This window comes from Paenibacillus sp. H1-7 (assembly GCF_022354825.1).
Classification (GTDB): Bacteria; Bacillota; Bacilli; order Paenibacillales; family NBRC-103111; genus Paenibacillus_S.
Genome location: NZ_CP031168.1, coordinates 57672 through 173014 on the forward strand (window position 1 = coordinate 57672; position 115343 = coordinate 173014).

Annotated in this window: 103 protein-coding genes and 1 riboswitch (1 of these 104 only partly in view); of the genes, 62 read left to right on the forward strand and 41 right to left on the reverse strand. The window is 53.1% G+C overall.

Features of this window, described 5'->3' with window-relative positions; all coding sequences use genetic code 11:
* The first annotated feature begins 172 nt into the window (after positions 1 to 172).
* From DVH26_RS00300 to ahpF, 3 genes are all read left to right on the forward strand, one after another.
* On the forward strand, positions 173 to 868 hold the full coding sequence (locus DVH26_RS00300; protein WP_239635613.1) for a Na-translocating system protein MpsC family protein: 696 nt from the start codon (positions 173 to 175) through the stop codon (positions 866 to 868).
* Between the two features lie 218 nt (positions 869 to 1086).
* Positions 1087 to 1650 (forward strand): alkyl hydroperoxide reductase subunit C, encoded by a 564-nt coding sequence (gene ahpC, locus DVH26_RS00305; protein ID WP_239630618.1) that lies wholly within the window; start codon positions 1087 to 1089, stop codon positions 1648 to 1650.
* Between the two features lie 14 nt (positions 1651 to 1664).
* The gene (ahpF, locus tag DVH26_RS00310) at positions 1665 to 3194 is read left to right on the forward strand and encodes an alkyl hydroperoxide reductase subunit F (protein ID WP_239630619.1); all 1530 of its coding nucleotides are present in this window, start codon (positions 1665 to 1667) and stop codon (positions 3192 to 3194) included.
* A 150-nt stretch (positions 3195 to 3344) separates the two neighbouring features.
* Here the strand turns inward: ahpF and DVH26_RS00315 are convergent, their stop codons facing one another.
* Complete coding sequence (locus DVH26_RS00315; protein WP_239630620.1) at positions 3345 to 8672, reverse strand: S-layer homology domain-containing protein; 5328 nt, start codon at positions 8670 to 8672, stop codon at positions 3345 to 3347.
* A 306-nt stretch (positions 8673 to 8978) separates the two neighbouring features.
* On the opposite strand from DVH26_RS00315, the gene DVH26_RS00320 reads away from it, so the two are divergent.
* Positions 8979 to 9944 (forward strand): aldo/keto reductase, encoded by a 966-nt coding sequence (locus DVH26_RS00320; protein WP_239630621.1) that lies wholly within the window; start codon positions 8979 to 8981, stop codon positions 9942 to 9944.
* Positions 9945 to 10005: 61 nt separating this feature from the next.
* Here the strand turns inward: DVH26_RS00320 and DVH26_RS00325 are convergent, their stop codons facing one another.
* A complete protein-coding gene (locus DVH26_RS00325; protein ID WP_239630622.1) occupies positions 10006 to 12297 on the reverse strand; it encodes a glycosyl hydrolase family 95 catalytic domain-containing protein in 2292 nt (763 codons plus the stop codon).
* 305 nt (positions 12298 to 12602) lie between these two features.
* On the opposite strand from DVH26_RS00325, the gene DVH26_RS00330 reads away from it, so the two are divergent.
* The 4 genes from DVH26_RS00330 (at position 12603) to DVH26_RS00345 (ending at position 14651) form a co-directional block, all read left to right on the forward strand.
* Positions 12603 to 13190, forward strand: a complete 588-nt coding sequence (locus DVH26_RS00330; protein ID WP_239635614.1) for a TMEM175 family protein — start codon at positions 12603 to 12605, stop codon at positions 13188 to 13190.
* Positions 13191 to 13363: 173 nt separating this feature from the next.
* Positions 13364 to 13930: a hypothetical protein gene (locus tag DVH26_RS00335; protein WP_239630623.1), complete on the forward strand. Its 567-nt coding sequence runs from the start codon at positions 13364 to 13366 to the stop codon at positions 13928 to 13930.
* Positions 13927 to 14238, forward strand: coding sequence for a hypothetical protein (locus DVH26_RS00340; protein ID WP_239630624.1), 312 nt, complete (start codon positions 13927 to 13929; stop codon positions 14236 to 14238). The genes DVH26_RS00335 and DVH26_RS00340 overlap by 4 nt, the downstream gene beginning before the upstream one ends.
* A 47-nt stretch (positions 14239 to 14285) precedes the next feature.
* A complete protein-coding gene (locus DVH26_RS00345; RefSeq protein ID WP_239630625.1) occupies positions 14286 to 14651 on the forward strand; it encodes a DUF4180 domain-containing protein in 366 nt (121 codons plus the stop codon).
* A gap of 108 nt (positions 14652 to 14759) precedes the next feature.
* On the opposite strand, the gene DVH26_RS00350 is transcribed toward DVH26_RS00345, so the two are convergent.
* The gene (locus DVH26_RS00350) at positions 14760 to 15071 is read right to left on the reverse strand and encodes a putative quinol monooxygenase (protein ID WP_239630626.1); all 312 of its coding nucleotides are present in this window, start codon (positions 15069 to 15071) and stop codon (positions 14760 to 14762) included.
* A gap of 279 nt (positions 15072 to 15350) precedes the next feature.
* On the opposite strand from DVH26_RS00350, the gene DVH26_RS00355 reads away from it, so the two are divergent.
* On the forward strand, positions 15351 to 15494 hold the full coding sequence (locus tag DVH26_RS00355; protein ID WP_239630627.1) for a hypothetical protein: 144 nt from the start codon (positions 15351 to 15353) through the stop codon (positions 15492 to 15494).
* A gap of 58 nt (positions 15495 to 15552) precedes the next feature.
* Here DVH26_RS00355 and DVH26_RS00360 read toward each other — a convergent pair whose 3' ends face one another.
* Positions 15553 to 16395: an aldo/keto reductase gene (locus DVH26_RS00360; RefSeq protein WP_239630628.1), complete on the reverse strand. Its 843-nt coding sequence runs from the start codon at positions 16393 to 16395 to the stop codon at positions 15553 to 15555.
* A gap of 144 nt (positions 16396 to 16539) precedes the next feature.
* The gene (locus DVH26_RS00365; protein WP_239630629.1) at positions 16540 to 17787 is read right to left on the reverse strand and encodes an MFS transporter; all 1248 of its coding nucleotides are present in this window, start codon (positions 17785 to 17787) and stop codon (positions 16540 to 16542) included.
* 141 nt (positions 17788 to 17928) lie between these two features.
* Here DVH26_RS00365 and DVH26_RS00370 point away from each other — a divergent pair, with 141 nt between their 5' ends.
* The gene (locus DVH26_RS00370; RefSeq protein WP_239630630.1) at positions 17929 to 18321 is read left to right on the forward strand and encodes a winged helix-turn-helix transcriptional regulator; all 393 of its coding nucleotides are present in this window, start codon (positions 17929 to 17931) and stop codon (positions 18319 to 18321) included.
* A gap of 143 nt (positions 18322 to 18464) precedes the next feature.
* Here the strand turns inward: DVH26_RS00370 and DVH26_RS00375 are convergent, their stop codons facing one another.
* A complete protein-coding gene (locus tag DVH26_RS00375) occupies positions 18465 to 18740 on the reverse strand; it encodes a TfoX/Sxy family protein (protein ID WP_239630631.1) in 276 nt (91 codons plus the stop codon).
* A gap of 2 nt (positions 18741 to 18742) precedes the next feature.
* Positions 18743 to 19699 carry a helix-turn-helix transcriptional regulator gene (locus DVH26_RS00380; protein ID WP_239630632.1) on the reverse strand — a complete coding sequence of 319 codons (957 nt, stop codon included), beginning with the start codon at positions 19697 to 19699 and terminating at the stop codon, positions 18743 to 18745.
* 139 nt (positions 19700 to 19838) lie between these two features.
* Between DVH26_RS00380 and DVH26_RS00385 the strand changes: the two genes are divergently transcribed.
* Complete coding sequence (locus tag DVH26_RS00385) at positions 19839 to 20153, forward strand: hypothetical protein (protein WP_239630633.1); 315 nt, start codon at positions 19839 to 19841, stop codon at positions 20151 to 20153.
* Positions 20154 to 20224: 71 nt separating this feature from the next.
* Here DVH26_RS00385 and DVH26_RS00390 read toward each other — a convergent pair whose 3' ends face one another.
* The gene (locus tag DVH26_RS00390) at positions 20225 to 20668 is read right to left on the reverse strand and encodes a chemotaxis protein CheW (protein ID WP_239630634.1); all 444 of its coding nucleotides are present in this window, start codon (positions 20666 to 20668) and stop codon (positions 20225 to 20227) included.
* A gap of 10 nt (positions 20669 to 20678) precedes the next feature.
* Positions 20679 to 22247 carry a methyl-accepting chemotaxis protein gene (locus DVH26_RS00395; RefSeq protein ID WP_239630635.1) on the reverse strand — a complete coding sequence of 523 codons (1569 nt, stop codon included), beginning with the start codon at positions 22245 to 22247 and terminating at the stop codon, positions 20679 to 20681.
* A 467-nt stretch (positions 22248 to 22714) separates the two neighbouring features.
* On the opposite strand from DVH26_RS00395, the gene DVH26_RS00400 reads away from it, so the two are divergent.
* Positions 22715 to 24478, forward strand: a complete 1764-nt coding sequence (locus DVH26_RS00400) for a methyl-accepting chemotaxis protein (RefSeq protein ID WP_239630636.1) — start codon at positions 22715 to 22717, stop codon at positions 24476 to 24478.
* 80 nt (positions 24479 to 24558) lie between these two features.
* On the forward strand, positions 24559 to 24822 hold the full coding sequence (locus tag DVH26_RS00405) for a hypothetical protein (protein ID WP_239630637.1): 264 nt from the start codon (positions 24559 to 24561) through the stop codon (positions 24820 to 24822).
* Between the two features lie 94 nt (positions 24823 to 24916).
* On the opposite strand, the gene DVH26_RS00410 is transcribed toward DVH26_RS00405, so the two are convergent.
* The 8 genes from DVH26_RS00410 to DVH26_RS00445 all read right to left on the reverse strand — a co-directional run bounded on the left by DVH26_RS00410 (position 24917) and on the right by DVH26_RS00445 (position 33544).
* A complete protein-coding gene (locus DVH26_RS00410) occupies positions 24917 to 25900 on the reverse strand; it encodes a FecCD family ABC transporter permease (protein WP_239630638.1) in 984 nt (327 codons plus the stop codon).
* Positions 25897 to 26919, reverse strand: a complete 1023-nt coding sequence (locus DVH26_RS00415) for a FecCD family ABC transporter permease (RefSeq protein WP_239630639.1) — start codon at positions 26917 to 26919, stop codon at positions 25897 to 25899. The genes DVH26_RS00410 and DVH26_RS00415 overlap by 4 nt, the downstream gene beginning before the upstream one ends.
* A 2-nt stretch (positions 26920 to 26921) precedes the next feature.
* A complete protein-coding gene (locus DVH26_RS00420; RefSeq protein ID WP_239630640.1) occupies positions 26922 to 27893 on the reverse strand; it encodes an ABC transporter substrate-binding protein in 972 nt (323 codons plus the stop codon).
* A gap of 98 nt (positions 27894 to 27991) precedes the next feature.
* Positions 27992 to 28795 (reverse strand): AraC family transcriptional regulator, encoded by an 804-nt coding sequence (locus tag DVH26_RS00425; RefSeq protein ID WP_239630641.1) that lies wholly within the window; start codon positions 28793 to 28795, stop codon positions 27992 to 27994.
* Between the two features lie 121 nt (positions 28796 to 28916).
* Positions 28917 to 29102: a hypothetical protein gene (locus tag DVH26_RS00430; RefSeq protein WP_239630642.1), complete on the reverse strand. Its 186-nt coding sequence runs from the start codon at positions 29100 to 29102 to the stop codon at positions 28917 to 28919.
* 28 nt (positions 29103 to 29130) lie between these two features.
* On the reverse strand, positions 29131 to 30183 hold the full coding sequence (locus DVH26_RS00435; protein ID WP_239630643.1) for an LLM class flavin-dependent oxidoreductase: 1053 nt from the start codon (positions 30181 to 30183) through the stop codon (positions 29131 to 29133).
* A 344-nt stretch (positions 30184 to 30527) separates the two neighbouring features.
* The gene (locus DVH26_RS00440) at positions 30528 to 32897 is read right to left on the reverse strand and encodes a PEP/pyruvate-binding domain-containing protein (protein WP_239630644.1); all 2370 of its coding nucleotides are present in this window, start codon (positions 32895 to 32897) and stop codon (positions 30528 to 30530) included.
* A 23-nt stretch (positions 32898 to 32920) separates the two neighbouring features.
* Positions 32921 to 33544: a TetR/AcrR family transcriptional regulator gene (locus DVH26_RS00445; RefSeq protein ID WP_239630645.1), complete on the reverse strand. Its 624-nt coding sequence runs from the start codon at positions 33542 to 33544 to the stop codon at positions 32921 to 32923.
* A gap of 418 nt (positions 33545 to 33962) precedes the next feature.
* On the opposite strand from DVH26_RS00445, the gene DVH26_RS00450 reads away from it, so the two are divergent.
* Both DVH26_RS00450 and DVH26_RS00455 read left to right on the forward strand, forming a co-directional pair.
* Positions 33963 to 34424: an SRPBCC domain-containing protein gene (locus tag DVH26_RS00450; RefSeq protein ID WP_239630646.1), complete on the forward strand. Its 462-nt coding sequence runs from the start codon at positions 33963 to 33965 to the stop codon at positions 34422 to 34424.
* Between the two features lie 352 nt (positions 34425 to 34776).
* The gene (locus DVH26_RS00455; RefSeq protein ID WP_239630647.1) at positions 34777 to 35418 is read left to right on the forward strand and encodes an NAD(P)-dependent oxidoreductase; all 642 of its coding nucleotides are present in this window, start codon (positions 34777 to 34779) and stop codon (positions 35416 to 35418) included.
* 179 nt (positions 35419 to 35597) lie between these two features.
* On the opposite strand, the gene DVH26_RS00460 is transcribed toward DVH26_RS00455, so the two are convergent.
* Complete coding sequence (locus DVH26_RS00460) at positions 35598 to 36419, reverse strand: class I SAM-dependent methyltransferase (protein ID WP_239630648.1); 822 nt, start codon at positions 36417 to 36419, stop codon at positions 35598 to 35600.
* Between the two features lie 185 nt (positions 36420 to 36604).
* On the opposite strand from DVH26_RS00460, the gene DVH26_RS00465 reads away from it, so the two are divergent.
* From DVH26_RS00465 to DVH26_RS00480, 4 genes are all read left to right on the forward strand, one after another.
* Entirely contained in the window at positions 36605 to 37159 is a 555-nt protein-coding gene (locus DVH26_RS00465) for a TetR/AcrR family transcriptional regulator (RefSeq protein ID WP_239635615.1), read from the forward strand.
* A gap of 15 nt (positions 37160 to 37174) precedes the next feature.
* Positions 37175 to 39853 carry a phosphoenolpyruvate synthase gene (locus DVH26_RS00470; protein WP_239630649.1) on the forward strand — a complete coding sequence of 893 codons (2679 nt, stop codon included), beginning with the start codon at positions 37175 to 37177 and terminating at the stop codon, positions 39851 to 39853.
* 301 nt (positions 39854 to 40154) lie between these two features.
* Positions 40155 to 41045: a helix-turn-helix domain-containing protein gene (locus DVH26_RS00475; protein WP_239630650.1), complete on the forward strand. Its 891-nt coding sequence runs from the start codon at positions 40155 to 40157 to the stop codon at positions 41043 to 41045.
* A gap of 69 nt (positions 41046 to 41114) precedes the next feature.
* A complete protein-coding gene (locus DVH26_RS00480) occupies positions 41115 to 41531 on the forward strand; it encodes an SRPBCC family protein (RefSeq protein ID WP_239630651.1) in 417 nt (138 codons plus the stop codon).
* Positions 41532 to 41623: 92 nt separating this feature from the next.
* Here the strand turns inward: DVH26_RS00480 and DVH26_RS00485 are convergent, their stop codons facing one another.
* Entirely contained in the window at positions 41624 to 42532 is a 909-nt protein-coding gene (locus tag DVH26_RS00485) for an SIR2 family protein (RefSeq protein WP_239630652.1), read from the reverse strand.
* A complete protein-coding gene (locus DVH26_RS00490) occupies positions 42529 to 43563 on the reverse strand; it encodes a ParA family protein (protein ID WP_239630653.1) in 1035 nt (344 codons plus the stop codon). The genes DVH26_RS00485 and DVH26_RS00490 overlap by 4 nt, the downstream gene beginning before the upstream one ends.
* A gap of 375 nt (positions 43564 to 43938) precedes the next feature.
* On the opposite strand from DVH26_RS00490, the gene DVH26_RS00495 reads away from it, so the two are divergent.
* The 8 genes from DVH26_RS00495 (at position 43939) to DVH26_RS00530 (ending at position 52936) form a co-directional block, all read left to right on the forward strand.
* Positions 43939 to 45753, forward strand: coding sequence for a rhamnogalacturonan lyase (locus DVH26_RS00495; RefSeq protein ID WP_239635616.1), 1815 nt, complete (start codon positions 43939 to 43941; stop codon positions 45751 to 45753).
* A 494-nt stretch (positions 45754 to 46247) separates the two neighbouring features.
* On the forward strand, positions 46248 to 47591 hold the full coding sequence (locus tag DVH26_RS00500) for an ABC transporter substrate-binding protein (protein WP_239630654.1): 1344 nt from the start codon (positions 46248 to 46250) through the stop codon (positions 47589 to 47591).
* A 26-nt stretch (positions 47592 to 47617) separates the two neighbouring features.
* A complete protein-coding gene (locus tag DVH26_RS00505) occupies positions 47618 to 48346 on the forward strand; it encodes a glycerophosphodiester phosphodiesterase (protein WP_239630655.1) in 729 nt (242 codons plus the stop codon).
* 271 nt (positions 48347 to 48617) lie between these two features.
* On the forward strand, positions 48618 to 49187 hold the full coding sequence (locus DVH26_RS00510; protein ID WP_239630656.1) for a nitroreductase family protein: 570 nt from the start codon (positions 48618 to 48620) through the stop codon (positions 49185 to 49187).
* A 10-nt stretch (positions 49188 to 49197) separates the two neighbouring features.
* Entirely contained in the window at positions 49198 to 50151 is a 954-nt protein-coding gene (locus tag DVH26_RS00515; protein WP_239630657.1) for an ABC transporter permease, read from the forward strand.
* Entirely contained in the window at positions 50141 to 51088 is a 948-nt protein-coding gene (locus DVH26_RS00520) for an iron chelate uptake ABC transporter family permease subunit (protein ID WP_239630658.1), read from the forward strand. The genes DVH26_RS00515 and DVH26_RS00520 overlap by 11 nt, the downstream gene beginning before the upstream one ends.
* Positions 51085 to 51843, forward strand: coding sequence for an iron ABC transporter ATP-binding protein (locus DVH26_RS00525; protein ID WP_239630659.1), 759 nt, complete (start codon positions 51085 to 51087; stop codon positions 51841 to 51843). The genes DVH26_RS00520 and DVH26_RS00525 overlap by 4 nt, the downstream gene beginning before the upstream one ends.
* A gap of 100 nt (positions 51844 to 51943) precedes the next feature.
* Positions 51944 to 52936 (forward strand): siderophore ABC transporter substrate-binding protein, encoded by a 993-nt coding sequence (locus DVH26_RS00530; protein ID WP_239630660.1) that lies wholly within the window; start codon positions 51944 to 51946, stop codon positions 52934 to 52936.
* Positions 52937 to 53014: 78 nt separating this feature from the next.
* On the opposite strand, the gene DVH26_RS00535 is transcribed toward DVH26_RS00530, so the two are convergent.
* The gene (locus DVH26_RS00535) at positions 53015 to 53731 is read right to left on the reverse strand and encodes a DUF6022 family protein (RefSeq protein ID WP_239630661.1); all 717 of its coding nucleotides are present in this window, start codon (positions 53729 to 53731) and stop codon (positions 53015 to 53017) included.
* Between the two features lie 96 nt (positions 53732 to 53827).
* Between DVH26_RS00535 and DVH26_RS00540 the strand changes: the two genes are divergently transcribed.
* Positions 53828 to 54538 (forward strand): TetR/AcrR family transcriptional regulator C-terminal domain-containing protein, encoded by a 711-nt coding sequence (locus DVH26_RS00540; RefSeq protein ID WP_239630662.1) that lies wholly within the window; start codon positions 53828 to 53830, stop codon positions 54536 to 54538.
* A gap of 195 nt (positions 54539 to 54733) precedes the next feature.
* On the opposite strand, the gene DVH26_RS00545 is transcribed toward DVH26_RS00540, so the two are convergent.
* Entirely contained in the window at positions 54734 to 55324 is a 591-nt protein-coding gene (locus tag DVH26_RS00545) for a CGNR zinc finger domain-containing protein (RefSeq protein WP_239630663.1), read from the reverse strand.
* Positions 55325 to 55382: 58 nt separating this feature from the next.
* Positions 55383 to 56120: an MBL fold metallo-hydrolase gene (locus tag DVH26_RS00550; protein WP_239630664.1), complete on the reverse strand. Its 738-nt coding sequence runs from the start codon at positions 56118 to 56120 to the stop codon at positions 55383 to 55385.
* Positions 56121 to 56325: 205 nt separating this feature from the next.
* Here DVH26_RS00550 and DVH26_RS00555 point away from each other — a divergent pair, with 205 nt between their 5' ends.
* The 5 genes from DVH26_RS00555 to add all read left to right on the forward strand — a co-directional run bounded on the left by DVH26_RS00555 (position 56326) and on the right by add (position 61782).
* On the forward strand, positions 56326 to 57264 hold the full coding sequence (locus DVH26_RS00555) for an alpha/beta hydrolase (RefSeq protein WP_239630665.1): 939 nt from the start codon (positions 56326 to 56328) through the stop codon (positions 57262 to 57264).
* Between the two features lie 197 nt (positions 57265 to 57461).
* Positions 57462 to 58481 carry a leucine-rich repeat domain-containing protein gene (locus DVH26_RS00560; RefSeq protein ID WP_239630666.1) on the forward strand — a complete coding sequence of 340 codons (1020 nt, stop codon included), beginning with the start codon at positions 57462 to 57464 and terminating at the stop codon, positions 58479 to 58481.
* Between the two features lie 39 nt (positions 58482 to 58520).
* Positions 58521 to 59321 (forward strand): helix-turn-helix transcriptional regulator, encoded by an 801-nt coding sequence (locus tag DVH26_RS00565; protein WP_239630667.1) that lies wholly within the window; start codon positions 58521 to 58523, stop codon positions 59319 to 59321.
* A gap of 80 nt (positions 59322 to 59401) precedes the next feature.
* Positions 59402 to 60289 (forward strand): DMT family transporter, encoded by an 888-nt coding sequence (locus DVH26_RS00570; protein ID WP_239630668.1) that lies wholly within the window; start codon positions 59402 to 59404, stop codon positions 60287 to 60289.
* A 443-nt stretch (positions 60290 to 60732) separates the two neighbouring features.
* On the forward strand, positions 60733 to 61782 hold the full coding sequence (add, locus tag DVH26_RS00575) for an adenosine deaminase (protein ID WP_345774032.1): 1050 nt from the start codon (positions 60733 to 60735) through the stop codon (positions 61780 to 61782).
* 277 nt (positions 61783 to 62059) lie between these two features.
* Here the strand turns inward: add and DVH26_RS00580 are convergent, their stop codons facing one another.
* The 3 genes from DVH26_RS00580 to DVH26_RS00590 are packed head-to-tail and all read right to left on the reverse strand — an operon-like array spanning position 62060 to position 64522.
* Positions 62060 to 62284, reverse strand: a complete 225-nt coding sequence (locus DVH26_RS00580; protein ID WP_239630669.1) for a twin-arginine translocase TatA/TatE family subunit — start codon at positions 62282 to 62284, stop codon at positions 62060 to 62062.
* Positions 62285 to 62334: 50 nt separating this feature from the next.
* Entirely contained in the window at positions 62335 to 62889 is a 555-nt protein-coding gene (locus DVH26_RS00585) for a RidA family protein (RefSeq protein WP_239635618.1), read from the reverse strand.
* Positions 62890 to 62911: 22 nt separating this feature from the next.
* Positions 62912 to 64522, reverse strand: a complete 1611-nt coding sequence (locus DVH26_RS00590; RefSeq protein WP_239630670.1) for a flavin monoamine oxidase family protein — start codon at positions 64520 to 64522, stop codon at positions 62912 to 62914.
* A gap of 238 nt (positions 64523 to 64760) precedes the next feature.
* Here DVH26_RS00590 and DVH26_RS00595 point away from each other — a divergent pair, with 238 nt between their 5' ends.
* Genes DVH26_RS00595 through DVH26_RS00605 form a run of 3 tightly spaced genes read left to right on the forward strand, consistent with a single transcriptional unit; the run spans position 64761 to position 66721 of the window.
* Positions 64761 to 64991, forward strand: a complete 231-nt coding sequence (locus tag DVH26_RS00595; RefSeq protein WP_239630671.1) for a MerR family transcriptional regulator — start codon at positions 64761 to 64763, stop codon at positions 64989 to 64991.
* Between the two features lie 35 nt (positions 64992 to 65026).
* Positions 65027 to 65782 (forward strand): twin-arginine translocase subunit TatC, encoded by a 756-nt coding sequence (gene tatC / locus DVH26_RS00600; RefSeq protein ID WP_239630672.1) that lies wholly within the window; start codon positions 65027 to 65029, stop codon positions 65780 to 65782.
* Positions 65783 to 65830: 48 nt separating this feature from the next.
* Positions 65831 to 66721: a LysR family transcriptional regulator gene (locus DVH26_RS00605; protein ID WP_239630673.1), complete on the forward strand. Its 891-nt coding sequence runs from the start codon at positions 65831 to 65833 to the stop codon at positions 66719 to 66721.
* Positions 66722 to 66763: 42 nt separating this feature from the next.
* Here the strand turns inward: DVH26_RS00605 and DVH26_RS00610 are convergent, their stop codons facing one another.
* The gene (locus DVH26_RS00610) at positions 66764 to 67309 is read right to left on the reverse strand and encodes an NAD(P)H-dependent oxidoreductase (RefSeq protein ID WP_239630674.1); all 546 of its coding nucleotides are present in this window, start codon (positions 67307 to 67309) and stop codon (positions 66764 to 66766) included.
* 543 nt (positions 67310 to 67852) lie between these two features.
* Between DVH26_RS00610 and DVH26_RS00615 the strand changes: the two genes are divergently transcribed.
* On the forward strand, positions 67853 to 69061 hold the full coding sequence (locus tag DVH26_RS00615; RefSeq protein ID WP_239630675.1) for a M20 family metallopeptidase: 1209 nt from the start codon (positions 67853 to 67855) through the stop codon (positions 69059 to 69061).
* Complete coding sequence (locus DVH26_RS00620; protein ID WP_239630676.1) at positions 69054 to 70472, forward strand: YfcC family protein; 1419 nt, start codon at positions 69054 to 69056, stop codon at positions 70470 to 70472. Before DVH26_RS00615 ends, DVH26_RS00620 begins: the two co-directional genes overlap by 8 nt.
* A gap of 58 nt (positions 70473 to 70530) precedes the next feature.
* On the opposite strand, the gene DVH26_RS00625 is transcribed toward DVH26_RS00620, so the two are convergent.
* Positions 70531 to 71187: a cell wall hydrolase gene (locus DVH26_RS00625; RefSeq protein WP_239630677.1), complete on the reverse strand. Its 657-nt coding sequence runs from the start codon at positions 71185 to 71187 to the stop codon at positions 70531 to 70533.
* A 426-nt stretch (positions 71188 to 71613) separates the two neighbouring features.
* Here DVH26_RS00625 and DVH26_RS00630 point away from each other — a divergent pair, with 426 nt between their 5' ends.
* From DVH26_RS00630 to DVH26_RS00655, 6 genes are all read left to right on the forward strand, one after another.
* Positions 71614 to 73080, forward strand: a complete 1467-nt coding sequence (locus tag DVH26_RS00630) for a circularly permuted type 2 ATP-grasp protein (RefSeq protein WP_239630678.1) — start codon at positions 71614 to 71616, stop codon at positions 73078 to 73080.
* 46 nt (positions 73081 to 73126) lie between these two features.
* Positions 73127 to 74080, forward strand: a complete 954-nt coding sequence (locus DVH26_RS00635; RefSeq protein WP_239630679.1) for an alpha-E domain-containing protein — start codon at positions 73127 to 73129, stop codon at positions 74078 to 74080.
* The gene (locus DVH26_RS00640) at positions 74077 to 74946 is read left to right on the forward strand and encodes a transglutaminase family protein (protein ID WP_239630680.1); all 870 of its coding nucleotides are present in this window, start codon (positions 74077 to 74079) and stop codon (positions 74944 to 74946) included. Before DVH26_RS00635 ends, DVH26_RS00640 begins: the two co-directional genes overlap by 4 nt.
* 262 nt (positions 74947 to 75208) lie before the next feature.
* The gene (locus DVH26_RS00645; RefSeq protein ID WP_239630681.1) at positions 75209 to 76663 is read left to right on the forward strand and encodes a spore germination protein; all 1455 of its coding nucleotides are present in this window, start codon (positions 75209 to 75211) and stop codon (positions 76661 to 76663) included.
* Positions 76644 to 77735 (forward strand): GerAB/ArcD/ProY family transporter, encoded by a 1092-nt coding sequence (locus DVH26_RS00650; protein WP_239630682.1) that lies wholly within the window; start codon positions 76644 to 76646, stop codon positions 77733 to 77735. The genes DVH26_RS00645 and DVH26_RS00650 overlap by 20 nt, the downstream gene beginning before the upstream one ends.
* Positions 77732 to 78826, forward strand: a complete 1095-nt coding sequence (locus DVH26_RS00655; protein ID WP_239630683.1) for a Ger(x)C family spore germination protein — start codon at positions 77732 to 77734, stop codon at positions 78824 to 78826. Before DVH26_RS00650 ends, DVH26_RS00655 begins: the two co-directional genes overlap by 4 nt.
* Before the next feature lie 57 nt (positions 78827 to 78883).
* Here DVH26_RS00655 and DVH26_RS00660 read toward each other — a convergent pair whose 3' ends face one another.
* From DVH26_RS00660 to DVH26_RS00675, 4 genes are all read right to left on the reverse strand, one after another.
* Positions 78884 to 80338, reverse strand: coding sequence for an aldehyde dehydrogenase (locus DVH26_RS00660; RefSeq protein WP_239630684.1), 1455 nt, complete (start codon positions 80336 to 80338; stop codon positions 78884 to 78886).
* A complete protein-coding gene (locus DVH26_RS00665; RefSeq protein ID WP_239630685.1) occupies positions 80322 to 81149 on the reverse strand; it encodes an AraC family transcriptional regulator in 828 nt (275 codons plus the stop codon). Before DVH26_RS00665 ends, DVH26_RS00660 begins: the two co-directional genes overlap by 17 nt.
* Before the next feature lie 91 nt (positions 81150 to 81240).
* On the reverse strand, positions 81241 to 81669 hold the full coding sequence (locus DVH26_RS00670; protein WP_239630686.1) for a gluconate 2-dehydrogenase subunit 3 family protein: 429 nt from the start codon (positions 81667 to 81669) through the stop codon (positions 81241 to 81243).
* 21 nt (positions 81670 to 81690) lie between these two features.
* The gene (locus tag DVH26_RS00675) at positions 81691 to 83235 is read right to left on the reverse strand and encodes a GMC family oxidoreductase (protein WP_239630687.1); all 1545 of its coding nucleotides are present in this window, start codon (positions 83233 to 83235) and stop codon (positions 81691 to 81693) included.
* Positions 83236 to 83358: 123 nt separating this feature from the next.
* Here DVH26_RS00675 and DVH26_RS00680 point away from each other — a divergent pair, with 123 nt between their 5' ends.
* On the forward strand, positions 83359 to 84192 hold the full coding sequence (locus DVH26_RS00680; protein ID WP_239630688.1) for a helix-turn-helix domain-containing protein: 834 nt from the start codon (positions 83359 to 83361) through the stop codon (positions 84190 to 84192).
* A 375-nt stretch (positions 84193 to 84567) separates the two neighbouring features.
* Here DVH26_RS00680 and DVH26_RS00685 read toward each other — a convergent pair whose 3' ends face one another.
* Positions 84568 to 85254 (reverse strand): LrgB family protein, encoded by a 687-nt coding sequence (locus DVH26_RS00685; protein ID WP_239630689.1) that lies wholly within the window; start codon positions 85252 to 85254, stop codon positions 84568 to 84570.
* On the reverse strand, positions 85251 to 85628 hold the full coding sequence (locus DVH26_RS00690; RefSeq protein ID WP_239630690.1) for a CidA/LrgA family protein: 378 nt from the start codon (positions 85626 to 85628) through the stop codon (positions 85251 to 85253). The genes DVH26_RS00685 and DVH26_RS00690 overlap by 4 nt, the downstream gene beginning before the upstream one ends.
* Before the next feature lie 111 nt (positions 85629 to 85739).
* Here DVH26_RS00690 and cidR point away from each other — a divergent pair, with 111 nt between their 5' ends.
* Positions 85740 to 86630, forward strand: coding sequence for a cidABC operon transcriptional activator CidR (cidR, locus tag DVH26_RS00695; protein WP_239630691.1), 891 nt, complete (start codon positions 85740 to 85742; stop codon positions 86628 to 86630).
* A 37-nt stretch (positions 86631 to 86667) separates the two neighbouring features.
* Here the strand turns inward: cidR and DVH26_RS00700 are convergent, their stop codons facing one another.
* The 3 genes from DVH26_RS00700 to DVH26_RS00710 form a co-directional block, all read right to left on the reverse strand.
* Positions 86668 to 86940, reverse strand: a complete 273-nt coding sequence (locus DVH26_RS00700; RefSeq protein ID WP_239630692.1) for a hypothetical protein — start codon at positions 86938 to 86940, stop codon at positions 86668 to 86670.
* Positions 86941 to 87173: 233 nt separating this feature from the next.
* Positions 87174 to 87377, reverse strand: coding sequence for a hypothetical protein (locus tag DVH26_RS00705; protein WP_239630693.1), 204 nt, complete (start codon positions 87375 to 87377; stop codon positions 87174 to 87176).
* 1033 nt (positions 87378 to 88410) lie between these two features.
* Entirely contained in the window at positions 88411 to 89265 is an 855-nt protein-coding gene (locus tag DVH26_RS00710) for an ABC transporter ATP-binding protein (RefSeq protein ID WP_239630694.1), read from the reverse strand.
* Positions 89266 to 89435: 170 nt separating this feature from the next.
* Here DVH26_RS00710 and DVH26_RS00715 point away from each other — a divergent pair, with 170 nt between their 5' ends.
* From DVH26_RS00715 to DVH26_RS00750, 8 genes are all read left to right on the forward strand, one after another.
* Positions 89436 to 91001: an AraC family transcriptional regulator gene (locus DVH26_RS00715; protein WP_239630695.1), complete on the forward strand. Its 1566-nt coding sequence runs from the start codon at positions 89436 to 89438 to the stop codon at positions 90999 to 91001.
* Positions 91002 to 91352: 351 nt separating this feature from the next.
* On the forward strand, positions 91353 to 92495 hold the full coding sequence (locus DVH26_RS00720; protein WP_239630696.1) for an MGDG synthase family glycosyltransferase: 1143 nt from the start codon (positions 91353 to 91355) through the stop codon (positions 92493 to 92495).
* Between the two features lie 52 nt (positions 92496 to 92547).
* Positions 92548 to 93735, forward strand: coding sequence for an MFS transporter (locus DVH26_RS00725; protein ID WP_239630697.1), 1188 nt, complete (start codon positions 92548 to 92550; stop codon positions 93733 to 93735).
* Positions 93736 to 93750: 15 nt separating this feature from the next.
* Positions 93751 to 95037: a polysaccharide deacetylase family protein gene (locus DVH26_RS00730; RefSeq protein WP_239630698.1), complete on the forward strand. Its 1287-nt coding sequence runs from the start codon at positions 93751 to 93753 to the stop codon at positions 95035 to 95037.
* 58 nt (positions 95038 to 95095) lie between these two features.
* Positions 95096 to 95887: a delta-lactam-biosynthetic de-N-acetylase gene (pdaA, locus tag DVH26_RS00735; protein WP_379459167.1), complete on the forward strand. Its 792-nt coding sequence runs from the start codon at positions 95096 to 95098 to the stop codon at positions 95885 to 95887.
* Positions 95888 to 96295: 408 nt separating this feature from the next.
* Positions 96296 to 97765: an S-layer homology domain-containing protein gene (locus DVH26_RS00740; protein ID WP_239630699.1), complete on the forward strand. Its 1470-nt coding sequence runs from the start codon at positions 96296 to 96298 to the stop codon at positions 97763 to 97765.
* A gap of 57 nt (positions 97766 to 97822) precedes the next feature.
* On the forward strand, positions 97823 to 99124 hold the full coding sequence (locus DVH26_RS00745) for a beta-propeller fold lactonase family protein (RefSeq protein ID WP_239630700.1): 1302 nt from the start codon (positions 97823 to 97825) through the stop codon (positions 99122 to 99124).
* A gap of 236 nt (positions 99125 to 99360) precedes the next feature.
* Positions 99361 to 100512: an FtsW/RodA/SpoVE family cell cycle protein gene (locus DVH26_RS00750; RefSeq protein WP_239630701.1), complete on the forward strand. Its 1152-nt coding sequence runs from the start codon at positions 99361 to 99363 to the stop codon at positions 100510 to 100512.
* 1051 nt (positions 100513 to 101563) lie between these two features.
* On the opposite strand, the gene aroA is transcribed toward DVH26_RS00750, so the two are convergent.
* Entirely contained in the window at positions 101564 to 102916 is a 1353-nt protein-coding gene (gene aroA / locus DVH26_RS00755; RefSeq protein ID WP_239630702.1) for a 3-phosphoshikimate 1-carboxyvinyltransferase, read from the reverse strand.
* A 114-nt stretch (positions 102917 to 103030) separates the two neighbouring features.
* On the opposite strand from aroA, the gene DVH26_RS00760 reads away from it, so the two are divergent.
* Positions 103031 to 103939, forward strand: a complete 909-nt coding sequence (locus tag DVH26_RS00760; RefSeq protein WP_239635620.1) for a LysR family transcriptional regulator — start codon at positions 103031 to 103033, stop codon at positions 103937 to 103939.
* Between the two features lie 408 nt (positions 103940 to 104347).
* On the opposite strand, the gene DVH26_RS00765 is transcribed toward DVH26_RS00760, so the two are convergent.
* Positions 104348 to 105055 (reverse strand): response regulator transcription factor, encoded by a 708-nt coding sequence (locus tag DVH26_RS00765; protein ID WP_239630703.1) that lies wholly within the window; start codon positions 105053 to 105055, stop codon positions 104348 to 104350.
* A complete protein-coding gene (locus DVH26_RS00770) occupies positions 105036 to 107717 on the reverse strand; it encodes an ATP-binding protein (RefSeq protein WP_239630704.1) in 2682 nt (893 codons plus the stop codon). Before DVH26_RS00770 ends, DVH26_RS00765 begins: the two co-directional genes overlap by 20 nt.
* 217 nt (positions 107718 to 107934) lie before the next feature.
* On the opposite strand from DVH26_RS00770, the gene DVH26_RS00775 reads away from it, so the two are divergent.
* The 6 genes from DVH26_RS00775 to DVH26_RS00800 all read left to right on the forward strand — a co-directional run bounded on the left by DVH26_RS00775 (position 107935) and on the right by DVH26_RS00800 (position 113097).
* Entirely contained in the window at positions 107935 to 109197 is a 1263-nt protein-coding gene (locus tag DVH26_RS00775; RefSeq protein WP_239630705.1) for a Glu/Leu/Phe/Val family dehydrogenase, read from the forward strand.
* Positions 109198 to 109503: 306 nt separating this feature from the next.
* Positions 109504 to 110337, forward strand: a complete 834-nt coding sequence (locus DVH26_RS00780) for an electron transfer flavoprotein subunit beta/FixA family protein (protein WP_239630706.1) — start codon at positions 109504 to 109506, stop codon at positions 110335 to 110337.
* Positions 110334 to 111368 carry an electron transfer flavoprotein subunit alpha/FixB family protein gene (locus DVH26_RS00785; protein ID WP_239630707.1) on the forward strand — a complete coding sequence of 345 codons (1035 nt, stop codon included), beginning with the start codon at positions 110334 to 110336 and terminating at the stop codon, positions 111366 to 111368. Before DVH26_RS00780 ends, DVH26_RS00785 begins: the two co-directional genes overlap by 4 nt.
* Positions 111352 to 112647 carry an FAD-dependent oxidoreductase gene (locus DVH26_RS00790; RefSeq protein WP_239630708.1) on the forward strand — a complete coding sequence of 432 codons (1296 nt, stop codon included), beginning with the start codon at positions 111352 to 111354 and terminating at the stop codon, positions 112645 to 112647. The genes DVH26_RS00785 and DVH26_RS00790 overlap by 17 nt, the downstream gene beginning before the upstream one ends.
* On the forward strand, positions 112647 to 112943 hold the full coding sequence (locus DVH26_RS00795; RefSeq protein WP_379459186.1) for a ferredoxin family protein: 297 nt from the start codon (positions 112647 to 112649) through the stop codon (positions 112941 to 112943). The genes DVH26_RS00790 and DVH26_RS00795 overlap by 1 nt, the downstream gene beginning before the upstream one ends.
* A gap of 4 nt (positions 112944 to 112947) precedes the next feature.
* Positions 112948 to 113097: a hypothetical protein gene (locus tag DVH26_RS00800; RefSeq protein WP_239630710.1), complete on the forward strand. Its 150-nt coding sequence runs from the start codon at positions 112948 to 112950 to the stop codon at positions 113095 to 113097.
* Positions 113098 to 113186: 89 nt separating this feature from the next.
* Here DVH26_RS00800 and DVH26_RS00805 read toward each other — a convergent pair whose 3' ends face one another.
* Positions 113187 to 114395: a DHH family phosphoesterase gene (locus DVH26_RS00805; RefSeq protein WP_239630711.1), complete on the reverse strand. Its 1209-nt coding sequence runs from the start codon at positions 114393 to 114395 to the stop codon at positions 113187 to 113189.
* A gap of 287 nt (positions 114396 to 114682) precedes the next feature.
* Positions 114683 to 114782: riboswitch (purine riboswitch) on the forward strand.
* Between the two features lie 80 nt (positions 114783 to 114862).
* Here DVH26_RS00805 and DVH26_RS00810 point away from each other — a divergent pair.
* On the forward strand, positions 114863 to 115343 hold the 5' end (the start) of the coding sequence (locus DVH26_RS00810; protein WP_239630712.1) for an NAD(P)/FAD-dependent oxidoreductase. It continues 959 nt past the right edge of the window; only the first 481 of its 1440 coding nucleotides appear in the window; its start codon is at positions 114863 to 114865; the stop codon falls past the right edge of the window.

Sequence of the window (115343 nt, forward strand, 5' to 3'; positions counted from 1 at the left end):
GAACCAGAGATAGCGCTGGACATAAGCCTGAATAAACGTTGCGTAGCAACCTTTATTTAGGCTTTTTTTGTTACTAGGTTGTAGGACAAAATCTACGGTGAATTATATTATCTTGATAATTAGGGTAAGACTATAATGGTTTTACCTAGACCGAGGATGAATCTTTTTGAATATGAATGAAAACCATTTCCAGAATGAAATTGCTAGCCACATAGGGAAAATGCTCCGAGATGCATTTGGAAAAGGGCCTCAATCCATTTATGTAAGTATAGACCGTCCGTATATTGTTATTTATTTACAAAAATTTTTGACTCCTACCGAAAAAATACTTCTGAAGCAGGGGCAAATCCGCGCCATTCAACATACTAGAGATATCGTGATGAGGTCGCTATTACCTGAAATCAAAGCTTATTTACTGCTGCTAACCGGAATGAACATTCTAGAGTTCTATTATGATTGGGAATTACATAATCACTCAGGCATGTTTGTTGGGCGTCAATGCGAGGATCCTCCATTTGGTTCCGGTTCGCAGGAGAAGTATCCAGGAAAAGAGGAGCTGCATCAAGAGATTGGCCGTATGAGTCATCGGGTCCAAAAAAAGCCGGATCATATCAGCTCCCGCATGATCAATAAACGAACGCTTCTGATCGTACGAACCGGTATTCTTATTGATCTCAGCAAAGAATTGATTCGGCTGCGGGATGAGGATCATTTAAAGCAGGCGATCAATCATCTCGAAAAAAGTTATTTGCGGGATAACAAGTATATTGAACAAATTCTGAATGTGAAGATGCTTGACGTGTTCGTGGATTGGGATTTTGAACGGGATCGAAGCGTCATCTTGTTTATTGTAAGATCGAAAGCGTGAAGTCTTGTAAGCAAGGGGAGGGCCGTTTTATAATGAGTATGGAATTATCTTAAATTGGAATGATAACTTTGTATTGCTCTTAGATGCAGGACGCCTTGTCGCAAATCTTCATCAAAACTTCATGAAACCTTCATGGTTACTTCATGATGAAAATGGTGGTTAATGCTATCATTTTTACATAACAAAAATTAAGCCCAATTTAAGGAGGAAAATACATTATGTCTCTTATCGGAACTGAAGTATTACCATTTAAAGCATCTGCTTACCACAACGGTAAATTTATCGACGTTTCTGAAGCTGATTTCAAAGGTAAATGGAGCGTAGTTTGCTTCTACCCGGCTGACTTTACTTTCGTATGCCCAACGGAGCTTGAAGATCTGCAAAACCAATACGAAACTTTGAAAGGCCTTGGCGTTGAAGTATACTCCGTATCCACGGACACTCACTTCACACATAAAGCATGGCACGACAGCTCCGAGACTATCGGCAAAATTACTTATATCATGATCGGCGATCCTTCCCACACAATCTCCCGCAATTTCGACGTATTGATCGAAGCGGACGGTCTGGCAGATCGCGGTACATTCATCATCGATCCAGACGGCGTAATTCAAGCGGTTGAGATCAATGCAGGCGGCATCGGCCGTGATGCAAGCATCTTGGTTAACAAAGTCAAAGCGGCTCAATATGTAAGAAACAACCCGGGTGAGGTTTGCCCAGCGAAATGGCAGGAAGGTTCCAAAACGTTGAAGCCAAGCCTTGATCTTGTAGGAAAGATCTAAGGAGCTGAAAGCTGATGGCACTGGACGTAGAGATCAAAGGACAATTAAATCAATACCTGCAGCTCATGGAAGGCGACGTCCTGATTAAAGTGAGTGCCGGGTCCGATGCCGTTTCCCAAGAGATGCTGGAGCTGGTTGATGAAATCGCCGGCATGTCTTCCATGATCACCGTCGAGAAAGCTTCGCTGCCTCGTACACCGAGCTTTACCGTGAACCGCAAGGGTGAAGATACTGGGGTTGCTTTTGCCGGCATCCCATTGGGACACGAGTTTACATCCCTGGTGCTCGCGCTTCTGCAGGTTAGCGGAAGACCTCCAAAGGTGGAGCAGCAGGTCATTGACCAGATTCAAAGCATTCGCGGCGAATATCAATTCGAATCGTATATTAGCTTGAGCTGCCACAATTGCCCTGATGTCGTTCAGGCGTTGAACCTGATGAGCATCCTGAACCCGGGCATTACTCATACTATGATTGACGGCGCGGCTTTCAAAGAGGAAGTCGAGAGCAAGAACATCATGGCAGTGCCATCGGTATACCTTAATGGCGAGTTCTTCGGCAGCGGCCGCATGTCGCTCGAAGAGATCCTGGCCAAGCTGGGAACGGGACCGGACGCATCCGAGCTTGCGGACAAAGAGCCGTTCGACGTGCTTGTTGTCGGTGGCGGACCTGCCGGAGCCAGCGCAGCGATCTATGCGGCGCGCAAAGGCATCCGGACCGGGATTGTCGCCGAGCGCTTCGGCGGTCAAGTGATGGACACCATGGGCATCGAGAACTTCATCAGCGTCAAATATACCGAAGGTCCTAAGCTGGTAGCCAGTCTTGAGGAGCACGTTAAGGAATACGGTGTTGACGTAATGAAGCTGCAGCGTGCCACACGGTTGGAGAAGAAGGACTTCATCGAAGTTGAGCTTGAGAGCGGGGCTGTTCTGAAGAGCAAAACCGTTATCATCTCCACGGGTGCTCGTTGGCGCAATGTCGGCGTACCGGGCGAAGTCGAGTTCAAGAACAAAGGGGTAGCTTACTGCCCTCATTGCGACGGTCCTCTGTTTACTGGAAAGCACGTAGCCGTGATCGGCGGAGGCAACTCCGGTATCGAGGCGGCCATCGATCTTGCAGGCATCGTCAAGCACGTGACGGTCCTCGAGTTCATGCCTGAGCTGAAAGCTGACGCTGTTTTGCAGGATCGTCTCTACAGCCTGCCGAATGTGACTGTTCACAAGAACGTTCAAACCAAAGAAATTACTGGTACGGACACAGTGAACGGGATTACTTACATCGATCGTGAGACGCAAGCAGAGCATCATGTCGAGCTGGAAGGCGTGTTTGTTCAGATCGGTCTTGTACCGAATACGGACTGGCTGGCCGAAACGCTGGAACGCACTCGCTTTGGTGAGATCGTGGTAGATCGTCACGGCGCTACAAGCGTTCCTGGAGTGTTTGCCGCAGGCGACTGCACCAATAGTGCTTTCAAACAGATCATCATTTCGATGGGATCCGGCGCTACTGCAGCTTTGGGAGCCTTCGATTATCTCATTAGAAATTAAGTGAATATTAGTATATACAAAAAGAGCCCCTATTTATTATGGGGGCTCTTTTTGTTTGGTGATAAAAACTACCGATGAACGCGCTCGATCATCTTCGGAAGACGCCGAAGGACGGTTTTCTCATCAACGCAGGCTTCTCCGAATAAGAAATTACCTGTCTGCCTGAGGGTGAAGATGGGCAGTCAGCCGCTTGAGCAGAACTACTGCTTCTGCCCGTGTTGCGGGAGCTTGCGGGTTGAATAAGTTGCCCGATTGGCCTTGAATGAGCTTCGCTCTATACGCAGCCTCGATATAGGCTTTTGCCCAAACGGCAATGGAGGCGTCATCCGAGAAAGTTGGCTTTGCAGCTTGTTCAGCCTTCAGTCCTGCGGCTTTGGCGATCATAACCGCTGCTTCCGCGCGAACGATTCGTACATCCGGCTGGAAGGTACGGTCTGAATATCCGTTTACGATACCGGCTCGGACAGCGCTCGCTATTGCTGGGGAAGCCCATCCGGGAATGTCTGACTTATCCGCGAAAGGCAGTTCCCAACCAGCCGGCAAATGCAATACATTGTTAAGCATGACCGCGAATTCCGCCCTGGAAATCGGTTTGTCTGGAAGGAATGTGCCGTCCGGATAGCCATCGATCCAGCCCAGTGCAGCACTTTCCCGGATTTCTGCCTCCGCCCAGTGGCCGGCGATATCCGAGAAGGTTTTTTCCTGCTGCGTCTCCACTGCCAGATGAACAGGCATGACGGCAAACAAAGTAAAGTGATCGGTTTGCCCTATGACGACACTGCCATCGGGCTTGCTCTCAATTTCTACCCATTGCTGGACCGTTTCATCATAATAGAATATCGCTGGCCGTTGATTAGCACCTAATTGGTTACTTGTCCATTGCACTTTAAGTGTAACCGGAATGGCAAACTTACCGGATACATCTTTTGTTATAGCAAAGGCATCGCTCAGCAGCTTCTGATCAGGTCCGAGCAGTTGAAGTGCTTCGCTCGTCGCGTTCCTCATAGTAATATTCATCGGCTCTGTGATAGCACCCACAGGGATCTGCAGCGTAATTCCATCGATTGTAAGGGTGTAGGCTTGGCCAGGAACTATACCATACTGACTCTGACTCGAAGGATTCCTCCGATTCGTTGTTGGAGTCGTATCGACAGGTGTTGTTGGATTCAAAATATTCGCAATCTCGATAAATTCGACTTGTTGATTGCCAGCCGAATCCGCCGCAAAGACTGTGTAGGCTCCGTTCTTTGTGACATGAAAGCTTCTTGACCCCAACAGATCCGTCCCGAATGAAGGATCCGCGAAACTGCTTGCAGTAAGCTGACCAGGCGCCCATTTTAAGGCCGTTAACGTGTTACCGGCATCTGCATTGTATACCGACGCCGACACGGTTACATCGACGCTAGGTTGATCTGAATCTTTCGGACTGTAATCCAGAGTAAGGATCGGGAGCTGCGTGACGATGTTGCTGACAGTAAACGTTTCGACCTTCGAATTGCCTGCCGTATCGGCTGCGTAAACAGTGTAGATGCCGTTTTGAGCCACATGAAAGCTTCTTGACCCCAACAGATCCGTTCCGAACGAAGGATCCGCGAAGCTGCTTGCAGTAAGCTGACCAGGCGCCCACTTCAGGGCGGCCAACGTATTGCCGGTCCCTGCATCATAGATCGATGCGGTCACGGAGACATTTACACCGGAATGGACAAGACTCTTCGGACTATAGTCCAACGTTAGGGCCGGAAGCTGCGTGACGATGTTGCTGACAGTAATCGTTTCGACCCTCGAATTGCCTGCCGTATCAGCTGCGTAAACGGTGTAGATACCGTTTTGAGCCACATGAAAGCTTCTTGAATCCAACAAATCCGTCCCGAACGAAGGATCCGCGAAGCTGCTTGCAGTAAGCTGACCAGGCGCCCACTTCAGGGCGGCCAACGTATTGCCGGTCCCTGCATCATAGACCGATGCGGTCACGGAGACATCAACACCGGAATGGACAAGACCCTTCGGACTATAATCCAACGTTAGGGCCGGAAGCTGCGTGACGATGTTGCTGACAGTAATCGTTTCAACCTTCGAATTGCCTGCCGCATCGGCTGCGTAAACGGTGTAGATGCCATTTTGAGCCGCATGAAAGCTTCTTGACCCCAACAGATCCGTCCCGAACGAAGGATCCGTGAAGCTGCTTGCTGTAAGCTGACCAGGCGCCCACTTCAGGGCGGCCAACGTATTGCCGGTCCCTCCATCATAGACCGATGCCGCCACGGAGACATCAACACCGGAATGGACAAGACTCTTCGGACTATAGTCCAACGTTAGGGCCGGAAGCTGTGTGACGATGTTGCTGATAGTAATCGATTCGACTTTGGAATTGCCTGCTGCATCGGCTGCATAAACAGTGTAAGTCCCGTTATGACTCACATGAAAGCTTCTTGAGTCCAACACATCCGTTCCGAATGCGGGATTGGCGAAATCGCTAACTGTTCTAATGCCATTAGCCCATTTCAAGACGGCCAACGTATTGCCTTTATCCTCCTCATAAACCGATGCGTTTACGGAGACATTTACACCGGAATGGACAAGTCTCTTCGGACTGTAATCAAGTAGAATAGCTGGATTTTGCGTGATGATATTGGAAACGGTAATGATTTGAACCGTTGCGTTTCCTACGTCATCCTTGGCATAGACGGTATAGCTGCCGTTACTCGATGCCAGGAAGGACCCGCCGGAAGCGATTGCCGTGCCTGCACTGGTAAAATAGGAAGCAGCGTGGGTGCCGGCAGCCCATTTAAGGATCGTTCCGTCCGACGTTACGGAAATCGTTACAGGTCCATTCGTTGGCGCTGTTGTCGAAGGTGTCAGGACTATCGACGGGACAACGCCGTTAATCAATATGTTGCTCGTAGAAGGGATTATGCCGGATAAAGTTAGCGGAACGTTAGAGCCAAGTGCTGTAATCGCTGCAGGAGCTGCTGTAGTAATCTCGCTTCCTAAAGCGATACCATCCATGTCCTTGTCGCCGGCTTGTACCGTGTAGCGGAATAACAGCTTAGCCGGCTCACCGGGCGGCTTGCCGATATATTGGGCAGCTTTAACTGTTGTGCCCACATATAGCGGAATCGTCGGCGTTCCTGCAACATCAACAGGCTTATCATAGGTAACGGTAAAATCCAGCTGCTGACCGATACCGTAAAATCCGTTGGCCGGTAATTGAACCGACTTCGGCTGCGGTGTAGGCACGATGATCGTTAAGCGGTAGAGGCCCTGCCATAAGCCGTCGGGTGATTTAACCCTTATGTCAACCGGATTATTTCCAAGCGTAAGAGCGATGTTGCTGCCGGCCGATTCGTTCACCGTGACGGTTGCGCCTGTGGCAGCAGCTGTGGCCGCTACCGTAGCTCTGGCTACAGGCGTACTGAGCGCTGCCGAATAGATGCCGTTGTTTTTATCGAAGCTGCCCATCGAAACCGATGCACCTGGTGCGGTTACCGTCAAACCGTTAAGCGAGACACTGTCTAAGGCGGTATTCGGCATCGGGTAAGTTGTGCCGTCAATGATGCCCCAGCGATGGCCGCTGCCGAACAGCCAGCCTGCGCCGGTATACGTAGCCTTTGTCATCATTTGACTCGTCGTTTTCCCGGTTCCTCCGTTTGAATTGGATTGGCGGCTGCTATCCGTATCCCAGAATGAATTGGAGACATCTCCTCCGTTGTTGAATCCGATCAAACCGCCTGTGAGGATGTCGCCGGAAACCAAAGCAGCTGAGTACGACTCGCTAACCGAGGATCCCGATTGCAACAGTTCACCGATCAGTCCGCCGACGTTTTCATTGCCGTATACGGCTCCCTGCATCGCTGCACCGCTCACGGTCATATTGTCTCCGCTGCCGACCAAGCCTCCCGCATGCTTGCTGCCGTGTACGGCTCCTTGCACTGCAGTTGCGCTGACGTTGACGTTTTCTGCGGCTCCAATTAATCCGCCAACCTTCTCGTTCCCCGTTATATGGGCGTCGATCAGGGCAATGTTTTTCAACGTTGCTCCGTTCGCATAGCCGAATAATCCGACATGATCTGACATTGGTGCATTAACGGTCATATGTGAAACCGTATGATCATTGCCGTCCAAAACTCCCGCGAAAGGGTTGGAGCTGGTGCCGATCGGCGACCATCCCGTTCCTGAGATGAAAGAGGATAGATCCAAGTCGGCATCCAGCCTGTACACTTGGCTCATACCGTAGCCTTCGGCGGGATCGCCAATTTTGGACAACTGAGTGGCCGTTGTGATGCGGTGCGGATACTGGGTCGTACCGGCATCGCGATAAACCGTTAACTTGTACTCAGCGTACGATCCGTCTGTCGCTGTAACTTTAATTTGAAATTCATTTTTACCCGTGGAAAGCGTAAGGGTCTTCGAGTCGGCGCCCCCGTCAACCGATACGGAGGAGGTCCCTGTTACCGGAGTACCGGCAACGACGATCTGACCGGTTTTGTTGACGACCTGTAAGGAGTAGACACCATAATCGCTGGCAAAAGCACGGTCTAAAGGCAGAGTAGAGTTATCGCCTGCATCTTTAACCGTGAGTGAGGCTAACGCGACATTCAAATAGTCATTGCGGTGCAGCGGGTAGGTGCTCTCTTCGATCATCCCCCAGGTCGTAGTAAAATCCCATCCGGCATAGGTCGCTTTGCGTTTCATCTCGACTGTGGTCTTGCCTGTCCCGCCGGCAGAGTCGCTCTTCCCGCTTGTCTGAGTATCCCAATAAGATGATAAAATCGCGGTGTTACCATTGAAGCCGATCAGACCGCCGGAGGCCGGACCTGAGGGGACTGTAAAGGTCGAATACGATCGAGAAACGGTGCCGGCAATTCCGTTGCCTGTACTATATCCAACGAGTCCGCCGAAGTTTCCCCCAGGAGATGAACCGAGAAGCATCGTTCCTTCCGCATAGTTATCCGCTAGTGTGTTTTGGCCGCTGTAGCCTACCAAACCACCAGTAGATCTGTTTCCTGTAATGGTCCCTTGTACGGAAGAATTCGAGAGAGTGGATGCCGTCATTTGTCCGGCAATCCCTCCAACATAAGAATGTCCACTGATCATCGCATTGTCCAAACGTAAATTCGAAATCATAGCTCCGTCAGCATACCCGAACAATCCGACGTAATTTTGGTTAGGCCTGTTTATGGTCAGATTTCGGATCGTATGCCCATTGCCGTCGAATTTTCCTTTAAACGGATCGGATAAATAGACGCCTATCGGATCCCATCCTTGGTGATCGCCGTTGTCGAAATCCGCTAGGTCAATATCCTGCATGAGCATATAGTTCCCCGATAGATTGCTGCTCATAGCACTGAGCTCGCCCGGGGTGCTGATGGGGATCCATATGTCGGCTGCAGCCGCATCCCGAGCAGGCAATAGTGAGCCCGAAAGCAGCGATACGAGCAGTACCATCACCAGCACCATGGAAACTCGTTTCTTGTTCATTCTTGTCGCTCCTCATCCAAACTAAATGTATTCTGATACTGCTAGTAATAACATGCTGAAAGTACTATAAATTCGCGATTAAGCTCGAAAAACCTCTAGAATTAGGAAAAAAAACCCACGGCATGATAGGATCGGGCGGGTACAAAAAATGTCCCACTTTTCGAAAATACTACTAACAAAAGTAGGAAATAGTATTGTAAAATATAATAGTCTATTAAAGTAGCAAAGCAGGAAAGCAATTAGGCAATTTTTTTGTTACTTAGCGAGCAATACACTTTTCCCAAAAAAGAAAGCGAGGATCACTCCATGTCTAACTCTTTGCTGTCCCATCGGCCGCTTGGCAAGACCGGCCTGTTAGTCTCGCCGCTTTGCATTGGCGGTGCTCCACTCGGCGATATGCCTGAAACCTTTAACTATAGCGCTCCGGAAGAAAATGCGCTGGCAACGGTTCGTGCTACGTTTGCAAGCTCGATCAACTTCCTTGATACAGCCGCCGCTTATGGCGATGGTGAGAGCGAGCGTCGTATCGGCAAGGTTATCAAAGAAAACGGCGGATTGCCTGAGGGCTTCGTACTCGCTACCAAAGCGGACCGCTGCCTGAAGACCGGCGACTTCAGCGGTGAGCAGATCAAGCGCTCCATCGAAGGAAGTCTTGAACGTCTAGGACTAGACCGCCTGCAATATGTGTACATTCATGATCCGGAACATACAACTTTTGAAAATGTTATGGGTCCGGGTGGTCCGCTGGAAGTTTTGAAAAGCTTCAAGGATCAAGGAGTCATCGAGCACATCGGCATGTCCGGCGGTCCTATTGACATGCTCATTCAGTACGTAGAAACGGGAGAGTTCAGCGCCGTTGAGACCCATAACCGCTATACGCTGCTCAATCGATCCGCTGATCCTTTGCTGGATGTCGCCAATCGTTTGGGCGTTGCAGTAGTCAATGCAGCTCCTTATAACAGCGGCATGTTGGCCAAAGGTCCGGATGCATACTCCCGCTACGCTTACAGTGAAGCGCCGCCGTTGATCATTGAGCGTGCAAGAGCGTATGCGGAAATTTGCCAGCAATACAATGTGCCACTGGCTGCAGCGGCACTTCAATTCTCTATGCGTGACCCGCGTGTCACCAGTACGGTTGTCGGCATGACCAAGCCGGAACGAGTCACCCAGACATTGGAGCTTGCGAGCTTCCCGATTCCTTCCGAGCTGTGGACCGCAATTGAAGCCGTTGGATTCGATACGGAAGATCCTGAGGCTAACCGATTTAAATAAACGCATGATAAAAAGACACCGGCGGTTGACTTCGCCGGTGTCTTTGCTTTTACATAGAAGCTTATTTCGAATCAGCTGTAAAGGTGTAGGTCGCGCCTGCCGACGTCGATAAGAGGATAACTCCGTCCTCGATAGTATGCTCGACAGGAGCTCCGTCTTCGCCCAGGACGCGAATCGGCTGCTGTCCCCAAGGGTTGACCAGCCTCAGCAGACGGCCCTGGTCGCTCGTCAATTGTACGTGCGTGACCCGGCCGTCCTTCAGCTCGCTGGACAGGACGAAAGCTCCTTTGGCGCGAAGCCGGACGAATTTGGCGTCACGGGCTTGCGGCCAGTTAGGGAACACGCGCAGAGTATTATCGTTCGTTTGCAGGAACATCGAATGGATCGTCTCGATGGAGCCGGATGTCTCCAACCCGCCGCCGGACTGGCGGACCGTCAGGTTTTCCCGCCATAAGTGGTTGATGACGGTCTTGAACTTGCCGATCAAATCCTCCGGATCCCAGCCTACTCTGGCGGCGATAGTGAACGTCTTGGGGAAGCCGTTGAGCGACGAGCCCCGTACCCCGGGTTCGAACGGATTAATGTACTCCAGGGTATTCCTCGCCACCTGCAGCAGCTCCGGATCCGATCCGATCGCCAGATTGTCGCTCGGATGCACCACTCCCTCCAGCATGATCGGCTGGTCGCTTTTGTTGATCAGAGCATTGCCCTTGATATGGTTGTGAATTTCTTCGGCCAGCAAGAACACTTCCTTGCCGTCCATTTCGCCTCTAGGATACGGCGTTAGATGGTCGAGTACTTCCTGCCATACAGGAATCAGATCGGCATCGACCTGCAAGTCCCGGCTTCCCTTGATCAAAGCCTGGAATAACGAGCGGATCAAGCCCAAGTCATAAGTAGGATTGATATCGTCGCCGCCTTCGTTCACCCCGGTGTGCAGTACATCGTAATAGCCGTCCTCGCCTTTTTCCAAATAGTCCATCCAGAATTCGGCCAGCTCCTTCAGAAACGGGTAGGTGACGCTGCGGAAGAAATCGACGTCGTACATGTACTGGTAGCGCCACAGGAAGGGCAGCGCGGCAAACGTGCCGTTAGTCTTCTGGTCGGCTGGAAGCTTGCTGTAGTCTTTCGTATCTGCGATGTCCAACGGCTCGGGAGGACGGTTGTAAATTCGCATCGGCCGGAATGACCGGCAGAAGGAGACGCCCTTGTAGCCTGCCTTAGCCGTCGCGTTCCGCTGGAAAGGAATTTCCGCCATAATCGGCGGATAGTAAGCATTCGCCAGCTCCGGACGGTTGCCGCTGAATACGCCGTAAAAGGCGGCTTCGTAGTTATAGTTCAAGTAATAGCCGGAGCCGTATAGTGGGCCCGTAGTATCGTTGTTGTTCCAGGAGGAGTAGGCGCCGGGCGGAAGGAAGCCTTCCCGAACCGCTGCTCCTAGCGCATAAAGCGCCCCATAATAGTACTTCTCCAGCACCTCGTCATTCAGCTTCACGTAGGACTTCAGCCAAAATTCCTTCCACCAGTCCAAATGCTCCTGATGAAGCTGAGCGACATCTTTTGCAGTCAGCTGCTCTACGCGCTGCTTGACGGAGTTCAGGTAGTGCGGAATATCGTGTCTGATTTGCTCATAAGGTCTGCCATCGCCTTGAATGACTGTGTACACCTGTACCGGCTGGCCTGGCGTCAGCTCGAATTCGAAGCGGGCGAAGCTCGAGCCGGGCACAGGGACGGACGGTACCGCGTCCGCACCGACAACTCGCACAGCCGCAGCGGCCAAGGAGAACCAGGCGTGATCCTCCGGACTTGGGGCGCTCGTTCTTGTAACCCAGATGATGCCGTCCTCGGTGCCGCTTTGGTAAGGGTAGCCGGGATTATCGGGTACGGCCAATTCCACCTGGATCGGGATGGCTTGGGCATTTGGATTCGTCCGGAGCTCGGTCACGAGCAGGTTCTCCGATGCCGCTAGCCATGTCCGCATATGAACGAGCTCGCCTTCGATTCGCATAGTCGATCGGACTTCGGCGTTCAAAATATCCTGCTCCTGCAAATAATCGGGGTCCGGCTGTGCTTCGGTACCGGAGTTCGGCCCTTTGACGGACACGGATCCAAACGTCAGCTTCTGGCTTGACGGGGCCCAGAAGTCGGACTTGGCTATATAGTACGTTTGCGTTCCGTCCCTTCCGTCGGAAGTTATGGACAGATCGCCGTTTGCCAGCAGCTGACCGGAAGTGTAACCGTTGGTTATAACGGTCTCAATCGGCGGCGGAGACGTGTAACGGCCCGTAATCCCTGACAAAATACCGGACAGCTCTTCCCATTCGCTCAGAGCTTGTTTCTTAGAAGTTAGCATTGGTTTTCTCACCTCATCATGGACTGTTTGTTCAATAATTGGGGTTGTTTCGTTCTTCTTTGCTATTCTAACGAGTTTGGCCCTTCCTGTATTTGAACAAATCCTTTGGCTTTGTCGTAAATTTACCAAAAAATAGCAGGCTGAATTTCGGCCTCCGCGCCCATATAGAGTGATTAGGACTATGTCGTTCAACAGAATAAAAAGGAATTGGTTTCCTTGATGTCGAAACCACTCAGCAGTCCCTTACCGCAACGCCGAATCGACGGCCTGAGGGGAAATCCATGCGAAAAGAAAAGAGTGAAATGATGAAAACAAACCGAATGGAAGCGTTCAGCGACGGCGTACTGGCTATCATCATTACCATCATGGTACTGGAGTTTCAAGTGCCTGAAGGTCATGACTGGAGTTCGTTATTAGGTCTTGTCCCCAAGATTATCAGCTACGTCTTCAGTTTTATTTATGTCGGGATCTACTGGAATAACCATCACCATCTGCTCCATACTGTTCATGTGATGAATGGAAAGCTGATGTGGCTGAACATGCTGCTGCTATTCTGGCTCTCGCTCGTACCTTTCACAACGGCTTGGATGGGAGAGAGCAATTTCGCCTCCACGCCGACTGCTCTGTATGGGATTGTACTGCTGCTAGCGGCGATTGCATACCGGCTGCTGCAAAAGGCCATTCTTAAGCAGCATCCTTCCGATTCCGCTATCGTGGCGGCGATGGGCAAGGATATCAAAGGCAAGGCTTCACCGCTGCTCTATTTACTGGCCGTCGTGGCGGCTTACATCAGCCCGTGGGTAGCGTGCTTTTTCTTCGTGCTGATGGCCGTGATCTGGTTCATGCCGGATAAGCGGATCGAAAGCGTCTTGAGAGGGAAAGCGACAGACTAGAACGCCGGTTCCACAGGGTCAAAGGACTAAGAAGAGACGGACGACAAGCCTGCAAAAAAAGGCTCTCCCCCTAGGTGGGTGCTGTTTCCAACCTGTCCTATGCACAATAGGATGGTATTCAATAGTGAGTTCTCACTTTTTGAATCCTGTTGGTATTGGAAAGGAGCCAAGGCATGGCTGTCCCCGCAAAGCAGGCCCGGGTCGCGTTATCTCCGCCTGAGGCCACGTATTACAATGAAATCAAGTATTCCGTAGGCAATGATCCGTTGGTACGAGTAGCGCCTTTGTGCACTACGGAGAACGGCAGTTTCATCATTACGCTTCGAGTTCGTGGGCTGCAAAAAGCCCAGGCGCTTGCTACGCTCCTGGTGCTGAACAAAACGTTCGGGAGTACCCGGGTCAAAGTCAAAGTAAAAACCTTTCAAGGCCGTGTAGCAGAGCCTATCCGTGCTGCGCTTAAGCCGCGCGAAATCGCCCGGCTCTACCGTACCGCTTTCCGCACCAATCGGCTGTTCAACTTCGCCGCTACCCGCGCGGTTTTTGGAATTACGTATGTGTACCCTGTGTTTAAGGCCAAAGTCATCCAATTTTACAATGACGATCTGTCCGATTTTTACGGAAATTATAATAACGCAGCCGCCTTTGCATTCCGCGACGTACTCAGAAATACTATTCAAGGCACTACCGTTCAATTCTCTACAGCGCTTGTTAAGAGAGAGCAGGGAGCGGCGGAGAGATGAACAATCAATTTATCGCTTATGTTGGGGATGACAGGGTGCACGACAGCTACATTACCTCAACCCATTGGGAAAACCACAATTTCTCCGTTTCCTTAAGAGGGTACGAGGGGGAGCTGGTTGTGCTGACGTTTTGCGATGTCCAAATGATTCATTCCAACAAGCCCATTGGGATGATGCTGTACGCCGTTAGCGTAATGAAAGAAAGCGAACCGTTCCGCAAATTTATTTTTACGAATTGGGATGAGTTGGACTGCGCTTCGCTCGAGATTGTAGCAAAAAGTATAGAAGTGGAAGTGACCGTGGTATAATTTAGCTAAATGAAACACTATCCCATCGACGGAAAGGTAGCGAGGACATGCAAATTCAGATCAACCAGCAAGGAGACTCGAAAGTAGCCGTAGTTACAAGCTCTGACATCATAATCAACGACGTTCAAGACGCGCTCGATCTGATGGCTTCACTCAAATACGAGGATTGCTACAAAATCCTTCTCCACAAGTCGAATATTACGGAATCGTTTTTCGATTTGAGTACCCGGCTGGCAGGCGAAATATTGCAAAAATATACGAATTACCATGTGAAGCTGGCCATTGTCGGCAACTTTGACATGTATGGAAGCAAAAGCTTGAAGGATTTTATTTATGAAAGCAACCATGGCAAGCAGGTGTTCTTTTTGCCCGACGAATCGACGGCGCTTCAAGCGCTTCATAGTGTGAATTAGGCAGCGGGCTAGGGAGCGCATTCTCAGCCGAGCAGATCAGGGCAAGCAAAAAACCGGGGAAGCAGCGGCTCCCCCGGTTTTTTCCTGTGCAATAAATGGAGCAATGAATTAGGCTTGCGGGATCCCTTTGCCACCGATAGGCGTTACCTGGATAGATTCAACCCCGGCTATTAACGGCATGGCGCGCTGAATGGCCGCTTTGGTTTCCTCCAGCTGCAGGGAAGCCTTATGCGCCTCCTCGTGGCTCCATACCTCGGTGACCCAGATGGTATCTGGCTCCGTCTCCGACACATTGACTATGTAGACTTCGCAATCCGGATCGGTCTGTGCGCCAACAGCCGCCTCTAACAGAATGGCTGCCAGAGCGTCCCGCTGGCCGGCTTGAGCCGTAAACTTCACGTACATCCCGTATTTGCTCATTCCTACACCTCTTATCGTTCATTTGGTATACAACACTATTATTTTCTCTTACTAGGTGGACAATATCAACTGACAATCTCTCTGATAGAAGCATGGTAATGATCCGTGTTCAATAACACGTAGTAGCACGGGGTTTGACTCAGTGAGCGGGTAACGGTCAGCGTCAATATTGACGGGCTGGTTCAATCGGGTCTGGTCGTTCGGGACATCCCGGAAGAGAACCGGAGAGAGGTTAAGCTGACCTTAACGCCGGAGGGGAAAGACACAGCGAGGAAGTCGATGGAAAACGCCAATTCGTACCGGGCGATGGCGGCGATCCTGGACACTATGAGCGAAGAGGACCGTGCGGAGCTGCTCCGTATCAATAAGGAGATATTGCGTCAGCTGGAGGCTTCAGTGCAAGCAGCGGCCGCTTCTGATTAAATGAATAAGACGCCATTCCCGCTCAGAGGAAGGCGTCTTTTTTTGTCAACATTGTCAATTAAAAGTCAAAGTTGTCCGGATCGGGTCCAACGCGAAGATTTTGGTTCAACGCATCGATCCGGTCCATATCGTCTTGGCTCAGTTCGAAATCGAACAGAGCCGCATTTTCGATGATCCGGTGCTCTTTAATAGACTTCGGAATCGTCACGACGCCGTGCTGCACATCCCAACGAAGAATGATTTGGGCAACGGATTTGTTATATTTCGCAGCCAAGTCCTTCAATTCCGGGTTATCGAGCAGCTCGCCCTGCATTAACGGAGACCAGGCTTCGAGCTGAATCCCGTGCTCCTTCGTGAATTGGAGCAGCTCCTTTTGGGTTAAGCGCGGGTGGAACTCGACCTGATTGACCATAGGTTTGATAGTGGCGTCGCTCATTACATCCTGAAGATGATGGATTTGGAAATTACTTACCCCGATAGCTTTGACCCGTCCTTGTGCGTACAAAGCTTCCAGAGCTCTCCACGCCTCTTTATATTTGCCCTGTACCGGCCAATGTATGAGATAAAGATCGAGATAGTCGAGACCCAATTTTTGCAGGCTCGTCTCGTAAGCGGCTAATGTCGCTTCATATCCCAGATCGGCGTTCCATACCTTCGAGGTGATGAAAAGATCCTCCCGCTTGAGTCCGGTAGCCGCCAACGCTTGGCGAATGCCTTCGCCGACGCTTTCTTCATTGGCATAAATAGCCGCGGTATCGATACTGCGGTACCCGTGCTGAATAGCTGTAATGACTGCTTGAACGAGAGTCGGTCCTTCTTCTACTTTGAACACGCCGAGCCCCAGACCCGGCATTTGGATTCCGTTATGCAGCGTTACAGTGTCTTGAAGATGAGTAATCATAAGAATATAGCCTCCTATAGGTTGGTATGATGAGTAGTGTTGATACAAATGCAAGCAAATATAAATGCAAATTAGCATTACCTGTTTATGAATCGATTAGAAAATGTTAACCCGCCCGCTGTAGGAAATCGAGCGGATAATGAATTATCCGTTTTGTGCGCTTAGGCTATTAGCATGGGCATCCCGGTTCGCTGCAGCGGGACTGCGTCCGGAGGCGTCTTTCTTCTCCAAAGCTCTTGCCCAGCCGGTCAACAGCACGGCTCCGAACACCATCAAGGCGCCTACCCACGTCGTATGAATGAGCCCCATCGAATCGGTAACGACCCCGCCTAGATAAGCTCCTATCGCAATGCCGGCGTTAAACGCGGCGATATTGACGGCGGAGGCGACATCCTTGGCCTTCGGCGCGAACCGTTCGGCGAGCATGACCACATACACCTGTAAGCCTGGCACGTTCATAAAGGCGAACAATCCCATGAAAAAGATCGTGATCAGCCCTGCCGTCTTGAACGGTGCGGTGAAGGTCAGCGCCAGCAGCACGACGGCTTGAATCGCGAACATATAGAATAGAGCTGCAGCGGGCTTACGATTGGCGGCCTTGCCTCCGATCACATTGCCGACCGCTATGGCGATTCCGTAGACGAGCAGGATGATGGCTACGGTTTTTTCGCCAAAGCCGGTTATCTCGTGCAGCAGCGGGGATAAATAGGTAAAGACGACGAAGGTGCCCCCGTAGCCTAAAGCCGTGATGCTAAAGGCAAGCAGCAGCCGTCCGGTAGTGACCAGCTTTACTTGATCGCTCAGACGGGTCGACACTCCCTTGCTCAAATTGGAAGAGACAAGGATCAAATTGGCGATAAGAGCAATAATCCCGACGGCCACGATTCCGATAAAAGCAGCACGCCAGCCAAGCTGTTGACCCAAGAAGGTCCCGATCGGTACCCCGGTTACCGTCGCAACGGTAAGCCCGGAGAACATAATCGAAATGGCGCTCGCCCTCCGATTCTCGGGCACCAGGTCGGCCGCTATCGTCGAGCCGATCGACATGAATACGCCATGTGCCAATGCCGAGATGACACGGGCTGCCAGCAGCAGGACAATCCCGCTGGAAAGCGCGGCGAGCAGATTGCCTGCGATAAATACCAGCATAATCCACAGCAAAAGCGTTTTGCGCGGAATGCCGGAAGTCAATGACGTTAACACAGGGGCTCCGAACGTGACTCCAAGAGCATATAAAGTAACGGTTAGTCCGGAAGTGGTAACGGATATATGGAGGTCTTCAGCAATGAGCGGCAGCAGCCCGACGCTGATAAACTCGGTTGTTCCAATCGCAAAGGCGCTGACGGCCAAAGCCAGCAACGCTAAGGTACTTCGGTTTCTCTCTAGTGACATGGTTTCACTCCTAGCTGCAATATTGTGATATCCGGCCGGTAAGTGCTATTATCAATTATTAGGATGAAATTGAACAGTACGTACTTTGAAGTACTATAGGCACTGAAAAGTTCCTATACAGTCAGCAGGGGAGGACTAGCGATGGTGAAAGAGGCGGTTTTGAAGAAGAAATACAATATTTCTGTAGAAGCAACATTGGAGGTAATTGGCGGGAAGTGGAAGTGCGTCATCTTGTGCCATTTAACGCATGGGAAGAAACGGACGAGCGATCTGAAGCGGCTTATGCCCGGCATTACGCAAAAAATGCTGACTCAGCAGCTGCGGGAGCTGGAAGATGACGGCATCGTCAATCGCATCGTCTACAATCAGGTGCCTCCGAAAGTGGAATATGAGCTGAGCGAATACGGATGGAGCTTGAAATCGATTCTCGATTCCTTATGCTCCTGGGGAGAGAGACACATTATTCGGGAATACGGAGACAAGTTTGCCGTGTTGGAAGACAACATATTGAACAAGAAGGACGATGAGAGCTGACCGCCGATATCGCGGCTGCTGGCAGCGCGGAGCAGCCTTGCGGAGGGGGAACACCTGTCCTATAGATGCAAAAATGACCGGAACGGGCGCTCGCCGCGGTTCACGATCATGTAATAGAAGGGGCCAGGGAGCCGTATTTTCGTTTATGTTGAAGAAGTTTCTTTGGCTGCCTTCGACAGCTCCGCTTTTAATGTTTCTTTGACCTCAACAGGCAGCTCCAGCCAATGAATTCCCCACAAAGCGGCTTCCATGGCGTACAGTGCATTTAAAGTCAAGCGGCCGGGGTAGTGTTCCTGCATGGCTATATATGCTTGGACCGAGCCCATTGCATTCAGGTCATCGTAGCTGTGAATGCCGATCTCTTTTAACATGAATTCGCTTTTGGGCCCGATATTTTTTAAATTCAACGTTTTTTTCAATTTCAGTTCTCCTTCATATACAACGATTGGAGCTCTTCGATATGGCTTTTCATAAGCTGCAGCAGCGCATCGGGCTGTTGGACAACCGCATCTTTGCTCAAGGACAGGAAGAACGTGGCTGCCCACGGCAGGAACGAGGGTCTGATTTGCCTCACAATATGGCCGGAGCCGTCTTCCTCTATCGTCAGCCCTTGTGACAACCATAAGTCAGACCGGCATCTAAGCACACCTCTTGCTGTTAAGGCAACCTCCAATGGAAGGGCTTCCTCGGTCTCATCCTCCCACAAAATGAAATCCTTAACGGTTAACTTATCCAGCCGGTCGCGCTGATATGTCCGCTGGCTCGGCTCCACGTTGCGGAATCGTTCCGCCCGGAGAGTCAGTACCTTGCCGGTATCGCAATCGATGGAGGGGCAATACCAGATACCGTTCATGGAGTACAGGCCCATCGGCTGGATGTCCCGCTGTTTTGATGCGTTCTCCGATGCATACGTTACGGACAGAGCTTGACGGTCTAATGCGGCGTTCAACAGCTGCCGGAGATAAGGCGTATCGTAATCATGGGGCGGAACCCAGAACAAGAGCTTGGATTGCAGCTCGGAAATCCGCTGCTGCGTATCGCGGGGTAAATAGTTAAAAAATTTGTTCAGCGCGGAGCGGCTCTCCGATTCGAAAGGGAGCTGACGGTAATTTTGCAGCGATTGGCAGGCGAAGAAGAGCGCGATAGCTTCGTTCTCGGTAAATGCAATCGGAGGTAGTGTACGCTCCTTCAATACCTGATAGCCTCCATGGGAACCCATTTCCGAATAAAGGGGAATACCAAGCTCGCCCAGCTCCTGCAAATCGCGGAGCATTGTTCTACGTGAAACGTTGAGCTCTTCGGCCAGCTGCTTCACGGTATATTTTTTTCTGGAGTTCAGGGTCAGAATCAATGCGATCAAACGCTGGGTCTTGTTCATTCCATAGCGCCTCCTTTCCTTTCTAAGTTTATCCTACATGTGTGACAAGGTTTGACACCATTCCATGCTATTCTGTGTATGAGAAGGGCAACCGGCCGGTTATGATCTTCGATGAGGAGAATGAACAGGAGAGATAAGAATGAACAAAACATGCACAGAGATTACGCACTACAAGCTGCAATCGCCCGCGGATACGGAGCTGTACTTGAAAACCGTTGATGTGCTTAATCGGGTACTGCCGCAAATCAAAGGATTTATTAGCCGTGACGTATATTACTCTTCCGAGGCGGAGACTTGGGTAGAGGTGATTCAATGGGAGGATCTTCCGACTGCCAAGGATGCGGAAAAGACGCTGATGAGCATGCCCGAATGCAAGGAAGGATTCCGGCTGCTGAATATGGAGACCGTATCGCTGCATTATTATGACAAAGTTTCTGAATTGAAGGTTAGATAACTGCTGCCACCCTTGTTTCCTGAAGAAAACAGCAAAGAGGGCACCCGTCACAGGGTGCCTTCTTTACCTTATCACGACTCAATGCCAAGTAAAGTGGCGAGCCGGACAATGTCCAGAATACCGACAATATCGCCGTTCTCGAGATACAGTCCCGACAACAGTGCAGGCTCTGCGGTTCCGCCGGCATCGGGAGGAGGCTGTACGTTAGCTGTGCCGGTCACCTTGATCACCTCGTCGACCATTACTCCTATGCAGCTGTCGGCAAGCTGTAAGATCACGATACGGGCCGAGCGTTCGGCAGGCGCAGGATCGGAGCCAAGCAGAACGGAAAGAAGATATACCGGAAGCACCGCGTTGCGCAAATGAATGACGCCCCGAAAGTAGGGATGCGAAGCGGGAAGGGTCGTAATCGCAGGAACCCGTATCACTTCCTTGATCCAATGAATGGCTAAAGCGTATTTCTCGGCGCCGACACGAACCTCGATGAATTTATGACCGATAGGCTCCTTCATCATAAGGTGCGCCCTAAACTTTAAAGGCGGCAACCGATCGGTTCAGCTGCTCGGCAAGCACAGACAGCGACTGGGACGACCCGGCGGTTTCCTGCGATGCGGCAGCCGATTGCTCGCAGGAGGCGGCAATCATCTCCACCGACTCCATAACGCTTGACGACTGGGCGGACTGCTCTTCGATGGCCGCTGCAATTTCCATGATCTTGGATGAAGCTTGCTGAATCATGGAGATGATGTTCTCGAAGGCGGCACCACTTTTATCCGTATTAATAACCGCCTCGTTCGTAGCCCCGACGCTGTCCTTCATATTGCTCTGCATGCCTTTAATAATGGAGGAAATTTCCTTCGTGGCCTTAGTGCTGCGCTCCGCCAGCTTGCGGACCTCGTCGGCAACCACGGCGAAGCCTCTTCCTTGATCCCCGGCCCTTGCGGCTTCAATGGCGGCGTTAAGAGCGAGCAGGTTGGTTTGCTCGGCAATTTCATCTATCACTTCGATGATTTCCCCGACTTTATCCGAATCCTTCTCCAGCATGCCGATTTGCTGCTTCAATTCGGTAATGCCTTTGATGGAGCCTTTAATCACATTGCCGCCTTCGTGGGCGACCATGGACATATTTTCCGATAAGGTTGCGGCCTCCTCAGCATTTTTGGTGATCGAGTCTATACCGTCATTCAATTCCTTGAACAGCTGATTGATTTGCTGCGCGGAGTAAGCCTGACTCTGGCTGCCGCTGGCAATTTCCTCGGTGGCGGCCGAAATTTGCTGCGATGCCGCAGCGACATGCTGGGCCGACGTCATAATGTTTTGCACGAACGATTGGTAATTTGACAGCATCAAGTTAAAGGAGCGGGACAGGTCGCCGATTTCATCCTTGCTCGTATCCGGCAGCCTTGAGGTAAGATCTCCTTCGTTGCTGGACAGCTCCTTCAATTTATGTACGACCGTTTGCAACGGCTTCAGCTTGTAAATGAGCAGCCACACCGACGCGAGCATAATCAGTGCTACGACAACGATCAGAACGATCGTAGACACCAAATAGAAGTGGAAAGAGGCTTGCGCTTGCTCCGCATCTTTTTCGGCTCTGGCGTTCATCTTGTCCTGAAATTGATAGATGGGGTCCATAATCGTTTTTTTGTTCTTCTCGTAATTATCGTCGAACATGAGCCTGCGTGCTTCGTCCATATTGCCTTTGGCGACGGCGTCCATGGCGGCTTCCTCCGTCTTGACCAGCGTATCGGACAGCTGCTTGGCTTTCTCAATCAAGCTAAGCTCGGCTTCGGGAGTGTTCAGTTCTTTCAGTCGGGTAACGACACGGTCTCTCGTTTTGGTCTCGTTCACTTCGCGCCAATAGTTGTCATAATACGTTTTTTGGCCGAATTGGACATATTTTCGGGCTTCATTCGTTAAATAGTCGGAGGCATTAACCAGATCGAAGCCGATTTGCTTCAGCTCCGCTCTGCGCTCCGACGTTTCCTGAACACCCTCATAGTTGCTGCGAAGCATGAAAGTGCATGCCACTAACAAAACCGAAACGATAATAAACACAGATCCGATGACTTTTAACAAGGTTGCTATTTTCATCTGTACTCGCCTCCGATTGGATGTGTTTCGAGAGCTGGTGTTACAGGACTATGTTACTTAAAGTCACCTCCTGGTATGGGAAAAAGAACCAACGGCTAAGCCAAGGGTTCTCCTATAAGAACGCTAACCCTAGGGAAATCTGGCAGTATAGCGGGATTACCAGCATGGCTAAGGCTGCGCTTCATTGTGTAGAAATTGTAAAAAAATGTCGAATTTGTTTATTGCAACCTCATTATACATGCGCACCTGCAGGGTGTAAACGGCCAAGTGAAAATATTTCCAAGGATCGTGTCGAAGAAATCTGTAGTAAAGATGTAGTGCTAATGGATTAACCGAAGAAAACAGGTAAAAAAAGTAGTGAATTAGTCCGATAGACAGGAAGGGAAGTGGAAGAAAATGTCGAATTGAATCAATGAAATCGATGAAGCGCAATTTCGGATGGTCGCGACAGAAGGGGCATGGGATCAATGAAATCGTTGGAATGGTTCAAGAAGCGTTTGGCGGTAAAGATTGCTGCCGCAGTGATGGGCGTTATCCTCGTATTGTCGTCGGGGTATTTATTTTTGCAAATAAGCAACGCCAAGAAGGCGGCGGAGGACGTCATTGCGACGTACGGCATTAGGATGGCCGGAAGCTACTCCAAGCAGCTGGATACAGGGAAGCTGGAGACGTTTATGAAAAATCCGCAGGAAAACGACCTGTACTGGTCGATCCGGCAGGAGCTGGATCTGTTTCGAACGCAGATTGGCGCTCTGTATGTGTACTTGGTTCGCATCGACGCGAACGGCCAGCCGCTGATTATGATAGACGGCCAGCCGAAAAACTCGGACTCGGCGTCTCCCATCAATGAAGTGACGGATATTTCTCCCGAGTCGGTGCAGCTCCTGCTGAAGGGGCAGGCCTCGAGCTCGGAAATTATCGATAACCCGCAGTACGGCAAGTACATTTCTTCATATGTTCCGTTAAAGCGTGCGGACGGTACGCTATTGGGCGTCCTCGGTATCGATACGGATGCCGCCGTCCTGGACAGCATCTCGGCCAGTGTGATCCGCAGCAATATCCCATTCTATTTGCTGCTGATCGCGATGACCGCTGCCGGTCTTGCGTTCGTCGCTTGGGTGCTTGTCCGTGCGTTGAGTCCGCTCCGCTGGATCGTATCCGGAGCCCGGCATATCGCGGACGGCGAGCTGGCGCAAGCGAACAAGCTGCTGCAGGACCATCCCGTTAAGTCCAAGGACGAGATCGGCGCCGTCCATGAGGCGATGGTGCAAATGTCTGTCAGCCTGAACACCATCATAGGCAGGATCGTATCGAACATCGCCCAGACATCCGAGCAGCTCGTGGCGTCATCGGACCGGTTCTCCGTGGAAGCGCGCCATGTGCTGGAGATGAATACCCGGGTCAACGCCGCCGTAAGCCGGGTGGCCGACGGTGCTTACACCCAGAGCGTCAGCACGGTGGAGAGCGGCCGTTCCATGGAAGAAATTACGGCGGCCATCCAGCGCATATCCGAAGCGTCCTTGACTGTCTCCGACGCCTCGCAGCAAGCTCTGGAGGATGCCGAGAGCGGAAGACATACGCTGCAGCGAATGAATGAGCAGATTCATACCATCTCCGTGGCAGCCGAGGAAGCGGTCAAGCGCGTTGCCGCTCTGAATGGGTATTCACAGGAGATCGAAGGGGCTCTAGGCGCGATATCGGAGATCGCGAATCAGACGAAGCTGCTGGCACTTAACGCTTCTATCGAGGCGGCACGAGCCGGGGAGCACGGAGCCGGGTTCGCTGTTGTGGCGGGGGAAGTAAGGAAGCTGGCGGATGATGCCGCCGGTTCGGCGCAAGTCATCTCTACGCTGCTTCATCATATTCAGCAGGAATCGCTGCAAATCAGCCAAGCTATGGAGACAAGCTCCAAAGAAGTGAAGACGGGGACCGTGCTGGCGGACGATGCGGAGCAAGCTCTCGCAAGCGTCGTGGACAAGTTCCGCTTCGTTTCCGAGCAAATCCAGGATATTTCGGCAGCTACGGAGCAGATGTCCGCCGGATCGGAGGAGGTCGCCGCCTCGGTCATCGGCATCGCAGATATCGCCAAAGATTCGTCCGAGCAAACGAAGCAAATTTTGGAGCTGACGGACATCCAGCTGATTGCGGTGCGGACGATTGCGGCTTCCGCCGAGACGCTTAGCGGCATGACCCACGATATGCGGGAGGCAGTCAAGCAGGTGAAGGTATAATTCGTCTGAACGGTCTAGGTATCCATCGGTGCGATATGTTACAATGGCGTTTGGAGATCAAGACAAGGAGATGAACCTTAATGAGCGAACAATTAAACGAGCAGGAGCTTGTTCAATACATTGCCGACAAAACGAAGGCGGACGTCAAGCACATCCAATTGGTATTGAAGCACGAGCAAGCCTATCTTAACAATGCCAAATCCGATGATGTCGATATCGACGACATTATCGATTACATTTTGCGCCGTCCGGACGTCAAGCTGAACGAGCTTACCGTAGATTCGATTCTCGAGGCGGAAATGGATTATTTGATCAAAAAAGGCTTCGTAACCTACGAAGATTAAACGGTCGATAGCAAGCTGATATAGAAAATCCCCGGGCTCATGGAGAGACGAGCCCGGGGATTTTTTTGTGAGCCTTAAGCGGCACTCGCGTATGTCAACGCCATCGGCGGGAGCGCTCTCTGCGCAGCAGGTAGACGAAGTACGGCGCGCCGATGATCGCGGTCATAATGCCGACCGGCACTTCCCGCGGGATGATGAGGATGCGCCCTAGGCAGTCGCCGAGCAGCATCAGATCGGCGCCGATCAATGCCGCCAATGGGATGAGCCATTGGTGGCGTCCTCCTACGAGGCTGCGTGCCATATGAGGGGCGATCAGCCCGACGAACCCGATGCCGCCGACGGCCGAGACGGATATGCCTGCGATGGCTACGGCCAGCAGCAGGAGCAGGAACCGCTGCCGGGTGAGGCGCAGCCCGAGCGAGGCGCTCGTCTCGTCGCCAAGCTGGAGCACGTTCAGCTTGGCGAAGCTTCCCCATGCGACGGGCACGAGCAGGGCGACCCACGGCAGAAGGGCGTACAGCTCCTTCCAGCCCCGGCTCCATAAGCTGCCTGACAGCCACAGCAGCGCCATGTTAATGTTCGTCGGATGAGTGACGATCAAATATTGCGTCCCCGCTTGAAGCACCGCGCCAATGGCCACGCCGACGAGGGCGAGCGATGCGGGGGTTAAGGTCAACCGCCGGCTGAGCAGCGTCAGCAGCGCGAACGCCACGATCGCTCCGGCGAACGCGGCTGCCGGAATCGCGTAGCCGGGCGCCTTCGGGAACAGGAAGATGACCGCCGCGGCGGCGAGACCGGCACCCTTGGTCACGCCGATGACATCGGGGCTGGCCAGCGGATTGCGGATCACGCTCTGCAGGATGACCCCGCCGACCGCCAGGCCGAAGCCGGCCAGAATACCGACGAGCACCCGCGGCAGCCGGACCTCGTGGACGATAAAATACGTCGGACTGTCCGGCGAGACGAGGCTGGCTCCCACTTGGCCGAAGGGAACGGCAACGGTGCCGACGCTTACGGACAGAACGGACAACACAATTAAGGCAAGCAGCGCCAAGCCTAGAGCAAGCGGTTTTCTCATCGCGAGGCACCTCCTTTTCGGCGGGCCAAATAAATGAAGAAGGGACCGCCGATTACCGAGGTGACGATGCCTACAGGCGATTCGAACGGAAACGCGATCAAGCGGCTGAGCAAGTCCGAATAGACGAGCAGGATGCCGCCAAGCAGCGCGGTGAGCGGAGCAAGCACCGTCAATTGGCTGCCGACCAAGGCTCGCGCGATATGAGGCACGATGAGGCAGATGAAGCCTATCGGTCCGCAGATGGCCACCGAGGAGCCGGCCATGACGATGACGAGCAGCATGCCGACCGCTCTGACGACGGTTACCCTTTGGCCCAAGCCTGCTGCGACTTCATCGTCGATCAGCAGGAGCCGGAACGAGGGGAGCATGAACCCGAGCAGCAGCAGCCCGCCGGCCAGGAACGGCAGGATCACCCGCACCTCCGGCCAACCGGCCTGATTCACCGAGCCGACGAGCCAGAACATCATGCTGTCGGTCGATTGCTGATTGAGGATAATCATCCCCTCGGTCAATGACGACAGCAGGAAATGAACCGTAATGCCCGCCAACGCCAGCCGGACATATTGTTTATGGCCGGAGCCGGCCAGCGACCAGACCAGCATGGCCCCTGCCGCCGCTCCGGCGAAAGCGAGCCAAATCGACCCCATGAGCGACAGATCCGACAATACGACCAGGCCGAACACGACGGCTAGGGAAGCCCCCGCATTGATTCCGAATATATGGGGGGAGGCGAGCGGGTTTTTGGTCACCAGCTGTGTCAGCAATCCGGCCAATGCCAGAAGAATGCCTACGATGCAAGCCGTCAGCGTGCGCGGGAGGCGCAGTGTCTGGATATATAAATGGGCCTTCTCCTGCCCTTGATAGGTCAAAGCTTCGTACAGCGTTCTCCAGGACACTTGCGCTTGGCCCCATTTGAGGCTGAACAGGATGCCGGCGGCGAGCAGGACGAAGGACAAAGAAAAAAGGAAGAGCAGAAACCATGTCCGGCTCTGCTTTTCCATCGGGGTGCTCTTGACCATCCTTATTTATCTCCCAGTTGCTTCAAAATATCTTCTGCGATTTTTTCCGAGCCCAGCATACCGCGGGATAACGACCAATCGCGTCTTTCGACCGTGTACACTTTCTTGTTGGCGACGGCGTCGATTTTTTTCCATAGCGGGTTGTTGGCCCATTCGTCTGCAATCGTCACTTTCTCCGTAGGCATCAGGAAGAGCGCCTGCGGATTCGTTTCGACGAGCTGCTCCAGCGTCAGCTGCGGATACGCGGTTTCATTTTTCAGAGGATCGCTGAACCCAAGCATCTTAACGATTGAGCCGGAGTAGGAATGGTCGGAGTGGCCGAAGAAGCCTTTCGGATTCACAACAGCCGGAAGCACGGTCAAAGTGGCGGTTTTAATCTTTTTCTTCGCCTCTTCCATCTTCTTGTTGTGCTCATCCAGACGCTTCTTTCCTTCGGCTTCTTTGCCTACGGCTTTGGCGGTAATTATGTAGTTTTTGAGCATTTGGTCATAGTCGGCTTGAAAATCGTTCAGCACGAGCAGAGGGGCGATAGCCTTCAGCTGCGGCAGCGCATTCTTGTGCTTATTGATATCGACGATGATCAAATCTGGCTTCAGCGAGCTGATCAATTCAATGTTGGGCTCGTAGCGGGAGCCGACGGAAGTGTAGCCTTTCAGCTGGCTTTTGACGGAATCCATGAACAGATCCGGGCTGCTGTCGTCCGCGATGCCGATCGGGGAGATCCCCAGCGTGACGAGCATATCCGTAAAGCTGAAGTCCATCGTGACGATGCGTTCCGGCTTCTTGGCCAAAGTGACTGTGCCCATGGCGTCCTCGACGGTAATCTTTGTATCGGCTTGCGCTGCCGGTGCAGGCTGAGGCGCGGTATTTCCGGACGAGGCTTGAGGAGCAGCCGACTGGCCGCAGGCGGCTAGAGCGATTGTAAAAACAAGCAATAGAGCGGTATGTAGGGTACGGTTAAACCAGCGATGCATGATGATTCCTCCTGATAATAATAATTATTCTCAATTGATTTTAGCTGGAACTCCCCCTGCGTACCATATCTATTTTCATGATCGGACATGTTATATTTTTAGATTTTGGTGAGGCTTTTCAGAAATTCGGTCGGCGAGCAGCCGACTTCCTGCTTGAAAATGCGGCTGAAATGGAAATAATCGGCGAATCCGACCTTTTGAGCGATTTCTTTGGCGGGCAGCCGGGTTTGAATGAACATTTCCTTCGCTTTCTCAATCCGGATTTGGCGCAGGTAATGAGTCATGGTCGAGCCCGTATGCTGCTTGAACAGCACCGTATAATGGCCTTCGCTCATCCCGGCCCGCTGGGCCAGCATGGGGAGGGTCAGCTTCAGCATATAGTGCTCGTTAATATAGGACACGGATTCCTCGATCGACGCAGCCGAAGCTTTCTTGTCTTCCCCCATATGAGTCTCGTATAAATAGATAAACAGCATCCGCTCCAAAATCAGACGCTTGCGCATTTGCTGAATAGAGATTTCCTCCTCCGAATGCGTTTTGATTTCGTGAATCGTGCGGATCAGCTCGTCCAGCATATACTTCACTTTGATTTCGCTATGGGTACGAAGCGGCCCGTGCAAGGTCCAAACGCTTTCCTCCGGAAAGACGCGGTAGGAGATGACGGCGTACTCGGCTGCCTTGGTCTTGGGAACTTGAATATGAAGAGGCAGGCGGCTCGGATGGCAGGCGAAGCCTTGTGTCACTACGACAGGGGCTACCCCTTCCGACGAGACGCTAATATGGCCGCGCAGCACCATGATCAAAAGATGCGTTCCCGCTGACGCGGAAATGGTCTGGGAGAGGGAGCTTAATTCCAATTGTCCGAATACCGGAATCATTGCCACAAGCTGTTGAAAATCCATAGAGGGCATCCCTTTCGACTGTCGGATAGGTAGACATGAAATGAAATGTTAAAAGCATACTGCATAAATGCTCGTTACTTGATATTGACACATTTATTATGACCAGCACAAGCAAAAATCGCTAGAGCGGCCGGCCTAACGCAGGGTCGTGCCATGAAAAGGGAAAAAAGCCCGCGGCAACCGGTACTCCGGTTGTCTCGGGCTTTTCATTTACCACATTGGAAAGTTTAAGTTCGGTAAAGCGATAAAGCGCATTGAAGATCTTTCCAATTGGCGATAAAAACAACCTCTTAACGCGGTCGCTCATCCCTGAAGTACTCCGATAGGAGTTTTTCTCATTTCACTGCGGCTGTGCCTCGCACGGCTTCCATTAGCAGCTCATACGAGTGCAAGCGGGCTTGATGGTCGTAAATTTGCGAGGTCACGATCATCTCGTCGGCCCCGGTCAAGTCGAGGAAACGCTGCAGCTTGTCGCGGACGGTCTCTTTATTGCCCGCTATCGAAAAGCTGAGCTGCTTATGCACGATGGCCTTCTCCTGATCGCTCCACAAGCCGTCCATCGAGTCGACGGGAGGACTCAGCTGACCGGTGCGTCCGCGGATAATATTAAGAAATTGCTGCTGCATCGATGTAGCCAGTCTGGTGGCTTCTTCGTCCGTATCGGCTGCAACGACATTGAGCCCTACCATCACATAAGGCTCGGACAGCGCCTCGGACGGGCGGAAGTTGGTGCGGTACAGCTCCAGCGCGGCGAGCAGATAGTCCGGAGCAAAGTGGCTCGCAAACGCGAAGGGCAGTCCCAGCTGGCCTGCTAGCTGGGCGCTAAAGCCGCTGGAGCCGAGCAGCCAGATCGGAATGTTCAGGCCCTCGCCCGGAACGGCTCTTACTCCCATCGGACGGTTGCCAAGCGATGGATTGAGGTAGGAGCGAAGCTCGCTCAGCTGCTCGGGAAAATCGTGGCCGTCGCTGCCGAGGCCGCGGCGCAGCGCCCGCATAGCCGGCTGATCCGACCCCGGCGCTCTTCCCAAGCCGAGATCGATGCGCCCCGGGTACATCGATTCCAGCGTCCCGAACTGCTCGGCGATCACGAGCGGAGCGTGGTTCGGCAGCATGATGCCGCCGGATCCTACACGGATTTTCTCCGTGCCGTTGGCGACATACCCAATGACGAGCGACGTGGCGGAGCTGGCCACTCCAGGCATATTGTGATGCTCCGCCAGCCAGTAGCGGTGATAGCCCCATTGCTCGGCATGACGCGCCAGGTCGAGCGTATTGCGGTAGGAAGCCGCAGGCGTGCTGCCGGCAACGACAGGAGCGAGATCGAGAACGGACAGCGTAATATGTTCAATGGATTTTCCTTGATTTGCTGCTGCGTTTGGTTGAACCATCGGATGAGAACCCCCCCGGAAAAGTTATGATGAATGTATCGTAGTTGGATACGTATGTTAAACAGGGTAACCAATGTGAACGGCATCATGCGCAAAATCAGCTGAAATAAAAAAACAGCCTCAAAGTTTATTATTATATATTACATTCCTAATAACAAGTACCAACCTATTTGTAAGATAGTATCAAAAAGATACTATTGGACCGGGAGCGGGGAAAAGTCCGGAGTAAGCAGTCCGGTAAGAGGTCAGAGTAATGCGACTGCGATAGCTGTATATTTCACAAACGATGCGCGAAAAAGGAACGTCTTATCCGGTCCCGGACAGACGTTCCTTCCTCATTGCAGTTAGATGTGGTGATCGACGATCTCGACGACGCCCTGACCTCCGTCTACGATGACCCGGTCACCGGTTCTTAATCTCGCCGTGGCGTTGCCGCATCCTACGACGGCAGGAATGCCAAGCTCTCTTGCGACGATAGCCGCATGGGACAGCGGGGCGCCGACGTCGGTAATAATCGCAGCCGCTCTAGGAAACAGCGGCGTCCAGCCTACATTCGTCGTAGAAGCGACGAGGATCTCTCCCGGCAGCAGCTGAGCCCCGTCCTCGGGACGGGATAACACGCGTACGCTGCCTTCAATCCGCCCCGCGGCTCCGGCGAACCCGTGCAGCGCCGCGGCATCGTCCGCGACGGCAACCGGAAGGGTGGCGTCGTAATAGTCCACCCGCCGATTCGGATCCTCGGCCCAGCGGAACGGATCGAACCGCCCCCGGATGAGAGTAGGCAGGGGAGGGAGCGTCAGGTATTGGTTATACGTCATCCGACGGGCGGGAATATGCTGCACCGCTTCGCGATGATCGGACAATACATCCAGAACCTCGTCGATGTAGAGGAAGAACAGATCGTCGCCCAATGCCGTAAGCTCACCGGCTCTTAGCAGGAACGCGCGCATAACCCGGTAGACGCGAATGAATTCGGAACGGGCCGATTCGCGGAGCTGGGCGTTCGCCGACGCCTTGGCGAGCTGCTTGCGGACCCGTGCGGCCTGCCCGGGGTGACGCTGCTCGAACCGTCTCCAAGCCTCTTCGTACTGGCGCTGCTGCTTCGCAAGAAGCGCATCCACATCTGTAGCCGAGCGATGGTATTCCTCAATCTGCTGGTCCAGCCAGCGTGTATCCTCCGCAGGATGGGGGATCGACAGCTCCAGCTCGTGCGGTCCGCGGTGCCCGTGCTGCCGCAAATATTGCTCGCGGCTCAGATCCCCGCGAAGAACCTGCGCGATGCCAGTAACCGGTCCGAGGCTGGCCAAGCCGCTGCTTCCACGCAGATTGGACAGCAGCAGATTGGTATCCTCCGTTCCGACGAGCTTCGTCAGCTTCTTGTTCAGCGCATAGGTGATATCTCCGTACTTACGCCCGCCCCAGAGCAGCGACCACCAGGCGGTCAAGACGTAAGGACGCAGCTGTTCCTTCCATAAGGCCAAAAGCTCCTGCTTGCTTGAAATGTTACGTATACGCAAGGTCAAATCGGCGCACCGTTCAGGCGAACTTTCGATATGATGAGGCGTATAGGCCGCGGCTTTCCGCAGCTTTTTCAAGAAGCGCGTCAGCTTGACGATGACCTCCTTCAGGAGCTGAAGCCGGGGGAACGGGTACACAGGGATCGTCATCCCTTCCGGTACCTGGCCGAGCGCCTGACTCACTTTTCTCAGCGTCAGCTTTATAGGGACGCCGACAGCAGGGAAGAGGGACAGCGCAGCGCTTATATTCGTATAAGCTCTTCCGCAAATATTGCCCGACCAAATGTAATAGCCCGGGATGATATTTTGCTCCTCGTCGATGAACCGCAATACGGACCAGGTGAGAGGGGTCATCACATCGGGAATCGCCTCGCCGATATTCGTATTCGTCCACAGGAAATCGCCGTCGAGCGAATCGTTCCATTCATACGTATCTTTGTTTCCGGGCATTAACGTCGTAATGGGACGTGCCTGAAGAATGTACAGCTTGCCTTCCGCCGCTGCCCATTCGATGTCCTGAGGGGCGCCGAGCTCTGCTTCCATCCGGGAGGCGTAAGCGTACAGGGCCGTGGCGTGTTTTTTGCCTTCCGCGGGTCCTTTATAGATGCCTTTCGGTCTGGTTAAAACAAAGGCATGAGCGTCCGACTCTCCGGATACCAACTGTTCGCCCAGGCCGTGTACGTAGTTTCCTACCATTCTCGTGTGGCTGCCGGTTATCGGATCTGCGGTAAACAGGACGCCGGACAGCTCCGACCGGATCATCCGCTGGACAACGATGGCCATGGCATGCGCTGCATCGATGCCTTGAACCGAGCTGTATACTTTCACTCTTTCGGAATGTGCCGACTCGTGCACTTTATCGATGGCTGCCAAAAGCTCTTCATTGCTTCGCACTTGAAGCACGGTCTCGAATTCACCGGCAAAGGAGGCATGGGCGGAGTCTTCGCTCAAGGCTGAGGATCTAACGGCCAACAGGATGTCCCGATGTCCGGATCTCATGGCATTCACCTTGGACAGTACCTGCTCCCAAGCCGAGTCGAGCAGCTTATCACCGTCGAAAGCGGACGGAAAAATGACGAAGCCTTCCGGTACCGGATAGCCGGATTGGTACAGAACGGAAAGAATGCCGCCTTTGCCTCCTGCATCCGCTTTTTGCTCCGGACGGATCTCTTGAAAGCTTACAACCGAATGTTCCACATGAAACATCTCCTTCGCGGCGGTTATCGATAAAAGCTTTTCCTCAACATCTCCAGATACAGATCCAGCTCTGCTGTCGCTCGCTCATAGTATTCCTCGGTCAACTCGAGAGACTTGACCCGCTGCTGCTCCTGATTCGAATAGCCTTCGATCGTCCAAAATATGATGCGGACGGCTCTTTCCGTATCGATCCCTTCCTTGAAAACCGTCGTATCGACTTTCTCGAGCAGGGCGGCATAGCTCTTGGCCAAAATTTCTTTATTTCTCGGCTGCAGCTTCGACTTGATCTCTTCGGCATCCTCCAGATTGGCTGACAGCGCAAATTGGAACATTTCCGGGTGTTTATGAATGATCTCCATTTTCAATCGGGCGCACTGGCGCAATCGGGCCAATATATCCCGCTGCTGCAGATCGATTTTCTCGAAAAATTCTTTCACAATGACTTCCATAATGTAGTCGTACAAATACAGGTACAAATCCTTTTTATTGTGGAAATAATGAAACAGCAGCCCTTTGGAAATGCCTGCTTCAGCAACGATTTCATTCGTCGATGCGTTTTTATAGCCTTTCTGTGCAAACTCCTTCATGGCTGCGTTCAATATGCGCTCCTGCTTTTCCGGCTCCAGACTTACAAACTTCTCATGCATTCCGGAACATCTCCTTCGAAAAAATGGTCCATGCCCATTGACCACTCTGGTCAATGGAGTCATCATAGCACTATTGACCACTGTGGTCAATGAGTATCCATATGGCTGCTGCGCCCAATAATAACAATCCGAACATCAGCGATCCATTGCAAAACCGCCGATGCTTTCCTACAGAAGAGCCGGGGGTTTACTTGCTTTTGCCGCACTAACCGGCTGCGGATCCTTTTCCAAGCCTCCGGTCGACAAAAGCAGCAACCTGCGGCATCGACCCAAGCGGATCAGGAGCACGGGGCGACGAGTCCGTACCTGGTTCACTAAGCCATTTCGTTCAAGCTTCCCTGACCGTAGTTGTCAGTAAAGCGATGCTATGCTTATCAAGCAACGAATAACAGGCTTAAGCGAAAGGTGGAGCTGAGCAATGGCTGCCAATGATGTGAAAGATTTGTACTATGAGTTTTATGTCGCGGGAACGCCGGAGCAAGTATGGGAAGCGCTCGTGTCTCCCGAAGGAGTGAAGGCGGTGTATGCCGGCTGCGTTATTGAATCGACGTTCGAGGAAGGGGCTTCCATTCAGTATGTCGGTCCGGGAAACCGGGGCGACCGCACGGTTCATGTGTACGGAACGATACTGGCTTGCGAGCCGCACAAGACGTTGAGCTTTTCCCACTATGTCGGGGAATCCTACTACGAGGGGCAGGAGCGTTACGAGTCCCGGATTACTTACCGGATCGAGCCGGCAGGTGTATCCACCAAGCTTATGCTGACTCACGATCAATGGCATGAGCAAGATCCTTCATATAAAAACACGGTCTCGGCATGGTGGTTTTTGCTGAGCAGCACCAAGACATGGATTGAGACAGGCAAGCCGCTGACGTGGTAGGCATCCGATAACAAGCAGCTCCAGCCCCGGAAACGGCGGTATGGCGCTGCTTGCTGTGTATTTTGACCCGAATCGGATCATGCTAACAAAGAAAGAGGTTGACAACAAGTTTATATTGTAACTATAATGGTTACAGGTAATAACGCAAGCCGTTGTTTACTAAGCAGCATGGTGAACTAAAATTTTTTTACCACAATAGAATTTATAAAATTCCGCATCGGATGCAGAATTCTATTTGGCGATAAAAACTACTACTAAACGCGGTCGCTCATCCTAGATGTACTCCGATTGGAGTTTTTTTCACTATAAGATGTAACTAATGTGGTTACAATATAAAATAGGAGGCTATACTATGAAAATTGCAGTTATCGGAGCAGCAGGCAAAGCAGGAAGCTTGATCGTCAAGGAAGCTTTGAGCCGCGGTCACGAAGTGACGGCGTTGGTACGGGACGGCTCCAAAATCAACGATGCCAACGTTCGCGTAGTGGAAAAGGACATATTCCAGCTGACAGCGGAGGATGTAAAAGAGTTTGACGCCGTCGTCAATGCGTTCGGCGCAGCGCCTGGTCAGGAGCACCAACATGTAGAAGCGGGGAAAGTGCTGATTCAGGCGCTGCAAGGTGCGCCGAACACCCGCTTGCTCGTTGTAGGCGGCGCAGGCAGCTTGTTCGTGGACGAACAGCAAACAACCCGTTTGATGAATACACCGGAATTTCCTGCGCTGTACTTCGCAACGGCGTCGAATCAAGGGCAGAACTTGGCCGACTTGCAGGCGTCGCAAGGCATTCGCTGGACCTTCCTCAGCCCTGCGGCATTTTTCAACCCGGAAGGCAAGAAAACAGGAGCTTATCGCAAAGGCAAGGACAATCTGATCGTCAATGCCGCAGGCAGCAGCTACATCAGCTACGCCGATTATGCGATTGCCGTATTGGATGAGCTGGAGAATCCGCAGCATATCAATGAACGGTTTACCGTTGTAGGCGAAGCCGAGTAAGATAGCAAAAAGCATCGAAGACTTAGGATCGCAAGATCGGTCTCCGATGCTTTTTTTCCATTTTTACATATAGAATTTATAATCGGGGCTCCCTGCAAAGTATCTGATGGACTTTGAAGCCAAAGGTCCACTTTGTGGGGTTATTTCAGCAAGATTGCCGGTAACAAAAGAGACTATTTCTACTTCACTCCGAGCCGCATCCGGTAGCTGAACAGGACATCCAGCGTTCTGCCTTGAAAATAAGCCTCCACAACAGACTTAAATGCTGCGATATCTTCGTCCAATGCGGTTGAACCTTGCTTCAGAATCGTTTGTAGTCCACCTTGGCTTATGGCAAGTCCGGCATAACGCTCGGCATCGCACGGCTCCATATTGTGAAAGACGATTTCTTTGGCGAAGCGGAACGCATTGCTGTTTTGAATATGCTGCAAATGCTCCTCCTTGTTGCGTTTCACCGCCTGCTTATTCTCCTCAACGAGCTGCTTTAACAGCGCGTCCGACTTTTGAATGAGCTTATTGTATTCATGCTCAATAGTCCAGGTCAATGTCGGAGGCCAATCGCAATCGTAAGCCGCGAACACCCCGCCGTCCCGAAGAACTCGGGCAAACTCCTGCAGGGTGCTGGATGGTTCCATCCAATGAAAGGATTGGGAGCAGGTAATGATGTCCACGCTGTCCGATTCCATGTCCAATTGATTGGAATAACCGGGTACAAACCGGATGTCGCTGTCACCGCTGGATTCCGCCGCTTTTTCCAAAGCTTTGCTTCGCATGTCATCACTCGGTTCCACCCCGATAATCCGGTCTGCATGGCCGTTCCATACGAAGGTCGACAAGCCTGTTCCGCAGCCGACATCCATAACGATCGAGGGTCTTCTGCCCAAGTAATTCGTTAAAATACGGATGACTGCTTGCGGTGCCTCCGGGCGGTATTTGTCGTACAAATTTTGGTAGCCTGTAAATCGGTCGATGTTGCTTTTAAGGTTGCCTTCCGGAATCATTCCCATTCCTCCGCTCATGAATAATGGTATGAAGATGATTATATTGTACCAATCTATGTAAATTGGGTCCAATAGTCGGGCTTGTCCATCGTTGACGAATAGTTTAAGGTTTTGTAAAATGGAAACCAAGAAGTATTATTTCGGTTTCCTTGGTTTCTGGAGTGGAGGGTAATTCAGTGGAGGATATGATTCGTACGCGGATTTTGCAGGCTGCGGCCGAGCTGTTTCAAGCAAAAGGATACCGAAGCGTCACTTTAAGCGAGCTGGCAACCAGGCTTGGGATGAGCAAGAAGACGCTCTATTTGTATTTCAGCGGCAAGGAGCAGATTGCCGAGGCGGTGATGGAGCTGACGATGAAGGCGATAGCAGCGGCCATCGCCGAAGTGAGACGGCAGGAGGCGGATGCCGTGACGATGATCGGGCTCGTTTTTGCCGCCATTAAGCAGGAGATTGTGAAGCTGAACCCGCTGTTTCTTGAGGACATCCAAAAGTTCATCCCCGGACTGTGGGAACGGATAGAGGCGTTTCGGGTCAAGCAGCTGTCGTTTCTGGAAGAGCTGATCACTCAAGCACAGCAGGACGGCTTGATCCGCGATCTGAATCCGAGGCTGGCTACCGTCATCATGCTCGAAAGCATCCGCCATTTTGCCCGGCCTGACTTTGCCGCCAAGCACGGGGTGGGGATGGTCGATGTCGGGAACACGTTATTCACGATGTTTATCGAGGGCATTCGAAAATAAGGGAGCGTGGATTCCATGAACGGTTACGTGCTTGATTTCCAGCAGATCGATAAATCCAGTCTGCCGCTGGTAGGCGGCAAGGGAGCCAACCTGGGAGAGATGACCCGGGCGGGCTTTCCGGTTCCTCCGGGGTTTTGCGTGACAACGGAAGCTTATCGGGCCTTTATCGGACAGAGTGCAAGGATGGAGGATTATTTCGCCCGGCTGGCCGCGGTAACGGCCGATCAGCTGGACGAAATCGCCGCATTAGGGCGGGAGATTCGCGACTATTTGGTCACGATTGAGATTCCCGGCGGCATCCGTCAAGCGCTGGTGGACAGCTGGAGACGATCTGGAGAGTCCAAGGCTTATGCCGTTCGTTCCAGCGCTACGGCGGAGGATTTGCCGACGGCGTCGTTTGCCGGCCAGCAGGACACGTATTTGAATGTTCGCGGAGAAGAACAGCTGCTTCAAGCCGTCCGCCGCTGCTGGGCTTCCCTGTTCACCGACCGGGCGATATCGTACCGGGCCAAGAACGGCTTCGACCACCGGGCCGTGCTGCTGTCGGTCGTCGTGCAGCAAATGGTATTTCCGGAGGTGTCGGGAATCCTATTCACCGCCGATCCGATCAGCGGGCATCGGGGGACCGTCTCCATCGACGCGAGCTTCGGCCTCGGTGAGGCGCTCGTATCCGGCTTGGTCTCGGCGGATTTGTACCAGGTACGCTCCGGGCGCATTATAGAGAAAAAAATCGCGCGCAAGAAGCTCGCAATCTACTCCTTGCCCGAGGGCGGGACCGAGACAAGGGACCTGCCCGAGTCGATGCAGGAGCGGCAGGCCTTAAGCGACGAGCTGATTGTGGAGCTCGCCCGTCTGGGCGGAACGATCAAGCGGCACTACGGCTCCGATCAGGATATCGAATGGTGCTGGGCCGAAGGCAAGCTCTTTATCGTGCAGAGCCGTCCGATCACCTCGCTGTATCCGCTGCCTGACGTGCCTGTAGCTGAGGGAGAATCCCCGCACATTCTGATCTCCTTCGGCCATCAGCAGATGATGACGGACGCGATCAAGCCGATGGGACTGTCCGTCCTGCGAACGATGGTTCCGTTCGGCAAGCGTTCCGTACGAACGGAGAGCGACAAGGCTTATGTCGCCGGAGGGAGAATGTTCATCGATATTACGCAGGCGTTCACGCTGAAGCCGGCCCGCCGGGTACTGCCGAAGGTGCTGAGCAACATCGACGAGCGGATAGCGAGCGGCATCGAAGAGTTCATCCGCAAAGATTCGTTCGTCCGGGGCTTGCCGCCTCAGCCCGGGATGAAGAAGGAGCTGCTGCGGTTTTTTGTTCCGATTGCGGGCAAAGCGGCGAGCAACCTGTTCTTCGCCGTACCGGAGCGGGCGGCCAAGGAAGCGAACGAGTGGATGGAGACGTTCGTCCACGAGGGAATGGTCCGCTTGTCCGGCGTCACCGGCTCGCAGCGGATCCTCCGGATTCAGGAGCTGGCCGGGATCATTCTCCGCACCTTGTTTGCCCGAATGATTGGCTACCCGTTGTCCGGTATTATTGCTTCCATCTGGATTAAGAAGCTGGCGGCGAAATGGCTCGGCGATACGGAGATCATGCCGGTACTGAACAAGTCGCTGCATGGCAATGTAACGAGCGAGCTCGGGCTCATGATCGGCGATTTGGCCGATGCGGCGCGAGATAAGCCGCAGGTGGTTGAACTGATCCGGCATGGAGATCCCGTCCACTTCCGTAGTCAATTGCAGACGGTGGAAGGGGGAGCCGCTTTCCTGCAGGAGTGGGACCGGTTCATGGAGCTGTACGGCATGCGCTGCCCCGGGGAGATCGACATGACCCGAAAGCGGTGGCGCGAGGATGCGAGCACGCTGCTGCCGTCGATCGATAACCATATGCGCACCATGAAGCCGGGCGAGCATAGAGAGCGGTTTGCCGAAGGAGCCCGGGAAGCCGAAGCGGCCGCCCGCGAGCTCGTGGACCGCGTGCGGGCCCTGCCCTTCGGCTGGCTCCGGGCGAAGCTATTGTCCCGGCTGGTGCGGGTATACCGCAGCATGATGGGCTTAAGAGAGCATCCGAAATATATGATGATCCGCTTGTTCGGGTTTATCCGGCAGGCGATGCAGGAAGAAACGCGGCGGCTGGTGGAGGCGGGTGTACTGCAGTCGGAGGAGGACGTCTTCTATTTGACGCTCGACGAGCTGATGCAGTTAACCGAAGGGCAGCCCATGCCCGGGCTGGCCGAGATGCTGGAGGAGCGGAAGCGGGATTACTCGCGCTTCCAGTCACTGACTCCGCCGCGCGTGATGACCAGCGAAGGCGAAATCATCACCGGCCGGCGCAGGCAGCAGGACGCGCCGGCAGGGGCCTTGCTCGGCACGCCCGTATCCGCCGGCGTGGTGGAAGGGATCGCGCGCGTCGTGCTGCGGCCCGACGAAGCGAAGCTGAACAAGGGCGAGATCATGATCGCCCCGTTCACCGACCCGGGCTGGACGCCGCTGTTTCATTCGGCGGTCGGCCTGGTCATGGAGGTCGGCGGGCTCATGACGCACGGTGCGGTCGTGGCCCGCGAGTACGGGCTGCCGGCAGTGGTCGGCATCGACGATGCGACCAAGCGCATCAAGGACGGGGACCGGATCCGCCTGGACGGGACCCGCGGCTATGTACTCATACTAGAGAAGCCGGAGCCATCCTAGGCTTGGACCCGACTACTCAAAGTTAAAACGGAAGCCGGGGACAGAACGCTTATGTCCCCGGCTTCCGTTATGAAAGAGGTTAAGGCGCTGCTTACCTTGCTCTTGTTGTACCGGTCGTAAGTAAGCGGTCGTGATTCCATTCGATTATCCTTTTCTGTTGCAGCCCGCTCCCCCTCCCTAAGCCAGGAAACCTTTTGCAGCTTGCATCGCACCGCTTCAGGACGTATCCTGAAGGTACTATAATCGGATCTATTCTATGATCCGGGACATTCCGGCTTTCGGCAGTCAAAGGAGGGAGCCTATGCAACAAGCCAAGCTGCATTCGTTGTTCCGGCCGGTTCAAGGAAACGGAAGAGTCACTTCCAGCTCGTATGTGGAAATCGAGCCGTCGCCGTTATTGCAGCCCTACGTTTCGTGTTATTGGGCGTCGGAGCCGGTGGCGGACGGGACTCCTGAAGCTTCGGAGCCGGACTCGGTGCCGGATCGGGTGATTCCGGATGGTTGTACGGACATTTTATTCGAGCGGGATTTGACGAACGGCCAATATCGTATAAGGTACATCGGTCTGCTGGAGCACCCTTTTTCTATTGCGTATGATGATGTACGTCCGTCATTCAAGCTTGGAGTCCGGTTGTTCCCGGGAGGCGCATATCCTCTATTGAAATCGCGGATTGCCGAATTCACGAACCGGTCGTGCTTTCTGGACGACGCTGCACCTGATCTGGCAGGCGAGCTGGATGAATTGGGCGAACGGATCGCCGAGGCTCCGACGCTGGCCGGGAAGGTGCGGCTGCTGGAGCAGTCCCTTACCCGTTGGCTGCAGCCGGCCGGTTCATCTGCGCTGCACGACCGGATGAGCGGCTGGCTGCACCGGATCTTTACGTCGGGCGGCACGGCTTCCGTTCAGGAACTGGCTGCCGAAGCCGTGCTCAGCTCCAGGCAGATGAACCGGGATTTCGATCAATGGGTCGGCGTCAGTCCGAAGAAGTTTTCCGAAATCGTCCGGTTTCAATCGCTGGTCCGGCAGATCAGATCCCAGCCGCAGCGGGATTGGGCTTCCTTGGCGGCGCAGTATGGCTACTTCGATCAATCACATATGATTCATGAGTTCAGACGGTTTTACGGCGATTCTCCTGTCGTGGCCGCCCGGGAATTCCATCTGGCGTCCGATTTTTACAATCCTAAACGGTAATCGGCGGGTATACTTAAGACTAACGCTTCTTTACACCCCATCTTCCGAAGGATGAAAGGAGAACTGCCGATGGCAGCCATTGTTAATGCCAGAACGTTATCCGTTTCCATTGAAAGGACACCCGAACGGGTGTACGATTATGTGTTTGAGCTTCAACATTTTCCCGAATGGGCCACTTCGTTCAGCTTGTCCATTCAACCGTCGCATGACGGCTGGTGGGTCGTAACGACGCCAGACGGTCCGATGAATCTCAAGCTCGTGGAAAGAAACGAGTTCGGTGTGCTCGATCATCACGTTTATGTAGGCGACGGGCAGCCGATTATGAATGCGATGCGCGTTGTTGCGAACGGTTCGGGAAGTGAGTTTCTCTTCACCATGTTCCAGCAGCCGGGCATGTCGGACGAGCAGTTCGCGCATGACGCCGGGATGGTGGAGCGAGATTTGCACAGCTTGAAAAAAGTGCTCGAAAGCCGGACCGAGCTTTAGATGGTTTATGCATGTAAGAAAAAGGCCGACCGACGCAGCATTCCAGCAGCGTTCGATTGGCTTTTTTTTGTATATACATTTTGTAAGCGGTGTTATTGAAGTCCGTTCTCATTACGATGTTCTAATACTAAGCTCAATAGGTCATTTAAAGCTTCAGGGATTAAATCATATTGTCCTGCTGGATACTCTAAAAATTCTAAATTATAAGTGGATTTAATTGCTTTTTTTACTGACATGTTCCAATTATCTCCAGATAGGATGTAGTGTGGCCTACTACATTTTGCGGCAATATTAGCATTTTCTAATAGAAGATTTATGTCTGGATCAGATAAACCATTTCCGATAAAAAGAAGTGTATTAACTAAGAACAATGAATCTAAAACTCGGTAAAAGGAAGAATACTTATCTCTAGCTTCAAAGTAATCCCCTCTAGTTAATATTGTTTGCTTAGTATTACTAACACATCCGTGCGCTTTTAAGACTAACCTCTTCCTAGACCGGATATCATCTATAATATTGTTATCATAATACTTTAACACGTTGTAGGAAGGTTGTTGCATACATAAATTATCATAAATTTTGTCATAATTTGTTGTAACGACAACTTTAGGGTCAAGTAGCATGATTGTCTTATGTATTGCAGAAGGTTGGTATATATCCCTAGGGTTAAATTCCTCCTGAAAGAAATCATCATAATCACCAAGGTTGATATGATCCTTCATTATTTGAGCAGCATCCAAGTAATTTTTCTTATTACATAATTCGGTTGCTACAACTTTCGCATCTTCATTATTCATTCTTTTTATACCTTCGCGTAAGAACCCATCCCAATCTTTAGGGCTTTTCCCAACGCTACTTTTCGATGATGCTGATACTCCTGAACCAAGAACAATAATACATCGACGCTCTGCCAACTCAGCTACAAGTGATGAAGGCCATCTTATTATTTCCTTTTCTACTACCTGATTAACAACTTCAGTAACTTCTATATCTGTGCTCATAAACCAGACTCCTTAATATTTTCAAGTAGGTTATGAGTAATCGAGTCTATCATTTCCTTGTAATTGTTTAACTGTGCATACTGTGAACCAACTAAGCCGTCTTTACCTTCCAAAAGAAAAATAGGTGTGTTTGCTGATTGTGAAAGAGGGACCAGACTATATAGATGTGGAACATCGCCTAACCGTAGTTTATTCTCATCCAATTTTTCTGGAGTAAATCTATTCAAATTACTTGATACTTCGCCTGGTATTTTTTCTAATATTTTTTCAAATGCTTTTGTAGGTCTTGCCCTACTCCCAGAACTTCTAGTAACTATATACTGTTGAATAGTATATCCTATAAATTTAGATTGCGAATTTATACTATTTACTAGATCAGCCTCATACTTTTCAACTAATTCGGGTTTTCTTTCTTTAATGAATCCCAAATTTGCTGCGTATAATGCATGCCAATCCCTTAACCAATCGGAGATATTGTTAATTCCCATAATGCTGAAAGTATCGCATCCCATTGGACTTACAAAGAAATCACAACCAAGCAGAATGGTTCTATTTAATGCACCTAAACTCGGACCCACATCATATATAATAATGTCATAATCATCTGAAAAGTAAGAGTTTAATTGATAACACCAATTTGTTGTTCTCAATGCGCCAATGTCATTATTTAGATCTAGCCACGCTCTACTAAATTTATCTTCAAAAAGAGCAATTTTAGGATGACCCGGTAATAGGTCGACATTAAATCTATTAAATTCTTGTTTAATTGGAACAATTTCGAAATTGATATTTGCATTGCCTTCTTCCAAGGGAAGTATCACATCAAGTACTGTGTTTTCTGACTTAGATCCAAAAAGATCCTCCGTATCATCAAATGACAAGATATATTGCGTTGCATTACATTGAGGATCTGTATCAACTATAAGAACTCTTTTGCGATGTACAGTAGCTAGATATGAAGCAATGTTACAGGTTAATGTAGTTTTACCGACACCACCTTTATTGTTAAAAAAACATAAACTGGTTGCCACAATTACCCACTCCATTTTACAAATATACTTAAATTTGTAATCATTGATATATGCTACATTGTACCATTGTTACTAAATCATTAGCTACAAAAAAAGTTGCCTTCACTTGCAATAGGGCTTCCCAAAAAGTATCTGTTTGGCTTAGACGCCAAAAAGCTCAATTAGTGGGGATATTTCCCTGTCTAAAGCGGGAAGGCCAAGAAAAGTGCAATCGCGCAATAAGTTTCCTACCGGTTTGCAAAAAAGTGCAATTGAATGCAAGAACTATACAGGGTATGAATAAAGTAACGTTGTTCGAAGAAGGAGATGTTACTTGTGACAAGCAATCAGTCTACCCCTGTAACCAAGCCAAACACAGATATTCTGCCTCGGCAGATGGAGCATATAGGGCGCGGTCTCGTCGCTATTAAGGTAGAGAAGGGCGTCTATGTCGGATGGCGCTTGCTCGGCACCGAGCCGGCGGACTTCGCTTTCAACTTGTACCGCGACGGGGAGAAGGTGAACGCCGCGCCGATTCGCACAAGCACCAATTATTTGGACGAGCGGGGAACGCTGGAATCCACCTACACGGTCCGTCCTGTATTCGGTGAGGAGGAGCTGGAGGAGTCGCCGCCCGTTAGCGTGTGGAGCAGCAACTACCACTCGGTGCCGCTGCGCAAGCCGGAAGGCGGAGTTACCCCGGCCGGGGAGGAGTATACGTACAGCGCCAATGACGCGAGCGTGGGAGACGTTGACGGGGACGGCGAATACGAGATCATTCTCAAGTGGGATCCGTCCAACTCGCACGATAACGCCCACTCCGGCTATACGGGCAACGCCTACTTGGATGCGTACAAGCTGGACGGCCGCTTCCTATGGCGGATCGACCTGGGCCGCAACATTCGCGCCGGCGCCCATTACACACAGTTTCTGGTGTACGACTTCGACGGAGACGGCAAGGCGGAGATTGCCTGCAAGACGGCGGACGGCACCGTGGACGGCACAGGCCAAGTGATCGGCGATCCGGATGCCGATTACCGCAACGAGCGGGGCTTCATTCTCGAAGGCCCGGAATTTCTCACCGTCTTCGACGGATTGACGGGCCGGGCGCTGGCGACGACCGACTATGATCCGCCGCGTGGCGATGTGTCCGCATGGGGTGACTCCAAGGGCAACCGGGTCGACCGGTTTTTGGCCTGCGTCGCATACTTGGACGGGGTACGGCCGAGCTTGGTCATGTGCCGCGGCTATTACACCAGAAGCGTGCTGGCTGCTTTCAACTGGCGCGACGGCGAGCTGACCAAGGTGTGGACGTTCGACAGCAACAATCCGGGCTATGCCGGCTACGCCGGCCAAGGCAACCACAGCGTGGCCGTGGCGGACGTCGACGGAGACGGCATGGACGAGATCGTCTACGGCTCCTGCGTCATCGACCATGACGGCACCGGGTTGTACGTCACCGGCCTGGGCCATGGCGATGCCATGCATGTCGGCTCTCTCGATCCGAGCAGGCCTGGCCTGGAGGTATACCAGGTACATGAGAACCCTTCGGACAAGGGCATTGAAGTCCATGACGCCCGAACCGGCGAAATTTTGTGGGGACTGCCAACCAGCACGGATATTGGCAGAGGTCTTGCCGCCGATATCGATCCCCGCTATGACGGAGCGGAGGTGTGGTCATCGGACCACTGGAAGCAAGGCGGCTTCGGATTGTATAACATTCGCGGCGAGAAAATATCGGATGTCACTCCGCAATCGTTCAATTTCGCCATATGGTGGGACGGCGATTTGCTGCGCGAGCTGCTCGATCACGAATATGACCCGGACACCGGCATCGGTGAAGGCCGGATTTATAAATGGGATTATGAGAAGGAAAGGCTCATCACGCTGATGACTCCGGAAGGGACCCGATCTAACAACGGAACGAAGGGCAACCCGTGCCTGCAGGCCGATTTGTTCGGGGACTGGAGGGAGGAAGTGATTTGGCGTTCAGCGGACAGCACGGAGCTTCGCATCTACTCTACGACGGAGGTGACCGAACACCGCATCCATACGCTGATGCACGATCCGGTGTACCGGTTGAGCGTCGCCTGGCAGAACGTCTGCTACAACCAGCCGCCGCATCCCGGATTTTATTTGGGACACGGCATGGAGCAGCCTCCGGCTCCGGCTATTTACGTTACGAAGCATAATGAAGGAACGGAAAAATAAGGAACAACCGGGAGAACGGAGGGCTCCCGGTTGTTTTTTGTTTTAGCGATATGACATGCCGTACCCCCTCTATCGAAGCGGCTTTACAGAGGCGGTCAAGCCCATTGAAAAAATAATTGTCAATAGTCAAACCGCTGTAGTATAGTGGAAACAATAGGTTAAGCGCTTTCCTTCGTGAAGAGCCGCATTCATGCTAACCATGATCTTTTTATGCCGGGAGGTGTCGTTCGCGACGATCGGTCAAGGAAATATCTGCATCGCAGCCATTGTTAAGTGCTGAATCAGTCCAAGGCATCTAGGCTATTGACCCGCATTCAACTCAAACCTTCTTCGTACTCTTACTCCATCCTGTACAATCATCCAGTAAAAACTCTGCTGCAACCGGAAAACAAAAGAGATGTTTCGTGAAAGCGCATTCAATTTTAGTGTGACGGTTATTGATGAATTCGTACTTTTAAGACCAGAAAAAACAATGGAACGCATGGAGGGATAAGATGAATAAGAAATGGGGCGTATGGATGCTGGCGTTATCGCTGCTCCTCGTATCGCTGCCAGCCTGCAGCAGCGGACAATCCGGCCAGACCGCGAACAAGGACAATCAGCCGGCCAAAGCGGAGGAGCCTAAACCGACGGCTGCTCCCGAGCCCGTAACCTTGACGATGACCAACCATAAAAGCGTAGGCTTCACGGAGAAGGATTTCCAGACGTATTTCGCCGAGCCGGTCAAAAAGAAATATCCGCATATTACCCTGGAATACATTAAGCCGGAGAAAGGAACGGAGCTGGAGGATCTTATCGCGGCAGGCAAGACACCCGATCTTATCTTTGCCAGCAACGGTTATTTCGCTTTGTTAAAGTCGCTGGATCTTATGCAGGATTTGAACGAGTATGTCAAGAAATACAAGGTGGATTTATCGATTTACGATCAGGCGATTATGGATAAGATCCGGTCGATAGGAGACAAAGGAGAGCTGTATTCGATCCCTTTTTCGCTTAACTACGGGATGCTCGTCTATAACAAGGACATTTTCGACAAGTTCGGCATCCCCTACCCGAAAGACATTATGAGCTTTGAAGACATACTGCCTCTCGCCCGCAAAATCAACCGTACGGAGGATGGAATCCAATACATCGGCTTTGAGCCGAATTACGGCGATACGATAGCCGGCCAATTGGGCGTTCTGGCCATCGACAGCAACGACACGCCGAATTTTGAATCGCCCGAATATAAGCGTGTATTCACCTTTTTGAAGCAGGTGTATGACATTCCGGGGCAAATCGGGCCGAACGGCAAATTTAACTGGGGCCGGAACGGCCTGATCAAAGACCGCAACGTCGCGATGTTTCTGGAATGGACGAACGATGCGGCGGCTCCTCTGGAGGAGGCGTCCAAAGCCGGCTTTACCAACTGGGATATCGCAGCGCTGCCGAATTTCCAGGATAAGCTCGGCAGCGGCAGGACCGTCGACTCCCATATGACCTTCATATCCAAAACGAGCAAGCATAAAGAAGAAGCGTTCCAGGTACTGCTCGAGTCGGTGTCCAGGGAAACGCAAATGCTGGTCAGCGCGAACGCCCGAATCAGCTCCATACCGGATAAAGCGATACAGGCCAATTATGCCAAAAATTTTCCCAGCTACAACGGGAAGAACGTTCAGAACATCTTTTTGACGAAAATGACGCCTTCCCCCAAATCGTCTGTATACGGCTCGAAGGCGTCCAGCATTATTAGAGACGAGCAAAAGAACATGGCTTTGGGCAATAAAGACGTGAACACGGCCTTGAAGGATGCCCAGGAGAGGGCGCTCAAGAACGTGCAGGAGGAGAAGGGCAAGTAGAAGAACGGAAAAAGGAGCGGATGAAGATGGGGACGCTGGCGTTTCCTATGATCGGAGCGCATACCGGATGCGATAATACGCCGTATAATACGGTAGAATCGTTCATGGAGGGCATCAGGCTCGGTGCCGATGTAATAGAAGTCGATTTGCGCGTCGCACGGGACGGCACTGTTGTTTTGCTGCATGACGATTCCCCGTATCTTCACGAATATGATTACGAGGATTTGAACAGCTTGCCCGTCAGATCGAGAATCAGTCCGCTGTATGAGCGGCTTGAAATCGTGCGGCTGGCGGATGTACTGCCCATAGCCAAACAGTACGGAGTGCAGTTGAATCTGGATTTGAAAACGACGGACGCGATAGAGCCGTGTATTCGGCTGGTCCGAGAGCACGAGATGGCCGGGCAGGTGTATATTACCGGAAGCAGCGACGGAATGACAAGCCGTAACGGCGATTTTCGGGTAGTGTTCAATACGGCTACCAAGCTGACGCCGGAGGAGTCGGCGAACTATAGCTTATTTGCGGAAAAAGTGTGCAGAGAAGGTGTGGAGGGCCGGTATTACGGCTTGAATATGCACCATGCCACATGCCGCAGGGAGGTGATCGAGCTGGCTCACCGGAACGGTCTTGCGGTATGGGTGTACACCGTCAACGATCCTGATACGATGAAGCAGCTGATCGAATCCGGAGTCGATGCCATGACGACGAAGGAAGTATCCAGGTTGATCGCATTAAAAAACCTTAGCTTGTCTTAGACGATGGTTGTCTGCCCGAGTGGGCTGCCCGCCGATGAAGTGCATGGTTTAAATCCAAAGGCTCTTTGTGCGTTTCTTGCACAAAGGGTCTCTTTTATTGTAAACATGTGGAAATCCTGTTACAAATCAAGAAAAGTCCAAACAAAAAAAAGAAAAGTCCATTCCTCTGCAGCGCAATTCATGTGAAAATGAATCTCAGTGATAATGATTATCACTTTCGATTAGATCATACGATGCAGGCAAGTGATAAGAAAACAGGGGGAAATGTAGCATGGAATTGGCCCGGTTGATTAAAGAAAGACGTTCTGTCCATCAATTCGAGGACCGTCCTGTCGATATCGAGCTTGTGCAGGAGCTTCTCGATACGGCGGTATGGGTTCCTAATCATAAAATGACTCAGCCGTGGCGGTTTGTTATCGTCCATGGAGAAGGCCGCAAAAGACTGGCGGACGCTGCCAGCGCCTTTGCTGCTAAGCGGGAGAGCAATCCTGAGAAAAGCCAGGAGCTTGCCGAGAAGTTTTACAACCGGTTCACCTCGGTGCCGATGTTCATTGCCATAGTAATGAAAGAAAATACGCAGCCTGTCGTATGGGAAGAAGACTACGCCTCGGTCAGCTGCATTGTGCAAAACTTCAGCCTGCTGGCGTGGGAGCAAGGGCTCGGGCTTGTATGGGAGACGTATCCGCTGCTCCATGTGCAGGCGTTCCGGGACGCTTACGGCGTCGGACCCGGCGAAAAAATCGTCGGAAGCCTCCATCTGGGCTATCCGGGCAAGGTGTCGGCGCCTCAGCCGAGAATACCGGCAGCCGAGCTGACTACGATTATTAATCAGGCCAACTAGGTGAAATGACGTGAAATTAAGATATTTGGTTGTCCTGCTTATCGTGCTATCGATCGCCTCTATATTCATAGGGGTCAAAGAGATCAAACCGTGGGAGCTGTTCAAGCTGACCGAAGACCAGCTGCAGGTGCTGTTCATCAGCCGCTTCCCGCGCTTGATCAGCATCATTATTGCCGGCGTCAGCATGGGCGTCGTCGGACTGATCATGCAGCAGCTCAGCCGCAACAAGTTCGTTTCTCCTACGACGGGAGGCACCGACGATTCCGCCCGTTTGGGCATTCTCGTTTCGCTGCTGCTGTTCACCTCCGCGACGCCGATGCAGAAGATGCTGGTCGCTTTCGTGTTCGCTCTGCTCGGCACGTTTGTCTTTATGAAAATTCTCGACAAGGTGAAATATAAAGATGCCATTTTTATCCCGCTCGTCGGGTTGATGTTCGGAGGCATCATTTCATCGTTCTCCACCTTTTTTGCTTACAAGTACGATTTGATTCAAAATCTTTCGTCCTGGCTGCAGGGGAATTTCGCTCTGACGATGAAAGGCCGCTATGAGCTGCTGTACTTGAGCATACCGGTCGTTATTATCGCCTATTTGTATGCCAACAAATTTACGATTGCCGGGATGGGGGAGGAGTTCTCCGTCAACCTCGGGCTGAATTACAAAAAAGTCGTCAACCTTGGTCTCGTCATCGTAGCTCTTGTATCCTCCGTCGTGATGCTGACGGTAGGGACGATTCCTTTTCTCGGGCTGATCATCCCTAATATCGTCACCTTGTACCACGGCGATAATTTGAAGAAAAACCTTCCGCATACCGCCTTGCTGGGGGCTGTATTCGTCATGTTCTGCGATATTTTGGGCCGGGTGATCATCTACCCGTTCGAAATTCCAATCGGCCTAACGGTCGGAGTGCTCGGAAGCGGTATTTTTCTTTACTTACTGTTGAGGAGAAAGGCTTATGACTTATAAAGCAAAAATCGCATCGTTATCCGTTGTCGCCCTGGCGCTTATCGCCCTCTTCGTATTCATTCAAGTCGGCGACAATTGGAGCTATATTCTGCCTCGCCGAGGCTGGAAAGTGTTGTCTATCGTGCTGACCGGCGCCTGTATCGCCTTTTCCACCGTCATCTTCCAGACGATCTCGAACAACCGGATCCTGACGCCGAACATCATCGGGCTCGATTCGATGTACATGCTGGCGCAGACTGCCGTCGTCTATGCCTTCGGCTCGACTACGAAGCTGCTGGTCGACAACAATATCAACTTCGCCATGACGCTCGTTCTGATGATGCTGTTTGCCGGGCTGCTGTACAAGGTGATGTTCAAGCGCGAAGGGAACAATCTGTATTTTCTGCTGCTGATCGGGATTGTGCTCGGGACGCTGCTCGGAAGCTTGACGACGTTCATGCAGGTGCTGATCGATCCGAACGAGTTCCTCGTCCTGCAGGGCAAAATGTTCGCCAGCTACAACAAGGTGCAAGGCCAGCTGACGACGATATGCTGCGTGGTCATTGTTTTGATCGCGGTCTATTATTCCCGGTTCGCGAAATATATGGATGTGCTGTCGTTAGGCAAGGATCAGGCGATCAATCTCGGCGTCAATTATCATTTTGTCGTCAAACGGCTGCTGATCATCATTGCCGCACTCATTTCCGTAGCGACCGCGCTGGTAGGACCGATTACGTTCCTCGGCCTGCTCGTGGCCAACGTCACCTATCAATTTATGAAAACGTACCGGCACGCCGTACTGATTCCCGCGTCGATTCTCATCAGCATTATTGCATTGGTCGGCGGGCAGATGATCGTCGAGAGAGTATTTACGTTCACCACCACGCTCAGCGTCATCATCAATTTGATCGGCGGCATTTACTTTCTATATCTTCTGTTGAGGGAGAACAAATCATGATTGAAGTCAGGCAACTATCCAAAGCATACGGAGGCAAGCCGGTCGTAGAGAACGTGTCGCTGCAAATCGGCAAGGGGAAAATCACTTCCTTCATCGGACCTAACGGGGCCGGTAAAAGCACGCTGCTGTCCATGATCAGCCGTATTACGGCCAAAGATGCTGGAGAGGTTTACATCGACGGCAAGGAGATCGGGCAGTGCAAAAGCACGGATTTGGCGAAGCAAATCTCGATCCTGAAGCAGTCCAATCATATCAATGTCCGGCTCACGGTCCGGGAGCTCGTCTCGTTCGGACGGTTCCCTTATTCCCAAGGAAAGCTCACTCCGGAGGACTGGAAGCATGTCGATGAAGCGATTCAATATATGGAGCTTGGCGACATGCAGCACAAATATTTGGACCAATTGAGCGGAGGGCAAAATCAGCGGGCGTACATCGCCATGGTCATTGCGCAAAATACCGAATACGTGCTGCTGGATGAGCCGTTGAACAATCTCGATATGCGCCATTCCGTGCAAATTATGAAGGTGCTGCGACGCCTGGTCGACGAGCTCGGCAAGACGGTGGTCATCGTCATCCACGATATTAACTTCGCCTCCTGTTACTCCGACTATATCGTCGCGCTGAAGAACGGGAAGGTTGTGAAGGAAGGACCAACCGATCAGATCATCGAATCCGCCGTTCTGCGGGAGGTTTACGATATGGACATCCCGATCGAGACGATCAACGGCAACAAAATTTGCGTTTACTTCAGCTGAGCTAAATAGAGTCCTGGTTTATAGAAATTATTTGGTGGTTTGTTTGTGACAAGCTGCCGTTCAAATAATTACTTTTCAAAAAACTAAAGAGGTGGTTAACATGAAAAAAAGTTTACCTATGCTTATGCTGATGATTTGTTTGGCGGTATTCGCTGCAGCTTGCGGCACTACAGGCTCGAGCTCGAATGGTGCGGCTCCTGCAGCAGGAAGCGGCGGCGGACAGACGGCAACACCGGCACCGGCGTCCAATGAAGAGCTGACCTTCAAGCATCAATTGGGTGAGACCAAAGTAAAGAAAAACCCCAAAAAAGTCATCGTATTCGATTTCGGCGCATTGGACACGCTGGATAAGCTGGGCGTGGAAGTAACGGGCGTCGCTCAAAAGAACCTGCCTCCTTACTTAGCGAAATATAAAGATGCGAAGTACCAAAACATCGGAACGCTGCAGGAGCCGGATTACGAGAAAATCAGCTCCATCAAACCGGACTTGATCCTCATTTCCGGAAGACAGTCGGCTGCATACCCTGAGCTCAGCAAGTTGGCTCCGACCTTGTACGTTGGCGTAGACAACAAAAACTTCATGGATTCGTTCAAAACCAACATGAAAATGATCGGTCAAATTTTCGGCAAGGAATCCGTTGTCGATGCGGAAGTAGCGAAAATCGAGCAATCGATCAAGGACGTAAAAGCGAAGGTTGCGGCATCCAACAAAAACGCTCTGGTTATCTTGGCTAACGACGGCACGATCAGCGCCTACGGACCAGGCTCCCGATTCGGCTTGATCCACGACGTGCTGGGAATCCCTGCGGTTGAGAAAAACCTGGAAGTGTCCACTCACGGACAAAGCATTTCCTTCGAATTTATTGCCGAGAAAAATCCGGAGTACTTGTTCGTAGTAGACCGCGGTGCTGCGGTTGGCGGCGAAGCCAAAACAGGCGCGAAAGCGTTGGTAGAAAACGAGCTGGTTAAGAAGACTAAAGCGTATGTGAACAAAAATATCGTCTACCTGGATCAAAACTACTGGTACTTGTCCGGCGGCGGCCTTGTTTCCGTAGCGGAGATGGTTGGCGAAGTGGCAAAGGCTTATAAATAAGACGTAGGTTTCGTTCCACGTGAAGCAAAATGTGAAGCCCGTCCCTTAATGGGGGCGGGCTTTTTGCGCAATGTGCGGCTACTGCTCCGCAGCAAACGGGGGATGAGCAGCCGGGCGTTTGAAAAAGCCGATCAAGCGGTCGTTGTGCGGAACAACCGAGACGAGCTCCCAGCCGTTGCGACCCCAAGGAGCCAACGCCGGGTCGAGGCCGGCGGCACGCTGCGCCTGACTGGAACGGATATAGTCACCGAGGCCGGTGTCCGTTGCATACTCCCATTGCTGCAAGCTGTCGGCGCTTCGATCCTGGTATCCGCCCGAGGCATAACGGTTCGTGCGTACAGCGGCGTAGGTAATGGCGGTCACTATGGCTTCGCGCTCTGTTTCTTCCAGAGCGAAGAACGCAGGAGCTTGCGGAAGGCGGAAGCGGGCATGGGAGTGGTACAATTGCAGCACAGCGGTACCAAGCGGACCGCTTTCCGGCCGTTCGATCACATACCAGGCACAGCGCTCCCGTTCCTCGGGCGGCCCCCAATTTTCTATGGAATCGGCATAATGGAACCCGGACTTCATTCCGTAGCCTGCTCCGCGGATTTGCTCGCATAAGGGGGTCACCAGCTTCTGGACGTAAGCTCCATAAGCCCGGTCGCCGTATTCTGCGAACATTCGCGTCAGCTCCTCTTCATTATCGTGCCATACCTCATCCCATAATTCCGATAATGCTTCATTCAAATGTTTGACCAGAGTTTGGATGGTGAGCTTTTGGTTGTTTTCAAGAGCTTCTTGCAAAGGTTTCATTGGATATACCTCCTATTAATCTAATGGTGTTAGAATAATCTAATGGTATTAGAATAATTGCTTATGGTATACTTGTCAAGAGAAGGGAGTAGAGCTATGGCTAGAAGAAGGACTTATCCGCAGAACGATACCGCTAGTACAGCGGGGGAGCCGGGGCACACGCCCTTGGAGCGTGCGCGAATTATCCAGACCGCGCTCCGGCTGTTGGACGAATCCGGGTTCAAAGAGCTGAGCATGCGGAAAATTGCGGATGCCTTGGGTGTGAAGACCGCTTCCTTGTACTACCACGTGAAAGATAAAGATCAGCTGCTTCAGCTGCTTGCCGATACATTGAGCGATCAAATGGCCGAACCTGACTCGGCGCTTCCTTGGCGCGAACAGCTGGTCCAATGGTCGGGCGCTTTTCTAACGGCCCTGCGCGGCTGCAGGGATGCGCCAGACATTTTCCAGGCGACCATCGCCATGGGATATGGCCGATTGACCCAGATCGAACGGTTGTTTCACATTTTGGCAGCAGCCGGTTTCCGGGACGAGCATATTCCTTGGATGGCTTCCATCCTGAAAAATTATGTGATTGGCTTCGCTGCGGACGAAGCCCGCCTAAAGGCTTTGACCGGTCCCGAGGACGGCGGGATGGAGCAGAGGGATGGAAGCTATACAGAAGCCTACCGTTCGCTGCCGGAGGACCGGTTCCCTAATATGATCCGTCTTGCCGTCTACACGACGAGGCCGAACGGAGATGAGGAGTTTCAGTTCGGACTGGAAGCTCTGATGGACGGCTTTGAAGCAAAGGCCGGGAAAGTGTAAGCTATGTTCCTCCAAGACCGCACCGCGTACGGCGTGTTCATCATTCCCAGGACAGAACGGTCCGGACAACAACAAAGCACCCTTGAACCAGCTGCCTATATTGCCTGTGCAGGGTTTCAGGGGTGCTTTCCGTTGGTTCATGTCATATATGAGATGATGATGGGATAGCAGGGTAGGGCAGGTCAAGTCAAGGGCTTAACGGATCGCCTTGCTAAGCTTCTTCTTGGCATAAAACTCGGCCGCTTTATGGCGGTTTCCGCAAAGCTCCATGCTGCACCAGCGTCTTTTGCCGCTCTTGGACGTGTCGATAAAGCGGAGGATGCATTCCTCATGCTCGCATTTGCGGATGCGGTCGATGGAGCCGAGCTCCAATGTATCGGTGAACGAGCGGAGGATGCGATACAGAACGTCGTCCACAACAGTTTTGCCTTCGTAAGCCAGCGCAGCGCCTGTCTCCGTTCGGGTAAGCTTGACTCTGACCGATAGCGCATCGGTTCTTCGGGCTATCGAATCAAATAGCCGATCGGACAATGGCCCATGCTGCCCGAGCTCGTACAGGGCCTCCTCGAATAAATTGCGAAGCGAAACTAGCTCTGTGCTGAGCTGGCTCCATGTTTCTTCGGAAAGGGGGGCATCTCCGGCCGGCACCAGCCCGTTCGCCTCGAGCCAAGGAAGCGCAGTGGCGGGGTGCGATAACAAATCGGCAGGAAGTTTGTTATGCATGCAGACGGTATTCAGCAGATTGATCCAGAGTGTGCCTCCTAATACGAAAATGGCCGGTTCCATTGCTACATCATCCTTCCGTTACATATCAGATTCAGACTATCAGGACACTAGCTGCTCCTCATAGCACATGAATTTCCTTAGTCTGAAGAATGGTCAAGTCCATTGTACCATCTGCGCTGGCTTTTAAGCGATCCAAAAGATTCGGTGTTTGCGTGTAGATAGGAGGATGATGGATCATTCCGTAGTGGATAGGGATTAACGTTCGTGCCCCCAGAACAACAGCGGCGGACACGGCTTGCTCAGGAGTCAGGCAGATCGGCTGTCCGCTCGGCTTCCGTCCGGGAAGCTCGAGTACGGCCCCGTTCACCGGCAAGCAGGCGGCATCGAACGGACCATACGTGCTTGCGATGCTCCACCAGTATCCGTGCCAGAGCGTATCCCCGCAGTGGATAAGCTGGGTATCCTCGCTTCGAACGATCCAGGCGACTTGCGGATCTCCCATCCCGTCGACGGAAGGGACTGCTGTAATCGTGAAGGAACCGATGCAGAACGATTGTCCGACGGCTGCGCCCATAACATGGGTCAGCCTGCTATGGCCGGCTAGCTCAACCGATGCCTCAGGCAGGTACACAGGAACCGCTTCGCCATAAAAAGAAGCGATAGCCTCGGGATCAAAATGATCTCCGTGATGGTGCGTAATCAGAACGGCATCGACTGGCCCGAACTCGTTCAAAGGGTACAGCGGCTCCTGCGGCTGACCGAATTTGGAAGGGAAATGGAATAACGGGTCGATAGCCAAACTGGTTGTTTCCGTCTGTACGCGAATGCCTGCCCACGGCAGCTTCTGAATGATCATGCGAATCACTCCTTTTTTTGTATAACCTGTATAATTGATCTTTGAGGGTTATATTGGTATTATATACCAATAAATATAACCTGTAAAATATTATTTTATTGGTTGTGTAAAAGGTGTGTTTTGTCGGGGTACCCGGGTTGAAGGCTGAATCCATTAGGGCATACTGCTAATGATAGTGCGGAATGCTCTTGGAGGGTCGGAAGCTATGAATGTACTTACATCTCGCTGGATTCGCGGCATACTCAGCCTGATCGTCGTCCTGCTGCTTGCGGACGTTATCGCCAGCTTTTATTTTTATCATGTTGCGATCAAGCGGTCGCCGAAAGATTTCCTCGCGGATGATCCTGATCTGGAACAACTGGCGGACAGCAACCGGTCGAACTGGATGAACAGCCAACCGTTGCGCCAATTATCGATCCAATCGCACGACGGGTTGACGCTGTCCGGCTACTATATCGAAGCGGCAGCCCCTACGAACAAAACGGCTATTATCGCCCACGGATACTCGGGTAAAGCAGCCGACATGGATGCCTTCGCGAAGTTTTACCATGACGGCTTAGGCTTCAACGTCCTGCTGCCGGATGCCAGAGGGCATGGAAAAAGCGAGGGGGACTATATCGGCTTCGGGTGGCCCGAGCGCAAAGATTATTTGCAGTGGATTCAGCGGATGATCGAGATCGTGGGGCCGGACGCTGCCATAGCGCTTCATGGAGTGTCCATGGGAGGCGCTACCGTATCGATGACGAGCGGAGAGATGCTGCCGGGCAATGTCAAAGCCATCGTCTCCGACTGCGCGTATACGTCGGCTAAAGACGAGCTGTCTTACCAGCTCATGCGGCTGTACCATTTGCCGGACTTTCCGATTCTGCCTTCGACCAGTTTGCTGACCAAGGTTCGGGCGGGCTATTTTTTCGGGGAAGCCTCGGCAATAGAGCAGGTACGCCGGACCGCGATGCCCATGCTGTTCATTCACGGAAAGGCTGATGCGTTCGTGCCGTTCGATATGGTGTATCGGTTGTACGAAGCGGCCGCGGGAGATAAAGAGCTGTACGTTGTACCCGGCGCCGGCCACGGGATGTCCCGCCGTGTCGATCCGGTAGGCTATGAATCGGCGGTAGCTGCATTTTTGGCGAAGCATATGTAAGCGGGAGAGCACCTCTTCAGCCTGGATATCAGGGGGGAGGTGCTTTTGTCATTTGCCGAGGGTTGTTTGTTTCCGGCAGAGGAGAAGGACTATAATATACGCGAGGATGATTTTTCCGTATAAACACATGCTGTCATTTCAAATAAAAGAAATAAAGCGCGCTAGGGTTAAACACAAGGGGGAGGAGTGACCGGCGCATGATACAAATTTATAACGATCCTAAGGGAGAAGCCTACCGCAGGCTCATCGACTATGCGATAGAGCATTCCTCGATGTTCGTACTGGCGACACGGGAGCAGATGTACATGAATGAAAATTGCCATCGCGTGCTCCGGCTTTTGGAGCCTTATCTGATCAAGCAGGAAAGCTGCGACAGCTTGCGGGGGAAGCATAGCATCGCTTACTCCAACGGAGGGACCGTCTACTTTTACGCTTGTCATAGCGAAGCGGCGCAAGTGCTCCGTAGCGAGGCCGAGCGATTGCTGGCATGGAGCCATCCGCACCTGCCTGAGGATTTAGGCTTCCTGGACGCCGATGGTAACGATTGGCTCACTACGGTAGCGCACGAGGATATGGCGGGTATTCATCTCGAAGAGGATGAGGCGAATGCGCTCTCGCGTCAAATCGACGGCTTGTTTTTGCGGGGAGAGTTTAACGCAGGGCTGGACGATTTGCTCGATGATGCCCTAAGGCATAGGGCGGAGCGTCTTCATATTACGGGCTTTGATCTGTACGAGCTGCCTGATAAGGTAAGCCGGATCCACACGCTCAAAACATTGTACATATTCGAGCACCATATCCGGAGCCTTCCGGAAAACATGTTCCAGGAGCTCAGGCAGCTGGAGGAGCTGACGGTTTATACGGCCGACTTGCTGCCTTTTCCGAAGGAGATCGGCAGCCTGACTCGCCTGAAGCGGTTGACGGTAGGCTGCGGCAGCTATTACCGGTTGGACGAAGGCCAGTCCATTATTCGTAAGGAGGACGTCTCGTTCGATAGGCTGCCGGCGGAAATCGGGCGGTTGACGGAGCTGGAGCATCTGTTCATCAACTACACAAGCCTGAGGAGGCTGCCTTCGGAAGCGGCGAACCTGCGCAATCTCGTCTATGCCGACTTAAGCAACAATTTATTCGATGCGGAGCCCGTAGAGCTCTTAAAGCTGCCGAAGCTGCAGCATGTCGCGATGTATAACAATCCGGTCAGCGGCAGCCAACCATGATCTTCCGTGTTGTATCGTAATAGAGATGGAGGTGCATCGATGACAGCTATTGCCTTTTACCGGGAGCGTTCCCTTCCTTTTCTTGAGCTCAAACTATGTACCGATAAGAGCGCCTCGTACAAGAAGCATTTTCACGAAGAATATTCGCTCGGCGTTATTGAAGAAGGCTCCAGTACCGTCTGGTGCGACGGTCGCCATCTGGATGTGGAGGCGGGCCGGCTGATCTGGATTCCGCCGTATTTGCCTCACGCGTGCAATCCTCAGGAATCGTCCGATTGGCGGTACAAGATGGTCTTTTTTCACTCTGACTGGGTACACGGCGTGATCCGTGATGCTATGCCGGCTCGTCAGCCGTTCCTCCCGGACCATAGTACGAACGGACTCGGCCTAGGTCTGCTGAACCGTCTTGCCGCATGCATGACGAGAAATCTGTCGCCGCTCGAAACCGAATCCTCTGCCATAGCGTTACTCAAGGCTATCTTCCCATCCGCTGCCGTTGAAGGGAAACGCTCCGATGCATCAGTGCTGAAGCCTCATATGATCCGTGTGAAGGACTATCTGCATGAGCATTATTTGGAGCCCATAACATTGGAAGAGCTGGAGCGGGTGTCGGGCGTCAGCAAATACCACCTCATTCATTCCTTTAAGAAAGAGCATAATATCCCTCCTCACGCTTACCAAAACATGCTTCGTATCAACTACGCCAAAAAGCAGTTGAGTCCAGAGCGATCCATCTCTGACGTTGCCTTGGAGGCGGGGTTTTACGATCAAAGCCATTTTACGCGGCTGTTCAAGCATTTTGCCGGTGTCACCCCCCAACATTACAGAAGCTCCTTGTAACGCCTAGTACCGCAATTTTATACAATACGTCCTCTCGCTCCGTCCGTACAATGGTGATATCGACGGAGGAGGGGACAGATGTGAAATATGGACATATAGGCATGCTGATTGTTCTCTTGCTGTGGGGAAGCTCATTCGTCAGCATAAAGATCGCGGTCGGCTTTATTCCGCCCATTACGATGGCGCTGATCCGGTTTGCCGTCGCTTCGGCGTTGCTATGGCTATGGCTGAAAAAGAAGGAGCCTTCGTCCCGGCTGGATAAACAGGATGTGCTCCGCATGATGGCGGCCGGATGTTTGGGGGTGACGCTGTATTTTTACTTTGAAAACTCGGGAGTTCAACTATCAACCGCCTCGAATGCGGCGTTAATTGCCTCGGTCATTCCCATCCTGGCTACGCTGCTGGATCAGCTGATTTACAAGACGAGGCTTACGGGACTTCAATGGTCAGGGATGGCGGTAGCGTTCGCCGGCACTTATTTGGCGATTACAGCCAATGGACAAGTACAGTTCGCTTCGGCCCATTTTAAGGGCAACATGCTGATCGTATGCGCCATGGTAACCTGGTCGCTGTATACGCTGTGCAATAAGTCGTTCCGGAGCCAGTATTCCGGGCTGTTCATGACCACTTACCAGAACCTGTTCGGCACTCTGCTGCTTTTGCCGTTATCGTTAACCGAATATAGGCAGTGGGGGCCGATTCCTGCAGCGGTGCTGCTGCATGTATTGTTTTTGGCCGTCTTTTGCTCCGCCTGCTGTTACTTACTATACATTTACGCTTTGCGGCAGCTGGATGTCACGGTAACGACAATGTACTTAAATCTTGTGCCGATTGTCGGCGTAGTGGGAGGCCACCTCTTCTTGCAGGAGTCGGTTTTGCCTCTGCAGCTGGTCGGAGGAGCGGTCGTTATTACCGGTATCGTTATGGTCAATGTGAAGCCGAGACGGATAAAGCTGCAAAAGAACTAAGAGCGCAGCCGCTGCGCAGTCTGTGAAATGCCGATTGTTCCCCGTGGAACTTTTGCATGCCCGGTTTGACCTGTGTTGGGCGGAGAGGGAGCATACTTGTATCCCTATAGGGCAAAATGCCTCGGATACTTACAGCACCCGCCTTGTTTCTCGTAGGCGTGCTCCCTCTTTTCGCTTTGCTTTCAATCAAACATCCCGCTATCAAACAGTAGTCATTCTTGGGATAGTTGAATGAATCACACTACTCTACTCGTCTTGAGTAGCGCCCGTTGTGTATGGTTATCCATGCAAAGCAGCTAGCTTGCCTCACTCCTTCAGTAAAAATACACATATCTTGTAACCAAAAGAATACATGTTATATATATTGACATAATAATAACATTGATATAAAGTATATAAAAATTACAGCGAGTGAAGTTTTTGATAACTGAAGGGAGTGGTCGATGATGATAAACAACAACGAGAGCAAGCTTCTAGTAAGGCGGCTGCCCAAGGTGGATCTTCATGTGCATTTGGACGGGTGTGTAGAGGCGCAGACCGTGCTCGATTTAGCGAAAGAGCAGGGGGTAGAGCTTCCGGCTTATGAGAGGGAAGGGCTGCTCCCTCATCTTCAAGTTACCGATGATTGCGGCAGCTTGAAGGAGTATTTGAGCAAGTTCGACTTTGTTCTTCCGTTCCTGCAGACGGCAAAGGCGTTGGAGCGTGTAGCCTATGAGGCGGTACGGCAGGCCGCAGAGCATCACTGTCTTTATATCGAGGTCCGGTTCGCGCCTCAGCTTCACAGGAGGCGGGGGTTGACGGTAGACGAGACGATTCGGCACGTTATTGCTGGGTTGCATCGGGGGGAGCGGGAATTCGGTGTGAAAGCACGGGGTATTGCAATTTGCATGAGACACCATTCCGTCGCGGACAACTTGGAGGTTGTTGAAGGGGCAGCCCGCTTTAAGGGGAAAGGGCTGGCGGCCGTTGATTTGGCGGGGGATGAAGCGTCCTTTCCGCCGGGGCTGTTCCGGGAGGTGTTCGCCGCCTCGCGAGAGCGGGGACTTCCGGTAACGATCCATGCGGGGGAAGCGGCTGGAGCGGACAATGTGTATGAAGCGGTCGTAAACCTCGGCGCCGTAAGGATCGGGCACGGTGTCCGCATGAAGGAAAACGAGGCCGTTCTCGAGATGATAAGAGAACGCCGCATCCCGCTGGAGATGTGCCCGGTCAGCAATATTCAGACCAAAGCGGTGTCGTGCTGGGATGCTTATCCGATCCGGGAATACTTCGACCATGGAATTGTCGTTACCGTCAATACGGATAATCCCGGTGTATCCGGCACGACGATCACAAAGGAATATGAAGTATTGGCGGATACATTCGGATTTACACCTGCGGAAATCGCGGTCCTGATCATGAACGGCGTGGGAGCCGCCTTCCTGGAGGAGGACGAGAAGCGCGTGCTCAGGCAGGAGTTCGGCATGCGGATGAAGGAGCTGGGAGTTCTTTAGATCCAAAATCAGAAGAGCCGCCTGCTTTGCGGCTCCTCGGGCTGTTGTCAAGCCTGTTTTTTTGAGTTAACCATGAATGTAGGTGGGAATATCTCTTGGAGGAGAGTGAGCGTCCGCCTTTGAAATCCGTGAAGAGACCGATAAATCTAATCAAATTTTACGGATTTCAACAGCGGCCGGAGAGAGATATCCCACCGGAGTATAATGGTGAATTGTTATATTTACGGGTTTCCCGACAATCAAAAAGCCGCCAAACCGGCGGCTCTTCTTATTCCCCTTAGGCAGGACTTTTCTCCGTAACGTCCTTGCGCTCTTTGACGATGTCTTTGGAATCCTCGCCGTCATCCTTGTTCTCCGAAACAAGCTCGCGTGCGGACGATTTGAACTCGTGCAGCGTACGGCCAACCGCGCGTCCGAGCTCCGGAAGCTTTGATGGTCCGAACAGGATCAGGACAACGATCAAAATCAACATGAGACCGGGAAAACCGATATTTTGCAGCATGCGCAATCATCTCCTTCATGATAGTGAGAGAGGGCTAAGCGCTCCTCATCTTAGTTCTGGTCATGCTTCTTGGGATATACGGCTACGGCTTCGATCTCGATCAGCCAGTCGGTGTTGACCAATCCGGCGACGCCGACAGTGGACCGCGCTACCTTCACCGGGTTCGCTTCATTATTGAAATATTCCGCATAAGCGGCGTTCCAGCCGGCAAAGTCGAATTTGTTCTCCTTGGCCGGATCGGCCACGAGGTAGGCGCGCAAGTAGATGACGTCCTTCATCGTCAAGCCTTTTTCCTTCAACTGGCTCTCGATGTTTTTCAGAACACCTTGCGCCTGGGTTTTTGTATCGCCGTAACGGTCGTAGACGGTGGCTCCATCTTTATTCAATACCGGCGGCACCGTTCCGCTCGTGTATAGATAGGCCGCTCCGCCCGGAACGGAGACTCCGCTTGAAATTGAGGAAGAAGGGCTTCCGTAAAATTCCGCTTCATTTACCGGCTCGGCAGAATACTTGTTAGGCGTTTCCGTATCGTCGGCATAGGCGTTGATTCCTACTACAGTGGATAATAAGCCGATGGCCAGGATGGATTTGATCTTTTTATTCATGGTCACTCAACCGTCCCTTCATCTATTCTTTCATTACGCGCTCGTGAATTTCAGTAACGACTTTCCGCGCCGACTCGATCCCGCCGGCCATCCATGCCGGAATGTAACTGATATGCTCACCCGCCAAGTAAATGCGTCCGTCCGGTTTGCATAGCGTTGGATAAATCGTTTGGCGTTCCTCCGCCGTAAAGCTGCCCCATGCGCCGACATTGTATTTAATATTTTTCCAGTGGACGGAGAAGGACGCTTCGAACTCCTTATGGAATTGCGGGTGAATTTTGGCCCCTTGGCTCAAGGCGTAGCTTTCGCGTTCGGCAACCGACATTTTCCCGAGCTTGTCGGCATTGGCGCCGGTAACGTAGTAGCCTAGCAGGACGCCTTTTTTCGCAAAATATTCCGTCGGAGGATAGTACATTTGGGTAATATCCATATTGGTCAACGAGCTGCCGCCATAAATTTGATCGTCTTCTTCCCAGAAGCGGCGTTTGAATTGGAGACCGATTTTGCCTGCCGAAGCATAGTTGGTCTTGGCGATGGCGTCGGCCATTTCGGCGGAGAAGTCGGCCGGGATGCTCTTGAGAACGGATAAAGGAATGGTACATATGCAGTAGTCGCCGGTAATTTCTCTCGTTACGCCGGTCTCCAGATTCGTATAAGTGATGCGGACGCCGGATTCGTTTTGACGTATTTCCTTGACCTCGGAATGGAATTGGATTTTGCCTTGCAGGCGCTTCTCGAATGCTTTCGGGATTTGATCCATGCCGCCGACCGGGTGGAACATCATCATTTGCTGATCGTAAGAGTATTCGTTGCTGAAGAAGTTGCCGAACCCGGAGCTGATAATCGACTTCATATCGAACGGATCTTTTCTTACGCCGGCATCCAGCTTGCCTCCCGGCTCCTCGGTATATCCTCCCCGCTCTGACCCTTTATAGAACAGATCCGCATTCAAATCGCCTTCGCGCTTCAAATAGGCGACAAGCTTTTCTTTTTCCTCCGGAGTCAGCGGCAGGTCGAGCGCGTTCTGGTTGACCGCCTTGGCTAGCATCTCGGAAACGTAGCCTTTGACATCGGCCTTGGCTTCGCGCTTTCGGACTCTGCGTCCGGACAGCTCGCCGACGTTCTCGTTATAGTAGTAGCCGTGCTCGTTCACGTTGTTGAACGGCTCGATTGCAATACCGAATTTGCGGCAGTATTCCATGGTGACATGGAACTGAGGAATCCGCATCGGCCCTGCATTCAGGTACAACCCTTGACCTGCATCGAAGCGCGCGACCTGCTTCACGCCGCCAATCTCCGTTACTGTGGTTCCCCGCCGTACCGACCAGATCCGCCCCCCTGAACGAGCTCTTGCCTCCAGAATCGTGCAATCGTATCCGGCCAGCCCCAGCTCATAGGCTGCGGTCAAGCCTGCGATGCCTCCGCCCAGGATCACGATTTTTTTGCCGTTGCGATGAGTGGAAGACAGGTCGCCTTGACCGGGAGGGGTGAACTCGGCTGCTTTTATCGTCTCCGGCGATAGCAGTCCCAATGTCCCCATCATGCTAAACACGGCAGCCGAGCCTCCGATTTTGCCGACAGTCGTCAAGAACTGCCTGCGTGTCATTTCTTTAGTGGATTCCTTTGTCTCCATGCTCCTCTTCTCCTTCGTGGTAAAGTGGCTTCACCTTCACAACGAGATAGTACCAAAAAAATTTTTATTTGACTCACTTTTTGTTAGGTTTTCTAACACGATTTTTTCTTTTTTCAAAAACCATTGCATTTTGAAAATCATTTTTGTTAGAATCAACTCAAGATTAAGGCAAGAAGTTCATTATTTTTTTAAAATTCAGCATATTTATAACATTTAGTTAACATCGGAGGTTATGAAAATGGAAGGAAAAGTGATGAACATCGGTACGGTAAAAGAATTAACCGGCTTGTCGGAGCGCCAAATCCGTTACTACGAGGAACGGAAGCTGGTATTTCCGGACAGGACGAAAGGGGGAGCGCGCAGATATTCCTTTGAGGATGTGAGCCGACTGAGGGAGATTCAGCAAAAGCTGAAGGACGGCTTTCATACGTTCGAGCTGAAGTCGATGAAGCAGTACAAGGGAAACTGAAGGCCAAACGGAGAAAAGGCAGGTGAGGTAAGCCGATGGAGGAAGACGGAAAAATGGCGCTATGGGATCACGTTGCCGAGCTGCGCAAGCGTATTATACTCGTCATGCTGGCGCTGGTCGTTACTTTGATAGCGGGGCTGTTTATTGCACCTCGAATTTTGTTATATTTAAAAGGCGTGCCGCCCGCATCGGGCATTAGCTGGAACGTGTTCTCGCCGTGGGATGCAATCCGCATTTACATGAGTATTGCCTTGGCTTTTGCAATTGCGGTTACGATGCCCTTCGCCCTATACCAGCTGTGGAAGTTCGTGAATAAAGGGCTACGGAGGGAGGAGCAGGACGCGGCGCTAAAGTATATTCCATTTACAGTCCTCTGCTTCGTGATAGGGTTCTCCTTTGCCTATTTCATCGTATTTCCGATGAGCTTCAGCTTTACAACGGGAATTGCCCGAAGCCTGCAGTTCACAGAGACATACGGCATTTCCCAGTACTTCGGCTTTATGTTCAGCATCGTCATTCCGCTCGCGGTGGCGTTCGAGCTTCCGGTCATCGTGATGTTCCTGACGAAAATTGGAATATTGAATCCGAAACGGCTGCATACTATGCGTCGATATGCCTACCTGGTGCTGGTGATCGTGGCGAGCCTGATCTCGCCTCCGGAGCTCATATCCCATCTGATGGTGGCGGTTCCGCTTATCGTTCTGTACGAAATCAGCGTATGGCTGTCCAGGGTGGTCTACAGAAATAAGCTGCGGCTTCAGCAGTCGGGTTCCCTTGAGCAAACGGCCTAATCCGAGGCTCAAATGCAGTCGGTATGGGTAGCGGAAAGGAGTGGATTCATGAACGAAAAAGATTACATGATGCTTCAGTTCGTAGCGGAGGAGCAGAGTCTGACCAAAGCGGCGGAGCGCCTGTATATTACTCAACCCGCCTTGACGTACCGGCTTCACCAGATGGAGAAGGAGCTCGGCGTACCGATTATCGTCAAAAACTCCAAAGGGACGAAGCTGACGCCCGAGGGAGAATATTTAGTCGAATATGCCAGAAAAATGCTGGATGATTTACATAGGATGAAGAATTATATCACAAACATGCGCAACGAGGTGAAGGGTCATCTACGGATCGGGGTATCCAGCTACTTCGGACTCTACAAGCTGCCGCCGTTATTGAAAGCATTCCGGGATCAATATCCCGAGGTGCAGCTTATCGTCACCTGCGCGTTGAGCACGGAGATTCTCGAGCTCCTGACGCGGGAGGAAATTCATGTCGGTGTCGTCCGCGGAGATTATCCGTGGTATGAGGGCAGACATTTGCTGCATGATGAGCACATCTGCCTTATCTCCCAGCAAAAGCTGGAGCTCGAGGACCTTCCGAGTTTGCCGCAAATTTGCTACAAGCAGCCCCGGGTTCACGCAGGGACTTACGCTCCGCTGCCCTTCAGCGAGACGGTCGGCGCCTGGTGGCATGAGAGGTTCCATGCGCCTCCGCTCGTCACGATGCAGGTGGACAGCTACGAAACCTGTAAGGAGATGGTCAAGCACGGGCTCGGCTACACCATCATTCCCGGCATCTTTGTCACGCCGGAGGACCGGCTGCACAAAGTCGAGCTGTACCGGAAAAACGGCGAGCCAATGAAGCGCAACACGTGGATGGTGTATAAAGAAACGAGCCTGCAGCTCGCAACTATCGGCCGGTTCGTCGATTTTATGAAAGAACGGCATAAGCAGTAAGAAGTGCAATACTCCCCGGGGAGTACTGCACTTTTTTCTTTTTTAAGACGAATACCGGCTTAAGCGTAAGGGAGCTTGAATAGACTCGGCATACCGCGTTGCTTCCTCCGCAATATAGTCTGCCGTGGCATAAGTCGTGTCGTAGGTGACGAAGGTCGGCAGAAACGTCCCGTTGCAGCGCAGCAGCGTCACTTGAATCGGTCTCAGCAGCTCGTCTATTGTATACCAGTTATCTCCGCCCGCGTGATAGCCGTGCTCCGCACCTCCGGTTGTAGTGGCGAGCATAAATTGCTTGCCTTTCAGATGAACTCCTTCTTTGCCGAAAGCCCAGCCGTAGGTCATCACGTCGTCGAACCATTTTTTGAGCAGAGGCGGGCAGCTGTACCAGTAGAATGGGAATTGAAACACGATCCGGTCATATTCCAGCAGGAGCTGCTGCTCCCTCGCCACATCGATCTCCCAATTCGGGTACTCCCGGTACAGGTCTCTCACTGTAATTTCCGCCTGCCCCTCCAGAGCGTGGGCAAAAGCCTTATTTACTTGCGACTGAGCAAGGTTGGGATGCGCAATAATCACCATGATTTTCATCGTTCATCAGCCTTTCTTTGTGTAAAGTTTTTGGTGTGCCTTTCGGTACGCTCATTATGGCCGGGAGAGAAGGGCTTGAAAAGTACTTATTTATTTCATACTTAGTACGCCAAACCGTACAAAAGTGCAGGATCGAGGGTTTATGGAAAGTAGAAAATATTGCCGAAAACGAATAGGTACGCCCCAAGCCGGCGCTGCAGGCCGATAAGGTGCCGCCTGGGGATAATCGCATCTGTTGCCCGGGCAAGCGATGAATAATTATGCTGTTTGATTGTAAGGGAGACGGAAGCTTGCTTCACGAAACGATGAGATGCCGAACCGTCTTTGATCGATAGGTGATGGAGCCGGCATTGCAGATGAACGCAACAAACCCAACAATACTAACGGTTATTGGCTCCATGCCATTAAATTTTTTTCGGTGAAGCGCAAAAAACTATTGATTTTACTTATCGCCCGGGCCGATTTACAATAATTCAAACATGTTGCATAAATATTCGGCCGATCAATGAATGTGATGAAGTATAACACAAGGTGGTAGATATAATGAATAAAGACGAATGGAGCAGTGAAAAAACGCGCATTCAACAAGCTGTCGATGCAAGAGACGGACAGCTGCGTGCGATTGCGGCCCAAATTCATGCGAATCCGGAGCTCAGCTTCCATGAGCATAAAGCCCGCGAATGGCTGATCGAGCCTCTGGAGGCGGCGGGCTTTGCCGTGGAGAGGGGGATTGCCGGGCTCGAAACGTCGTTTCGGGCGACGTGGGAAGGAGCTCCCGGCGGGCCGGTCATCGCGCTGCTGGCGGAATATGACGCGCTTCCGGCGATTGGGCACGCCTGCGGCCATAACCTGATCGGAACCGCATCCGTCGGGGCGGCGCTGGCATTGAAGGATGCTTGCCCACAGCTGCCGGGCAAGATCGTCGTCTTGGGGACTCCGGCCGAGGAAGAGGGCGGAGGCAAGATCATCATGTGCAACGAGGGAGTGTTCGACGACATCGATGCGGCGATGATGGTCCACCCGCAAAGCAAGACGATGGTGCTGCGGGGCGCTCTTGCCTGCGTCGATGCGACCTTCACGTTCCACGGCAAGCAGGCGCACGCCTCGTCGTCGCCGGAGAAGGGAATCAGCGCGCTGGATGCGCTCATCAACGCTTTCGTAGCGATTAACTCGCTGCGCCAGTTCGTGAAGGAGGATGTGCGCATCCATGGCATCATTACGAAGGGCGGCGATGCCCCGAATGTCGTGCCGGAGCTGTGCGAAGCGGTATTCATTCTCCGGGCGGCCACGGTCGGGGAGCTGGAGAAGGTGCGCGAGAAGGTGTACCGGGCCGTGCGCAGTGCGGCGGAAGGAGTCGGAGCGACGGTAGATATCGCGGAAGGACTGATCTACGCCGAGCGCAACAACAACAAGGCTATGGCGCGGCTGTTTCAGAGCAATCTGGAGCAGATGGGCATCGAAGTGTGCGATCCACCGAAGAAAGGCGGCGTCGGCTCCTCCGACATCGGCAATGTGGGTCAGATAACGGCTACGATTCACCCGTATATCCGCATCGGCGACGCGACGACGCATACGCCGGATTTTTGCCGGCTGGCCGGAGCGGAGGAAGGTATGATCGAGTTGAATCAGGCGGCGAAGTCACTCGCGATGACCGCTTACGATTTGTGCGTCGATAAGGAAGCGTTCCGTGAAGTGCGCGAGGAATTCGAGCAGTGGAAGCGGGACAAAGAGGGAGGACGACAACATGGATAATGCGCAGGCGGCCGGCCCTCGCAAATGGCTGAAAATGCCTCATACTTACGTCATATTGATCATTCTGGTATTGGTGGCGGCCGTGCTTACTTATGCCGTGCCTGCCGGGAAGTTCGACCGGGTCAAGGATACAGCGACGGGCAAATCGCTGCTCGTAACAGGCTCTTACCATCCGGTCGAGGCCAGTCCCGTAAGCTTGGTGGACATTCCGAAATCGATCGTCCACGGGCTTGTCGATTCGGCGGATGTCGTATTCTTCATCTTCATCATCGGCGGAGCATTTCAAATTATTTCGTCTACGGGGACGATCGAAGCCGTCACGGGAAGAGTAGCGAAGGCTTTCGCCAATAAGGGCATCTGGGTCATCCCGGTATTCCTCTCCCTCTTTTCTGTAGGCGGCTTCACGATGGGGATGTCCACGGAGGTGATGGTGTTCGTGCCCATCGGCATAGCCATCGCCAGGGCTCTCGGCTACGACGCGCTTACGGGAACGGCGATGATCTCGCTCGGTGCCTCCTGCGGCTTCACGGCGGGCATCCTGAATCCGTTCAACGTAGGCTTGGCCCAAACGATAGCCCAGCTCCCGATGTTCTCGGGCATGTGGCTCAGGATCATCCTCCTCGTCTGCTTGATCGCGATTACAAGCTTCTATCTGATGCGCTATGCGGCCAAGGTCAAGGCTAACCCGGCAGGCGGGCTTGTGTACGAACTGGAGCAGGAGTCGGAGGGGACGGGAACGAAGCTCGACTTCTCGCATTTGCCGGTCATGAAGCTGAAACACTATTTGACGATTGCCACGGTGGTTATCGGCTTCGGCCTATTGATATGGGGCGTCTCCAAAAAAGGCTGGTGGATGGAGGAGCTGGCTGCGCTATTCCTGACAATGGGGATCGTGTCCGGTTTCTGTGCGGGCTACGGCCCGAGCCGGATCGCCAAGGAGTTCGTGAAGGGAGCCAGCGCGATCACGTACGGCGCGTTTATTATCGGCCTGGCCCGCGGCATTATGGTGGTGCTGGATCATGGCAGCGTCATCGATACGATCGTGTATCATTTGTCCGTCCTGGTTGGAGAATTGCCGGGCTCGGTACAGGTACTGGGTATGTACTTGTTCCAAAACGTAATGAACGTCTTCATTACATCGGGAACCGGCATGGCGGTCACTACGATGCCGATCATGGTTCCGCTGTCCGATCTGCTTGGAGTGACGAGACAGACGGCGGTGCTTGCCTTCCAGCTGGGAGACGGGTTTACGAACATGATCCTGCCTACCTCCTCGGCCTTGATGGGAAGCTTGGCGGTATCCGGTATCGCTTATCAGAAATGGGTCCGGTTTTTCTGGCCGTTGATGGCTGCCTGGCTGGTGGCCGGGGCGATCTTCGTCATCGTCGCCAATGTGATTCAATATTCGTAAGGAAAAAGGCGTTCGCGGTCGAGAGACCGTCGAAACGCCTTTTTGTTGTAAAGCCGATTTATTTTGCAAAAATATGATTGCCGATTTGAACAGTTTGCGGCCGCGACCAAATCCATTTGCTTGTAGCGGTTTGCGGATTGAAGTAATACATCGAATCGTAGGTCGGATCCCATCCGCGTACTGCGTCCTGGGCGGCCATATAAGCCGTGCTGTCCGGTGTCAGCCAGTATTGGCCGTCGGCTACAGCCGTAAAGGCGCCTTTTTGGAAGACAACGTCCTTAATATTATCTCCGTATTGTCCGGACTGCAGCCGGTTCATCACAACCGCGCCGACAGCAACCTGCCCGGTATACGATTCCCCGCGAGCCTCGCTGTAAATGACTTTAGCCAATATGTCCAACTCTTCTTTATTCAGAGAGTATTTCTTCAAAGCGGTCCATGTTTGCGGGCCTGTTTGTCCGTCGGGATTCAACCCGTAGTTCGTCTGAAATCGTTTGACGGCGGACACGGTGTTCGGGCCGTAAAGACCATCCAGCGGAAGCTGATAAAATCCGGCAAGCTTCAATCGGAACTGCAAGTCCCATACGTCGCCGCTTGTGCTGCCTTGCTTTAATAGTGGTGCCGGAGCCGCTTGAGCTTGCGGAGCCAGTCCATTTATCGTGGTCAAGCATAATAGGATAAGGAAGGTGAAAAATTTCCAGTGTTTGGCCTTCATCCTGCATCTCCCCTTTCGGGTTCTGATTATGAAGCAGCAAGTGGCGATGTTCAACCAGTATTTATTGGAATGTGCCGGAAAAAGCAGCGCTGGCGCGGCTTTAGTTAATGCTGTCGAGACGATGAAGTATTGCGGTAAATTTCCATATATTCGGATTCCATATCGTTAGAAGTAGTATTTGTCGTCCGGCTGACTCTAATTCAACTCCAACGAATTTAGAAGGGTGTTATTCCAAAGAGAACAGGCAGCTAGAAAATTTTTTTTTTGAATAAAACGTTTACTAGTGTCAACTATATTGACACAAAATCGCATAAACCATATGATAATATACATATATTACAAAAATATTCGGTTTTTTTGGACTGGAAACGGAAATTTGTGTTATTAAATCTAACATAATGATGCTGTTGGAGAGGGGATGGCTGCATGAACAAAATGGATCCTGTACCCGGTACGCCTTATCCGTTAGGGCCGTATTTCGATGAAATGTTCGGCGGGGGTGAGGGCGCCTGCGTAAGAGAGCATTACAGACAGGTCTACGCCCGGTTCTCGGGGTCGCGTCCGGAGGAATTGGCGTTAAAGCAGGAAGCCGTGCAGCGGAGAATGATGGAGGAAGGGATTACGTTCACGCTGTATAAGCCCGAGCAGCTTCAGCCGTTGGAGCGGACACTCCCTTTTGACCTCATTCCGAGAATTATCCCCCCCGAAGAATGGCGGATGCTCGAAGCGGGTCTGATCCAGCGGGTAAAGGCACTGAACCGGTTCGTGCAGGACGTCTACAACGAGCAGCATATTATTAAGGACGGGATCGTGCCGCGGCGCATGATTGTAGCGAACCGCTATTTCCGGCCGGAAATGATGCGGCTCCAGGTTCCTCATAACGCATATATCACCACATCGGGCATTGATCTTATCCGCGATGCGAATGGGCAATATTATGTGCTGGAAGACAATTTGCGCTCTCCATCAGGATTTTCCTACCTCTTTAAAAGCCGCTCCATCATGAACGAGCTGTTCCCGGAGCTATCCTTCTCCTGCTCGATACGCGATGTGGAGCTGAGCTTGAACCGGTTCCTCAGCACGCTGCGCAGCCTGTCTCCATCCGGCAAACCGGACCCGGTGATCGCCCTGCTGACGCCAGGAGAGTATAACTCCGCTTATTACGAGCATGCTTTTTTGGCGCAGCAGATGGGCATCCATTTGGTGGAAGGAAGGGACCTGGTCGCTATGGATCACAAGCTTTACATTCGCGGCATCGGAGGGATGCGCCAGGTTGACGTGCTGTACCGCCGTATTGACGACGATTATTTGGACCCGCTCGCTTTCCAGCCCGATTCGATGCTTGGGGTTGCCGGCATTATGAACGCATACCGCGCAGGCAATTTGGCGATCGCGAACGCGCCGGGCACCGGAGTAGCGGACGACAAGGCGATCTACATTTACGTACCCGAAATGATCCGGTACTACTTGCAGGAGGAGCCGATTTTGCAAAATGTCCCGACATATCTGCTCTCCCGACCGGAGGAAAGAGACTATGTGCTGGGACGGCTCCCGGAGATGGTAGTCAAGGAGACGTCCCTCTCCGGCGGCTACGGCATGCTGATCGGACCAACGGCAAGTAAGGAGGAGATTGCCGTATTCGCCGAGCAAATCCGCCAAGACCCCGGACGCTACATTGCCCAGCCTACTGTGCAGCTCTCCCGGGCGCCGATTCTTGGCGACGGCTGCATGATGCCGCGGCATATTGATCTAAGGGCGTTCGTCCTGATGGGGGCGGAGGAAGAGCTGCATGTCGTCCCCGGAGGCTTGACGCGGGTTGCGATGAAGGAAGGATCTTTGGTCGTCAATTCGTCTCAGGGCGGAGGATGCAAGGATACTTGGGTATTGGCGTAGGAAGGAAAGCTTTGTACTATGGCGATAACGGGAAGGGAGACTCCGTATGCTGAATCGTAACGCAGAAGCATTGTTTTGGGTCGGACGGTATATCGAGAGAGCGGAAAATCATGCGAGACTGATCGATGTTCATTACCATATTCAGCACGAGGGCGATTTCGACAATGAGGCGAATAAATGGGAGCGTCTCATAGATACTTTGGGAGCACGGACGGATTATTTGCAGCAATTCGATCTGTTTACGCAAAAGGATGTGCTCTCCTTCATTACGCTCGACCGCGGCTACACCAATTCGTTGTTCTCCTGCGTCAGCCAGGCGCGGGGCAACTTGCGGACGCTGCGGGAGAAGCTGCCGAGCGAGCTGTGGGAGGTACTGAACGCCTTCTACTTATGGCTTGGCGAGAAGCAGGTGGACGATATACTGCAGGAATCGCCGCATCCGTTCTATAAGCAAATCAAGGAGCGCTCGGCCATGTTCTATGGAGTCCAGCAGTCTGTGATGCCAAGAGAAAATGAGTGGCATTTCATGGAGAGCGGGCGCTATCTGGAGCGGGCGGAAAATACGGTGCGCATATTGCAATCGGTGCTTGGAGCGATTCGCGAGGATCAGGCGCCGGCATACCCGTATTTGCTGGCGGTGCTGAAATCGGTCAGCGGCTACCAGGCGTTTCGCAAATATTACGCGGACAAAGTCACCGTGGAGCCGATCATGGAATTTCTCATCGGCAACGCCGAATTTCCACGATCGATCCAATTCTCCTTTGAGCGGCTGGAGGAGCATATGGGGCAGATGGAGCTCGCCTCCTTCGATCTGAATGGCCCGCGGGATAAGGCGATTCGGCAGGCCGGCAAGCTGAAGGCGGATTTGGCCTGCCTGGAGCGCGAGGACATGGCGCTGCCTCTGGTTCAGCCGCTGCTCGACGGCTTGATGCAGTCCTGCGGCAAGCTGGGGAGGGCGATGGCCGCGGCCTTTTTTCACCTCGAGGAGGTCGGCGCATGAAGATCGAGATCTGTCACGTGACGCGCTACCGCTACGAGGACCCGGCTACGGACAGTGTCAATGAGCTGCGGCTGACACCACGGACCAATTACCGCCAGTCGTGCTATCATCATGAAGTGTCGATAGAGCCGGCCGCTTCCTTATTGACCTATGAGGATTATTTCGGCAACCGGGTTCATGCCTTTTCGGTCAACAAGGCTCACCGGGAGCTTGTGATCAAGACCAAAGCTACAGTCGTCACGCTGGACCGCAAGCCGGGCGAAGGACCGGTATCGGCGCTTACGCTGGAGGAAGAGCTGAATCTGCTGCACAGCGACCCGCTGCAGGACCGCTACATTGAGTTTTTGCTGCCGACGGCGTATACGCAAATAACGGAGGAGGTACGCCAGTACGCAATGAAATATCCGTTTACCGGCGCGGGCTTGCTGGCATGGACGAGAACGCTGTCGCAAGGCATTCATGCCGACTTCACGTATGATCCTGCGGCTACCGACGTGTTCACTACCGTTAACGATGCGCTGAAGCTGCGTAGGGGCGTATGCCAGGATTACGCGCATCTGATGATAGCGGTCTGCCGCAGTCTGGGGCTGCCTTCGCGATATGTAAGCGGCTACCATTTTGTCGGCGATCTGCAAGGCGGCAGCGCCGATTTCGAGCAGGCTTCCCATGCGTGGGTCGAGGTGCACGTACCGGGCACCGGCTGGCTCGGCTTCGACCCGACCAACAATTCGGAGGTCGATTGGCGTTATGTGAAGCTGGGCCATGGCCGGGATTATCAGGACATCGTCCCGGTCAAAGGCGTCTACCGCGGCTCGGGCCGTCAGCAGCTTGAGGTGAAGGTGGACGTACGGCTGCTTGAGGCGTGAGCTTTGCGCCGTCGTCACGGTTTCTAGCTGGAAGCAGCAGCTATAATGAGGGATAAAAGAGCGGGTGTGTCGATCCGCGTCTTTTATCCTTTTTTTTCGCAGCTTGAAGCGGACCGTTCATTCGTCCGTGCCCGGCTTGAATAACTACGTGGGGTTCAAGAGCAAACTACCGTACAAGGAGGATTTTGGTTATTATTTGCTCCCGAAGGATTCTGGAACAAACAGCGGATGACGAATTTACGGGTACAGGAGGTGGCAGCTGATGTCTTCCTTGCAAGACATGCGGGAATATTTCCTTGCCGTGTTCAATGGAACCGAGGATTTGAAAATACATACGTTGCATAGGCGTCAACAGCTGATCGACATTATTTACCTGCTTACGTTGACCAGTCATCAAAAGCTGGATGAGCAGCTCATCCAGCCGCTGCTGCGAAATCAGGACAGGCAAATAACGGATGTATTGCCTCCGGGGCTGCTGCAAATGACCGATTCACTGGAGCATGCGGTTGAGGCGCTCTTGATAGGCAAATGCGTAGTAGTTGTGGACGGAATGGATGACGCCTACCTGCTGGATACGTCCTCTTCTATTGAAAGAAGCGTGACGGAGCCCGTTAACGAGAAAGTGTACGGGGACTCCCACGAGGGCTTTATCGAGAGGCTGGACACGAATCTCCACTTGATCCGCAAAAAAGTCGTATCGAAAGATTTGATGATTCGCTATATGAGCGTCGGTATGGAATCGAATACAAGGCTGGCGATGCTGTATATGGAAACGCTGGCCAACAAAGAGCTGCTGTCGGAGGTGGAATTGCGGATTGCCTCTATCCGAATTGACCATGTCTCGTCGATCGGCTTTATCGAGCAGTTTATCGAGGACACGCCACTCTCTCCGTTCCCGCAAACCGTAAGCACGGAGAGGGTGGACAGGGTCACGGCAAACCTGATGGAAGGGAGAGTGGCACTGCTGGCGGAAGGCTCGGCCAAGGCGCTGCTGCTTCCTGTAAGCTTCTTCGCCTTTTATCAGTCTCCGGACGATTACAACATCCGCTGGCTTAACGGCAGCTTCTTCCGGATGCTGCGAATATCGAGCTTTCTAATTGCGGTGACCCTGCCTGCCTTATATATAGCCGTAGTCAGCTTTCATTTCGAGACGATCCCGAATGAATTGATTTTGCCTATGCAGAGCGCCGTTCTGGAAATTCCTTTCCCGCCTATTATTGAGGCCCTGCTGATGGAATTAACCATAGAGCTGCTGAGAGAAGCCGGTCTTCGCCTGCATACGGCCGTCGGCCAAACCATCGGCATCGTAGGAGGACTTGTCATCGGAGAAGCCATCGTGAGGGCGGGACTTGTCTCCAACATCATGATCATTGTGGTAGCATCCACAGCCATCGCTTCTTTTGTCGTCCCTTCCTATGAGTTCAGGGAAACGGTGCGCATTTTGCGGTTCCCGCTGATGGTGCTGGCTGCGACGTTCGGGCTGCTCGGCATTACATTCGGTTTCGCTTTTATAATGATTCATTTGTGCAAGCTCGAAAGCTTCGGGACTCCGTATTTTTATCCGATTGCTCCTTTCCGATGGAAGGGTCTGAAAGATTCCGTCATCCGTATGCCCTTATGGCTGATGAATACGCGCCCGTCGGACAGCCTCCCCAATAAAATGCTGCGTCAATTGTTCTCTAGAGGGTGGGAAAAGCATGATCGCCGAAAAAAATAAAATATCGGTCGCGCAGCTCGGCTTCTTTACCGTCCAGACGGCGATTGGTGAGGGGGCGCTAACGCTCCCTTACAACCTGCATTCCAAGGCTTCCATAGACGGCTGGATATCCATGCTCCTGGCGGGCCTGATTACGCAAATCGCGGTTGTTTTGGTATGGATGGTATGCAGGAAATACCCCGGCCAGATGCTGGTCGAAATCCTCCCTCGGTTGGTTGGGAAATTGGCGGGTAATTTGATCAGCGCATTGTATATAGGCTACTTTATGGGCATAGCCAGTATAGTCCTGATGAATTATACCCGGATTATTAATGCATGGATTTTTCCCACGACGCCCAAATGGGTCATTGTCGCATTAATGGCGGTCACCAGCTATTATTTGGCCAAAGAACGGCTTCGTGTCATCGCCCGATTTGACGTAATGATCTCGGTACTTTTACTCGTACTCATCGTGCTGGTCTTTTTCCCGATATCCGAAGGAAATATGCTTTATATTTTGCCGGTAGGTCAATCCGGTATGGAGAATATTTGGAGGGGAATTAAGGAGGCCGTAATTACATTGGCCGGGTTCGAGCTGCTGTTCGTCGCATACCCCCACATTAAGGGGAACAGCAAAGACATTTTGAAATGCATGATCTTATCCTATAGCTTCGTTATTCTGTTCTACCTGCTGGTTACCTTGTCGTGTTTCATCTTTTACAGCCCGGAGGAGCTCAAGCTCATCCCTGAGCCTGTGCTGTATATGCTCAAAACATTCTCGTTCCGAATTGTGGAGCGGACCGATCTGTTGTTTCTGTCGATATGGGTAGTGATCGTCATGACGTCTATCGTGAGCTACATGTTCCTCGCATCCGTCAGCTTGAGCAAGCTGTTGAAGGTGAGCAATACGTCCAAAGTCACGCTGGTTGTGGTAGTCGTCTGCTCGGTTTTGGCCTGGTATTCCCATAACTATCTTCTCATCCAGGATGTGAATAATTTCTTTGCGGACGTGACTATCGTGTTTATTTATATATTACCTGTACTGATGCTCACCGTGAGCGGCATTAGGGGGAGAAGGAAGGTGGGGGGATGAGACGAGGCTGCCCTGTCGTTATCGGTCTGATCTCTCTTAGTCTGGTTACCGGATGCTGGGATCAGACACTGCTAAAGGATGTTCGGCTTATTATCGGGCTAGGCATTGATGAGGATGCTGATGGAAATATACTGGATACCTTCGTGCTGCCCGACGTGACGAACCAAAAAAACACACCGCAGGTCATCTCGGTAACGGGGCATACAGCCCGGGAAACCAGATTAAATCTGGGGAAAAGATTGAATCTGGTGCCGGACGGGTCCAAAAACCGGTTCGTGCTGATCGGCGAGGAGATGGCGACAAAGAAGATCTATACGATTCTCGATGTGTTTTACCGTGATCCGAAAAGCGCGCTCAACGCCAAAATCGCCGTCGTAAAGGGACGGGCCGAAGCATTTATGAAAAAGGAGTACGAAATCAAGCCGAATCTGATTTTGAACCTCGATAAGCAAATCGTCAGCGCCGAAACAGCGTCACTTGTACCCAACGTCAATATTCAATCCATCTGTACGATCATGTTTGATCCCGGGCAAGACTTTGTCCTGCCTTATATTGAGCATGGGACGGAGGGGGCCGTTGTGACGGGGATTGCTTTATTTAACAGTCAGACGATGACAGGCGCGCTCGAAGGGCGTGATGCGATCATTTGCCTGCTGCTGGCCAATCAGATGGGGAAGCGGGCTGCTATCACGGTGCCTGCAGGGACATCGGGCAAAACAGGAAGCTTCATGACCTTCCAGGTGTTCCAGATCAAGCGAAATCTTCAGGTGTGGATGGAGGGCGACGAGGTCTTTGCCAATATCGATTTGCAGCTGAAGGTGAAGGTAGAGGAGTTTGCGGAAGACCATTTGGTGGATCGGGAAAGGGTTGAGCAGTTGAATGCCCGGATAACCAAAGAGCTGAACCGAAATGCTCAAGAGGTCATAAGGAGACTACAGCAGGCCAATTGCGACATATTCGGCATAGGCCGAAGGCTTATTGCTTTCCATCACGATTATTGGAAAAAGACCGATTGGAACCGTACCTATCCGCATATTAAGATTCAGCCGAGCGTTATGGTGGAAATAGCCAGACCGGGAATTATCTATTGAGCGGCAGGGAAAAAGCCGCCTCTCACGGCAATAAGGGGAGGCGGCTTTTAGGCTATGCTAGTATTTGATGCAAATGTTCGATACTTCGCTGTAGAAGTCGAGGCTGAACATCCCGCCCTGCCGGCCGATGCCGCTCTGCTTCTCGCCGCCGTACGGCGTTCGCGGATCGCGAAGGAACCAGGTGTTCACCCAGGTGAGTCCGGCTTCGATCTGATGCGCTACACGGAAGGCTCGGCTGCTGTCCTTAGTCCAGACGGAGGCGCTTAGGCCGTAATGCGTATCGTTGGCATAGCCGATAACCTCTTCTTCGGTATCAAACGGCTGTACCGTCACTACGGGGCCGAATATTTCCTCATTGATGACGCGGCAATCGTCGTTCACGCCGGTAATGATCGTCGGCTCGACGTAAAAGCCCCGTTCCGAGACGTTGGCGCGTCCGCCGCCGGTCTCGATGACGCAGCCGTCCTCACGGGCCGACTGAATGTATTGCAGCACGCGCTCGTAATGCTGCTCGCTGATCAACGCGCCGATGCTCGTATTCGGCTGCAGCGGGTCACCCACCACCTGCTGGCGGGTGCGGGCGATGAATTTCTCCAGAAATTCATCGTAGATCGGCCGCTGCACATAGATGCGAGAGCCGCACAGGCAGACGGCGCCCTGGTTGATAAAGCTGCTGCGAAGCGAGGTGTCCACCACTTCGTCCAGGTCGCAGTCGGCGAAGATAATGTTCGGGTTCTTGCCGCCGAGCTCGAAGGAGACCCGTTTCAGGCTTGCCGCGCCTGCTTTCATAATGCTTTTCCCGGTCGTCGTCTCTCCGGTGAAAGCGATGGCGCGTATGTCCGGATGCTCGGACATTGCTTCTCCGACGGTGCGGCCGGCGCCGTTGACGATGTTGATGACGCCGTCGGGCAGACCGGCCTCCTGGCATATTTCACCGAGCAGCGTGGCGGTCATCGGCGTCCACCTCGCGGGCTTCAGGACGACGGTGTTGCCCATGGCGAGGCAGGGCGCCAGCTTCGCGCTCAGCAGCAGCAGAGGCAGGTTCCAAGGATTGATCATGCCGACGACGCCGAGCGGACGGCGCACGACGAAGTTCATCGCGCCGACCTCCATCGGATAGGCGTCCGTTCCCATCGTCGAGATGAAGTTGGCGTAGAAGTGGTAGCTCCCCGCGGCGCGCGGAATGTCTACGTTCGTAGACAGCCAGAGCGGCTTGCCGGTGTCCAGCGTCTCGAGCATGGCGAGCTCGTCTTTTCTCGCCAGAATCAGGTCGCCGATCTTGCGGAGAATGGCCGCCCGCTCGCTGATTTTGGACTGCTTCCAGCCTCCGTGAAATGCGCGCGCGGCCGCTTCTACGGCGAGATCCACCTCGGCCTTGCCGCCTTCGGCCACCTGGCCGAGAATCTCTTCCGTCGCCGGGTTGATATTGGCAAACGTCTTCGGCTCCTGGGAGTGGACATACTTCCCGTCGATGAAATGCAGACAATCCATACCTTTAACAATCGTTTCCATGGATTAGCTCCTCCTTTGGATTGGGTGTGGCGCAGCCGGTGCGGTACAGCTTGCGGTAGCCGTTCGGCGTCATCTGTAAGGCTCCTTTGAACGTTCTGTAAAAGGTAGACAGCGTCTCGAAGCCGAGCTCGAAACAGATGGAAGCAATGTCTTTATCCGTTTCCGCAAGCAGCTGCTTCGCAAGACGCATTCGAACCTCGGTTACATATTGCAGCGGCGTCATGTGATACCGTTCTTTGAAAATGTTGTTCAAATGGCGGGCGCTGACGCCGAGTCTGGCGGACAAGTCGCCGGGATTCGCTATAGTATAGTAATGCGTATCGATATAGTCGCGCAGCTTCTCCGCCCGCATGCCGTTCATGCCGGAGACCGGCTGGCACCGCGCGAGAAGGAGAAGCAGCTCCGCCAGGCAGGTTCCGATAGCGAGCTTGTGAAGGAGCGCGCTGCGGGTTTGCTCGAACAGCATTTTGCGCGTCAGCTGCCGCAGTTCGTTGTCCCCGAACCCGTGAAGCTTGACGAGCCTGGAGCCGGCAAACTCTTTATGGAGCAGCCGGTGTCGGACTTCTTGCTCCAGCAGCTGCTCGTCAAATTCGAGAACGAGCACCGTTAAGTTGGCGGCGGAGACGATAGAATGAGGACAATGAGGCACGATGACGACGCCGCTGCCGCGCTCGAAATCGGAGCTCACCCCGTCCAGCGTTACTTGGCCGAAGCCGTCGAGCGCGTACAATATTTGATGGATGTCATGATGGTGCTCCGTCATGACGTCGCCGTCGCTATGCCGGATTTCATATAAACGGATGCCAAGCATGAGCCGATCCACCCCTTGCGGTTTTGCGTCCGCTCCTTGCCGGCAGAGAGCGTCCGGAACCTTGTACTTTATACGGCTGCCGGGACCGGATTTAGCCTTTACGGCGGTCCTGCTGGGGCTGGTCGAAATCGGGATATCCGCCCGCATGGGCCGAAGCCCCCGGGAAGCCGATCCGTTCCCATACGCCGGGAGTGTTCAAGTACAGCGAGGTCACATCGCCCCGCAGCTGTTTGTAGAAGCCGGGGACGGTGGCCTTTAGCGCGAGCAGCACTTCATGGATCTGCCCTGGCTCGAGCTGATCGAGCGGCTTGCCGAACTGCGTTTGGGCTGCTGTGCATGCGGCATCCAATCCTAATGAATAGAGCTTCGCGTGAACGCCTTGTGCGATTCTCGCGGCTAATACGGCGCCGGCATCCGCCTCCGCTGCGCCTCGATCCGTCTCGTCGGCGGGGATAACGCCGTTAGCCAATAGGGCGAGCAGCTTGGCCTGCTCCGCCTCGCTTAAGTATTGCGTACTCATTGGTCGGCTCTCCTTCCTGGGTTACCATTGCCCCTGCCGCGCATTGGCGGCGATATAATCGACAGCGCGGCTCGCGATCGCCATCGCGGTCAGCGTAGGGTTCAGCCCGCTGCCGGTGACGAATACGCTCGTGTCGCAGATGAACAGGTTCGGTATATCGTGCGACTGGCAAAATTCGTTGACCACGGAGGAGTCCGGGTCGCTGCCCATCCGGCAGGTGCCCATAGCATGGGCTCCGTAGTTCAGGCCTACGCGCACCTTGCGTGCGCCGGAAGCCTCCATCAGCTCGACGGCCTTATCTCGCGCCGCGCCGGCCAGCTTGATATCGTTATCAAGCCACTCGATGGCGACTCTGGCGGCTGGAAGCCCGCGGTGATCCTTCACGTCAGGGTCCAGCGTCACCGTATTATGCTCGCTCGGCAGCCCTTCGGCATGAGCCCACCAGGCGGCCGTGTACGGGTAGTCCTTCAGAAATTGCTTGAGCTCCGCTCCTACGAAGTCGCCGCTCAAGGTTGCGTAGGTGACCGGCGTCATCATATAGGACAGCAGGATGAAGCCTCGGGCATAATCGTTGCGCGCATCCGGCTTGTAATAATCCTGCACCATCACCTGTCCCATCTGAATGCCCTTATAGGCATTGACGGGCTCGTCGAAGGTGCCGAAGACTTGCCATGTCGGATGGCTGAGCATATACTTGCCGACGGCGCCGCTCGAATTGGCCAGCCCGTCCGGGAAGCTCGGGCAGGCCGACAGCAGCAGCAAGCGCGGCGTTTCGACCGCGTGAGCCGCCAATATCACGAGCCGAGCCGTTAGCTCGCGCTCGTTGCCTTCGGCGTCCAGGTACAGGACGCCCGTTACCCGGCCAGCGGCGGCGGCGTAATTGACGCGATGCACGAACGCCTCGCTGATCACTCGCACACCGGCGGCTTCCGCCTTCGCCAGGTACGTGCCCTGGCTCGTCGCCTTAGCCTCCGTCGGGCAGCCGGCGGCGCACCAGCCGCAGTACGTACAGGCGGGACGCCCGTCGTACTCGACGGAGTTCACGGCGATGGGCGGCGCGAACGGCTGCGCCCCGGCCTTGTGCGCGCCCCGGGCGAGCACCTGCGCGTGCCAGCTGAAGCGGTGCGCCGGCATCGGCAGCGTGTACGGCTCGGGCGCGTACGGCCCGCAGTCGCCGGCGACGCCGAAATCACGCTCGACCTTGGCGTAGTAAGGCGCCAGGTCCTCGTAGCCGATCGGCCAGTCCGCCCCTACGCCCTCCAGGCTGTAGGTGCGGAAATCCTCCGGATGGAACCGCGGCATGACGCCGAGCCAGGTGAGCGTGCCCCCGCCGACGCCGATGCCGGTCTTGGGCACGACCTGGTGCTTGCCGGCGTATACGCGGGGCTCGGTCCATTGGATTCGGGCATGATTCGCTTCCGCATTGGCGAAGTCCCGATCCGGTTGGAACCGCTTACCTGCTTCGATAACGGTAACGGAGAAGCCATGCTCGGCCAGCTCCTTGGCGACGAGTCCGCCGCAGGCTCCGGAGCCGACGACGATGACATCGACAGGCTGTGTTGGCATCTGTTGAACCCCTTTCCCAATAAGCTGGATTTAAGTGTTTGCACTTGTTATGGAACGGATGGACGGCATATAATGACAATAAGCATTAGGCAGCATATTTGAATATTTGGGAGTTAATTCCATATGAGCTTGCAGTGGATCGAATTACCGGCTGAGGGAATGCTGATGTATGAATTTCAACATGTCGACGGCGATGTGGTAAAACCCCATCATCATCAAGTGCATCAGATTTTGTATGCGTTGGAAGGTCAGGGCAAGATTACGTTGAATGGAAAAAGCTCCGAGTACAGTCAAGACCGGGTCGCCGTAATCGTGCCGAATTCGGAGCACGCGATCGTATCCGATTCGAGGCTGACCGTGCTTGTGCTTGCTTTTGATGAAAGGATCTTCGATACGCCTATGAGGCAAGAGCTGCTGCATCCGTATTTCGGGATGTCGCAATTGGGCAAGCCGAATCCGTTAACCGGCGGCGAGCTTAGGCAGTTGCTGCGCAAAATGCTGTACGAGCAGTCGAGCGCAGGCAAGCTGGGCGCTATTGCGATGAAAATTATTTTGTCCGAGCTGCTGATCGTTCTGGCCCGTTCGCTGCATATGCAGCAGGCGACGGATGCCAACAGCCTGAGAGCGGAGCGCATTCGCCATTATATCGATACGCATTATTTTGAGATTGTGAACGCCGGCGATATCGCCGCCAAGCAAGGGATCAGTCTGCGCTACATCAACAACATTTTCAAGGAGCAATACAGCTTGACTCCCATGCAATATTTGACCGATATCCGCATCGGGATGGCGAAGCAGATGCTGGCCGAGACGGACAAGGACATCGCGTCCATTTGCTTTGAACTCGGATTTGAAACCGTTTCCACATTTTATCGCATCTTCAAGGATGCGGTTCAAATGCCGCCGAACAAATATCGAACGCTGCATAAAATGCAAGAGCCCGGCAGAAGCGGATGACGGTATCAGGGGTGCCGGGGAGCAGAATGACCGGAAGCAGAAAATGCATGATGAAGCTGCTGGGCTGCTGTAAAACCAATATGTCATGCGTCCGTGTTGCTCTAAGGAGTGCTGCCGTGCCAGGCCGAGTGTTATTTGGCCATTAGGGAAACGTTAGCTGTTAGCAGGACCCGGCCCCGGCAGAAGAGAGGAATTGCGGCTTTCTAAGGTCAGGAGGCGGTCCGCCAAGACGGCGAACGGCGCCCGGCAAACGATTATGGGCCCATAATCGATGCTTCGCGAGAAGCCGATACAAGGCCATCATAAATCAAGCGGCGCCGTTCGTCTTTGCAACAGAGGAAATGGTTTCTTAATATTGGAACTAAAGTTTATGTTTTAAATACCGGCAGCGGCGGCCAATATCCATGGCGTGACGAACAGCGTAATGACGGCCGCGAGGATCATCGAGATGCTGGATACGGTCCCGGAAACGCTGCTGAACTCGAAGGCTTTGGACGTGCCGGCTCCATGAGCGCTCGTACCGAGCAGCACGCCGCGGGCGATATCGCCGCGGATGTTGCACATCCGGATGACATAAGGGCCGATGATGGAGCCGAAGATGCCTGTCATCATTACAGCCACAGCCGTAATGGTCGGGATGCCTCCGATAGACTGGGAGACGTTCATGGCAATCGGCGTGGTAACCGAATGCGGGAGCAGACTGAACGCAAGCTGATCGTTAAGCCGCAAAGCCCGGGCCATCCATACGGAAGAGGCGACGGCCACTGCCGAGCCTGACAGCACGCTGACCAGAATTTCGGCAGCGTGTTTTTTGATGAGCGCAAAATGCTTGGATAGCGGAATGGCAAACGCGATGGTCGCCGGCTGCAGCATATCGGACAGCCAATGAGCACCGGTATTGTAGGATTCAAAGGAAGTGCCCGTCGCCAGAAGCAGAATGACGAGTACCGCAGGCGTCACGATGATAGGCGACAGCAGCAGCGACGGCTTGAATCGGTGGAGCCTTTTGGCTGCAATATAAATAATGACGGTGGCAAGAAAGCTCAACGCGCCGATGATCATGGACGGGCACTCTCCTTACGTCTGGCTGCGGCTATGGCTTGCGCTACCCAGCCGCTGCTCATCATGACCACAATCGTACCGAGGGCAACGATAAGCGCAATTCGCCAGCCGTCGCTGACGAGCAGCTGGCGGTAACCGATGATGCCGACGGCAGGGGAGACGAAAAACAGCAGCAGCTCGGCGATCAGCCAGTTCGAGCCGGCCTCGAGCCATTCGCTGCGCACTATTTTCGTTTGCAGCAGCACGAACAAGACGAGCATGCCAAGAATGCTGCCGGGAATCGGCAGATGAAGCCAGGCGATAAGTAGGTTCATCGCCCAGGAGAATATAATTAACAGCGCAATTTGCGCTATGATGTTCAAAGCTTTTTGCATGGCTGCCAGCCCCTTTCATAGGAAAGTGTACAGCAGCTTCTTTCATAGGTAAAATACATATACAGAATGTTTTTCATTCCATTTGTCTATGGATCAAAGGGGGCTCCCCGTATGGATATGCGGCATTTGCAATATTTTGTAGAGGTTGCCCGGTGGAAGAGCTTCACGAAAGCCGCGCAGGCGCTCTATATTACACAGCCGACCATCAGCAAAATGATCAAAAATCTCGAGGACGAGCTGGGCGTTCTGCTGTTCGAGCGGCTCGGCAAGCGGATCGAGCTGACGGATGCAGGGATGGTTTTGCTCGGACAGGCACAGCATATGGTACAGTCGTTCGATACGATGACGGCGCATTTGGATGAGCTGATGCAGGCGAGAAGGGGGCGGATCCGGATCGGCTTGCCGCCGATGGTGGGAGCGAGCTTTTTCCCCAAAGTGATCGGACGGTTCCGTGAGCAATTTCCCGGCATTACGCTGCAGCTGTTCGAGCACGGGTCGAAAAAGGTGGAGGCGGACGTAGGGGCGGGAGAGCTGGACATCGGCGTCATTCTGCTGCCTACGAAGGAGGACCTGTTCGAGTCGTTTTCCTTCGTCAAGCAGCGGCTGATGCTTGTCGTTCATCCTGCACATCGGCTGGCCGGGCATAAGACCGCCTCGCTCATCGATTTGAGGGACGACTCCTTTTTATTGTTTCATGAGGAATTTGCGCTGCATGACCGGATTTTGGACGAATGCGAGAAGCTGGGGTTTCAGCCGAATGTCGTGTACAAAAGCTCCCAATGGGATTTTATCAGCGAGATGGTCGCGGCGAATTTGGGGATTGCGCTGCTGCCGGAGGCGATATGCCGGGAGCTCGACCCGGAGCGGATGCGGACGATTCCTTTGACCGATCCGACCATCCCGTGGCATTTGGCGATGATCTGGCGCAAGGACAGCTATCTATCGTTCGCGGCCCGGGAGTGGATTGCTTTTGCGAAAAGCATGCTGCAGCCTGCCACTTGAATCTGTCCCTAGGACCGCAGCAGCTGCAGGACTCCTTTTACTCGACCAGCAGGGCAGCCCACACAATGAAGGTAAACAGCAAGGGAGCCAGCGTACAGCCGACGAAGACGGCGACCCAGAAGCCTTTGGTGAAGACCATCTCCTTAGCGCTTGCCATAACGCTCAAGCGGGGAGGGAGGTCCAGCTGGCCGATCCAGCGCTGCAGCAATTGCTTCGCATGAGCTTCGTCCCGGTCCTGCAGCTTGCTCCACAACTCGGTATGAAGGGCTTCCATGTCTGCTTTATTGTCACTATCCTTAACGGACATCATAGGGGTAACGGCCTCCTTTGGCATGAAGGTGGATGCATTCATCTCACCATTATACCAGATGTGTTCCAAATAGTGGAAATGGATGGTTCAGTGGCAACCGTAAAGGTATTGCAGGGCACCGCTCTTGAGAAGGAGGCTGGTCGTCTTAGCGAAGCTGGCAGCAACCGGCAGTAAACGCAAAAAAACCGGCTCTATGGCCGGTATATAGAAACGTCGTTCAACTTTGGGCTTCGCTATTTCTTTTTTGCTTTGGCTTCCTCTTTTTGCTTTTTGAAAACGGCAACATTGACCGCATTGCTTGCCAACGCATTGCCCAGCTCTGTTTTTGCATTCGCGGACTGGGATATGTTAATGACGATATACAGATTTTTGCCGATGCGATGCTTGTAGGTCTTTACGTTTGTTTTTGACTTCGCTTTCGGTTTGGATTTAGCCATAGCGCATCCCCCTTATCCTGTAATAACAGCATATGAAAGGGATGTCCTTGAGGTTTAGGCGAAGGAGCATCTGGCAAACACATATTTGCGGCATGCTGCATTCAGGCATATGGGGGCATTGTGATCGTTCGTAAGGGCAGCAGGTTTAACTACATTAAAGGAAAAAGGCCGTTATGACACGCATGCAGCGTAACATAACAGCCTTTTCGCTTTTTCGGTGCCACACGACTTTGCAGCCGAGCGCCCCGTTTACTGCGCAACAGCAGCATCAGCTGATTGACCTGGGTGCAGCCGGTCTTGGTTTCCTGCGAACTCGGAATAAGCCTGCTCCTCGTGCGCCGGAATTGGCGAGTAGTGGCTGCAGCCAAGGTCATGCTGAGTACTATGGGCGCGTTGCGGTAATGGGTAATCCTAACCTTTTTCGTGGTGATGCTCCTCTGATGTTGCTTATCTCTATTTGTGTATAGAAGGATTAATCCTTAACAAGTAAATCGTGTCGACATCCATCTAGACGGAGCAGGGGTTGCAAATGTTGCATGTGGAATTAATTGGATAACGCTATTATCGTTCTTTGATTTCTTTAGGTCCGCGGAGGCCTTCTAAAATGTAGCCCCTTCCGCCATATACGCTGTAAGCCGCTTTTTCCGCTTTACAGCACGCCGGAGCGCAGGCTACCCCGCCTGTAAGACGGATTTCCCGTCTTACAAGCGTTTGAAACCGCGAGGCGTAAGGTTTTTCGGAGCTGTAAGGCGCTATTTCCGCCTTACAGCACGCCGGAGCGCATGCTGCGCCGCCTGTAAGACGGATTTTCCGTCTTACAAGCGTTTGAAACCGCGAGGTGTAAGGTTTTTCAGAGCTGTAAGGCGCTTTTTCCGCTTTACAGCACGCCGGAGCGCAGGCTGCGCCGCCTGTAAGACCCGCAGCGTGGCAAACGACAGTGCCTCACCCAAAAGGAAATATGCCCGCCCATACTAAAAAAATCCCCGCATCTCGACAGCAAACGCTCCAGTCGGAATACGGGGATTTTCAACGCCTATCGTGCGGCTACAAGCTTCTCTTGAGCGGCATCCACGGCGGCTTCCTTCTGCTTGGCGCTAGCAAGCTCGCGCTCCAGCTCGTACGGCAGGCACAAAGGGACACCCGAACGTGGGTCGCGGATAATGTCCGCCTCGATGCCGAATACTTCCCTGAGCACGTCGAGGGTCATGACCGCTTCCGGCGTGCCGCTGCTGACGACCTGCCCGCGTTTGATCGCGACCATATGGTGCGCGTAGCGGGAGGCATGATTGAGATCGTGGACGACCATGACGATCGTACGCTTTTCTTCATCGTTGAGCTTTTGCAGAAGCTTCAACACCTCGAGCTGATGAGCCATGTCCAGGAACGTCGTCGGCTCATCGAGGAACAAAATATCGGTGCCCTGCGCGAGAGCCATCGCAATCCATGCGCGCTGCCGCTGTCCGCCGGACAGCTGATCGACAGGGCGATCGTAAAGCTCCGACATGCCGGTCATATCGATCGCCCAGCGGACGATCGCCTTGTCGTCGGGAGATAACGATCCGAAGCCTTTTTGATGCGGGAACCGTCCGTAGGTGACAAGCTCCGATACGGTCAAGCCTTCGGGCGCAATCGGATTTTGCGGAAGAATCGCCAGCTGCTTGGCGACTTCCTTGGTCGATTGCTGATGGATGGACTTGCCGTCCAGAAACACGCCGCCGCTTTTGGGCTTCATAATCCTCGCCATCGTCTTCAAGATGGTGGATTTACCCGATCCGTTGGCGCCTACAAGGGCGGTAATTTGACCAGGGGGGATGCTAATATTCAGGTTATCGACAATGGAGCGTTCTCCATAAGCAATATTTAACTGATTCGTGTATAAGCGTTCCATCTGTTCCTCTCCTTCAGGAAGCATAGTCGTTCCGATAATAATGATAATCATTTTCATTCAATTATAAAGAAACAACGGGCAAAAGACAATACAAAATTCGTTTGACAATGATAATCATTTTCACATAAAATCTTATGGAATAGCTACCTCTGACAAGGGATGTGAAAACCATGCGGTACAAGCCTGACTCCATTCGTCATTATTACCTGGAATACATGGCAACGGAAGAGTGTAAGCTCCAGGCCGAGCAGAGCCAAGTTATCGTAACCGGGGATGAGCATGCTTTCGGCTTTGTATTGCAGGAGAAATGCAACGTGAGTTTGCAATCGAATTCCATGCGCAGCTCGGGCAAAGTATTGTGCGGAGAGACGTTCCTAATTCCGCCTGACTGCCGGTGCGCCATTGATAATAGTTCCGCCTCGACCGCCTTTATGCTGATCATCCGCTTCCAGTGCTCCACGAGCGTGCCGGCCTCCGGCTCTCCCTTACAGCCGTTCCGTCTGGTTGAAGACTTCCGGCTGTATACCTTCCGGACGCCTCAAGCCCGAAGCTGGGTGCAGGATTTCCTCGGCGATATCGGGAGACGGGAGCCTGCATTGTTCTACCAGCTTCAGTCGCATCTATACGCCATGGCCGCCGCATTGATGATGATCGTGCAGAAGCCGCGGGAAATGGAGAAGAGTCTGGTGGAGTATGTAGAGCAGACCCGGCACTATATTATGCAGCATTACAGCGAGCCTATGGACATAGAGGATATCGCCCGCTTGTCGGGAGCGAGCCCGAGCCGGTTTTATCAGGCTTTTCGCAGACAGACCGGGCTTAGCCCGCATAAATTCATTACAAAGCGGAGGCTTGACGCTTCACTGACCTTACTGGCGGGATCGAAGTCCTCGGTCATCGAGGCGGCTCACTCCGTCGGTTATCCGGATGAATATTACTTCAGCCGAATGTTCAAGAAGCACTTGGGACTCACGCCGACCGAATTTGCGGCCCGTACGAAGAAGCGGATCGCCTGCCTGTCACCGGTGCTGCGCGGGGATTTGTCCGTCTTGGGAATTACGCCGGAGCTAAGTCTGGAGCGCGGGTGGGTCGAGCAGCCTGAGATCCCGCTGAAGCAAATTCGCCAGATGGAGCCCGAGCTCATATTGGCTCCTCCGATCCCGGATGATATTCACCAAGAGCTGATCCAAATAGCGCCGGTTATCGTCATTCCGTGGAAAAAGTATCCTTGGAAAGAGCGGCTGCTCGATATAAGCCAGCTGTTCGACCTGCAGAGCGTAGCGGAGCACTGGCTGTCGTACTTCGACATGAAGGTGGAGAACGCCCGGCTTCATGTCCGCCAGCATTTGGGGGACGATCCCGTACTGCTTGTACACGCAGCGGACGAACACCGGTTTCGCGTCTTCGGCATGCAGATGAAGAAGATGAAGGATTTGTTTTACGACGATTTGCAGGTGCAGCCGCCGGAGCCCGCCCGTGAGATCGGCGCGCTGGACGTCACCTCGCTTAGTGATGTCGCCGCTATCGATTGCGATAACATCCTGTTTCTGGTGGGACACGCCAAATCGGAAGATTTCTGCGATCATCTGGCGCTAAGATGGAGGCAGCTGAGACGAAGCCGCGGGAAAAAGCGGTGTCTGTTCATCCGCCATGACGACCCTCTCCTGTACAACGCGGCGGCTCATGAAGGACTGGTGGACCAAACGGTCAACCATTTAATGAGCAAAGGCTCCTGAAGTTTCGCAAATCCAAAAATCTCAAGAAGGATTTGCTGCAGTTGAAGGGATTTGCTTTGCAGAGTCGTCCAATAGAGCGTTTCGCGTGAACGACCGCTCAAACCGTGATACAATAAGCTTGCTGATAAGAATGGTTCGCATGACAACCATCTCCATCGGCAGGCTTTTTTGTTAATTCGCGATAGGGCGATTGCCCGTCGTCCTCCAATTCAGTCATTTGTTAAGGGTGTGCTACGTAGATATGTATTTGGAGTGAAATATTGATGATCGGGCTGCAGAGTGGTTTATTTTCCGCGGGGAAATAACTATGATGGTGGTAATATGATTGTTTGACCGAGAGAGGAGGCTCCTATGAACCACAAACCGACCATCTTGATCTTGACGGCGAGCTATGGTGACGGACATTTGCAAGCGGCGCGAGCGCTTAAACAGTCCTTTTTATCCCGGGGTACGGAACGAGTTCGAGTCGTCGATCTCATGAGAGAAGCGCATCCTTTTTTGAATAGCATTACAACGACCTTATATTTAAAAAGCACGCAATCCTCCAAATTCGGCCTCGATTATTACGGCTGGAGCTACTATATGACGCGCGAGACCAAGCCGGATCTTGCCTGGAACCGGTATTTCAAGATTATCGGCAAAAAGAAGCTCAAGGAAATTATCGATGAAGAGAAGCCGGACGCGATCATCAACACGTTTCCGTTCGGGGCGACGGCGGAGCTGTGCCGCAGCTTGAGAATCCCGTGCTTTACCATCATTACCGATTTCGCCCTTCATTCCCGGTGGGTGGACTCGCATATTGACAAATATTATGTGGCGGCGGAGGAGATCAAGGATCAGCTTGCATCGTACGGCTGCTCGCGGCACCAAATCGAAGTAAGCGGGATTCCGATCCGCAGCGATTTTATCCGTTACGATGCTTCGAGCCATAATGAATTCCGGACGATTCTCGATCCTTATCGCAAAACGGTTCTTATATTGGCCGGCTCCTACGGCGTTCTCGGCAACGTGGATGATATGATCCGGCCGCTTCTGGCCATCGACGATTGTCAAATCGCCGTGGTGTGCGGACGAAACGCCAAGCTGGAGCAGAAGCTTCTAGCTCAATATTCGGATGAGCAGCACGTTCATATTTTCGGTTTCCTCGATAATATTCATCAGCTTATGGCCTTATCTTCCTGTATTATTTCCAAAGCGGGCGGGCTTACCTTATCGGAATCGCTTGCGCTGCGCATCCCGCTGTTTATTTATAAGCCGTTCGCGGGTCAAGAGAAAGAAAACGCCATTTTTCTGTCCAATAAAGGAGTTGCATCCATTTCTTACAGCACCGAGGAGCTGACGGACCAGATCCGCCGCTTTTTCGGCGATGAGCTGCTGTCTGCAGAAATCAAATACCGCATGGAGCGGATCCAATCCAAGTGCGCTGCGGAATTCATCGTGGAGGATGTCCTCCGAACGATCGACCGTACCGTGCCGATGGTAAATAATCCGTAATAAGCGGGGGATACTAAGCAAAAAAGTATAATGGAGGAAGGGGAAGCGCAGAATGCAGACTGTTCATAAACCGTCCTTTGCCGAACATAGAATATGGTATGGCATCATTTTATTTCTCGTCGAATTCGTGCGGGGAGCGTTTCTCGTTTCCTTCCTACCTACGTACGCTGTTAATGCGCTCGGATTTACGGTAACGACCGTAGGGTGGGCCGTATCCATCCATTACATTGCCGATACCGTCATCAAATGCTACGCAGGCTATTTGCTGGACCGCTTCTCTTTAAGATTCACCGTTGCTTGCGGCCTTGCCGTATCCATGGCGGGTTTATGGCTGCTGTATCAGGTGCATTCCGTATGGCTGCTAATCGGCGCATCCGCGCTGTTCGGCATCGGGCTGTCGCCGATCTGGCTTGTCTGCCTCAGCAAGGTCAAGCCGGAGCACCGCGCCGAGCAAATGGGCATGCTGTATACATGCTGGCTGGCCGGTCTTGGAGCCGGCCCGATCGTCATCAACTTTATTATCGATAAGAGCTATTCGATCACCTTCTGGCTCATGATGGGGCTGTGGGGGGTCAGCCTGCTCTTGTCTTTGTTTATAACCAACACCAAGCTTTCCACTCCGACACAAATTCCTCTTCAAGACCAGCTGGCCATGCTGTGGGACCGGCTGCGTTCCATGAAGAAGCTGCTCCCCGGGATGACTCTGCAAACGACTGCAGCAGGCATTCTGGTCCCTGTGCTTCCCGGCTTCGCATCCCATGCCCTAGGCTTTAGTTACTCCCAATATTCGTACTTGCTCATTGCCGGAGGCGTACTTACGGTAGCGGCGCTGATTCCAATGGGAAAGCTGTCCGACCGGTTCGGTAAAAAGTGGTTTCTTATTCTCGGCTTCACCGCCTTTGCGATAATGTTATTCTCCTTAACTTTAGCGTCCCAGCTGTGGATGGCGCTTACTCTTGCAGGCTTGCTCGGCATATCCTATGCAGCGGTTCTGCCAGCCTGGAACGCGCTTCTTGCGCAATATGTTCCGAATAACAATCAAGGCTTGGGCTGGGGCCTGTTCTCCAGCGTGGAAGGAATAGGAGTCATCATAGGACCCGTAATCGGAGGTTGGATTGCCGATACGTTCAGCGAGAGTATGGCTGTGCTTGCCAGCGCCGTGCTGCTAGGGGCCATTGCGGTATATTACTGGATCGCCCCGCCCGAGGGAACAGGGGAAAGGGTGGCACTTAAGAATTAGGAAGGACGAAGGCATATGGGGCATTTGTTCTGGATCATCATTGGAGTGCTGTGCATTTATACGATCATTCCGACGATACTCGTTCGTTTGTTCAGATTGGGCGTGTATAAAGAGAGAGCCACCGAGCGGTGCATGTTCCTTACGTTCGACGACGGTCCCGATCCGCAATATACGCCGCAATTGTTGGACTTGCTGAAAGCATACGATTGCAAAGCCACTTTTTTCGTGCTCGGGTCGAAGGCGGAGCAGCATCCGGAGCTGATTCGGCGCATGCATGAAGAAGGGCATTTGATCGGGCTGCATAATTATTCCCATCGGGCTAATGCACTCATGACGCCGCGAAGAGTAAGAAAACAAATCGATGACGCGGTACAGGCCGTAGAAAGCATAACGGGAGAGAAGCCGGTGTATTACCGGCCGCCGTGGGGAGTCATCAATCTGTTCGATTTTTTACTGCTCAAACGGTTTCACATGGTGCTCTGGTCCCTCATCGTAGGAGATTGGAGAAGCCGCGGCGGCAAGAATAAAATCAAGCGCAGGCTCCTGTCGAAGGTGCGAAACGGGGCGGTTATCGTCCTTCATGACAGCGGTCAGACGTTCGGGGCGAATGAGGATGCTCCTGGCTTTATGCTGGAGGCGCTGCAGGAATTTGTGGAGGAAATGAAGCGGCAAAAGTACACCTTCCTGCGAGTAGATGCCGTATCTTCATGGCCGCAGGATCAGACCACGGTCCTCGGGTGGCACCGCAGGCTGCCGATCGCCCTGTGGCTGAAGTGGGAGCAATTGTTTCATACCGTATTTGACCTTACTCCCGTAGATCCCGATAACCGGCTTCTGTATTACCGCATCTGCACGTATCAAGGGATCCGTATTACGCTTCCCGACGGGGAAGAGATACGCAAGGGCGACCGGGTGGTCGAGCTTCATTTTAACAACGAGATGATCTTCCGTCTGGCTTCCGGCACCCGTTCCATGATGCATCTGGCCGTACAGCTGATCCGCCTGGTGCAAGAGCTGATGCCCAAAATGACGGAGCAAATTCTCAGCAATTCGGACATCAAGGGGATTTACGGCATTACCATGATTTACAGGGGGCCCCAGCAGTTCGGATTCACGGTGAGAGATATGCCCCGCGGGGTATTTTATATCATGACCAAGCTGTATTTGCGTATGCTGCTCTGGGTAATTCATCCCCAAGGGAAAAAGCGGCTCGAGCTCAAAAGCGACCTGCTCACACCCAAAATTCTTGCCATCTCCACCAAGGAATTGCAAAAAAGGTATTCGGTTTCCCACGGTACATAACCGCCTGCGGTTAGGGCATATTATCCCTGATCTGATTTTATGGGTTAGGGGTGAAGGCATGAAGCGAGCAGCTGGTTGGGCATTATGCTTGCTGCTGACGGCCGGCATCGGGTGGATGCCCGTTTCTGCGGCGGCGGATGCGGCTGCCTTGAATCCGTATCACTTCGGGTTTAAGAAAAGCAAGCATCAGGAGCCAGCCTCCATCAATGAGGAAGGCTTCAAAGGAATCGTCCAAAAGAACGAGGCGATATTCCTCGGTGATGTTACGAAGAAGGAGCTTTATTTGACCTTCGACAACGGCTACGAGAACGGCTATACGGCCAAAATTTTGGATGTGCTCAAGGAGCATCAGGTGCCCGCTATTTTCTTCGTAACCGGACATTATGTACAGGATCAGCCGGAGCTGGTCAAACGGATTGTGGATGAAGGGCATCTCGTCGGCAATCATTCCTGGAGCCATCCCGATATGAGCCAAATTTCCAATCAAAGGCTCAAGGAGGAGCTCGACAAAGTCAAATCGGGAGTGAGCCAGCTGACGAGCCAAAAGGAGATGCGATATTTGCGCCCGCCTCGAGGCATCTTCAACGACCGGATTCTTGCAGCGAGCAAGGAGCTGGGCTACACCAGCGTATTCTGGTCCATTGCATACAAGGATTGGGATACGAAAGCGCAAAGAGGGGCGCAGTATGCTTACGATAGCGTAATGAACCAGCTTCACCCGGGAGCGGTCATTTTACTCCATTCCGTATCCAGTGACAACGCGGCGGCATTAAGCCGGATTATTATCGCAGCCAAGGAGCAGGGCTACGAATTCAAAAGTCTCGATCAAATGCAGGCACGAACTTATTAGCCAAGTAACCATTGCAAAGGGAAAAGGCATCGATTCTCTGATTAAGAGAACGGTGCCTTTTTCTGTCCATATTATCCTCCAGGCGGAGCGGATCTTGCGGTAGACCGAAAATCGATCCGGTACATTTTCTTCGGACGGCCCCGCAATTTTTCTCCTGCTTCACATAAGCGACCTTCGCTGGAAATATCGAGACTCTCGCTCAGCTGCTGCACGTACGGATTCACGTCGTTGCAGAAGGCGGCGTCCACCGGATTTTGTCACAATTGCAGGCGATATTAACAAGCGAAATGCTTTTGTTATGTTTTTTTAATGTTTTGGGCTGATTTTTTATTCGATTGTAACGGGCGATTCAGTAATCTATACCTAGGTTATTCAAGCAAGCAGCAAACCATAAGGGAGAGATTACTAATGATGAAACGCAAAAAGTTCGCAGCATGGGTTATTACGACGGCCGTAGGCTTATCCGCTATCGTTCCTCAAGTATCCGCAGCAGTTAACTTTACCGATAACGGGGCGGCGACGCCTTATAAAGCAGCTGTTGAAGAAATGGCCAAGCAAAACGTCATTACAGGCTATGGCGACCAGGAGTTTAAGCCGAACCAGAACGTTACTCGCGCGGAATTGGCAAAAATGGTTGCTCTGGCGCTTCACGTGGAATTGAAAACCGACGGCAAGCTGTCCTTATCCGACGTAGCGGACAGCGACTGGTATCAATCGTATGCCGCGGCGCTTGTCAGCGTCGGTGCTATGAAGAGCGAAGACGGCAAATTCCAGCCTAACAAGCCGGTTACTCATGAGCAGCTGGTAGAAGTAACGGCCGCAGTTCTGAAGGTAGACGCCGCTCAAGTGCAGGCTCTGCTCGGCAGCTCGTTTGTTAAAGGCAAGTTTGCAACGCGCGGTGAAGCGGCACTGCTCATGTATGCAGCACAGCAAATCGCACCGGTGCAAATTACAAGCATTACGCCGTTGAATGCGATCACGCTTCAGGTTACTTTCTCCGCTCCGCTTCCGAAAGAGAACACGGACGTGGATAAAGCGAAAGCTAATATTTCCTTCGACAACGGCTTGAAAATTCTGAACATCCCGCAATTGAAAACGGGAGCGACAGCAACCTACATCGTTCCGGTAACTACGCAAAAAGAAGGAACGACCTATACGATGAGCTACAAAGGTCAAGCTTCGATGACCTTTACGGCCAACACCGAGAAGCTTCAGCTTCGCTCCGCACAGCAAGTGGCCGCCGATACATTCGAAGTGGAATCCAGCCTTGAAGACGGCGTTGCCGATTACGGCTATGTCGTGGCAGCTTACAGCGCCGGCCGCAAAGGTGCCTTCATCGTGGATGACAACAATATGTACAACGGCAAGCAGTACGAAATTCTTTCGTCCATGAGAGACAAGCAGGTAACGATTACTCCTGAGGGCGGAGAGGCGATGATCGCCAACTACATTCCGTTCACGCAAGCTACGGACGGAAGACAAGCTCCGAAGTTCCGCCTGCCGAACGGTCAAACGTTCAAGTCGGGCGTGAAGTACACCGTGACTTCCGATTGGGCCGATATTGCCATCGGTACGTTCACCGCTAAAGAGATCGCACCGCTTGCTATCCAGTCGGCTGCACAGGTCAGTGAAACGTCCCTCGACATTACGTTGGCCCAAGATCCTAAAGACGAGCTGTTCGCATTGCGCAGCGTAACATTGACGCCGGAAGGCGGCGGTGCTCCTATCACGGCTCAATACAAGCTGACCAGCCGCAAAGGAGCAACAGGAACATTCGATCTGCAGAACGGCGCGAAGCTGGCGGCAGGTACGAAATATACGGTAGCGCCTGTTGGCGGATGGGCGACTGCAGCATCAGTCACGCTGACGACTAAGTAATAATTATCGGAACATGAGATAGACAGGAAAATCGGCAACGAAAGGAGAGCGCCCTGTATGTGGAAGAGGGGTGCTCTCTTTCTCATTTATGGCATTGGCCGCCGTACAACAATAAGCGAGGTGAAGATGATGAATCGAAAGCATAACCGATCAAGAAACATAGCTAGGCTGCTGCTGCTGATGATGATGGTCGTATTGGCTTTGGCAGGCTGCCAGCTTCAGCTGGATCGCAGCGGACAGGAGGCGCCGGCGCCGATCCCAGGCTTGGCTGGTCAAGGCTCCGCAGCCGCCGATCCTACGCTGCCTCCGACCCCGACCCCTGCGCCTGCGCCCAAGCAGGAGGAGGCACCGGTAGCCAAAGCTTTTGCGTACAGCTTGATGATTACGCACTCCAAAAGCAATACCGTTTCTTTCGTCAACCCCGAAAGCGGCGTTATAGAAAAACAGCTGGAAGCCGGAACGGCTCCATTCGCTCTGGCGCTCGACGCAGGAAGCGGCAGAGCCTACGTCTCTACAGCGGAAGGCGTGGCCGTAGTCGATACGAAGCAGCGCAAACGAACTGCGCTCGTGCCGTATCAATCGGCTATCCAGGCCATCAAGTTCGGTGAATACCGGCCGGGAGGAATGGGGATTGCCGTCTCGCCCGACGGTCGTTTCGTGTACGTCGGCGTCTATTTGCCGGGCAAGGCGAGCCAGGTGGAAATATTGGATACGGAGAAGCTTGCCATCGTTGGAACGGTCCCCGTCGGGACGAGACCGTTCGATGTTGTCGTCAGCAAGGACGGCAATGAAGTGTACTCGATCGACCACGACTCGTATTCCGTCACCATAGTCGATCCCATGAAGCGGACCGCCCGCAAAATAGATGTAGCCCCATACGGCAAAGGAGGCTTTGAGAAGCCGCATTACGCTGTCGTAAGGGAGGACGGCCATCTGCTGCTGCCGTATCAGGGGCGAGGACTCGTAGATTTTGATCCCGTCCGCGGCACGTACGAGACCAAGCCGTTGACCGGGAATTCGCATCAGGAAGGAGTAGCGCTGACGCCGGACGGTACCCGTATGCTGATCATCGGCAATGGAGCCGCAGGCAGCGCTACCGGCAGCCCTAATCTTACCGTGCTGGATATGCGGACGCTGGGTGAGAAAATCATCCCGCTGAACCGCGTCCATCAGATGGTGGCATCCAGTCCGGACGGGAAACTGGCATACCTCACAGGCGGTGTCACGTATGCCGATACCGGCTGGGACGGTCTAACCATCGTCGACTTGGAGAAAGGCACGACCAAGGAGATGGCTTTGCCGGATTATCCGCTGGACGTCGAGATAGTCCAACAACAGCCTGATACAGCTAAGAGCTGAAGCGGGAGATGGGCTGAGACCGGCAGGTGGAGTGTGGATGCTCATCCGGCAGCCCGGGCTTATATTCCAGCCGCCTGGCAGTCTGTTCATCACTACTTCCTATCGAAGCACCCCTGTGTATCTTGTGCGCAGGGGCTTTTTGCGTTGAAGGCCGCCACCAAGGAATGTAACAAAATGTAGACATCGTTCGTCTATATTATAGGGCCATTGTTAAGAAGTAGGATAGGAGGCTGCTGATGGGATTTCTGCTTAAGAACATTGCGCGCAAGCTGGATTTGATGATCCTGCTGCTGCTTCTTATTTTGATGACAATCAGTATTTTTTGCGTATACAGCGCTACATTGATCCATCCCGATTTGGCCGGCTCCCACGTCAGAATGATGTATTTTTACGGCATCGGGTTTGCCGCCCTGTTCGCCAGCCTGTTTTTCAATTACAAAACCGTGCTGCGCTTTGCGCCGATCTATTATGCCATAGGGCTCGGGCTGCTGGTTTTCCTATATTTTAAAGGCGATACGATAAACAATTCGCAGGGGTGGTTTTCGCTGCCGGGGGGATTAAGCTTTCAGCCGGCCGAGCTCTGCAAGCTGCTTCTTATTTTGATGCTGGCGTTTTATTTGACCAAAAGGAATGCGGACACGCTTGGGCTGTTTCGGGACGTACTGCCGATGGGTATCATTACGCTGGTTCCGTTTATCCTGGTACTCATGCAGCCGGATTTGGGCAATTCGATCGGCTATGTGGTCATCTGGGCGGTTATGTGCTGGATCGGCAACCTCCGTTACAGCCATGCGCTGATCGGTCTGGTCTTGGTCGCTGTCGTAAGCGTGACCGCATTATACAGCTACGTCGAGCACCACGATGAAGTGAAGCAATTCATGGCATCCAAGAACAAGGCCTACTGGCTGGACCGGATCGATGCCGTGGTGCTGCCGGATCAAGCTTCGGACAAAGCGACGTACCATATGAAAAGGGCGGTCATGGCCATCGGCTCGGGCTCTTTGCTCGGAGAAGGCTATCTCCAGGGCTCCTCGATTCACAGCGGGCAAGTCCCGTACACTTATTCGGATTCCATCTTCGTCGTTATTGCGGAGGAGTTCGGTTTCCTCGGTTCCTCGGCGCTCCTGATGCTTTATTTGCTCCTCATGTACCGGATGATGATCATTGCGCAAAAGCTGAAAACCAAATCGGGAGTATACATTATAGCCGGCATCTCCGCGATGCTGCTGTTTCAAATATTCGAGAATGTCGGCATGCTCGTCGGTCTGATGCCAATTACCGGGATTACGCTGCCTTTTATCAGCTACGGCGGGACATCGCTGTTGATCAATATGCTTTCTATCGGACTTGTTCTGAATATTTACATTTATGACGATTCTATCGAGTAGGTGATGGGGGAGGAAGAAAGCTTGCTGAAATAAAAAGAAACCGTGACCGGACGACCCCTGCCAATAGGCCGCGGCAAGCTTGAATGTTTCAAAATTATTCCAAGGACTCATGTTGACGCCCTGAAAAATGTTGTAATCCTTAAATGCAATCTGTATGCCATACATGGGAGCAGCGCATCCGCCTTCTGTCCGTGTTCCCGGCCGCCCAAGACCGCTCCAACCATAAAACTGCTGCCCACCGCCTTTTTCCGGCCTCCCTAAGCGCGTGTTTCGGCGCTGCGCGGCGGTCGGTCAAACCCATGTAGAGTGCATTTGAGTGCTTATACAAGCATAACTTTGATGAGTCCTATGCCATTAGCCTTGCTGGCTCTAGTCTAAGCTCTATCTAAAATTTCATTGAAGACAATGGGATGAGCGAAGCTGCCCCTCGGAGTTTGGAGGGGGGGCGGCTAACGGAATTCGGGGCAGACTATCGGTGCTGGATGCGGGTTATCGGACGAGAGATACGTTATTTCCAGAAAACGTGCTGTTTTTACTAAGCTATCGGACACAGGTGCGCTTATTTGCCCATTTTACCAGCAAAAGCAGTGTAATTTGGCGAAATAAAGGATCTGGTGTCCGATCACCATGTGAATGGAGCTATTTGTTCTAAAATAGCGGAACTACGGTCCGCAAGCACTTACCGTACTCCTAGGGATACCTGCACGCTCGAACGGATTGGATTTTTGGAATTTCGCAAGGTTCGTTGACGGCCAGCGGACGAAAACCGAAAGCGAACGTGAGAGAATGTACTCCCGCGGAGAACGGGCGTCGTAAAAAGAAATGCACCTGGCTGCTGCCTAGGACGCAAAGGATGAAATAAGGCGGAACCACCCTGAGAAGGGGGTTCCGCCTATTGCTTTTTACCACAATAGAATTTATAAGATTCCGAGGTCATCGGATGTAAATAGTTCTATTGGCGATAAAAACAGCCTTGCTTACGAAGCGGGTTTTGCTAAAGCCATAACTTTAAGGTCACTTCTCTGTGAAAGGGCCTCGATTGAGGTTTATCTCACAATTGAACTTCGATGCCTAAAGCTTGGAGCCGCTCCCAGTAGTCCGGACATGTCTTGGAGACGCAGCCCGGATCGGCAATACGGATGCCGTCCGCTTTGACGGCAAGCAAGGACAGCGCCATCGCCATCCGATGGTCATCGTGCGTATCCAGCAGCGCCGGCGTCGGCTCTCCCGGGTAGACGGTCAAGCCGTCGGGATGCTCGTCGACTCGGATGCCTGCCTTCGTCAGCTCCGTGCAGATGGCGGCGATCCGGTCGCATTCGTGATGCCGGATATGGGCCGCATCGGTGAGCGTGATCGGACCGTCGGCGAAAGCCGCGAGAGCCGCTACGGTGAGGGTCTGGTCGGACCACCGCTTCATGCTGACAGTGAATCCGCCTTTCAGCTGCCGGGTGCCGCGCACCTCTACGAAATCGTTCCCTCGTGTGACTGAGCAGCCCATCTTCTCCAGAACGTCCAGCAGCTCAATATCGGGCTGCCGTGTGCCGGCCGTTATGCCGTCAATCCGAATGCGTCCGTTCGTCAAGGCGGCGAGGGACCAGAAGTAGCCGCAGGTAGAAACGTCCGGCTCCAGGGCGATCGATTGCGCTGTGTATTTGCCGGCCGGTACGGCGATCGTCTGCCCGTCTTCGCCGCTCTTCGGATCGACGCCGAAGGCCCGCATCATGTCGAGCGTCAGCTCCACGTAATCGCGCTGCACGACAGGTCCGTTGATCCGCACCGTCAGCGGGCTCTGCGCATAAGGAGCGGCCAGGATCATGCCGCTGATGAACTGGCTGGAGGTGGAGCCGGACATGACGGCTTCCCCTCCCCAGATGCCGCGAGCGTGCAGCGTCAAGGGCAGGCGCCCGCTCGCCTCGTCGAAGCGGATGTCCGCGCCCAGGCTGGACAAGGTGTCGAGCAGCGGCGCAAGCGGCCGCTCGCTGAGCCGGGCGCTGCCCGTGAGCCGCCAGATGCCGCTGCCTGCGGCCAGCGCCCCGGGCAGGAAGCGGGCGATCGTTCCGGCAGCGCCGAAGTACAGCTCGCCTTGCTGGACCGGCCAGCTTCCACCGCCCCCGGCGATAACGGCCGTATCGTCCTCCAGCTCCACTTCGATGCCGAGCCGGCGCAAAGCCTCGATGCACCAGTACGAATCGTCGCTTTTCAAAATGCCCTTCACGCGTGAGGTTCCTTCCGCCATGGCGGCGATGATGAGGGCTCGGTTCGTCAAGCTTTTGCTTCCCGGTATCGTGATGGTCCCTTCGATAGGCGAGCCCGCCGGCATGACGCGAACCTCGGCTTTCTCGTTATAACGCGACCAGGGAGAGCGGGCCTCACGGTCCGGCGGCTGTGCAGTCGTATGGTTCATGATTCGGATACACCCTTTCGTTCGTTGATGGAATCGTGTAACCCGATTATAATGAACAGGATGAAATAGATGAAATTCGGATTTTTCCATTATGTCATAGAGGGTGTTTATGTCATGTTTAATCTCGAATGGTATCGTATCTTTCTGCATACGGCAAGGGCGGGTAACCTGACCAAAGCGGCGCAAGAGCTGTACATTACCCAGCCTTCCGTCAGCTATGCGATCAAGCAAATGGAGGAGGCGCTTGGCGTCGCGCTGTTTCACCGGCTGCCCAAGGGGGTGAAGCTGACCGCTGAAGGGAAGGCGCTGCTCGATTTTGTGGAGCCTTCGTTTGCGCTGCTGGATGCAGGAGAGTCGAAGCTCCACAACCTGAAGCGGCTAGCCGGAGGCGAGCTCCGGGTCGGGGCCAGCGATTCGCTGCTGAAGCATTTGCTGCTTCCTCATCTGGACTCGTTCCATGCCCAATACCCGGACATCCGCATCCGCCTCTCCCACGGGAAAACACCCGATATTGTGCAGCGCTTGAAGGAAGGCCAGATCGACTTCGGCATCGTCCATATGCCTGTGGCCGACTCGCAGATTGAAGCGGAGGCGCTAACGGTCATTCAGGATACTTTCGTTGCGGGACAGACGTACAGTAAGCTGGCTGGGCGGCCTCTGCCTGCCGACGAGCTGGGGGCGCAGCCCCTGCTGCTGCTGTCGCAAGGAAGCAGCACGCGCCGGCACGTCGAGCAGTGGTTCTCCGCCAGGGGAGTGAAGATCGAGGCGGATATCGAGCTCGGCAGCATCGACCTGCTCGTCGAATTCGCGCGCCGGGGCTTCGGCATTGCCTACGTCACCCGCTCGTTCGTAGAGGGCGAGCTAAGCTCAGGCACGCTGATCGAGCTGGAGACCGGCGACGCGCTTCCATCGCGGACGATCGGCATAGCCGTCCATCGCGAGATGCCTCTGTCGCTCGCGGCATCCCGGTTTCTCGACATGCTGAGGTCGGCGTTCCCTGGCTCTGTGAAAAGCGGAGAATAGCTTCTCCGCCTTTCAACTCTGCCGATGCATCATGGGGTGCTTCCAGCCGCCGAAGCTGCGCAGAAGGAGCTCTGAGGCCCTGACAGCCGGTTCACGGCAGCTGTCCTCCGCCATGTGCAAATAACCTCCCGGACTATACGCACGAAATACGAGCGCATGTCCCGGAGGTTAGATAAGTACATTAAAGATGAAATGTGACATATAATGTTAGGTAACAACCATGCAAAACCAATCGAGCTCTAGATTCCAGCCCACGAATCATCCAATGTGCACCAGTCCCGGACGTGCGATTCAGCATTTTGCGAAACGTTCAGTCGAACCCTGCGCATGCTCCCGTTCTGTGCTGCGGATCGATAGCGGCCAAGCGAAGATACCTAACATAGCTTCTGTCTCCAACAAGGAAGCCGATTATTCGCCCGATCTGGCCATATAACCGACGCCCGGATAAGTGACAATGAGATCCAGCGTATCGTCGATTTGCTTCAGCTTTTGGCGAATCCGCGCTATGGCGACCCGCAAATATTCGACATCGTCACGGTATTCGCTGCCCCATACATCGCTTAACAGCTGCTCGTGCGTCATCACTTTGCCTGCATTCTGGATCAGCAGGACGAACAAGTTGTACTCGGTCTCGGTAAATTTGACCTCCGTTTCGCCGAGCCACGTCCTTCGCTGCGCCAGATTCAGCCTTACCGCGCCCAGCTCGATCTCACTTGATGTGGACGAAGGAGCCGCCGTCCGGCCCTCGAACCGGCGCAGCACGGCATTGACCCGGGCGAACAGCTCGTCGAGCGAGAAGGGCTTGGTCAAATAATCGTCCGCGCCGAGATTCAAGCCCTGCACCTTATCGCTCGAGTCGCTGCGGGCGGTTAAGACGATGACCGGCACGTTCGAGAAGCTGCGCAGCCGCCGAAGCACCTCGAAGCCGTCCATGCCTGGCATCATGATATCCAGCAGCAGCAAATCGGGATCGAAGCTGTCGATCGTCTCCAGCGCTTCAGGGCCGTTGGAGCAGGCTGCCGTCTCATGGCCCAGCGATTTCAGATTGGCGGAGATGAACCGGATAATTTTGGGCTCATCGTCCACAATGAGAATTTTATGCTTCTTCATGTTCATGACCTTCCTCCCAACGAAACTTCGGTACGGAAATGATGAAGGTGCTTCCCGAACCGGGCTCGCTTTCTACGCGGATGCGGCCCCCGTGAGCCTCGATAATCCCTTTGCTTATGGCTAACCCCAGTCCCGTACCGCCGGTCTGGCGGCTGGACGATACGTCGACACGGTAAAACCGGTCGAATATTTTATCCGCATGCTCCGGTGCGATGCCGATTCCGTTATCCTGAACGCGGATATGGACGAACGAATCGTCGGATTCGGCCGAAATCCGGATGACCGGCTTGCCTTGGTTGTAGCGTATCGCATTGGTAAACAAATTGACGAGCACCTGCTCCATGCGCAGCTTATCCGCCTTTAGCAGCGGCAGTTCGCTGTCGAGCTCAAGCTCGAACTCCGCGTGCTCGGCACCGGCATGCTGGGGCAGGCGGTGGATGGCGCTCTGCACTATCGAAGCGACCCGGACAGGCTGCACGTTCACCCGCATCGCGCCGGCTTCGATCTTGGAAATATCTAGCCACTCGTCGATAAGGTCCTGAATGCGCCCTATGTCCTCATGGATACCCTCCAGCAGCTCCTTCTTGAAGGCCTCGTCCCAGACGGCGTCCGGGCGCAGCAGTGTTTCTACGCCGCCTTTAATGCTTGTAATCGGCGTTTTGAACTCGTGCGAAGCGAGCGAGATCAAATCGTTTTTCAGCGCATCGACCTCGTGCTCCTTCGTAATATCCCGCCACACGTAGCCTCTGCCGAAGCTGTGCCCGTCTCCCGAAACCTGGAAGGCGGAAACCGAGATGAACCTCTCCTTGCCGTTTTCTCCCGTAACCTTACATTTCGCGTGCAGCCGCTGTTTTCTTGTAAAAGCGGTCCACTCGTCGTCCGGCTCCGGCAGCTTCGCGGCGATTGCGCTGAACAGCGCCTCCTCCGTCATCGACAAGAGCTGCGGCATCGGAATGCCGAACTGCTCCGTCATTCTCCGGTTCGCATAGACGACATGGCGATCCGCATCGATCAGCACGATCGCATCGGACATACTCTCCAACACCGCATTCAGCGTCGCATGTTCATGCCGGATGCTGCTGAGCAGCATATCGTTTTGCAAAATGATGGCGACCGTATTGGCGAATGTAAGCAGAAACTTTCGATCATTGTCGGTCAATGTCGAATCGGAGTCTGCGTTCCCCCCTACGACGATGCTTCCGAGCGTTTGTCCTCCGGTTTGAATCGGAACTATCGCGCCGGAAATCGAATCAGAGCCTGAATCAGAGCCAGAGCCCAATGCAGATCCGTTCGGATGACTCGCTCCGTCAGGCGCCGCCGTCGCTTCCGCGTCCTTGAAGCGTCCGAGGGAAGTGGAGACGGTGAGCGGGTGCAGGCGCAAGCGGACTTCGCGGTGAATCAGTCCGCGCAAGTGAGCCATGCTGTCCTCGATAAATTCGCCGGCATTGCGGCGCGTCATGATCGGAGTCAGCAGGCCGTTCACGATTTCCAGCTCCTGATTTTTGCGCGACAGGCTTTGCGTCCGGTCGGCGACGCGGTTCTCCAGCTCGGCGTTCAGCTCGATCAGCGCGCGCTGATTTTCCCGGATTTGGCCGGCCATCCGGAAAAAGTGATCCGCGAGCATTTGCAGCTCGTACGGGGCTCCGCGGGAGGCCAGCTTCTTGTCCGGCACGCTGAAGATGCCGTCGGCAAGCTTTTGCGTATAGCCGACCAAGGCATGGATTGTACCGTTCAGCCGCTTCGCCAGCAGGTTGCCGACGACTACGGTCAGCACGAGCGTCAGCACAAGCAGAATGATTGTCGTTTGCAGCGTATCCGTAAAAGCGGCATTGGCCGCCTTGTAAGATCTTCCGACCCAGACGGTCCAGCCGAGGTCGCCGATTTTTTTGTAGGTGACGAGCTCGTCCTGGCGGTAAACGCCGGAGCGGTACTTGCCCTGGCCTTGGTCATGCGTCTTCGTATCCTGAACGACCGGCTCGCCGGACAAGTCGGTTAACGAGTCGGAAATGGCCGCCTCCGGATGATAAATCGCCCTTCCTTCCGCATCCAGAACGACCGGATAAGCGTCCGTGCCGTAATCGTACTTGGTTACGAGTCTGGCGACCTCCTGCAGGTCCAGAACCCCGACGACCAGGCCGTCCCATTGCTTTTGATCGCTGTACACGGGCACGGCGATGGCGATGGCCGGCTTGTCCGCTCCTTCAGGACCGCGGAACAAAGGCGTAATCGTCGTAGTCTCGGCCGCCTTGACGTTCTGGAAGTAGCTGCGCCCGCTCAAGTCCGTGCCGAGCAGAGGCTTCTGGCCGGCTGCAGCTTCAGGAAACTGCGCGCTGACACCGCCGCTGCGGTTCACAACGAACAGTCCGGAGAAGCCGGGCAGGTTGTTTTTGACCGACTGCAGCTTGAGCGTCATGCTCTCCCTCGTCCGAAACGGCGGACTGGATGCGCTGATCGTCGTTGCCAGCGTTTCTACGGCATTGCGGTGGTAGTACGTATACGTCTGTACGGCGTCCGCCAGCCGGTAGGTCGTCTGCATCTGCGTTTTGTTATAGTCGTTCGTAATATTTTTAATTTGGAATATTTGAATGCTGCCGAGAACGAGGATGGGAATCAAAGCCAATATGGCAAAAGTGATCGTCAAATGCAGCCGCAGCGATGGGTTATTCACGGTGTCCTCCATCTGTATCGTAAGTCATTACTCGTAGTTGTATTGTAACATAAAAAAGCTTACACCTTGTCACCTTCACGCTGATGATTTGTCCACGAAAAAACGAAATATTTATCATCAATTGTCAAATTGAGAAAAAAAATATAAAATAAATAACAACCTTACGTAAGTTAGGAGAAAAGGTGACAAACTCTACTTGGTCCAGGAGGTATTTTTCATGGTTGAATCAACATTGACCCCAGAGAATCTGAACCCGTTCCAGATCGCTCAGACACAAATCGAGAAGGCGGCTGCTTTGCTGCAATTGCCGGAGGAAGTTGTCGCGATTCTGAAGCATCCGAAACGGGTATTGTCCGTTACTTTCCCTGTCAAAATGGATAACGGTAAAGTAAGAGTGTTCGAAGGCTACCGCTCCCAGCACAATGACGCGGTGGGACCTACCAAAGGCGGCATCCGCTTCCATCCGGACGTAACGTTGGATGAAGTCAAAGCGCTGTCCATGTGGATGAGCTTCAAGTGCGGCGTTGTCGGTCTGCCTTACGGCGGCGGCAAAGGCGGAGTTATTTGCGATCCGCGCGAAATGAGCAAAGGGGAACTGGAACGCGTAAGCCGCGCCTTCATGGAAGCGATTCATGAAATCGTCGGTCCCGAAAAAGATATCCCTGCTCCGGACGTCTACACGACACCTCAAATTATGGGCTGGATGATGGATACGTACAGCCGCTTGAAAGGCTTCAATTCCCCCGGCGTTATTACGGGCAAACCGCTTATTATCGGAGGCTCCAAAGGAAGAAACGAAGCGACGGCCCGCGGCTGCGTATTCGTCATTCAAGATGCGCTTCATGACATGGGCAAATCGACGGAAGGCGCGACTGTAGCAATTCAAGGCTTCGGCAATGCCGGAAGAATCGCCGCTCGACTGCTGACCGAGCTCGGATGTAAGGTTGTTGCTGTCAGCGACTCCAAAGGCGCGATCTACGATCCGCAAGGTCTGGATCTGGCCAAAGTAGAACGCCTGAAGGACGAATCCTCGATTCAGGAATACGGCGCATCGTACAGCATCGCGGCAGAGAAAATTCTTGAGCTGGATGTTGATATCCTCGTACCGGCTGCACTGGAGAACGTAATTACGTCCGCCAATGCTGGTAACATCAAAGCGAAAATCGTGGCGGAAGCGGCTAACGGCCCAACGACTCCGGAAGCGGACGCAGTCCTGTTCAACAAAGGGATTAAAGTCATTCCTGACATTTTGGCCAATGCCGGCGGCGTAACCGTTTCTTACTTCGAATGGGTACAAAACCTGATGAACTACTACTGGAGCGAGGACGAAGTTAACGGCAAGCTGAAAATAGCTATGTCCGACGCATACCGTGAAGTGCAGTCTTTGGCAACCCGTTACCAAACCGACCTCCGTACAGCGGCATACATGATCTCTCTGGAGCGCATCACGAAAGCGATGGAAGCTCGCGGTTGGGTTTAATCGAATAACCGGACTTTTTATTTACCTTCATGCTTTATAACGGTAATGTATCATCGAGGCTGTCCCGCAAAGCTTTAATAAGCTGGCGGACAGCCTTTTTTTGTGCACAGATTTAGGAGCGGTTCCCCTGCACAAACAATTATACAACGCAAGGGAAGGCGGCTGCGAGGCATGTCGCCGGCACGGGTAGATAGGGTTCGCGCCCGGCGAACCGCTCTACCTGCCAATTTATGCATTTTATCCGGAACCGGCTTATATACTAGAGTATTCAGACCTAACGGATCATAACGTGAAGAGGTGCTGCGAATGCTTCATATTGTCGCCTGTATCAAGCAGGTACCGGATACTAAGATCATCAAGATGAACCCGAAGACGAACACGATGGATCGGGCCAGCGCCCCGGCGATTTTGAACCCCTATGACGCGCATGCCGTGGAAGAAGCCGTCCGGCTCAAGCAAAGGTACGGGGGAACGGTGTCCGTGCTGACGATGGGGCCTCCCCCTGCCGTGAAGGCGATCCGCAAATGTATCGAGATTGGAGCGGACGAGGGGTACCTGATCACCGACCGCGCTTTTGCAGGAGCGGACACGCTGGCTACCAGCTATTCGTTAACGAAGGCGCTGGAGAAAATCGGCAAAACGAAGCCGATCGATCTGGTCATTTGCGGGAAAATGACCATTGACGGTGACACGGGCCAGGTAGGGCCGGGGATCGCCCGCAGACTGGACATCCCGCCGCTGACCTCGGTCAACAAGGTGGTGGAGATCAACAAGCAGGAAGGATTCGCGGTCATTCACCGCAAGCTGGAGGACGGCCATGAGGTGATCCGGTCGACACTGCCCTGTCTGCTGTCGGTGGAGAAGGAGATTAACGAGGTTCCGTACTCGTCGATGCCGAACGTCATCCGGGCGGCCCGTTATCAGCCGCACATTTGGTCCGTCAACGAGCTGGAGGATGTGGATCGCTCCCAGTTGGGTTTGAAAGGGTCCCCGACGATCGTATCGTCGGTATGGGCGCCGCAGAAGCCGCAGGGAGGCGAAATGCTGCAGGGCTCCGCTAACGAACAGGTGGAGCGGCTGCTTGCTATTTTGCTGGAGAAACGCGAGTTTTTTCAGCCCGGAGGTGGAGCTTCCGAATGAACTTCGACGATTATCGCGGGATATGGGTGTTTGTAGAGGAAAAAGACGGAGTCATCGCGCCGGTTTCTCTGGAGCTGCTAGGCGCCGGACGAAGGCTGGCCGACAAGAGGGGAACCGAGCTTGCAGGCGTGCTGATCGGCGACCATGTGACGCAGCTCGCAGCAACAGCCTTCGAGTACGGAGCCGATACGATGTATGTATACGACGCTCCGATATTCAAGAATTATCGGACGGAGACGTTTATGAAAGCGCTCTTGGCTTGTACGGAGAAGTATAAGCCGGAAATTATACTGTACGGCGCGACCTCGACAGGCAAAGATTTGGCGAGCGCCGTAGCGACGGATTTGCCTACCGGTCTTACGGCCGATACGACGATCCTCGACGTGGAGGAGGATACGGGTCTGCTGCTGGCCAGCCGTCCGGCGTTCGGCGGGAACATTATGGCGACGATCCTGTGCAAAAAGTATCGGCCGCAAATGGCGACCGTCCGGCCGAAGGTGATGAAAGCATTGCCCCGGGAAGCGGGAAGAAGAGGGAAGATGATCGAGGAGACGATTCCGCTGCAGGAGGAGGACGTGCGTACCAAGGTGCTCGAGATCGTCCGTCAGACGACGCACAAGGTGCGCATCGACGAGGCGGACATTATCGTGGCCGGGGGCAAAGGGCTCGGCAGCGAGAGCGGGTTCCAGCTTGTCCACCAGCTGGCGCAGACACTGGGCGCGGCTGTCGGCGCGAGCCGGGACGTCGTCGAGGCGGGATGGATAGGACATCATCACCAGGTCGGGCAGACCGGAGTGACGGTGACGCCCAAAATTTATTTTGCCATCGGTATTTCCGGAGCGATTCAGCATATCGTCGGGATGCAAAACTCCGGGCTGATCATCGCCATTAACAAGGATCCGGCGGCGCCGATTTTTAGCAGCTGTCACTACGGCATTGTCGGCGATGCGTTCGAAATCGTTCCGATGCTGATCGAGCAGTTTACCAAGGCTCTGGGCAGAAAGGAAGACGCAAATGTCGGAAAAGTTTGATTGTATCGTCGTCGGTGCCGGACCTGCGGGAATCGCTTGCGCATTCGAGCTGGCCAAGGCCGGCGTCCATGTGCTGCTCTTGGAGAGAGGGGAGTATCCCGGCTCCAAGAACGTCATGGGCGGGGTCCTGTACCGAAAAATGATGGAGGACGTCATCCCCGATTTTTACAAAGAGGCGCCGATCGAACGGCCCATCGTAGAGCAGCGGTTCATGATGCTCGATAAGGAATCGGCCGTCACCTTCGGTTACAAGGGCATGGAGTGGGCGAGGGAGCCGTACAACAACTTTACCGTGCTGCGCGCGAAGTTCGACCAATGGTTCGCGCAAAAGGCGGTCGATCAGGGTGCTCTGCTCATTAACGAGACCGTGGCGCTCGAATGCATCGTCGAGGGCGACCGCGTCGTCGGCGTGCGCACGGATCGGCCCGACGGCGATCTGTATGCGGATGTCGTCGTGCTGGCGGACGGCGTGAACTCGCTGCTCGCCAAGTCGCTCGGGTTCCATAAGGAGTTCAAGCCGGATGAAGTCGCGCTGGCCACGATGGAAATCATCAAGCTCGACCGCAAAGTGATCGAGGACCGGTTCAATCTCGAGGAAGGCCAAGGCTGTACGATCGAGCTGTTCGGCGACGCGACCAAAGGCATTCTCGGCACGGGCTTTCTCTACACCAATAAAGATACGCTCAGCATAGGCGTAGGGACGTTACTATCCGGGCTCATCAAGCATAAGATAAAACCGTACGAACTGCTGGAGTACGTCAAGACGCATCCGATGGTCCGTCCGTATTTGCAGGGCGGGGAGCCGCAGGAATATTTGGCCCACCTCATTCCCGAAGGGGGCTACCATTCGATGCCGAAGGTGGTCGGCAACGGCGTTCTGGTCGTCGGCGATGCGGCGCAGCTCGTTAACGCCATTCACCGCGAAGGCTCGAACATGGCGATGACCTCCGGAAGGCTGGCGGCGGAAACGATCGTGATGGCCAAACAGGCCGGCAATTTCTCGGAGGATATGCTCGATTACTACCGGCAGCGGCTGATGGAAAGCTTCGTCGGAGAAGATTTGAAGAAGTACAAGGACGCGACGCACCATTTTGACAAGTTCCCGCAATATTTTGATCAATATATCCCGATGATGAACCGCGCGGCGAGTCAAATGTTCACCGTGGACGGCACGTCGAAGCGGGAGAAGCAGAAAAAAATATGGCAGGATATCGGCACGGTCAAACAAAAGCTGAAAATCGCCCGCGATATGTACCGGGCATGGAAGGTGATAAAGTAATGAGCGAGCAGGCGAAAGGCCAGTCTATCGAGGAAAAGCAGTATCTACTTCGCTTTAACGCGGATACAAAATCACATCTTACCGTATTGGATGCGGATACTTGTTTGACGAAATGTCCGGACAAAATATGCACTATCTTTTGCCCGGCGGAAGTGTACAAATGGGAGGATATCCGTATGCACGTCGGCTACGAGGGCTGTCATGAGTGCGGCAGCTGCCGGATCGGCTGTCCTCACCAAAATATTAAATGGGAATACCCGAAAGGTGGTCACGGAATCGTCTTTAGACTGGGGTGATCATATGTTTGAAGTCGGAGATCGGGTTATGTTCATACTGGACGGTGCGAGAGGCATCGTCATGGAAGCGGAGCAGGGCTTTTATCACATCGTCTGGGAAGACCATTTCACCAGCTGGGAGAAAGAAGAGATGCTCGAGAAAGTGAAGGACTGATTCGAATGCGCTTTCAAAAAAGTGATGCCGCATACTTGGGATACCCAGTGTGCGGTTTTTTCTCATGGAATCGGGAGAAACGGGATTATCTAAGGGGAGACGCCTTTCGGTGCCGAAGCCGTCTTCCGGTTCGCCGCCATTTGCTCCATAAGATACGAGACATAGATTTCGTCCCGGGCCAGCCAAGCGGCATACTGCCTTTTCGCCATTCGTTCCGCTTCTTCAAATGTGGCGAAACTTCCGCCCGGATTGCCGTCGACATCGATCTCCCACCCGCCGTCCGACGGAAAGACGAACAGGCTCTGTCCTTGGCGGTTTTCGTACAGCGAGCCGTACACCGAGTCCTTCTGATTGAACGAGTTGTGAACTGCGTCCGTGCGCAGCGGCTCGATCGGGAACGCTTCGGCGACATATTTCCGGTACGCCTCTTCCGTCATGGAGCAGCCGGACGCTTTGGCATGGCCTCCGCCTCCATAGCGGCCGGCTATTTCCGAGACGTCGATATGATCGTGAATCGTCCGGAAGCTGATCTTTTTCCCGCCCATGTTCAGGATGGCGATATAATCGAGGTGAGGGTGCTCCTTTCCAAGCTCGCTCCCCAGCTCCGAGTGGTACGACTCCGCATGGACAATGCCCGCATAACGATCGTCGATGGTTGCCTGCACGACCTCTCGCTTTTTTCTCCGTACGTACCGCTCGATCTTTTCTTCTTCCATATCCAAAATTTTTTCTTCAAACTCATCGAATGAGAAATGCTCGCTGTGCCGCAGCCGGTCGATCATTTTCTCCTCGAATTCCTCCATGGACACCATGTAGAACAGGTCGTTCAGCCGTTTGGCCTGAAGCTGGTTGTTCTGATCCCATTCCCACGTGTCGTACTGCCGGACCAGCTCCACGAATTCACTCAATCCGTTCGAAGGGGTCAACAAGCCGTGTTGAATCAAATAGTCGTAAAACAACGAAGTGGCCGAGCATAGCTTTCCGTCCTCTTCCTCCACCTTCACCATGCCCCAGCTGTACTGATTTAAATGAAGCGCGGATTTATGGTGATCGATCAGCCTGACTTTGCCGCCGGATTTTACAAAATCGTCCAGTCCGCGTTCGTTATCTTCATTCACCGATAAGTCGGTTATGAACAATTGCTTCTTTTTTCGCGGTTTTTCCAAAAAATGTGCGACCTGCGTGTTGAGGCCACCGACGGAATTGTAACGGATTTCCACCTTCGACCCGAAGGCGAATCTTGCCACGATGCCGCAGCCTACGCCATCCAGATCGTTATGAGTATATAGAACGTACAAAACGACAGCCCTCCCAGCCTTCTAACATTCATCATGAATGACAAACTATACCATTCCCTTTGCCGTTCGGCTTTATTCCGTGTTAGGGACCCATCAACAACCCGACGGCTCGAGCGAGAGCAGGGGCAAGTCTTGCCGGAGTTTGTTGCTAATGTTCGGATTTTGGTCGTATTATTAATGGAATTGAGGAGCAATGAGCAGGAATGATGGACTAAATACGAATAAATCAGTATAGAACCCTTGACATGAGTAGGGAATTGGGTTACCATTCTAGATGGCAATTAAATAAGACATACCAAGTAGCTGTTCGTATATCTTCGGCGATACGGGTCGGAGGTCTCTACAAGGAACCGATAATTCCTGACTACGAGTGGGCGGGTTTCCCGCAACCATTCGGTAGCTGGAATTTTTTTTGTGCCCGTCCAACAAGGAAACGCCATTTCTTTCAAGCGGAGGGACTAACAGGGATGAACAAACGTTACGATGTCATTATTGTAGGAGCCGGACCGGCAGGAATTTTTGCCGCTTATGAATTGATGCTGAAGGCAGCGCACTTGAAGGTGCTGCTCATTGATAAAGGACACGACATTGACAGCCGCCGCTGTCCGATTCTTGAAGAGAAGATCAAGCTGTGCCCGCCCCCGGCGGGGAAAAAAGAGTTTGCGGGCTGTCTGCCCGCCTGTTCCATCACGAGCGGCTTCGGGGGAGCGGGCGCTTACAGCGACGGCAAATTCAACATTACGACGGAGTTCGGCGGATGGCTGACGGAATATCTCGCACCGTCCCAGGTGCTCGATCTGATTTCGTATGTAGACCGCATCAATCTGGACCATGGAGCTCCCGATACGATCACCGACCCGATGACCGAGGTCGTCCGTTCGATCGAGCAGCGTGGCTATGCAGCCGGCTTGAAGCTGCTGCGAGCTCAGGTGCGCCATCTGGGCACGG

Bases quoted from the DNA above. Each gene is read 5' to 3' on its own strand.
- DVH26_RS00475 (WP_239630650.1), top strand. From the start codon at position 40,155: ATGCAACAAGCCAAGCTGCATTCGTTGTTCCGGCCGGTTCAAGGAAAC.
- DVH26_RS00655 (WP_239630683.1), top strand. From the start codon at position 77,732: ATGAGACGAGGCTGCCCTGTCGTTATCGGTCTGATCTCTCTTAGTCTG.
- pdaA (WP_379459167.1), top strand. From the start codon at position 95,096: ATGAAGCGAGCAGCTGGTTGGGCATTATGCTTGCTGCTGACGGCCGGC.
- DVH26_RS00620 (WP_239630676.1), top strand. From the start codon at position 69,054: ATGGATAATGCGCAGGCGGCCGGCCCTCGCAAATGGCTGAAAATGCCT.
- DVH26_RS00650 (WP_239630682.1), top strand. From the start codon at position 76,644: ATGATCGCCGAAAAAAATAAAATATCGGTCGCGCAGCTCGGCTTCTTT.
- DVH26_RS00785 (WP_239630707.1), top strand. From the start codon at position 110,334: ATGAACTTCGACGATTATCGCGGGATATGGGTGTTTGTAGAGGAAAAA.
- DVH26_RS00300 (WP_239635613.1), top strand. From the start codon at position 173: ATGAATGAAAACCATTTCCAGAATGAAATTGCTAGCCACATAGGGAAA.
- DVH26_RS00510 (WP_239630656.1), top strand. From the start codon at position 48,618: ATGGAATTGGCCCGGTTGATTAAAGAAAGACGTTCTGTCCATCAATTC.
- DVH26_RS00705 (WP_239630693.1), bottom strand. From the start codon at position 87,377: ATGGCTAAATCCAAACCGAAAGCGAAGTCAAAAACAAACGTAAAGACC.
- DVH26_RS00385 (WP_239630633.1), top strand. From the start codon at position 19,839: ATGAACAAAACATGCACAGAGATTACGCACTACAAGCTGCAATCGCCC.
- DVH26_RS00690 (WP_239630690.1), bottom strand. From the start codon at position 85,628: ATGCAAAAAGCTTTGAACATCATAGCGCAAATTGCGCTGTTAATTATA.
- DVH26_RS00500 (WP_239630654.1), top strand. From the start codon at position 46,248: ATGAATAAGAAATGGGGCGTATGGATGCTGGCGTTATCGCTGCTCCTC.
- DVH26_RS00485 (WP_239630652.1), bottom strand. From the start codon at position 42,532: ATGAGCACAGATATAGAAGTTACTGAAGTTGTTAATCAGGTAGTAGAA.
- DVH26_RS00640 (WP_239630680.1), top strand. From the start codon at position 74,077: ATGAAGATCGAGATCTGTCACGTGACGCGCTACCGCTACGAGGACCCG.
- DVH26_RS00740 (WP_239630699.1), top strand. From the start codon at position 96,296: ATGATGAAACGCAAAAAGTTCGCAGCATGGGTTATTACGACGGCCGTA.
- DVH26_RS00525 (WP_239630659.1), top strand. From the start codon at position 51,085: ATGATTGAAGTCAGGCAACTATCCAAAGCATACGGAGGCAAGCCGGTC.
- DVH26_RS00605 (WP_239630673.1), top strand. From the start codon at position 65,831: ATGAACGAAAAAGATTACATGATGCTTCAGTTCGTAGCGGAGGAGCAG.
- DVH26_RS00420 (WP_239630640.1), bottom strand. From the start codon at position 27,893: ATGCATCGCTGGTTTAACCGTACCCTACATACCGCTCTATTGCTTGTT.
- DVH26_RS00480 (WP_239630651.1), top strand. From the start codon at position 41,115: ATGGCAGCCATTGTTAATGCCAGAACGTTATCCGTTTCCATTGAAAGG.
- DVH26_RS00410 (WP_239630638.1), bottom strand. From the start codon at position 25,900: ATGAGAAAACCGCTTGCTCTAGGCTTGGCGCTGCTTGCCTTAATTGTG.
- DVH26_RS00505 (WP_239630655.1), top strand. From the start codon at position 47,618: ATGGGGACGCTGGCGTTTCCTATGATCGGAGCGCATACCGGATGCGAT.
- DVH26_RS00355 (WP_239630627.1), top strand. From the start codon at position 15,351: ATGGAAAACGCCAATTCGTACCGGGCGATGGCGGCGATCCTGGACACT.
- ahpC (WP_239630618.1), top strand. From the start codon at position 1,087: ATGTCTCTTATCGGAACTGAAGTATTACCATTTAAAGCATCTGCTTAC.
- DVH26_RS00660 (WP_239630684.1), bottom strand. From the start codon at position 80,338: ATGGAAACGATTGTTAAAGGTATGGATTGTCTGCATTTCATCGACGGG.
- DVH26_RS00460 (WP_239630648.1), bottom strand. From the start codon at position 36,419: ATGATTCCGGAAGGCAACCTTAAAAGCAACATCGACCGATTTACAGGC.
- add (WP_345774032.1), top strand. From the start codon at position 60,733: ATGATGATAAACAACAACGAGAGCAAGCTTCTAGTAAGGCGGCTGCCC.
- DVH26_RS00360 (WP_239630628.1), bottom strand. From the start codon at position 16,395: ATGATTACTCATCTTCAAGACACTGTAACGCTGCATAACGGAATCCAA.
- DVH26_RS00790 (WP_239630708.1), top strand. From the start codon at position 111,352: ATGTCGGAAAAGTTTGATTGTATCGTCGTCGGTGCCGGACCTGCGGGA.
- DVH26_RS00670 (WP_239630686.1), bottom strand. From the start codon at position 81,669: ATGAGTACGCAATACTTAAGCGAGGCGGAGCAGGCCAAGCTGCTCGCC.
- cidR (WP_239630691.1), top strand. From the start codon at position 85,740: ATGGATATGCGGCATTTGCAATATTTTGTAGAGGTTGCCCGGTGGAAG.
- DVH26_RS00635 (WP_239630679.1), top strand. From the start codon at position 73,127: ATGCTGAATCGTAACGCAGAAGCATTGTTTTGGGTCGGACGGTATATC.
- DVH26_RS00465 (WP_239635615.1), top strand. From the start codon at position 36,605: ATGATTCGTACGCGGATTTTGCAGGCTGCGGCCGAGCTGTTTCAAGCA.
- DVH26_RS00370 (WP_239630630.1), top strand. From the start codon at position 17,929: ATGGTGAAAGAGGCGGTTTTGAAGAAGAAATACAATATTTCTGTAGAA.
- DVH26_RS00445 (WP_239630645.1), bottom strand. From the start codon at position 33,544: ATGCATGAGAAGTTTGTAAGTCTGGAGCCGGAAAAGCAGGAGCGCATA.
- DVH26_RS00390 (WP_239630634.1), bottom strand. From the start codon at position 20,668: ATGATGAAGGAGCCTATCGGTCATAAATTCATCGAGGTTCGTGTCGGC.
- DVH26_RS00470 (WP_239630649.1), top strand. From the start codon at position 37,175: ATGAACGGTTACGTGCTTGATTTCCAGCAGATCGATAAATCCAGTCTG.
- DVH26_RS00730 (WP_239630698.1), top strand. From the start codon at position 93,751: ATGGGGCATTTGTTCTGGATCATCATTGGAGTGCTGTGCATTTATACG.
- DVH26_RS00345 (WP_239630625.1), top strand. From the start codon at position 14,286: ATGCAAATTCAGATCAACCAGCAAGGAGACTCGAAAGTAGCCGTAGTT.
- DVH26_RS00595 (WP_239630671.1), top strand. From the start codon at position 64,761: ATGGAAGGAAAAGTGATGAACATCGGTACGGTAAAAGAATTAACCGGC.
- DVH26_RS00580 (WP_239630669.1), bottom strand. From the start codon at position 62,284: ATGCTGCAAAATATCGGTTTTCCCGGTCTCATGTTGATTTTGATCGTT.
- DVH26_RS00435 (WP_239630643.1), bottom strand. From the start codon at position 30,183: ATGGTTCAACCAAACGCAGCAGCAAATCAAGGAAAATCCATTGAACAT.
- DVH26_RS00615 (WP_239630675.1), top strand. From the start codon at position 67,853: ATGAATAAAGACGAATGGAGCAGTGAAAAAACGCGCATTCAACAAGCT.
- aroA (WP_239630702.1), bottom strand. From the start codon at position 102,916: ATGAACCATACGACTGCACAGCCGCCGGACCGTGAGGCCCGCTCTCCC.
- DVH26_RS00450 (WP_239630646.1), top strand. From the start codon at position 33,963: ATGGCTGCCAATGATGTGAAAGATTTGTACTATGAGTTTTATGTCGCG.
- DVH26_RS00395 (WP_239630635.1), bottom strand. From the start codon at position 22,247: ATGAAAATAGCAACCTTGTTAAAAGTCATCGGATCTGTGTTTATTATC.
- DVH26_RS00645 (WP_239630681.1), top strand. From the start codon at position 75,209: ATGTCTTCCTTGCAAGACATGCGGGAATATTTCCTTGCCGTGTTCAAT.
- DVH26_RS00405 (WP_239630637.1), top strand. From the start codon at position 24,559: ATGAGCGAACAATTAAACGAGCAGGAGCTTGTTCAATACATTGCCGAC.
- DVH26_RS00565 (WP_239630667.1), top strand. From the start codon at position 58,521: ATGACAGCTATTGCCTTTTACCGGGAGCGTTCCCTTCCTTTTCTTGAG.
- DVH26_RS00780 (WP_239630706.1), top strand. From the start codon at position 109,504: ATGCTTCATATTGTCGCCTGTATCAAGCAGGTACCGGATACTAAGATC.
- DVH26_RS00545 (WP_239630663.1), bottom strand. From the start codon at position 55,324: ATGGAACCGGCCATTTTCGTATTAGGAGGCACACTCTGGATCAATCTG.
- DVH26_RS00685 (WP_239630689.1), bottom strand. From the start codon at position 85,254: ATGATCATCGGCGCGTTGAGCTTTCTTGCCACCGTCATTATTTATATT.
- DVH26_RS00765 (WP_239630703.1), bottom strand. From the start codon at position 105,055: ATGAACATGAAGAAGCATAAAATTCTCATTGTGGACGATGAGCCCAAA.
- DVH26_RS00315 (WP_239630620.1), bottom strand. From the start codon at position 8,672: ATGAACAAGAAACGAGTTTCCATGGTGCTGGTGATGGTACTGCTCGTA.
- DVH26_RS00330 (WP_239635614.1), top strand. From the start codon at position 12,603: ATGAAAACAAACCGAATGGAAGCGTTCAGCGACGGCGTACTGGCTATC.
- DVH26_RS00530 (WP_239630660.1), top strand. From the start codon at position 51,944: ATGAAAAAAAGTTTACCTATGCTTATGCTGATGATTTGTTTGGCGGTA.
- DVH26_RS00495 (WP_239635616.1), top strand. From the start codon at position 43,939: ATGGAGCATATAGGGCGCGGTCTCGTCGCTATTAAGGTAGAGAAGGGC.
- DVH26_RS00725 (WP_239630697.1), top strand. From the start codon at position 92,548: ATGCAGACTGTTCATAAACCGTCCTTTGCCGAACATAGAATATGGTAT.
- DVH26_RS00585 (WP_239635618.1), bottom strand. From the start codon at position 62,889: ATGAATAAAAAGATCAAATCCATCCTGGCCATCGGCTTATTATCCACT.
- DVH26_RS00350 (WP_239630626.1), bottom strand. From the start codon at position 15,071: ATGAGCAAATACGGGATGTACGTGAAGTTTACGGCTCAAGCCGGCCAG.
- DVH26_RS00760 (WP_239635620.1), top strand. From the start codon at position 103,031: ATGTTTAATCTCGAATGGTATCGTATCTTTCTGCATACGGCAAGGGCG.
- DVH26_RS00365 (WP_239630629.1), bottom strand. From the start codon at position 17,787: ATGTCACTAGAGAGAAACCGAAGTACCTTAGCGTTGCTGGCTTTGGCC.
- DVH26_RS00325 (WP_239630622.1), bottom strand. From the start codon at position 12,297: ATGCTAACTTCTAAGAAACAAGCTCTGAGCGAATGGGAAGAGCTGTCC.
- DVH26_RS00590 (WP_239630670.1), bottom strand. From the start codon at position 64,522: ATGGAGACAAAGGAATCCACTAAAGAAATGACACGCAGGCAGTTCTTG.
- DVH26_RS00625 (WP_239630677.1), bottom strand. From the start codon at position 71,187: ATGAAGGCCAAACACTGGAAATTTTTCACCTTCCTTATCCTATTATGC.
- DVH26_RS00630 (WP_239630678.1), top strand. From the start codon at position 71,614: ATGAACAAAATGGATCCTGTACCCGGTACGCCTTATCCGTTAGGGCCG.
- ahpF (WP_239630619.1), top strand. From the start codon at position 1,665: ATGGCACTGGACGTAGAGATCAAAGGACAATTAAATCAATACCTGCAG.
- DVH26_RS00800 (WP_239630710.1), top strand. From the start codon at position 112,948: ATGTTTGAAGTCGGAGATCGGGTTATGTTCATACTGGACGGTGCGAGA.
- DVH26_RS00610 (WP_239630674.1), bottom strand. From the start codon at position 67,309: ATGAAAATCATGGTGATTATTGCGCATCCCAACCTTGCTCAGTCGCAA.
- DVH26_RS00415 (WP_239630639.1), bottom strand. From the start codon at position 26,919: ATGGTCAAGAGCACCCCGATGGAAAAGCAGAGCCGGACATGGTTTCTG.
- DVH26_RS00720 (WP_239630696.1), top strand. From the start codon at position 91,353: ATGAACCACAAACCGACCATCTTGATCTTGACGGCGAGCTATGGTGAC.
- DVH26_RS00555 (WP_239630665.1), top strand. From the start codon at position 56,326: ATGAATGTACTTACATCTCGCTGGATTCGCGGCATACTCAGCCTGATC.
- DVH26_RS00400 (WP_239630636.1), top strand. From the start codon at position 22,715: ATGAAATCGTTGGAATGGTTCAAGAAGCGTTTGGCGGTAAAGATTGCT.
- DVH26_RS00540 (WP_239630662.1), top strand. From the start codon at position 53,828: ATGGCTAGAAGAAGGACTTATCCGCAGAACGATACCGCTAGTACAGCG.
- DVH26_RS00535 (WP_239630661.1), bottom strand. From the start codon at position 53,731: ATGAAACCTTTGCAAGAAGCTCTTGAAAACAACCAAAAGCTCACCATC.
- DVH26_RS00425 (WP_239630641.1), bottom strand. From the start codon at position 28,795: ATGGATTTTCAACAGCTTGTGGCAATGATTCCGGTATTCGGACAATTG.
- DVH26_RS00560 (WP_239630666.1), top strand. From the start codon at position 57,462: ATGATACAAATTTATAACGATCCTAAGGGAGAAGCCTACCGCAGGCTC.
- DVH26_RS00775 (WP_239630705.1), top strand. From the start codon at position 107,935: ATGGTTGAATCAACATTGACCCCAGAGAATCTGAACCCGTTCCAGATC.
- DVH26_RS00520 (WP_239630658.1), top strand. From the start codon at position 50,141: ATGACTTATAAAGCAAAAATCGCATCGTTATCCGTTGTCGCCCTGGCG.
- tatC (WP_239630672.1), top strand. From the start codon at position 65,027: ATGGAGGAAGACGGAAAAATGGCGCTATGGGATCACGTTGCCGAGCTG.
- DVH26_RS00795 (WP_379459186.1), top strand. From the start codon at position 112,647: ATGAGCGAGCAGGCGAAAGGCCAGTCTATCGAGGAAAAGCAGTATCTA.
- DVH26_RS00455 (WP_239630647.1), top strand. From the start codon at position 34,777: ATGAAAATTGCAGTTATCGGAGCAGCAGGCAAAGCAGGAAGCTTGATC.
- DVH26_RS00665 (WP_239630685.1), bottom strand. From the start codon at position 81,149: ATGCTTGGCATCCGTTTATATGAAATCCGGCATAGCGACGGCGACGTC.
- DVH26_RS00335 (WP_239630623.1), top strand. From the start codon at position 13,364: ATGGCTGTCCCCGCAAAGCAGGCCCGGGTCGCGTTATCTCCGCCTGAG.
- DVH26_RS00750 (WP_239630701.1), top strand. From the start codon at position 99,361: ATGGGATTTCTGCTTAAGAACATTGCGCGCAAGCTGGATTTGATGATC.
- DVH26_RS00550 (WP_239630664.1), bottom strand. From the start codon at position 56,120: ATGATCATTCAGAAGCTGCCGTGGGCAGGCATTCGCGTACAGACGGAA.
- DVH26_RS00380 (WP_239630632.1), bottom strand. From the start codon at position 19,699: ATGAACAAGACCCAGCGTTTGATCGCATTGATTCTGACCCTGAACTCC.
- DVH26_RS00700 (WP_239630692.1), bottom strand. From the start codon at position 86,940: ATGATGTCCGTTAAGGATAGTGACAATAAAGCAGACATGGAAGCCCTT.
- DVH26_RS00745 (WP_239630700.1), top strand. From the start codon at position 97,823: ATGTGGAAGAGGGGTGCTCTCTTTCTCATTTATGGCATTGGCCGCCGT.
- DVH26_RS00680 (WP_239630688.1), top strand. From the start codon at position 83,359: ATGAGCTTGCAGTGGATCGAATTACCGGCTGAGGGAATGCTGATGTAT.
- DVH26_RS00715 (WP_239630695.1), top strand. From the start codon at position 89,436: ATGCGGTACAAGCCTGACTCCATTCGTCATTATTACCTGGAATACATG.
- DVH26_RS00675 (WP_239630687.1), bottom strand. From the start codon at position 83,235: ATGCCAACACAGCCTGTCGATGTCATCGTCGTCGGCTCCGGAGCCTGC.
- DVH26_RS00340 (WP_239630624.1), top strand. From the start codon at position 13,927: ATGAACAATCAATTTATCGCTTATGTTGGGGATGACAGGGTGCACGAC.
- DVH26_RS00710 (WP_239630694.1), bottom strand. From the start codon at position 89,265: ATGGAACGCTTATACACGAATCAGTTAAATATTGCTTATGGAGAACGC.
- DVH26_RS00320 (WP_239630621.1), top strand. From the start codon at position 8,979: ATGTCTAACTCTTTGCTGTCCCATCGGCCGCTTGGCAAGACCGGCCTG.
- DVH26_RS00430 (WP_239630642.1), bottom strand. From the start codon at position 29,102: ATGAGCGACCGCGTTAAGAGGTTGTTTTTATCGCCAATTGGAAAGATC.